Here is a 111,986-nt window from a genome sequence, read left to right as displayed (position 1 = left end):
AATACAATTTTTGATATGACATTTGGAGAATCGATGGATGTATTAGAATCTGTTACAGGATTACAACTAAAGGAAAAGATGAACATATAATGAAAAAAGAACGTGATTGGATCACGTTCTTTTTTTACATAATAATAATTTTATCATCTAGTTTTGTCTGCCCGGTAAGAAGTGCGTTTAAATATTCCACTTTTCTTATACAAGCTTGTATATGTCTTTCAACCTCTTGTAACTCTGCTTGGTGATGTGTTTCAATTGGATGAATTTGTACGTTGAATTTTTCAAATTGACTACTATATGTTATTTCTGCATAGCCGCTCATAATATCGGTTTCGTTATGAAATAAAAATTGCCTCGTTTTGTCACAGAATGATACATCCTGAAAGCCATATACTTTTAATGCTTCAATTACTTTTTTTATCATTTTTGTATTCATTTTTTTAACCCTCTTTACGAAGTTCTACTTTTATATTATAACATAAAAAAATTACATAGAAAGCGCTTCCAAGTGTATTTTATTATAAACTTTACGTTTCAATCACAAAAATGAAACAAAGAAAAAATAATTGTAAAGAAGGAAGGACTCTTTTATTGTTTCGTCATATATATAGAGAAATAGTGCAATGAAAGGAAATTTTCCGAGGTGGAGATCGTATTTCCAATTTGAGCGCAGTAAAAGAGGTGAAAATCTTGAACTTTGATATTGTAGGACAAAAAGCATATATAAAAGATGGACCGCATCGGAACCGAATTGGAATTGTAAAGAAAAACGAGACAAAATTAGCATCGCAGTTTGCTATTGTAATTGGAGAACAAATCATTGATGTAGAGCTAAAGGATATCGTGTTAGTTGGGGTGGACGTAGGACAATTTCATAAATGGTGCGAACAAAATGGTTATTTGTGAAAAGGACGGGCTGTGAGATAATGAAATATATTTGAGAGAAGAGAATATGTTATTATATTCTCTTTTTCTATGTGTAAGGAGACGGAGATGAAGTATACAGAACGAGATTTTACACTGGAATTGAAAGAGAAAATTCAATGCATGGAGAAGGAAATAGAACGGATATCACTTAAACTTTATAAAGAGTATTCGCATTTATACATAGAAAAAAACATGGAATTAGATATGGGACTTGTTAAAGATAAAGAGCATCCTTTTGAGGTGGGATATGGTTCATCAGTTGCTATAGCTATATTAGATGAAGAAAAAGAGATGATTGGATTTTACAATATACCAATTTGGAAATGCGAAAGAATCTTTTTAGGAATGCCAATTCAATCAAACATTTTGGGTAGTAAGAAAGTAGGGGAACTCGCTGATGAATCTTGTTATGAGATTGAGGAAGAGTTAAAAGAGCAATTAAAAGAATACTTGGAGTGATAATTCTCAAGATAAGATCTATAAAGAGGGAACGGAATAAAAAAGACGCTAACAATTGTATGTTAGCGTCTTTCTTTCATTATGAAGCAATTTCACCAGTTTTTGTATCGTCTTGATTGTACGTATCTTGATCTAATTCACCAAGCCATTTACTTGAAATAAGACCTGCTGTCATAGAACCACTTACGTTAAGAGCTGTACGACCCATATCGATTAATGGCTCAACTGAGATAACTAGAGCAACAATACCGATTGGTAAGTTCATTGTAGATAGTACGATTAAAGCTGCGAATGTTGCACCGCCACCAACTCCGGCAACACCGAATGAGCTAATAGCAACAACAGCGATTAAAGTTAAAATAAATTGTGGTTGTAATGGATCAATTCCTACAGTTGGAGCGACCATCATTGCAAGCATTGCTGGATAAATACCTGCGCAACCGTTTTGTCCGATAGATACCCCAAATGAAGCTGCGAAGTTTGCAATTCCTTCGGAGATACCAAGCTTTTCTTTTTGAGCTTCAATATTTAATGGCATCGCACCAGCACTAGAGCGAGATGTGAATGCAAAAGTTAGTACAGGGAACACTTTTTTCAAATATTGAATTGGATTTAAACCAGACAATGCAATTAATAATAAGTGAATGATAAACATTACGATAAGTGCTACATAAGAGGCTAACACGAAGTTACCAAGCTTTAAAATAGCATTTATATCGCTACCAGCAACTGTTTTTGCCATAAGAGCTAATACGCCGTATGGAGTAAGGCGTAAAATTAATGTTACCATACGCATTACGATTGCATATACAGCATCAAGCATTTTCTTAAATAGCTCTGCTTGTTCTGGATATTTTCGTTTTACACCTATAAAGGCAATGCCGATAAAGGCTGCAAATATTACGACAGAAATTGTTGATGTTGGACGAGCGCCTGTTAAATCAAGAAACGGATTTGTAGGCAATAGCTCTAATAATTTATCTGGAATTGTTGTCTTTTCAATAGAAGTAAATCTTTCTTCAACTAGTTTCAGACGAGCAGATTCTGCATCACCTTGTTGCAAGCCTGTTGCAGATACATCAAATCCTGCACTTGCAGCGATACCGACAGCTGCAGCGATTCCTGTAGTAAGAATTAAAATTCCGATAATAAGACCACTAATTTTACCAAGGTTTTTCGTTAACTGTAATTTTGTAAATGCTGAAATAATAGATACTAAAATAAGTGGCATAACGATCATTTGAAGTAATTTCACATAACCGTTACCAATTAAGCCAAACCAAGTATTTGATTCAATAATTACTTTAGAAGTTGGCTCATAAATGAATTGTAATATAAGACCGAATAAAATTCCGACTCCTAAAGCGGTAAATACACGTTTATTAAAAGATACATGCTTACGTTGCATATAATATAATACGCCAACTAAGATGAGCATGACTGCAACGTTAATTCCGACAAGCAGTGTATTCATGTTGATTCCCCCTAATTCCAATCTGTTATATAGAATATAAGGTAATAAAACCTATAAGTCAACTAGGAAATTCCGGGATTAAAAAAAAGATGGCAAAATGCCATCTTTTAATGTCCAGCCCCAGGGACAAGTAAAAATGTCGTGTAGTATGTAAATCCTATGAAGAAAACAGTTAAATATGCCCCGAATACGTATATATACATACGCTCTGTTAATTTTAAATAGCTTAAAAGTACGAAGAAACCTGTTTGTCCTAAAAATAGTAGTGCAGCCTGTTGCATATCTCCTACGTAAAACATAACCGAGAAAATTCCAGTCCAAAAGCCGAGAACGCGAAACATGCGATCCATGCTATTTCCCTCCTTTTCTAGAAAAAGTAAAACCTCTTTTCATTATAGTTTATTTTTCTTACTATTGTAAATATTCATTCATATAAAAAGAAGCCAATTATTATTGGCTTCTTTTTATATGAGAAATTAAATTGTTAGTTTATAATTACAAGATTTACATCCATCTAATAGACTATCATTTCGAGTTAATTCCATGTTAGGGAATAGGATTTCAAAAATTCCTTTCATCATATCTCCGTGCATGTTACAAATTTCAGTTGGATGATGAACAGCCACTTCTTTAAATGGACAATTGTGTACATCATAGAAAATTTTTGTTCCATCTGCACTTAATTCAAATGCAGGTGATAAGCCGGCTGTTGAGAAAGCTTCTTTTGCAATTTGAACTTTTTGTTCTACTGTTAAAGCACCTTCACTCACATTTAAACGTTGCATATGTTGTTGCATTAATTCGGCCCCGAATTGTTTTCCTGTTTCGTATAGCGCTTTCTCACCAGCAGCGCCAAGGCTAAGTAAAGAATTAAATGCTATTCTTGCTAACAATTGATAATCACGGAATGGAAATTGCAATTGAATAACATCTTCAGATAAGACATATAATCTGCTTGGTCTTCCGCCTTTTCCAGTTTTCTTTGTTTCCGATTTAAGCATATGAACATCTTCTAATTTAGATAAATGTAAACGTGCTACGTTTGGATGAATATCGAATTCATCTGCAATTTCTTGTACAGTTACGTAACTATGTTTTTGCGAAATATATTTATAAATGTAATAACGAGTTGGGTCAGCTAAAACACCTGTAATTTTTAAAGCTTGTTCCATGAGGATCTCCACCTTTATCACTTTATCCAAGATAATAACATTATAATACAGATAAACATGAGTATAGGTAATTTCAGACAATAATTCGGAAATTGTTCATAATTTCACAAACATATTTTTCCTTTTTCCTCTATTGAAAATACAAAAATCCAAATTTTTATTGTGCATGTTTTCATGCTATATACATAGTGAGGAGGGAAAAGTGATGAATGGGATTGAAATTTTTGCGAATACAATTTTAAAAGAAGCGTGTAGGGTACAAGCGTCAGATTTACATATTGTGCCCCGGCAGAAGGATGTAGCGGTGCAACTACGTATAGGAAAAGATTTAATGACGAGACAATGTATTGAAAAGGAGTTTGGAGAAAAACTTGTCTCACATTTTAAATTTTTAGCATCTATGGATATAGGAGAGAAACGGAAGCCACAGAATGGTTCGTTGTATTTGCAAATTGATGGACAAGAAGTGTATTTACGCCTTTCAACACTTCCAACAGTATATCAAGAAAGTCTCGTTATTCGCCTTCATTTACAAGCATCTGTTCAGCCCTTATCACATCTTTCGTTATTTCCAAGTACGGCAGCAAAACTACTCTCGTTTTTACGCTATTCACAGGGGCTACTCGTGTTTACTGGACCGACTGGTTCTGGGAAGACAACGACAATGTATGCATTATTAGAGGTAATTAGAAAAAAGAAAACACGTCGTATCATTACACTTGAAGATCCGGTTGAAAAAAGAAGTGACGATGTATTACAAATTCAAATAAATGAAAAAGCGGGTCTTACATATGAAACAGGATTAAAGGCTATTTTACGTCATGATCCAGATATTATTTTAGTCGGTGAAATCCGTGATGAAGAAACAGCAAAAATAGCTATAAGAGCAAGTTTGACAGGACATTTAGTAATGACAACGCTGCATACGAATGATGCGAAAGGAGCAATCATTCGTTTCATGGATTATGGTATAACGAGGCAAGAGATTGAACAGTCTTTATTGGCTGTAGCTGCACAGCGACTTGTCGAATTGAAATGTCCGTTTTGCAGAGGGAAGTGCTCAACTTTATGTAAATCAATGAGGCAAGTAAGGCAAGCAAGCATTTATGAGCTGCTATATGGGTATGAGTTAAAACAAGCGCTTAAAGAAGCGAATGGAGAATGTGTTACTTACAAACATGAGACTTTAGAATCGTCAATACGAAAAGGATATGCTTTAGGGTTTTTAGAAGATGATGTTTATGTTTAAGAAAACTTGGAGTTTAAGTAATCAAGTAGTATTGTTGAAACGTTTAGGAGAATTATTAGAAAAAGGCTACTCTCTTTTACAAGCATTAGAATTTTTACAGTTTCAATTACCTGTAGAAAAGAAAGTACAATTGCAACGCATGGTTGAGGGATTAAAAGATGGGAAAAGTCTACACGATTCTTTTCATCAGTTAAGGTTTCATCAGGACATGTTAAGTTATTTATTTTATGCCGAGCAACATGGTGATATTTCTTTCGCTTTGCAACAAGGAAGTGCACTTCTTTATAAGAAAGATAAGTATAGGAGAGACATGATGAAAATAATGCAGTATCCTATGTTTTTGGTGTTTTTTCTACTAATCATGCTTTTTATTTTCAACCTCATCTTATTACCTCAGGTTGAAATGGTTTATAGTTCGTTCGGTTCTAATACACCACTACTTACAGAACAAATTTTAAGTGCAATAAAAATGCTACCTTACATTATTTTAACCGCTATTGTAACTGTTATTATTGGATGTAGTTTATATATGTTGTATTTTAGGAAACTTCCACATATTAGACAGGTAAAAATCATGCATCGTATTCCCTTCATCAAAACATTTCTTATTTTAAAGCATTCACATTATTTTGCTACTCAGTTGAGTGGTTTATTAAATGGTGGACTATCAGTATGCGAAGCTTTAACAATAATGATGGAGCAAAGATATCATCCGTTCTTTCAATATGAAGCGAGCCGAATTGAAAGACAATTAATTGGAGGAGAACAGTTACAATCTATCATTGCTAAAAGTGGGTATTACGAGAAAGAACTTTCTTATGTTATTACGCATGGACAAGCAAACGGTAATTTAGCGATTGAATTAGGTGACTATAGCGATCTTATTATGGAAAAGATGGAACGGAAAATTAAACATATGGTAGTTATCATTCAGCCTATTTTATTTACATGTATTGGAGGAATCGTTGTCCTTATGTATTTAGCGATGATTATGCCGATGTTTCAAATGATGAATTCTATTTAGGAGGCATTTGTATGCAGAATGAGGAAGGATTTACTCTGTTAGAGATGCTATTAGTAATGGTTGTCATAACTATATTATTACTATTAATTATTCCGAATGTAGTTACACAGCGCTCATCGATCCAAGGAAAAGGGTGTGCAGCTTACGTGAAATCTATAGAAGCGCAAATACAAGTATATCAATTACAACATAATAAAATTCCATCGTTAAAAGAACTGATAGATGAAAAGTATATTACAATTGATAAGTGTCCGAATGGCGAATCTATTCATATTTCAGATGATGGCACAGTATCAATTAGGACATTGTGAAACAACAGGGGTTTACTTTTTTAGAGATGTTACTCGTTTTATTTGCTATTTCTGTATTGAGTATAGTTACGTATTTTAGTGTTCATTCCTTATACGAGCGACAAAAAGTTGAACAATTTTTGAGACAGTTTTCAAATGATGTTTTGTATATGCAGCAATTAGCGATAAACCGTCAAAAGCACTATACATTACGTTGGTATAAAGATAGAAATTTGTATGCTATAAAAGAGTTAGGTACAAAGTATTATATCGTCAAGCGGGAGTATGAAGAAGATATACAAATTGATTTGCATACGTTTCCAAACCCGATGACATATAATCCAAGTGGAAATATTAATAGAGGTGGTACGATTATAATTTCGTATCGAAATTATAAATATGAAATTGTATTTCAGCTTGGAAGAGGGAGATTTACGTATCGTGAAATGTCAAAAAGGGTCCATAATGGCTGAAATGATTGTGTCGTTAAGTGTTTTAATGATGGCTGTATCGTTACTACTACCGCAAACAGTATTAGTTATGCAAGAAAGAAAAAATATACAAATTCGTTATAAGGCATCTGGGCTATTAAAAAAAGAAGCAGCTATATATATGTATGGAAATGAAGAAAAGCGAATAATAGAAAAGAATATGAATGGAATTGTGTATTACACATATTGGGGAGGCAATGAAGTTTGTACCATGTGGAGAGATGTGAAAGAAAGAATGGTGGAACAATGCTTTTATGTAGGAGAAAAAGTAAATTAGAATTTGGTTTTTCATTAATAGAAATGATTGTATGTCTGTTTCTATTATCAATATTTTTTTTGCTCTTTCCCCGCCTACATTTCATTGAAATGGAAAATAAACAGTCGAAAGGGTTAAATGATTGGGAGTGGGATGTGTATTTAGGGCAAATGCAATTGGAGTTTCGTGAAGTATCATCTGGAGAACAGCTAGCATTTGAAAATGGAGAAAGTATTTTACGATTTCGATCGCGTAATGGGAGTGAAGTATCGTATGAAAAAGAGAATAGTCGTCTTATAAGAAAGGTAAATAGGCGCGGGAGGGAAGTTGTTTTACAAAATATTGGAACGGTTTCTTACAAACTAACACCTCATGTACTCATTATAAATGTGAAAGATACTAGCGGAAAAATATATGAAGGTGTAGTTATGCGATATAGTGAAATGGAAATGAATGTATGAGAGGGCAAAATGGGTTTACAATGCCTGGAACACTCATCTTTCTTATTTTATTAACTTCTTTTTTTATATACGAAACAAATATGTTGTTTACAGATAAAAATTTTTATATAGAAATAGAACAAAAGTTTTTACTGGATGAACTACTTAACCGATCTATTACAGATATAAAAAAAGACTTACAGCAAAAAGAAAAAGAAGGTGCATTTTTCTTTCAGTATGAAAAGGGAGAAGTGAGTGGAAATTATATCTTTGAAAATGATTTAATTCTCGTTGCGTTGCAGTGTACACTCAAACAGGAAGCTTTCTATACGGTGAGCTTTCGGTATAGAAAAAAGGATGGAAAAATAGTCGATTGGATAGAAGAATAGTATGTAAAAAATACGAAGAAAAACCAGGGATTTCTATTGTAAATTGAATTGATTTTTTAGAAGAAATGGATAAATATAATGATTAAAAGTTTAAATTTTCTCAAAAAAGAGAAAGGTAGAAAGAATGTGATATATTCATGCTATCCAATCATTATTTTTAGGGAGAATAGGGAAATGACAAACAACAATCAAATAGGTGAAAATAAGGAACAAACTATTTTTGATCATAAAGGAAATACGATTATGACAGAAGATAGAGAAATACACATTATTTCAAAATTCGAAGAACCTCTTATTGTCGTATTAGCAAATGTACTAAGTGATGAAGAGTGTGATGAATTGATTGAAATGTCTAAAAATAAAATGAAGCGTTCTAAAGTTGGTTCATCACGTGATGTAAATGATATTCGAACAAGTAGCGGTGCATTTTTGGAAGACAATGAACTTACTTCAAAGATTGAAAAACGAATTTCATCTATCATGAATGTTCCTGCGTCGCATGGTGAAGGATTGCACATTTTAAATTATGAAGTGGATCAACAATATAAAGCACACTATGATTATTTTGCGGAACATAGTAGATCAGCTGCTAACAATCGTATTAGTACGCTTGTAATGTACTTAAATGATGTAGAAGAAGGCGGGGAAACGTACTTCCCGAAATTAAATCTTTCTGTACACCCTAGAAAGGGAATGGCAGTATACTTTGAGTATTTTTATCAAGATCAATCACTAAATGAGCTTACGTTACACGGAGGGGCACCTGTAACGAAAGGCGAGAAATGGATTGCAACGCAGTGGGTGAGAAGAGGTACTTATAAGTAAAAGCGAGTGTTACGTTTTGTTCTTCATAGTATAAGAACAAAACGTTTTTTTATTAAACAAAGTAGCATCTTTCGTTATAATAACAATTAATAAATGACGATTGAGAGGACAGAAAATGAAATCTATATACATAACCGGCTATATGGGAGCAGGGAAAACAACAATTGGAAAAGCATTAAGTCAAGAACTTCAAATGGATGTTGTAGATACTGATCAAAAAATCGAAGAGAAGCAAGAGAAGGCAATTCGTGATATTTTTGCCGAAGAAGGCGAAACGGCTTTTCGGGAATATGAAAGCGAAATGTTACGTTCGCTACCAGTCCATAATGTCATTATTACAACTGGTGGGGGAATTATTGAACGAGCGGAAAATCGCAAGTGGATGAAAGAGAACGGAACTGTCGTGTATTTATATTGTGATCCGCATGTAATTGCAGAGAGGCTTCGTGAAGATACGACACGTCCACTATTTCAAAAGAAAGATATAGATGCATTTGTAACGAAATTTGAATTACGCCGAGCTTATTATGAAGAGGCTCATATTCATATCGATACGACAAATAAGTCTGTAAAGCAAATTATGAATGAATTAAAGGAAAAGATTAATGTATAAAAAAGTGGACATACTAATCAAGTAGAGGTGATGATAATATGTCTACTAATGATTATGTTCGCTTTGTGACGCAGCAGTTTGTGTCGTATATGGATGCTCCAAAAGAAGATCGAAAACAAAAGAAAGAACAACGCCGTGCTGAAAAAGAGCCATTTATGAATAAGTGGTTTGGTGTTATGCCGCTGAGTGCTGCTTTGTTTTATCGAAATGTAAAAAGTAAAAGAAAAAAATCAAGTTAAATTTTAGTCATATGTCTAGCAAAATAAAGATCCCCTAGTGTCGTAATACACTAGGGGATTTTTATTTACTGCACGGATTCTTGTTCTTCCGTAACGGCATGTATTTTATTGTTCACCCATACGAACCCTATTCCGATACAAATAGAAATGCCCCAGCCGACAGCGGTCATAATCGCTCTCATTTCACCGTAGCCATCTACACCAAAAACAGAGATGAAATAAATTTTTAAGAAGCTTTTTAATATGAATTGTAGGCCGAAAAATAACGTTAAGTATTGTAGTGCTGGATAGATACGACTATCACGATACAGTTCACGACTTTTATCGCGGTCATGTCCTTGCAGCGCTGCAATATCCGCAGCGAAATATAACATGAGTGGTTTTTTTATGAAAATTGTACAGATGACGATAATACCGAGTACGATGTGATAATATGCATCATTCCACAACATTCGTTCAGCTGACCCAGATAATAGATCTACCGTTGTATTAGAAATGAGTGTAATTAAAATAAAGAACCCTGTCACGTTAAACTGTTTTTCTTTTTTAAAGGTATACAGTGTATAAATAATCCCCGGAACAGAGGAAAGTAACATCGCGTAATAAGGATCGATATAAGGTTTTGCAAATTTCCAAATGAGGAATGGGATTACGAGATAAAAGACAAGATCTAATATAGCTTTTTTATTTTGATTCATACAAAGCCTCCTTAAGTCATACATATATTTTATAATATAATTTCTGAAAATTGTATAAGGTTTAATGGGAAAAGAAAAAATATATCAATTTTTGAGGGATTAGTAGATTGAAAAAAATTGCCCCTAGCGTAGTAAGTTTTTTTAGTATATAATAAAGGAAACGCTTTCATTTTTAGTTTGTTCACAAAATGGACGGAAAATCACATATTTACTATCGATATGTTGCTTTATAATGAAACTAATTAAATATACATGCATACAATATTGTGAAATAAATAACATAAATAATCTATATAAATGTAAACGTTATCAAAAGAGAGAGGTGGAGACAATGAGTAAATTTTTCTTCAATCATAATCCAGCAACAGTAGAGGATGGAAGGCTTGTTAAATATGCTGAAATTATTTATGGAGAAGGTGGCCGTTCTGTATTAGAAAATTTAATGGTGAAGGCATCTATCAGATTGCGTGATCGTTATCCGAATAAATCTGACGAGCAGATCTCGAACCTAGTAAATAAAGGCATCCATGATATGTTTCAAAAATATGTGAGCGAGTAAGAGTAGCCAATGGCTGCTCTTATTTTTTGTATAAGGATTGTAACTCTAGCTGAAAATAAACATGTATTTTGAAAAACGTAAAAAGGAGTGGGAAAGATGAGCAATGGAATTGGACGTTCGAAAGAAAATCTTCCAACTGATGCAAATCATGTGAGTGCAAAGGCTCGTGCACACCAGAAACGTATGGCACAGAAAAAGCAGCAAGAGCGTAGTGGCGATAGCGAGTAGGGTAGAAAATAGCTCAAAAGAGGCTCCTTCTAAAGCAGAAGGAGCTTCTTCAAGATAGAAAATGATTCGCGGTAACATAAAAAAGGCCACCGTTAATAATTTGCACTGTAATACGTGGTTCATACTGTTCTTGCAGAGCTTGTTTTTCAATTTCATAGCTCTCAGGAAGTTCGTCACTTTCTTCATAAAAACGGTTTAAAAGGTCTAAATCATGATTCCAACGCACTCTTGCTTCTTTTGCCCACGTATGGTCATCTTCTGCAATTATATTTTTTAAAGCGTCTTCTATGCGTTGTAAACCACTTTGAGGTTTAATGATGGGCGAGAGCGTAAAACAAAAATCAGGTATTTTTGGTGTAAGTTTAATGTTTGTTAATGTTTCATGAAAGTTTGCCATCATTGTTCCAGAAATGAGATGAATGCCAATCGAGTGAAGGATGTCTTTTTTTCGATCACATTGATAGGAAACTTTTATATTAATACCGAGCCAAGGGTGGAGCGGTGTATGTGTTGCCCCATTATGTCTTACATCCTCATATAAACGTATATAAGAGCCTAATTCTTTTGTTGTTTGGAAAATTTGATGTAGACGTGGTGAACCGTAGTGAATAAGCTCACCATCATTTTCTTCATTTTCTGGATTTGTAATAAGAGTAAGGCGCATCGGATTCGGTACGCCTCCTGTTTTCTCAAGATAGTGCCAATAAAAAGGGCGATTCATTAATAATTTATCCATCTCAATTGTTAACTGTACATCTAATAAATGAGGAGAACGTTCTAAAATTTCACAGTTATTCGCCTCAAAGAAATTGTATAAGTAATTATGAATTTCATGTTGCTGCATAGCCTTGCACCTCAGCTTCATTTCGTTTCGCAAAGTCGATTATAGATGTTAAGTTTTCCATCTTAATTCTAATTTCACCTTCGCTTTTTGATTGCGCGAAAATTTCTTGAATGTGCGCGTCGATGTTTTTCATATTAATTCTCGTTAAAATTTCATCGAGTTCACCGATAACACGCTCGAATAAGTTGATTTTTTCATATAACAGTTTCAGAATATGTTCTTCAACAGTATGCTTTGTAGCTAAGTTATAAATATGAACATCATTCTTTTGACCGAGACGGTGAATACGTCCGATTCTTTGCTCAAGACGCATTGGATTCCATGGCAAATCATAATTGATCATATGGCTACAAAACTGTAAGTTAATGCCTTCTCCGCCAGCTTCCGTTGCAATTAACACTTGGGCACGATTTTGGAAAAGTTCCTTCATCCAATCTTTCTTCCCGCGTTTAAATCCGCCGCGGAATGGGACAGAAGAAATACCGTGTTGTTGTAAAAACCATTGTAAGTACATCTGTGATGCTCGGTATTCCGTGAAAATGACGACTTTATCGTCAATTTCTTTTATAAGCTCTAGAGCTTTAGTTGCTTTCGAGTTGAAAGGAATATGATTAATTTTGTCCATTAGCACATCGATATGTGGATCTTTTATATAATGTTCATTTTCTTTCTGTCTTTTTTCTACATGCTTTTTCAATGAATAGTAAACAGCCTCACGACTACTACACGCTTCCCGTTTTAAAGTTAACGATGAGAAAGCAGATGTGAAGGCGTCTTGTTCTCGCCAATTTTCGATATCATTATATAGAGCTTGTTCTTGTTCATTAAACTCAACAAAAATTGTACGTACATGTCTCTTCGGCCAATCGATACCGGTATTATGTCGTCTATTTCGCACCATTACTTTGTTAATGAGAGCTTTTAAGTCTTCATCTGATTCGGCTGAACGATTTTTGGAAGCGTAATATTCTTCAAAGTTGGATTGATTGCCTAGATGTCCTGGCTTTAATAAAGAAACAAGGTTAAAAATTTCATCAATCTTATTTTGAACAGGAGTAGCGGTTAGTAATAAACAAAACTTCTTTTTTAATCGTTGTGCAAATTCATAGTTTTTTGTTTTATTATTTTTCAGTTTATGTGCTTCATCGATAATAATAAGGTCATATTCTAAGTTCAACACGATATCGCGATGTGGTGAACGTTTCGCAGTATCAATTGATGATACGATTACGTCAGCTTGTTCCCACGAGTAGCTTTTCTTTTGTGCTACAGCGGGAATGAAAAACTTTGTATTCAGCTCGTATGCCCATTGTGATACGAGAGAAGCTGGGACAAGTATAAGTACCTTTTTCACAAGCCCGCGGACCATGTATTCTTTCAAAATAAGTCCAGCTTCGATTGTTTTTCCAAGACCTACTTCATCTGCTAGAATCGCTTTACCATTCATTTGTTCAATTACATTTTGAGCGACTTCTAATTGATGCGGAAGCGGTGTGAAATGGGATAAATGTTTCGGTGCTTGTAGTCCATCAAAAGTAGGAACAAGTAACGATTTTTCTGTTTCATAAGCTAAGTGATATAAATCCCAGTTTGTCCAAGGACCATCTTCATCAATTCTATTTAAAAAATTGTTTTGCCACGTCCGATCTACGGAAATATCGACATTCATTACGACTCTCCCACCTTTTATAAACTAAAGTAATTATTTTTTAATGTATGATGATTTGCCTCAAAAGAAGGCATAATTATCGTTATTAAAGGCTATATGATAGACAATAATAAAGTATTAAATCTCAAAAGCTGTATTTATTGTGTTTTAACATAAAAAATTCTAAATTATTTTTTATGCTAGAATATTGATGAAATATAGCGAATGATGTTAGGATAATGGTGTGAAATGTGTGGAATCTTTCGTATTTTATCCAAGAAAGTGATTTTTTATTTACGCTTTCATAAAAAAATATAATGAGATTCCGTATATCCTATCTTTTCAGAATGAAAATGTTTAGAAAAGGGAAGCAACTTTTATTGATTTGTCAAAGCATAAGGGGGAGAGAGCATGATTACATTACAACGTACACCGTTATTTGATGTATACGCGAAGTATGGTGGGAAAACAATCGACTTCGGTGGTTGGGAATTACCAGTTCAATTTTCAAGCATTAAAGAAGAACACGAAGCTGTACGTACAGCTGCAGGTTTGTTCGATGTGTCTCATATGGGAGAAGTTGAAGTAAAAGGTGTAGATAGTTTAGCATTTTTACAACGTGTTGTTACAAATGACGTATCTACCTTAAAGGTAGGGGGCGCACAATATACAGCTATGTGCTACGAAAATGGTGGTACAGTAGATGATTTATTAATCTACAAACGTGGTGAAGAAGACTATTTATTAGTAATCAATGCATCAAATATCGAGAAAGATTACGAATGGTTAGCAAGTCATGTAATTGGCGATGCGACAGTAGTCAATGTTTCTAGTGAAGTTGCACAGCTTGCAATTCAAGGACCAAAAGCAGAAGGCATTTTACAAAAAGTTGTGTCAGAAGATTTGAAAGAAATTAAGTTCTTTAAATTTAAAAACGATATTCTTGTAGATGGAATTCCAGCACTTGTATCTCGTACAGGTTATACAGGTGAAGATGGATTCGAAATTTACTGTAAGAGTGAAGATGCTGCAAAACTTTGGGAGAAACTTCTTGAAGTTGGAGCAGAAGAGGGCTTAAAAGCATGTGGTTTAGGTGCTCGTGATACACTTCGATTCGAAGCAACATTACCACTTTATGGACAAGAATTATCAAAAGATATTACACCGATTGAGGCTGGAATTGGCTTTGCGGTAAAAACAAATAAAGAAGCAGACTTCTTTGGAAAAGCAACGTTAAAAGAGCAAAAAGAAAACGGTGCGCCTCGTAAATTAGTCGGCATCGAAGTAATCGAACGTGGAATTCCTCGTACGCATTACCCTGTATTTATTGGTGAAGAAAAAATTGGGGAAGTAACGAGTGGTACACAATCTCCAACGTTAAAGAAAAGCATTGGTTTAGCACTAATTGATGTAAAATACGCAGCAGTTGATACAGAAGTAGAAATTGAAATTCGTAATAAACGCGTCAAAGCAGTAGTTGTTCCAACACCATTTTACAAACGTTCAAAGTAACGGGGAGAGGGGTAGATTTCATGTTGCATCGTTATCTTCCAATGACAGAAGAAGACAAAAAAGAAATGTTACAAACGATCGGCGTTCAAACGATCGATGAATTATTCTCTGATATTCCAGAGAGTGTTCGTTTTAAAGGGGATTTAAAAATTAAAGAAGCAAAATCAGAGCCAGAGCTTTTAAAAGAGCTATCTCAAATGGCTAGTAAAAATGCTAACTTAAAAGAATACGCTTCTTTCTTAGGAGCAGGCGTATACGATCATTATGCTCCAGTAATTGTAGATCATGTTATTTCTCGCTCAGAATTTTATACAGCTTACACACCATACCAACCGGAAATTTCACAAGGGGAATTACAAGCAATCTTTGAATTCCAAACAATGATTTGTGAATTAACAGGAATGGATGTAGCAAACTCTTCTATGTATGACGGGGGGACAGCTTTAGCTGAAGCGGCAATGTTAGCAGCTGGCCATACTCGCAAAAAGAAAATTCTTGTATCTAGCGCGGTTCATCCAGAATCAAGAGCAGTACTTGAAACGTATGCAAAAGGTCAAAATCTTGAAGTTGTTGAAATTAATCATAAAGATGGTGTAACAGATTTAGACGTATTACAAAGTGAAGTAGATGATACAGTTGCTTGTGTAATCGTTCAATATCCAAACTTCTTCGGACAAGTTGAAAAATTAGCTGATATTGAAAAAATCGTTCATCAACAAAAATCATTATTTATTGTTTCTTCAAATCCATTATCATTAGGCGCATTAACACCACCAGGGAAATTTGGTGCTGATATTGTAATCGGTGATGCACAACCATTCGGTATTCCAACGCAGTTTGGTGGACCGCACTGTGGTTACTTTGCAACAACGAAAGCATTTATGCGTAAAATTCCAGGACGTCTTGTTGGACAAACTGTAGATTCAGATGGTAAACGTGGATTTGTATTAACGTTACAAGCACGTGAACAGCATATTCGCCGTGATAAAGCGACGTCTAATATTTGTTCAAACCAAGCGTTAAATGCATTAGCAGCTTCTGTTGCAATGACGGCACTTGGCAAACAAGGTGTGAAAGAAATGGCACGTCAAAACATTTCTAAAGCACAGTATGCAAAACGTCAATTTGAGGCGAAAGGCTTCACAGTAACATTTGCTGGACCATTCTTCAATGAGTTTGTTGTAGATTGCAAACGTCCAGTGAAAGAAGTAAACGATGCATTATTACAAAAGAATATTATCGGTGGTTACGATCTAGGCCGTGATTATAAAGAGCATGAAAACCATATGCTTGTAGCAGTAACTGAGCTTCGTACAAAAGAGGAAATTGACACACTTGTAAACGAAATGGGGGCTATCCAATGAAGAACCAAGACCAAGCACTTATCTTTGAAGTGAGTAAAGAAGGACGCATAGGATATAGCTTACCCAAATTAGATGTAGAAGAAGTGAAACTAGAAGATGTGTTTGAGAGCGATTATATTCGAGTAGAAGATGCAGAGCTACCAGAAGTATCTGAACTTGATATTATGCGCCACTATACAGCACTTTCAAACCGTAACCACGGTGTTGATTCTGGATTCTATCCACTTGGATCTTGTACGATGAAATATAATCCGAAAATTAATGAGAGTGTAGCTCGTTTCGCAGGATTTGCAAATATTCATCCACTGCAAGATGAAAAGACAGTACAAGGTGCAATGGAATTAATGTATGACTTACAAGAGCATTTAATTGAAATTACAGGTATGGATACTGTTACTTTACAACCAGCAGCTGGTGCACACGGAGAATGGACAGGTTTAATGTTAATTCGTGCATACCATGAAGCGAATGGTGACTTTAACCGTACGAAAGTAATTGTACCTGACTCTGCTCACGGAACGAACCCGGCATCTGCAACTGTAGCTGGTTTTGAAACAATTACAGTAAAATCAAATGAAAATGGCCTTGTTGACTTAGAAGACTTAAAACGTGTTGTAAACGAAGAAACAGCAGCACTTATGTTAACAAATCCTAATACATTAGGTCTATTCGAAGAAAATATTTTAGAAATGGCAGAAATCGTCCATAATGCAGGCGGTAAGTTATACTATGATGGTGCAAACTTAAATGCGGTATTAAGCCAAGCACGCCCAGGAGATATGGGATTTGACGTTGTGCATTTAAACCTTCATAAAACATTTACAGGTCCTCACGGCGGTGGTGGCCCAGGTTCTGGTCCAGTAGGTGTGAAAGCTGATTTAATTCCGTACTTACCAAAACCGATTTTAGAAAAAACGGAAAATGGTTATCACTTCAACTACGACCGTCCAGAAGCAATTGGTCGTGTGAAGCCATTCTATGGTAACTTCGGAATTAACGTTCGTGCATACACGTATATTCGCTCTATGGGTCCAGATGGCTTGCGTGCAGTAACTGAGTATGCTGTATTAAATGCGAACTATATGATGAGAAGATTAGCGCCATTCTACGATCTTCCATTCGATAGACATTGTAAGCATGAATTTGTATTATCAGGTCGTCGTCAAAAGAAACTTGGCGTACGTACATTAGATATTGCAAAACGTCTGCTTGATTTCGGTTACCATCCACCAACAATTTACTTCCCATTAAATGTGGAAGAATGTATTATGATTGAGCCGACAGAAACAGAATCAAAAGAAACATTAGATGGTTTCATTGATAAGATGATTCAAATCGCTAAAGAAGTAGAAGAAAATCCAGAAGTTGTACAAGAAGCACCGCATACGACAGTCATTAAACGTTTAGACGAAACGATGGCTGCACGTAAACCAGTTTTACGTTATGCAAAGCCAGCTCCTGTACAAGTTTGATTAGAATAACAAAAGGAGAACTCGCTGCGGCGGGTTCTTTTTTTGTATGGAGAATTTGTGCAGAAATAGTGAAGAAAATGTTAAAAAATTATATTTTTTGTTTCCTAATGGTGTAAAGGTGTAGTTTTATAGGTAGTTTTGTTGAAAAAGTCGGTTTGATAAAAGTATTTATTTTTGTTAGAATTTTATTGAAATTAAGAAGATGTGATGAGGCAAAAATTACTCATTTTTATGTATATGTGAAAAAACGAGCAAGACGGGGGTGAAAGTGTGGGATATCGATGTTATAGAATGGTATACCATTTAGAAAATGGAGAAACAATTAAAGATGTAAAAGAATTTTGCTATCGAGACCAAGGGAAAGTGTTAGAAAGAGTAGCAAATCGTGTAATGGATAATAGAGAAGTGACGGCGATTGATAAACAAGGAACAATCATTTCAATAGCATGTGAGGACATTGTAAAGGTGGAACTTGATTACATAACAGAAAGTTAACCTTGAGTCATATCGAATTATTCGATAAAATAAACTGTTGAATGGTGAAGTGAGAAGAGAGGAGTTTATCATGGGTAGTACAAGACACTTTTATATGTTTATCTTAGCGTTTGTTCTTGTTGTGGCATTAACGATTTACTTAATCGTTGACAGCAGCTGGTACAACACGGTTCATCCGGCATTCCTTCTGTTTATGTATATAGGAATTGCAGTAGTAAGTTTCGGAATGAGAGACGAGATGTTAGATCGCTTTGAAAAGTGATACATATACGAAAGACCAACAGGAAAATGTTGGTCTTTTTTTCTTGCCAAAAATAGGATGCTGTGTATATACTGTATATATAAGGTATATACAGTATATACACACACTGGAGGAAAACATGAATATTATTATTTCGAATTCTTCCCAAGACCCTATTTATGTGCAAATAAGAAAACAATTAAGCCAGCTTATTTTAAATGGTGGTTTAAAGGGTGGAGACCAATTACCGTCTATTCGTAGCTTAGCGAAGGAATTGCAAATTAGTGTAATTACAACGAAGCGTGCGTACGAGGAGCTTGAAAAAGAAGGATATATAGAAACTGTTGCTGGGAAGGGGACTTATGTTTCACGTAAAAATAATGAACTATTAAAAGAACAGCGGCTACGTCTATTGGAAAGTAAGGCTGAAGAAATCGTAAAAGAAAGTAAAGTGTTGCAGCTTTCACTTGAAGAATTGCAGCAGATGATTGCGTTTTTATATAAGGGGGAATGAGAGAGATGTTAGAGTTAAAAAACGTTTGTAAAAGTTATGAAGATTTTGCAGTGAAAAATATAAGTTTTGCATTACCACGAGGATATATTATGGGGTTTGTCGGACCAAATGGTGCTGGGAAAAGTACAACGATCAAAATGATTATGAATTTAATTAGAAAAGATAGCGGCGATATAAAAATTTTTGGCAAAGACAATAAGAAAGCTGAAAAGGACATAAAACAAAATATTGGTTTTGTATATGATGAAAATCATTATTACGAAGATTTAACGTGTGAACAAATGAAACGTATTATTGCACCGTTATATAAAAAGTGGGACGAAAATCAATACCAATCGTATATGCACAGATTGCAAGTTCCAAAGTATAAAAAAATTAAAGAGCTATCTAAAGGGATGAAAATGAAGTTTGCGATTGCCATCGCACTTTCACATCATGCAGAGTTTATCATTATGGATGAGCCGACAGCAGGATTAGATCCAGTTGTCCGAAGTGAATTACTTGATATGTTGCAAGAAATTGTAATGGAAGATGAAGTATCTGTATTATTCTCAACCCACATTACAACGGATTTAGAACGTATTGCAGATTATATTACGTTTATCAACGATGGAGAAATTATATTTACTGGTGAAAAAGATGAATTAATGGAGAACTACATAATCGTTAAGGGAAGCAATGATTTATTAGATCGAGAAGGAAAAGAACTATTTGTTGGATTACGAAAAAATAAATTCGGTTTCGAAGGTTTAGCGAAGGATAAACAAGGAATTATCGATTGGTTTGGAAATGAGGTTGTACTAGAAAAGCCTACATTAGATGACATTATCGTTTACACTGCGAAAGGGAGAGGTGCCTATGCGTCAGCTAATCTATAAAGATTTGTTCTTTTTTCGGGTTATGTGGTTAGTGTATTTTATTATGCCTCTTGTTTTCTTTGGATTAGATCCAGATGGTGAATTGTTATTTCCAATGAGTTGCTTACTCATAACGATATCATCTTCTATGATACTAATAGCGATGGATGAAAAAAATAAAAGTGATGTTATTATAAATAGTTTACCTGTTGGACGAAAGGATATCATTATTGCTAGATATATTTCGGGTGTAATATTTATTGTAGGTGGCATGATTTCTACTACGCTAGTTGTTTTTCTTATAAGAGGTATCGCTGTCATTGGTGATATTGGAGCTTATCATCCCAATTTGTATATTGAAATTCCTTGGTATGTAGTAGTCAGAGGTGCTGTATATTCTTTAGTTTATATTACAGCATTATTCCCGAGTTATTATGGGACAAAATCAAAAATAGTACGTGGAATATTTACAGGTGGAGCCGCTGGAATAGGTGTTATTGTTGGAATGTTTATTGGTGACGGAGAAAGTGCTACGGCATCATTCATTGATTGGATTATGAATCCATTACATTTTGGCATATTTATAGTTGGATTAATCACACTAGCTAGTGCCTATATCGCTTCTATGTTTCTTACAATTAAAATTTATGAAACGCGTGATTTATAGAGAGGAGAATTCATATGCAACAGTTGATTTTGAAGGAGTTTTTTTTACAGAAGAAGATGTTTCCTTTCTATTTTTTAATACCCATTTTATCTATTTTTAAGGATTCCGTCGAACCAATGGGGATTGCAATAGGAGTATTTATAACATGTAGTACGATTATATATATTTCTTTTTATTATGACGAGAAAAGTAAAGCAGAAAAAGTGTTAGTGAGTTTGCCTATAACGAGAAAAGAGATAATTATAGCTAAATATATTTCAAGCACATTATTTATTATGGCTGGTTTGAGTGTAACTTTTATAGTCGTAATATTAGGAAATATTTTATTGAACAGAGATATAGTTATGCCTGGGTATGCAATATTTTCAGCAATAGTAGCAACTTTGATTTATTGTGCAGTAACGATACCGACTAATTACATTGGGGGATATAAAGTTATTACTGTCTTGAATTTGATTATGCTTTTTCCTTTAATGGGTATGATTGGTCTTATGTGCAATATTTTTGGTGATAAAACAATTATGTTAAAAGTACTTCACTCTCAAGAGGCTACACTAGCAATGGGTGTTCTTAGTATTGGAGTGTTAGTAAGTATAGTCATATCAATGTTTCTCTCAATGAAAATGTTTCAGGAGGCAGAGTTATAGAAGGAGCATTTTCATATTAGGAGGGGTAATACATGATCAAGCAACTAATTTTAAAAGATTTCATTATTCAATGGAAATTTTTAATTTGGTACATACTGTATCCTGTTTTCTTTTATATGGCCTTAACAGATACGGAAAATCTGTTCATAATTATGTCAGTAATTATTACAATTGGGGCAACGGTAAAAACATTTGAAGCAGATAGTAAAAATGAGAGTGAAGTTATAGTAAATAGTTTACCAATATTGAGAAAACAAATTGTGTATGCGAAATATATAGTAGCAATTATTATTCTTTTTATAAGTGTAACGGTCGGTTGTTTCACGATGGGAATGAAGAGCGGGGTTAACTTATTTGAATTTATTGAAACGACAATAGTTGCTAGTATTAGCTTTATTTTAGTGTATTTAAGTTTGGTTTTACCGCTATCCTTTTGGCTAGGGTATAAGAAAACTATTTTTATTGCGATAGTAATATTCATGGCACCGATAATTGTTTTAGAAGCTTTGTTTCAAATCAACTTAGAACAAATTCAGCTATATAACAGCTTGTTATTCATTGGTTCAATATGCATGTTCATAGCATCTATCTTCGTTTCAGTAAAAATATATGAAAAAAGAGAATTTTAAAAGGTGCCTTAAAAAAGGCACCTTCTTCAATAACGACAATACGAGAGCAGTAGTTTATAAAAAGAAACGCTATTTGGTACATCTGTCGGAGTATGTAATATAAAGCTGAAAACGATGATGAGAATAAGAAATAGGAAAAATAAAAATAGGATTTGCTTATGTATAGAATTTTGCATATTATTCACTCCTTTTTTAGGTAGTATGTCCAAAAGAAAGGAGTGTATGAAAAATTTTAGGAGGGGAGAATGATGAACAAAAGAAAATGGTTATATAGAATAGGGGTACTTTTCGTTTCAATCGGTCTCATATTAGCAAATTTTTATTCAGACATACCATCACCGTTTCCTAATTTGCATAAAAGAATTGGTATAAGTATTGTCATAGTTGGTCTTCTTTGTCTTATTGCATCTAACTTTTATAGAAAATCTGAATGAATACAAAAAAGGACAGTTACTCTTTTTCAGAAGTACTGTCCTTTTTAAATAACTTATTCCATAGCTTGGCGATACTCCATATAATGACGATTGCAATGGAGGCAATAATTGACCAAGCAATAGATGCAATTTCAAGTGCCATGCTAGGAAGGAAGGTAAGAATGGATACTACTTTATGAAACAACCATTCTATTATATGAAAACTTATTTGTAATAGAATGACGATACCAAGTGTGATCCATGCTAATATTTTCTTTCCTTTTTCTTTCCACATGACATTCACCTCACGTTAGCTTAATAGTTTTAAGCCAACAGCGCCGCATAGAATACAGCTTAAGAAAGCAAGACGACGCCAATCCGCTGATTCTCGGAAAATGAGAATGCCTAGAAGTGCACTTCCAGCAGTTCCGATTCCAGTCCAAATTGCGTAAGCAGTTCCCATCGGTAATGTGTTCATCGCAAGAGATAAGAAGAAGAAGCTTACGCCGAAGTTAGCGATTAAAATAACTTTTGGTGCCCAGCCTTTCTTTTCAGTGGCTACTTTCATAAAGAGTACACCAATAATTTCACAAATACCAGCTAGAATTAAAAATACCCAAGCCATTTTATGCGGCCTCCTTCGCTTCTTTTTCTTCTGTTACTCGTTTTAAACCAATTACTCCGAAGAAGATTAAACCGATTAATAAGACTTTTACGATAGAGAAAGGTTCTCCGAAGATGAAAATCTCTGTAAGAACGATTCCACCAGCTCCGATTCCTGTAAAGACTGCGTATACAGTGCCGACAGGTAAATCTTTATAAGCTCTAAATAATAAGACGAAACTAATTGTAATTAATAGAGCGACACCAGCCCATTCAAGTGGTGCCTCTGCTTTTTTTAGTCCAATCACCCAAAAGATTTCAATAATACCAGCGATGATTACATAAATCCATGCCATATGTCATTTCTCCTTCCTACCAGTCGTTAGGTAAAGGGCTTAAAAACGACGCATTGCAAAGGAGCAATCCGTCAGTTTGAAAGTCCGCGCCAAAATACTTTCCAAGAAGCGTCTAAACGTGTCTCAAAACGATTTAAACCTGCGTATAGTAGTTCAACCATAAGACCGTCGAGTAAGCATAGAAAAGCCTCTAAGGCGTCTTTTACTTCAATGTTATGCAGCTCATCTTGTTCGCTTGCTCTTTTAAATACAGGGAATAAAAGTTTTCCGACGTTTTCAATGTGTACATTTGCTTTATTAATAATTTGTTCGCGAAATGCATCAGGCGGAAAATAAGAAGTTCGTAACCAAAACATTGATTCTTCACTTTCACCAAAGCGTTTTGCATAGCCTTTTAATAATTTTAAAAGCAATTCTTCAGTAGACGAATTGGAAAAGCTTTCGATATCGCCTGTGAAGCTCTGCAAATCTTTTTGAAGAGCAGATTCTAAGCATATGAAATATAGCTCTTCTTTTCCTTTAAAGTGTGCGTAAATCGATGGTTTTTTAATCCCAACTTCTTGAGCAATATTTGCCAATGAAGTTCCTTCATAGCCGTAGCGTGCGAAATGAGAAAGTGCTACAGCTTTAATGCGGTTTGCTGTCATTTTCATCCCCTACCTACCGTTCGTTAGGTTCATTATATGAGATAAAAAATATAATGTCAATAGGTGAAGAGCTGAAAAAGAGCGTTATAGGTAACGCTCTTTTTAGACAGTCTCTCGCTCAATTAAATGGAATGAAAGTTCTTTTGCACTGCCGACAATTTGCTCGCTTTGGATCTGCTTATGGAATAAAGAAAAAGCATGTGAGCCCATTGCGAGACCGGGATGTTCAATTGTGGAAATTTCTAATGCCTTTGAAATTTCATGATTATCAAATCCAAGGATAGCAAGGTCTTCAGGTACTCGAATGCTATGTTTTCGAGCCTCTGTTAATAAACCAGCTGCAACTTGATCGTTCGCTGTAAAAATAGCAGTTGGACGATTTTTCATATTTAAAATACGATGGAGTATTTGTGCTCCGTCCTGCATTGTATAGCATTGGTGGAAAATCCATTCAGGATGCAACGTTTTCCCTTCGTTACGAAGTGTATCGGCGAACGCTTTTTCGCGCTCCATGGAATTTACACTTGTTTTTCTTGCTAAACAAATTCCGATTTTTTCATGGCCTTTACTTAGTAAATAGGCAGTACCGAGACGGAAACCTTCATAATGATCTACGTAGATGGATGAAATGAGGGGGTGCTTCATTTTTTCACATGAAATAATAGGGGCAAATTTTGCGAAAGGTTCGATTTGTTCCCAAGAGCTCGTTCGGGAGCAAATAATCATCCCATCAAATTGTTTCATTTTCATCATTTCAAGAACACGAATTTCTTCAAGGCTATCGTAATTTGTTTGGCATAAATTAATGTGATATCCAGCTAATAATGCTTCGTTACCGATTCCTTCAATAATGGTACTGAAGTAGGGGAGGTTAATGAAAGGAAGCATAACGCCAATTGTATATGTTTTCCCTCTTATTAAATGGACAGCATTTATATTTTTTGCGTAGTTTAATTCTTCAACAGCGTCTAGAACACGCTTACGCTTTTCTTCTTTTACGTAAGGGTGATTATTCAGAACACGAGAAACAGTTGATATCGATACACCAGCAGTTTTAGCAATTTGTTTTATATTGGCCATATGTATCACCTCTTTCCCTTATTATAAAGGGAAAATAATAAGAAAGAAAAAATCTTGACCTGAAAAGCTTTTCACAAACTATGGTATTAATAAGACTTCTTTTTATTCGCGTAACCTTTTCACTTGGGCGTAAGAATGATAGGGGTCTTTTTTGTTTGCAAAAAGTGTTGTCAAAATGTGTGAGAATAACGTGGAAAGTTTTCAAAGGTGGAGTTTGATGACAAAGCGAATATGAAGAGCATATCAACGCTTCGTTCGTTAAGAGAGCGGTATGAAAGGGCGGAAACAAATTGAAAAAAAGAATCATTTGTTTCGTGTTTTCTAGTTTTGTACTTAGTTCGTGTTCGTTTCAGCAAACGATGCAAGAAGAAAAACACTTTGTGGGAACAACAGGAGGAGCTATGGATCGTGTTACGGATCCTATTCCGCTAAAGGAACTTCCAAAATATTTTCCGGTGAAGTTTAAAGTTCCAACGTTTTTACCGTACGACATTACAAGTGATGTGAAGGGTGAAGTAAGAACGCTTGGGAAAAAGAACGCTGTCTTAACGATTAAATATAAACAGAAGGAGCCAGGTAGAAATGAGTATATTGAGTTAAATGTCGCGAACTTTCCTTATAGTTTTCCGGATCTTATGGAAGAGAAGCGATTTCAAGAACAAATGAAACTGAATAATGGAACGTCTGCTTATTTTAAAAATAAAGATGATTATGAACGTGGTGACGAATTTGCTACGCTTATATGGAAAGAGAAAGGAATTGAATATCAACTGCTGTATCGGAATGTAGAAGAGAACGATGAAACGGTAATCAAGCAGAATTTATTATACATTGCGAATAAGATGAAATGAAAAAACTAGCTGATTTATTCAGCTAGTTTTTTGTATGTTATTATTTCTTTTTAATTTTGCCTGTCCAAGATTTAAATCCACCTTGTAATTGGTAGAAATCTTTGTAGCCTTGTTTTTTTAAGTATTGCGCTGCACGACCTGTACGGAATCCGCTTTGGCAATATAAGTAAACAGGTTGATCTTGACGAAGTTCTTTATGGCGAAGGCGAATTTGTGATAACGGAATGTTACGTGCACCTAAAATATGCCCTGCGTTATATTCGTCTGCTTCACGAATATCGATAAGCTGTGCTTTACGGTAGCCAGCGCGAAATTCTTCTTCTGTAAGAGTTTTAATTAATTTTTTCTGATAGAAGTACATCCATACAGTGTAGCCGATAAATGCTACGATTACGGCTAATAAAATAATCCAAGTTGTTGACACGATTCTATCGCTCCCTTTTTTCTTATCCTACTTTCAATATTATAATGCCCATATGTATTTATGCAACAGATTCATTTGCATATAAGAAGAAATTTCGTATTCTTTCACAAATTTTGTCGAATTTGGTAGACTAGAGAATGTGAAAAATAATTGGTTATATGAGGTGCAGGATGGGAAAAGAAAAATGGTGTTATATTAACTCTGGTCAATGTTCACCGGCATTTAATATGGCGTTAGATGAATGTTTGTTAAATTGGCAAAGTGAAAAGAAAATGCCACCAACAATTCGCTTTTATGAATGGGAAGTACCAACATTAACAGTTGGATATTTTCAACGTGTTGAGAAAGATATTAATATGGATGTAGTTAACGAAAAAAAATATGGATTCGTTCGTCGTCAAACAGGCGGCAGGGGTGTACTACATGACAAAGAGTTAACGTATAGTGTTATTGTGTCTGAAGATCATCCGAATATGCCGAAAACAGTTACAGAAGCATATCGTGTTATTTCGCAAGGCTTATTAGATGGTTTTAAGGCATTAGGGTTAGAAGCATATTATGCAGTTCCAAAAACAGAAGCAGATCGTGAAAATTTGAAAAATCCACGTTCAGGTGTATGTTTTGATGCACCATCTTGGTATGAAATTGTAGTGGAAGGAAGAAAAATTGCTGGTAGTGCTCAAACACGTCAAAAAGGTGTTATTTTACAGCATGGATCGATTCCATTAGAAATTGATTTAGATGAACTATATGATCTATTTTTATTCCCAAATGAACGTGTGAAGGAACGTATGAAGAGTATGTTCTCTTCTAAAGCAGTAGCAATTAATGAATTAACAGACCGTACATTTACGATAGAACAGTTAATTAAAGCGTTTGAAGTTGGCTTTGAAAAAGGATTGGATGTAGAACTTGTTCCATATGAATTAACAGAAGAACAGTTACATGAAGTTCAAACGTTAGCGAAAGAAAAGTATGAAAGTAATGAGTGGAATTATAAAAAATAAGAGATGGCAATTGCCACCTCTTATTTTTTTATAGTAAATTAAGTACTTTTTCTACTTTGATTCCTTTATCTTGTAAAGAACGAAGGCGACTTACAACGTCCATAATTTCTTTGTCAAATGTAACGCTAATACCTTGGCTTTGTAGTTCTTCTTTTAAGCTTTCAATAGAATCATCTATGTCGATGCCAAGCTCGTAATCTTGACAAACTTCAATTGTCTTTTTCACGAGTTTCACATAATTTTCTTGTAGTTTTGTATTTGTTTCAGTCAAAGCAGGCTGCTTCAGTTTTGCAGGAGCAACCGGTGCTGTCTCTTGCTTTGTAACTGGAGTAGGGACTGCTTTTTTCACAGGCGCTGGAGTAGCTAGTTCTACAGCTGCTTCTACGCTTACTGGCTTAGGTGTCGGTACCGGAGTAGGCTTAGGTGCCATAGCAGGTGTTTCCACACGCGTAACAGGCTTAGGAGCAGGTGTAATTGCTTTTGGAGCTTCTACAACTACTTCTTTTTTCGGTGCTGCTTCTACCTGTGTTTCTTCTTGCTCGGCAGCTTCTTTATTTTCTTTACTCCACATAACGCGTTCAATTTCTAGAGAAACATTGTTTTTGTTCATCGCTGTTAATGTAACTTTACCAACTTCAGCGTTTCCAGTGAAATCAACAATTTTATAAATAACACTCTTGTTCCAATCCACGTTTCCGCTCAAAAATAATTCTTCGTTACATTTCGGCGTTAAGCCCTCGATTTTAATTTCTGCGTTTACACCGTTTTCACTATATACCATGATTAGCGAAGCATTTACATCTTCGTCTGCTAACATTAGTTCACGTACCATTTTGCCGGTGCGTACTTGCGTTTTCTTCTTAACTGACATCTAATTTCTCCTCTCAAAAATTCAGTAATAATAAAAAAATCGTATAACGAAAAATAATTGCTCACGAAGATTTATGATACCGATAATAAAAGCATCACGTCAACAATTAACTTTAATTATTTTGCATTTTTCTTATTTTCTTTATGAAATTTTTCAATTTGTAAAATTAGACAGAAGAAAAACAGCCTTTTGAAGGGCTGTTAAAAATTTGATTTTTTGTATAGTAATTTATATAAAATAAAAAATAAGATAGCAATTAAGGCACTTTGCCAAAAGTTTAGATGGTAAATGAGATAAGGTTGCTTTTGGAAATAAATATTTAAGAATACAGCGGAACAAAATGGAGTAGCAAATGCGAATCCAAATAGAATTCTTCTTTTCCAATTCATTTTCTGATCAAAGGAGTAACGCTTTAATAAATATAAAATAAATAGTATACCTAGTATAATTATTGAAACAGACAAAGTAGTTCCAAGGATGCTAAAAGGCGGACTTGATAATGTATTGTTTTTTTCAAAGAGAAACATAAAAAATGAAATAATTGCATTTATGCCAAACTGTATAGCAAGAAGTAAGCTAATAGAAAATCCAATTAAAGAAGTTTTTTCTAACTTTGTTTGAGTTGGTAAAGCTGATATAAGTTCATCGCAATAAGATTGTAAATTATCTCCAAAGATGTCATAAGCGTTTTTATTTTCTGCTTGTGCTTCGATGAGGTGATCTAATATTTCTAGTAACAGTTCCTCCATTTGTTGCTCGGGTACGTTTGATATTCGAAGATATACTAACATATCACCATAAGCAGCCTCGTTTTCGGAAGTTAGAAGCTCACGTTTTTTATTATTCAATTCAATCATGTCTTGTGCATTCATCCCTATCACTCCCCCTGTAATAAGTTATTTACCGTAGTAGAAACCATTCCCCAGCTTTGTTTAAATTCTTCAAGTTGTTCTAACCCTTTATCGGTTACGTGATAATATTTTCGCTTTGGACCGAGTGAGGAAGCTTTTAATGTTCCTTCAATCAATTTTTCTTTTTGCATACGTAACAATAACGGATATATGCTTCCTTCGCTTACGAATGTAAAGCCGTGCTTATTTAATTTTGTACTCAGTTCATATCCGTACACTTCTTCTTGTGAAATAATGTATAGGATGCAACCTTCGAGCACACCTTTTAACATTTGGCTGTGCATGATTTCACCACCTTTTATTTAGGTAACTTGCGTTGCAAGGTAGCTGTTATCCAAATTATAACATTCAGTAACTTGCAAAGCAAGTTACTGAAGTGGAAAACTTTAATGCGTGTTAATTTTTCAATGCTTCCCATACTAACGAGAGGAGGGAAGCATATGAAACCATTTATGCCAAAACTCGTTTACTTTGAACCAAAGGCACTTGAATATCCACTTGGAAAAGAGCTTTATGAGAAGTTTACGAAGATGGGATTAGAAATTCGTGAAACGACATCACATAATCAAATTAGAAATTTGCCAGGAGAAAATGATTTGCAAAAGTATCGTAATGCAAAGGCTACACTTGTCGTTGGAGTGAGGAAGACGCTAAAGTTTGATACGTCAAAACCGTCAGCTGAATATGCAATTCCGCTCGCAACAGGGTGTATGGGACATTGTCATTATTGCTATTTGCAAACGACACTTGGGAGTAAGCCTTACGTTCGTGTGTATGTCAATCTTGATGAAATATTTGAGAAGGCAAAGCAATATATGGATGAAAGGGCACCTGAAATAACAAGATTTGAAGCAGCGTGTACATCAGACATTGTTGGAATTGATCATTTAACACATGCATTAAAGCGGGCGATTGAATTCATTGGAGAAAGTGAATATGGGCGCTTACGTTTCGTCACGAAATATTCGCACGTTGATCATTTATTAGATGCAAAGCATAATGGGAAAACTCGTTTTCGATTTAGTATAAATTCACGATATGTAATTAAAAATTTTGAACCAGGGACATCGCCGTTTGAGGAGCGAATAGAGGCTGCACGTAAAGTAGCAGGTGCGGGTTATCCACTTGGATTTATAGTTGCGCCGCTTTATATGCATGAAGGGTGGGAAGAAGGATACCGTGAACTATTTGAGCGACTGTACAATGCACTAAAAGATTTATCGATACCAAATTTAACATTTGAATTAATTCAACATCGCTTTACAAAACCGGCAAAAAAGGTCATTCAAGAGCGTTATCCGAAGACGAAACTTGAAATGGATGAAGAGAAGCGTAAATATAAATGGGGACGATACGGCATCGGAAAATACGTATATAAAAAAGATGAAGCAGCAGTATTGGAAGAAACGATAAGAGGTTATATAAATGAGTTTTTTCCTAATGCAGAAATACAATACTTTACTTAAGGGGAGTCTGTATGCAAATACAGATTCTTTTTTGTTTTATATATTTAGGCTCGTTTTCACCTTGTCACGTTATTCTTTCTGGTGTATCATTTTATTGATTGCTTCGTACGGAATAAGCAAAATGAACTTGGATGGAGGAAACCGATGCCTACCCCTAGTATGGAAGATTATATTGAACAAATTTATTTGTTGATTGATGAAAAGGGTTATGCCCGCGTATCTGATATTGCTGAAGCGCTTAGTGTACATCCATCCTCTGTAACAAAAATGGTGCAAAAATTAGACAAAGATGAATATCTAATTTATGAAAAATATAGAGGGCTTGTATTAACAACAAAAGGTAAAAAAATCGGAGAACGTCTCGTATATCGTCATGACTTGCTAGAGCAATTTATGCGTATTATCGGTGTGGATGAAGGTAAAATTTACAATGATGTAGAAGGAATTGAGCATCATTTAAGTTGGGAAGCGATTGATCGCATTGGTGATTTAGTGGAATACTTTGAACAAGATGCAGTCCGAGTGGAAACACTTCGCGGTGTTCAAAGAGCAAATGAAGAGAAAAGTAATTAAGGGGAACGTATGGCGTTTCCTTTTTTATTTCAATTCGAAAAGGATGGGAGAATTATGAAAGCAATTATTTTTGATTTTGATGGATTAATTGTGGACACAGAAACGATATGGTTTCACTCTTTCAGAGATGCTGTTCGTGAATACGGCGAAGAACTACCTTTAGAGGAATTTGCGAAATGCATTGGAACAACAGATGAGGTACTTTATGCATATTTAAATGATCAATTAAAAGAGAAGTTTAACAAAAGTGCATTAAAAGAAAAAGTGGCAACTTTACATAAAGAGAAAATGAAAATACCAAAAGCTCGTGACGGGGTAAAAGAATATTTAGAAGAAGCGAAAGAAATGGGATTAAAAATCGCACTAGCTTCTAGTTCGTCTAGAGAATGGGTTATTCATTTTTTAGAAGAGCTACAGATTCGAGATTATTTTGAAGTTATTAAAACGAGAGAAGATGTTGAGAAGGTAAAACCAGATCCAGCTCTTTATCGAATTGCAATAGAAGAATTAGGAATTAAGCCGTCTGAAGCTGTTGTGTTTGAAGATTCATTAAATGGATTGAGAGCAGCAATTGCAGCGGGATTAACGTGCGTTGTGGTACCTAATGATGTGACACGGAATTTACCATTTGAAAATCATCATCTTCGAATTGAAAGTATGAGAGAGAAAAGTTTAAAAGAAGTGCTTCAAAGTATAAAAAAAGACCGTATTTCCTAAAAGGAAGCACGGTCTTTCTTTTTGCTTTTTTTGCCTTCAATGACAGTTAAATGAGACTGTTTTCTTTTTCGTTTCAAAGTGGAAGAATTCCCTTTTTTACTTTTGTCATTAGAAGTATTTGACTTAAAGAAAGAATTGCCTAGGGGTGCTACATTTTGTTTCCCATGTTTGCGGTTCGATTGTTTTGCCGCACGCTTATATGAGCTTTGCGAATTTGCAGAACCACTGGAATTTGTAAACATCTTGTATAGCAAGTAAAAGATACCGACAACAAGTAACATGTACCCGATATTTCTTAATACACCCATGGGATTTGTAATAACAGATGAAACAAGGCCGAATATTGCCAATCCGATAATAAGCACAAATATAGCGAAAGTAAACGAACGACCGTTCATAAGGGACACCTCCTAAAAACGTATATTAAAATTAGTATATTAACGATGAGGAAAGGAGTTGAACACCATTTTTAAATAATTATTGTTTGTTCTCTAAACGTAATAATTCTTCAAACGATGCAATTGCTACTTCCACTTGATCATCTGTTGGTTCTTTCGTTGTTAATAGTTGTAGCCATAATCCAGGATATCCAAGTACGCGTAATACGGCAATATCTCGTAATCGATTTGTAAATTGCAATACTTCAAAAGAAATACCAAGTACAACTGGAATTAATAAAATTCTGTTTATAACTCGTGCCCAAAGAGGATCTGTAGGGACTAGGAAATAAACGAACATTCCAATAATGACTGTAAATATAATAAAGCTACTGCCGCATCTATAATGGAGACGAGTTTGCTTTTGAACGTTTTCTACAGTCAGAGGAAGGTCATTCTCATAAGCATTGATTACCTTATGCTCTGCACCGTGATACTGAAATACCCGCTTAATAAGTGGGGTTAAAGAAATAAAGTATATATAGCTCAATAATAGCATGAGCTTAATGACACTTTCGACAATGATTTGCCCAGTATGAGATGGGAAAATCGGTCTTGTTAATTCAGCTAATAGTGCAGGAACTGCTGTGAAAATGACTTTACCGAATATGAAAGATAAAACGCCAACAGCTGCAACTCCTAATACCATCGTTAATTTTGATTGTTCTTCTTTTTTATTAGCAATTTGTTCATCATCTTCTGGGTGGACGTCAAATCGTTCAGAAGCGAAGTTTAAATGCTTTGCTCCATTCGCACTTGCATCCACAATAGCGGCAATCCCTCGTAAAAATGGAATTTTTTTTAGGATAGATAATACTTTATTACGAACGCGTGGTAATCGATAAAATTCAATCGATTTATCTTTACGACGAACCGCTGTAACAGTATATTCTCTACCGCCAAACATAACTCCTTCTATGACCGCTTGCCCGCCATATATTTGTTTTGACTCTTCTGCCATGTTAACACCAACCTGTATTTGTTTCTCTCTTATGTAGAAAAAGAGGCAATTGTCATACTGGGTTCTGTCGTTTTGAAATAAGACAATCACCGAGTTTCCTTTATTTTATCGGCAAATACAAGTAGATGACAAGGGAAAATATTATGAGAGTCGGACATTTCTTATTCTTTTTATAGACAAATTTCGCAGGATTTAAACATGCTTCAAAATAGTTTCGGGCATACTATTGAGCGGAGGTGTCGATGTGAGTCAAGAACAATTAGGAACAAGGAATTTTGTGCAGATCGGTTTGTTTGGTGGAATCTTTTGGGGCGGGATATGGTATTTCCTTCATATATTTTCATTCACGGAGGCGGGACCGAATTATTTCCTTTTACCATTTGCGTTTGGAAGTTGGAAAGAGGGGGTATGGGGCAATGTGTCCGGAATAGTGTGTATGGGACTTCTTTCAATTTTGATTGCCTTTTTATATAAAGCATTTTTTGCAAAGTTTGAAGGGATTATTGCGGGAATTATTTATGGGCTATTTTGGTGGGCATTACTGTTTTTGGGGATGGGTTTAATGGCTCCTGTTATTAAAAGTGCGCTCCATTTGCCAAAAGAGACAATTGTAACGACAATATGTATTTTTATATTATATGGTGTGTTTATAGCATATTCTGTTTCTTATGCAGTAAATAGCAATAAAGTAGAACAAGAAGGGCAAGAGAAGACGAACTATTCAAATAAGTGACTCCTATGTTAAAATATTGTATAGATATTAATATTAAGGAGTTTTAAGAATATGAAAAAGTTACTCCTCGTAAACGGTCCTAACCTAAATCGCCTCGGTGTTCGTGAGGTAAATGTATATGGAAAGGGCACGCTAGCGACACTTGAAGCAGATATGAAGCAAGAAGCAGAAACAATGGGAGTGGAGTTAGAATGTTTCCAATCGAATCATGAAGGTGCCATTATCGACATTATTCATGAAGCGGAAGATATATATGAAGGGATCATTTTAAACCCGGGAGCATTTACGCATTATAGCTATGCGATTCGTGATGCCATTGCGAGCATTTCGATTCCTGTTATTGAAGTACATATTTCTAACATTCATCAGCGTGAATCGTTCCGTCATGAATCTGTGACGGCAGCTGTTTGTGCAGGTCAAATTGTAGGATTTGGTTTTTATGGCTATAAGTTAGCGTTATTTGCATTAATGGAGAAATTGAGGGAGGCATAGAGTAATGGAGAAAATTGAAAGATTACGAAGTGCATTTGATGAGGCTGGCATTGACGGTATTTTGTTAACAAATGAACATAGTCGTAGATATATGGCTAACTTCACAGGAACAGCAGGCGTTGTTCTTATTTCAAAAGATCGTGCTCAATTTATTACAGATTTCCGTTACGTCGAGCAGGCAAGTAAACAAGCGGTTGGATATGAGGTTGTACAGCACGCAGGATTGATCATTGATGAAGTGGCAAAGCAAGTGAAAGGGCTTGGAATTCAAAAACTTGGTTTTGAGCAAGATACTCTTACATATAGTTCTTATTCAGTGCATAAGGAAGCGATTGATGCTGAATTTATCCCGACTTCTGGACTTGTAGAAAAGTTACGCTTGATAAAGACTGATTCAGAGATTAAGATATTAAAGGAAGCTGCACAGATTGCAGATGCTGCCTTTGAGCATATTCTATCATTCATTCGCCCGGGAGTATCTGAAATTGAAGTGTCAAATGAACTTGAATTTTTCATGAGAAAACAAGGAGCAACATCTTCTTCGTTTGATATTATCGTTGCTTCAGGTCTTCGTTCGGCATTACCGCACGGCGTGGCATCTGAAAAAGTGATAGAAACAGGAGATTTCGTTACATTAGACTTCGGCGCTTATTACAAAGGATATTGCTCTGATATTACTCGTACGATTGCAGTCGGTGAACCATCTGATAAATTAAAAGAAATTTATAATATCGTTTTAGAAGCACAACTACGTGGTGTGAACGGTATTAAAGCTGGTTTAACAGGTCGCGAGGCTGATGCGCTAACGCGTGACTACATAACGGAAAAAGGATATGGTGAATACTTTGGACACACTACTGGTCATGGAATAGGTCTTGAACTCCATGAAGCACCAGGTTTAGCGTTCCGTTCTGATACAGTACTTGAACCAGGTATGGCTGTAACAGTAGAGCCAGGTATTTATATTCCAGGTATTGGCGGCGTACGTATTGAAGATGATATCATTGTGACAAGTGAAGGTAATGAAGTAATTACGAAATCACCAAAAGAACTTATTATTTTGTAATACACAGGAGGATTTTTTTACATGATTTCAGTAAACGATTTTCGTACAGGTTTAACAATTTCAGTGGACAATGCCCTTTGGCAAGTACTTGATTTCCAACACGTAAAGCCAGGTAAAGGTGCTGCATTCGTTCGTTCTAAACTACGTAACATTCGCACAGGTTCTGTTCAAGAGAAAACATTCCGTGCAGGTGAGAAAGTAGAAAAAGCACACATCGAAAACCGTCGTATGCAATACTTATACGCAAGCGGTGAGGCTCACGTATTTATGGATAACGGAACTTATGAGCAAATCGAACTTGGTGAAAAACAAATCGAGCGCGAGCTTAAATTCCTAAAAGAAAACATGGAAGTAGCAATTATGACTTACCAAGGCGAAGTACTTGGTGTTGAACTTCCAAACACAGTTGAATTACAAGTTACAGAAACAGAGCCTGGTATTAAAGGTGATACTGCTTCTAACGTAACAAAACCAGCTACATTAGAAACTGGTCTTGTTGTACAAGTACCAATCTTCATTAACGAAGGCGAAATGCTTATCATCAACACTGGTGAAGGTAAATACGTTTCTCGTGCATAGTAAAAAAGCACTCGTGATAATTCACGAGTGCTTTTTTTATAGGAAATAGGGTAGATAGTAAATAACTGTTATTATAAAACTGACTAAAACAAGTGAAAGAGTACCCATAATAGATGGAGTCAAAACAATTTGAAATGGCTTTATTTCGCCAGTCTCAACGCCAGTTAATGTTTTACTTATTGCGTGATCTGTAATGTTATTTCTATGGTTACTCATAATAATTAACCACATAATTGCAAATATTGCTAAACTACCAAGGAAAAAGGTCTCTATAAATGACCAACCGACCAATAATGAAAAAAGATAAATAAGAGCTAATTCTACTACAACGGTTAAACTAACTTTCAATACCTTCATATTTTGCCTCCTCATTCTGTAATTTCAACCAGTTTAAAAAATTTTCACGTGACACGACATGCAGAGAGCAAGGTGACTTTACTTCTTTCTCTAGTGCAGCGTGTTCGTCTGGAAACTTGTTTTCCACATGCAATGAAATATAAGGTAGTTTTTCTTGTGCTTTTAAAGAGCGGATATTATTCGTTTTAGCACCAGCAAATACGTAGGAAAGTTGTAAGTCTAAAAAGGCGATTTTAAAGATTTCTTTTTTAGCAGCCTCGTTATAGCCTTTTCCCCAGTACGGATAGCCGAGCCAACTACCAATGTGAGATTGCTTTTTCTCATTATTAATATGTTTAAGTGTGGTGAGGCCAATTATTTCATTTTCTTCATTCACAATCATTCTCGATAAGGATTTCTTTTGACGCTCTTCTTCTATTGCGAAAAGAAGAAATGTTTTCGTGTCTTCGATGTTTTCTACCGTTATCCCCAATGCATTTTTTATATGTGGATCACTTGATAGCTCGAAAATCACATTTGTATAGCATAAATCTAGTGGTAATAAAGTGACGTGCTGCATGGTTTAAACCCCTTTTAAACTAAATATACCATAATATACCATAAAATAATATGAATATTCAGATTGTAATTCAGACTTTAGAGAAAAATTATGTTTTTACTTCTGAAATAGACAACCTCTGCATATGGTTGTACAAATATATTCTTTTTTAGAATACGAAGTTAGTAACTGTTACGGGAGAAGGTGGAAGAATGAAACAGTGGCTAGCGGCAATGGAAACATCCGTGCTTGTTATGGGGGCACTTCGATTATTTTCAGGTAGTGCGGAGATATTTGCTGCTTTGCTTATGCTTTATGTGAATGATGCGAAGAAAGCGTTGTTTATAAATGGTATGTTGGCGTTTGTTGGACCTACCGTATTAATTTTAACAATGACAATTGGGATAGCGAGTGTAGCAAGTGAAATTTCTTTCTTGAAGCTCTTTTTTCTAGCGCTTGGAATTTGCTGTATTTTTATCGCATTACTGAAATAGTAAGTCGAGTATAGTGGGGAGAAGCCGATGAAAGAGGTATTAGAAGTTTTACCAAAAACGATGAAGTACTTAATTGAAGAATGTGAGCAATACGATGCTTTAGAGGAAATTCGTGTTCGAATTGGAAGACCGCTAGAGTGTATTGCACACGGAAAGGTGTTTTTTTATGACTATATCACTACTGCAGAGGATGCTATTTACTTATTGAATAAGTTAAGTCAATTCTCAATTTATACGATGGAAGAGGAATTAAAACGTGGGTATGTGACGCTTCGCGGGGGGCATAGAATCGGGTTAGCGGGAAAAGTCATTACAGAAAAAAGCGCAGTGAAAATGATTCGTGATGTCTCTTCCTTTAATATTCGTATTGCTCGTCAAAAAATAGGGATTGCTGAACCGCTTTTGCCATATTTGTATGAAAAAAGATGGTTAAACACGATGGTAATTGGCCCTCCGCAAACGGGAAAAACGACGCTTTTAAGAGATGTAGCACGTTGCATGAGTCAAGGGGTAAGTGCTTCGGAAATTCCTTCCTGTAAAGTGGGGATCGTTGATGAACGGTCAGAAATTGCCGGCTGTGTGAAAGGGATCCCGCAATATGATTTTGGTACCCGAGTCGATGTGTTAGACGCATGTCCAAAGGCAGAAGGAATGATGATGATGATTCGTTCTATGAGTCCTGATATTTTGATCGTAGATGAAATTGGTCGTAAAGAAGATAGTGAAGCAATTATGGAGGCAGTGCATGCAGGTGTTCAGCTTTTTATAAGCGCACACGGATTTTCCTATGAGGATGTTGTGAGACGTCCATCGCTCAAGGCAGTGCTAGAGCTTCGTATATTTGATAGGTTTGTGGAGTTGTCAAAAGCGAGGGGTCCAGGAACGGTTATGCAGGTGAAAGATAAATATGGAAAACCAGTGTTATCAAATAGAAAGGCTGAGGGCGTATGGTGAAAATATTTGGTGCAGTGTTAATCGTTGCGGTCAGCACCTTTTTCGGGTTTTCATACGCTAAAAGATACAGTGAAAGGCCGAGGCAACTTAGATTATTAAAATCAGCACTTCAATCATTAGAGGCAGAAATTATGTATGGACACACACCTTTATCTGAGGCTGCCGAGCGATTAGTTAAACAAATGCCGAAGCCATTAAATTGGATCTTTCAAAGTTTCGCTAAAAAACTAGAAAGTGGAGAACAAACAGTAAGGGAAGCTTGGATAGATAGTTTGAAAGAGAATTGGAAGTTGACGGCGTTTCAACAAACCGAGTATGAAATACTGCAGCAATTTGGTGAAACGCTCGGGCAACATGATCGTGAATCACAACAAAAACATATTCGCTTATGTATTACACATTTGGAGAGAGAAGAAGAGGAAGCAAAAGCTTTACAACTGCAATACGAGAAAATGATCAAGAGCTTAGGGGTACTAGCAGGGCTACTTATTGTAATTTTACTGCTATAGGGGGGAGAAAGGCGATGTCCATTGATGTTGGATTAATATTTCAAATCGCCGGAATCGGCATTGTTTTAGCTTTCATTCATACTGTACTAAAAGAATTGAAGCGTGAGGATATTGCAAATTGGGTTATCCTTGTCGGTTTTGTCGTCATTTTATTTCATGTCGCATTTTTAATTAATACGCTATTCGACAAGATTAAAAGTGTCTTTCTCTTCCAGTAAAGGAGGCGGTTCGAATCGAAATTATACAAATTGTCGGATTAGGCCTCGTTGCTACGTTTTTAGCTGCTGTTTTGAACCAGCATAAATCTAGCATTACATCTTTATTTATTGTGTTCGTAGGTAGCGTGATGTTTCTTATTTTAATTGATCAAATTCATGCTATTTTACAAATGATTGAGAGAGTAGCGAGTGAAGCGAAAGTTAGTAACGTCTATGTGGAAACGTTACTAAAGATTATTGGAATTGCTTATATTGCTGAGTTTGGAGCCCAAATTACAAAAGATGCTGGTCAAGGTGCCATCGCTTCGAAAATTGAACTTGCTGGGAAAATCCTCATTCTCGTTATGGCAATTCCTATTTTGACGGTTGTAATTGAAACTATTCTCGGATTTTTACCGACGGGATAAGGGGGAGTGAATGTTGAGGAGGTTTGGAGCTAAGCTGCTATTTGCTTGCTTCCTTTTCTTTTCTTTACCGGTTGTTGTACAAGCTTCTCCTGTAGAAACAAACGTCGTTGATCAACAATTGGATAAGCTCGGAATTGAAGATGTGAAGCAATTTTGGGACGGGCTTGTTACAAAATATGGAGGCTATTTGCCAGAGAGTCAAAAAGGGAGCTTTATGGAGTTTGTAAAGGGAGAAAAAGAATTCTCTCTAAAAGAGTGGATGATAGGGTTATTAAAATATTTATTTCATGAGCTTGCAGCTAATGGAAAACTGCTTGGCACACTTATTATGCTCACAATCTTTAGTGCATTGTTGCAATCACTGCAATCCGCTTTTTCAAAAAGTAGCGTAAGTAAAATTGCTGATGCTGTTGTATATATGGTACTTATTATTTTTGCTTTAAATAGTTTTTATGTCGTTATGACATATGCAAGAGAAACGATACAAACAATGGTAGATTTTATATTAGCATTATTGCCAATTTTGCTGGCGCTTATAGCAACTGGCGGGGGGGTTGTATCTGTATCGTTTTTTCATCCGGTTATCATTTTCTTAATGAATACGAGTGGGCTTCTTATGAATTATATCGTTCTACCACTTTTATTACTGGCAACGATATTAAGTATTGTAAGTACAATGAGTGATCAATATAAAGTGACGAAATTGTCCAAGCTTCTGCAAAATGTTAGCGTTGGGATTATCGGTATTTTTTTAACGATTTTTTTAGGAGTATTATCTGTACAAGGAACAGCAACAGCTGTTGCTGATGGAATAGCTGTGAAAACTGCTAAATTTGTAACAGGAAACTTCATTCCAGTAGTTGGAAGGATGTTTACAGAAGCGGCAGATACTGTTATTAGCGCATCAGGATTATTGAAAAACACAGTCGGAATTATTGGGCTCGTCATTTTATGCTTAATTGTTGCCTTTCCAGCGATTCAAATTTTCTGTATCGCATTTATTTATAAATTCGCAGCAGCAGTATTGCAACCGGTTGGCAGCGGAGCAATTATTCAATGCTTAGACATTATTGGACGAAGCATCATTTACGTATTTGCTTGCTTAGCTATCGTATCATTTATGTTCTTTTTAAGTATTACAATTATTATTGCTGCGGGGAATATTACACTTATGATGCGGTAGGAGGTGAAGAGTATGCAATTTGTTACAGAGTGGATTAGAAATATTATCGTTTTTTTGCTCTTAGCGACAATGCTTCATCTTATTCTTCCAAATTCGAATTTGCAAAAATACGTTAAATTTGTTGTAAGTCTTTTGTTAGTTGTATTAATTTTAACGCCTCTTTTTAAATTATTGCAGACAGATGTAAATGAAGTAATTGCAAATTTTAATGAAGAAAAGTACGTAGCAGAAGGATCTGTAAAAAATTCAATAGATTCGAAGAAAAAAGAAATACAAGCTCTAACACGTGCATATAGTTTAGAAGAGATGGCTACCAAAATGAAAAAAGAAGTAGGAAAAGAGTTTGAGAAAAAGTATGGTATGACTGTCTCTGAAATACAAATAGTCGCAGCAGAAAATACAGAAGAAGTAAAGTCGGCGAAAGATATTCAATCTGTTGTTGTGACGTTGAAAGAAAAAGAACGCAGTAAAAATGATGCAATCGAAACAGTAAAGCCAATTGAAATTAATACGAAAGAGCCTCCAAAAAAAGTGGAAGAAACGAATGTGGAAATGAAAGATTTCTTTTCAAGCAGGTGGCAACTAGAGGGTAAACAAATCCAAGTTCAAATGGAAGGGAGGACAGGTAGAGTAAATGGACAATAAAGATAAAAATTCGAAGTTCTCATTTTTTCGAAACTTATTGAATGGGGATCAAAAAGAAAGCAACGAGAAGGGTAAAAAGGTAACACCTAAGTTTTTACTTGTCCTACTCATACTTGGAATTTTGCTTATGTTTTCTAGTAGTCTATTTTCAAGTAAAAAAGAAGAAGTACCTGTATTTAAAGAACAAAAAACTCAAAACCAAGAAAAAGACTTACCAACTTTCGGACAAAAAAATAATGATAGTATGTCAAATGTAGAAAAATATGAAAAAGCGTATGAACAAGAATTAAAAGCTGCTTTAGAAGAAATAGCAGGAGTAAAAGACGTAACGATTAAAGTGAATTTAGATTCATCTGAAGAAAAAATTTTAGAAAAAAATACAGTGAAACGCTCACAAACAACAGGTGAAACAGATAAAACAGGCGGTAAGAGAGAAGTAGAGGACGAGTCTCTTGATGAAAAGACTGTCATTATACGTGAAGGGGATAAAGAAACTCCTGTTGTTTTACGAACAGAGAAGCCGAAAGTACGTGGTGTTCTTGTCGTAGCAAAGGGAGTGGATAATATACAAGTTAAAGCAATGGTAAAAGAAGCTGTGATAAGGCTGCTAGATGTACCAGCCCATCGCGTTTCAGTTTCACCGAAAAATTGATAGGGAGGAAATAAAGTGTTAAAAAAACAAACAGTTTGGCTATTAACGATGTTAAGTTTAGTTGTTGTACTATCTGTGTATTACGTGACAACTCCTGACAAAATGAATACAGCATCGCCGGCAACAGGTGAAAAGATTGGACAAGAAAAACAAGGTACTGATAAAGCAGTAACAAACGAAGCACCTAAAGAAACCCCGAAAAAAGAAAATACAAGCAAGGAAACAACAAATAAAGAAACAGACAAAAAAGAAAATACTAAAAAAGAAACAAGTAAAAAAGAGGGTAATGTATCAGTTCAATCAAGTGATGAGAATTTCACAGCCTTACGTATGCAAATGGAAGATCAACGTAGTGAAGCGAAAGCAAAATTACAAGAAGTGATGAATTCTTCGAAATCTTCAGCAACAGAAAAGAGTAAAGCGAAAGATAACTTTGATGCAATCACTACAATGGAAACGAAGCAAGAATTACTTGAGACAGTAATTAAATCTCAAGGAGGATATCCAGATGCTCTTGTAAGAGCTGATGGTACAGATATTAGAGTAACGGTTAAAGCGGCAAAACATTCACAGAAAGAAGCAAATAAAATTATTCAACTTGTAAGAAGTGAAGGCGGATCAAAAGATGTAGGTGTGAAATTTGATCCACCAGCGAAATAAGTGAAACTTTAATCCGTAGGGGGTTTCCCTGCGGATTATTACCTTTTACTAAGCAAAGGGTATGCAAATAGTGGAATAGAGTATGTAAGTACGTGTGAATAGAAAAAAGCTATCATTTTCGATAGCTTTTTTCTATTTTGTCTTTGTAGTTATTTTTACTATGTTCAACTCGGAATGGAGAAACACGTTGTGAGTAAAAGATTAATGGTTCATGGTACTGATGATTACTTTTTCCGGATTTGACGTGGATGCAAAGAACACATGCCCAAACGATTACGGCAGGTAAAAAGAGGATGAGCCATATCATATTTCCACACCTCAGCACAATATATTTTCTACACTTTGAACATACTATTCTTATATGAAGGAATGATGAACGGCGTGTAAACAAAAATTAATATTTGGTAAAAATATGTTATTGACTATAGATGTGGTGAAGAGTGGAGAGGGAATGGCGTGTTTGCTATGTAACGTTTTGCAAAAGTAGTGAATGTTTTTTTTTGAAGTGGTCTTGCCAATTTCGTGTGAAACTTGGTATTATTACTAGGTAATAATTTTTTATTGGAATAATATTTTTTACAGGAGTTTCGATTTATTATAAAGAAATATAAATTGGAATGTTTAAAAAATTTATCGTAAGATGGAAATAGTAAATATTTCTATTAGTTAATGAAATATATTTTCTAATAGAATACATCGTATTTTTACAGTCAATCTAGTTTTGTGACGAGAATCTGTAAAAACGGGACAAACAAGAGTATGGGAGTGGATTTTACATGTTTAAAATTCAAGAAGTTCGTGAATTAATTAAATTAATTGATAGCTCTAATATTGATGAATTTGAATACAAAAAAGACGGTACAACAATCAAAATGAAAAAGCGTGGTAATGAAGTTGTTGCTGTGCAAGCACCTGCAGCAAAACAAGCTATGCAACCAGTAGCGCCTGTTGAAGTTGAAACGACAGTAGCAGCAGCGCAAGCAGAAGCACCGAAGCAAGAAGAGAAGAAAACTGTTCAAGATGAAAACCTACATAAGATTACCTCACCAATGGTAGGTACATTCTATTCTTCATCTTCACCTGATACACCTCCATATGTAAGTATTGGGGATAGAGTATCGAAAGATTCTATCGTATGTATTGTCGAGGCTATGAAGTTATTTAACGAAATTGATGCTGATGTAGAGGGCGAAATTGTTGAAATTCTTGTTAATAACGGACAGCTTGTTGAGTATGGACAACCGCTATTTCTTGTAAAAGCGTAATAAGGGAGTCTTTGTGATGATAAAAAAAGTATTAATAGCCAATCGTGGGGAAATTGCTGTACGAATTATTCGTGCTTGTAAAGAAATGGACATTGAAACAGTTGCAATTTATTCAGAAGCAGATAAAGAGTCACTTCACGTACAGATTGCAGATGAGGCGTATTGTGTAGGACCAACGATTTCGAAAGAAAGCTATTTAAATTTGACGAATATTATTAGCGTTGCGAAGTTAACAGGCTGCGATGCTATTCATCCGGGATACGGATTTTTAGCAGAGAATGCAGATTTCGCAGAGTTATGCCGTGAATGTAACTTGATTTTTATTGGTCCAAGTCCAGAAGCTATTTCAAAGATGGGCACAAAAGACGTTGCTCGTGATACAATGAAAGAAGCAGGGGTTCCGATTGTACCAGGTTCACAAGGGATTATTAAAAATACCGAAGAAGCGATCGAGCTTGCTAATCAAATTGGATATCCAGTCATTATTAAAGCGACTGCAGGTGGCGGCGGAAAAGGTATTCGTGTTGCACGCCATGAAGAAGAGCTTATAAAAGGAATTCAAATTACACAGCAAGAAGCTAGTACCGCTTTTGGGAACCCTGGTGTATACTTAGAAAAGTACGTTGAAGATTTCCGCCATGTTGAGATTCAAATAATGGCAGATACACACGGAAATGCCATTCATTTAGGAGAGCGTGATTGTACAATTCAGCGCCGTTTGCAAAAACTATTAGAAGAAAGTCCATCACCTGCACTTGATGAAGATATTCGCAAGCAGATGGGTGAAGCGGCAGTTAAAGCGGCGGTAGCGGTTGATTATACAGGTGCTGGTACGGTTGAGTTTATTTATGAATATAAAACGAAAACCTTTTATTTCATGGAGATGAATACGAGAATTCAGGTTGAGCATCCAGTTACTGAAATGGTAACGGGAATGGACTTAATTAAAGAACAAATTCTTGTTGCTTCAGGAGAAAAGTTATCGTTACAGCAAGAAGAAGTACAATTTAATGGTTGGGCAATTGAATGTCGAATTAATGCGGAAAACCCTGCCAAAAAATTCATGCCATCTCCAGGTAAAGTAGAAATGTACTTACCACCAGGAGGATTTGGTATTCGCGTCGATTCAGCTGTATATCCGGGATATTCAATCCCACCTTTCTATGATTCGATGGTTGCTAAATTAATTGTTCACGGAAAAACACGTGAAGAGGCAATTGCAAAAATGAAGCGCGCACTTAGTGAATTTGTCATTGAAGGCGTACATACAACAATCCCGTTCCATTTGCAATTGCTAGATCATCCTGATTTTGTAAAAGGTGAGTTTAATACGAAATTTTTGGAAGAGCATGAACTTGTGACGCAGTGATACATTAAAGGAGGTTTTTTTCATGGCTGAACATATGTTAGATATGGGTCAAGATACAACTCTTGGTAAAGTAGAAATTGCACCAGAAGTAATTGAAGTAATTGCAGGTATTGCAGCTGCTGAAGTAGAAGGTGTAGCGGCAATGCGCGGTAATTTTGCTACAGATGTTGTTGAGAAGTTAGGTAAGAAAAATCATGGTAAAGGTGTAAAGGTTGAATTAGCAAACGAAGATATTATCGTTGACCTTTATGTTGTAATGTATTTTGGTGTAGCAATTCCAGTTGTTGCTCAAAAGATTCAAGACAATATTCGCCAAGCGCTCTTTACAATGACAGGACTTGAGCCAAAAGAAGTGAATGTTCACATCGTTGGCGTAACATTCGAAACACAAAAAACAGAAATCGAACCAGTGTAAGAATGAAAAGGTGCCTAGTAACATAGGCATCTTTTTTATCGTTTCATTTCTTCACAAATTACAATCCTCTAATTATTATACTATTTCAAAAAATAAGAAATAAAAAAGAAAATGTGTCGTTTTTCCAAAAAACGTACATTGTGATAAGATATGGAACTTGAAGTTAATCTTTTTATTATTTTTCAGCCTTGTAACCCGTGTGTGAAACGATAAATTGTGTTATTATCATTGTATTATAAGGTTGGAAAATCAATGAAAACTGTAAGAGTAAGTGAATTGACGGCTTATAAATTATAATAATATAACAAAGTATAAGGAAAGACTTGAAGCATAAAGGAGAGTTACAATGAAACGTAGGACGGCTAGAGAAAGAGCAATGCAAGCATTATACCAAATGGATATTACAGGTGAATTAGAACCGAAAGTAGCAGTGGAAAACACGCTAGATGAAGGCGAAGAAACAAATGAGTTTCTAGAGTCACTTGTAGTGGGTTTTGTAGAAAATAAAGAAGCAATCGATGAAGCGATTCGTCAAAACTTAAAAAAGTGGAAGCTTGAGCGTATTAGTATTGTTGATCGCAGTATTTTACGTGTAGCTGTGTATGAAATGAAATACATGGAAGAAATTCCACACAACGTAACAATTAACGAAGCAATTGAAATTGCTAAAACATTTGGGGATGAGGAATCTCGTCGTTTTATTAACGGCGTTTTATCTAATATAAAAGATACACTGTAAATTCTTTAAGGGGGAATCTTAAAATGGTAGCAGTAATCATCAAAGGAAATGAAGTTGCGGAGAAAAAACGAGCACAATTAACAGAAGAAGTTGTGAAGTTGAAAGAGCAAGGGATTGTACCAGGATTAGCAGTTATTTTAGTTGGAGAAGATCCAGCATCTCGTTCTTATGTAAAAGGAAAAGAAAAAGGCTGTGAACAAGTAGGGATTTACTCAGAGCTAATTGAACTTCCTGAAACAATTACTGAGGAACGCTTGCTTGCTGAAATCGATCGCTTAAATGGCGATGACCGTATTAATGGCATATTAGTGCAATTACCTTTACCGAAACATATTGAAGAAAAAGCTATCATTGAAAGAATTTCACCAGAAAAGGATGTAGATGGATTTCACCCAATTAGCGTGGGACGTATGATGACGGGACAAGATACATTCCTTCCATGTACACCGCACGGTATTGTAGAATTAGTAAAAGAAACGAATCTTGATATTTCTGGAAAACATGTAGTAGTAATTGGAAGAAGTAATATTGTCGGTAAACCAGTGGGACAATTGTTCTTAAATGAAAATGCAACTGTCACATATTGTCATTCTAAGACGCAAAATATGAAAGAGTTATCGAAGTTAGCGGATATTTTAATCGTAGCTGTTGGACGACCTAAAATGATAACAGCGGATTATATTAAAGAAGGAGCGGTTGTAATTGACGTTGGTGTAAACCGTTTAGAAACAGGGAAACTTTGTGGTGATGTTGATTTTGACAACGTGTTAAATGTTGCGGGTTACATTACACCTGTGCCAAAGGGTGTTGGTCCAATGACAATCACAATGCTTCTTCATAATACTGTTGAATCTGCCAAACGTGCAGGTGTCGTTTGTAAATAATTTGAGTCGGCTATGAGGAGAGAGAAATGGAGAAGCAATATTTAACCGTTACAGCGTTAACACGCTATATAAAAACAAAAATAGAATATGATCCGCATTTGCAGTCTGTTTGGTTAAAAGGTGAAATTTCCAACTTTAAAAATCATAGCCGTGGCCACATGTATTTTACATTGAAAGATGAAAATGCAAGAATCGCAGCGGTTATGTTTGCGGGTCATAATCGTAATATTAAATTCAAACCTGAAAATGGGATGAAGGTACTCGTGAAAGGGAAAATCTCTGTTTACGAGGCGAGTGGTTCTTATCAAATTTATATTCAAGACATGCAGCCTGACGGAGTCGGAAATTTACATTTAGCGTACGAACAGTTAAAAGTTCGTTTAGAAGAAGAAGGACTTTTTTCTCAAGTTTATAAAAAAGCAATTCCTCCTTACGCTAAAACAATAGGTGTGATTACGTCGCCAACAGGAGCAGCGATTCGTGATATTATAACAACGATTAAACGTCGTTATCCAATTGGGAATGTTATTGTATTTCCGGTACTTGTACAAGGGGAGTCAGCGGCTCCCTCGATTGTACAAGCGATTCGTACAGCGAATGAAATGGGAGAGATAGATGTACTAATCGTTGGCCGTGGTGGAGGTTCTATTGAGGAATTATGGGCTTTCAATGAGGAAATGGTTGCAAGAGCAATCTTTAAGAGTGAAATTCCTATTATTTCGGCAGTAGGCCATGAAACGGATTTTACAATCGCAGATTTTGTTGCAGATTTACGCGCGCCAACACCGACTGCAGCAGCTGAGCTGGCAGCACCTAACATTATAGAGTTACAAGAAAAGGTATTGCAAAGAACTCTGAGATTGCAAAGAGCGATGAGAGAGTTAGTACATAAAAAAGAAGAAAAACTACAAGTGTTGCAAAAATCGTATGCGTTCCGTTATCCAAGACAAGTATATGAGCAAAAGGAAGAGCAATTAGATAGAGCGCTAGAACAGCTTGTTTTAGCGAAAGAGCGCTATATTGATAAAAAGGTGAATCAGTTAAAGCAACTTTCATTTTATTTAGAGAAGCACCACCCATCTCAAAAAATTATGCAAACAAAGGTAGCTGTTGAAACGTTGCAAAAGCAATTACAACGTGAAATGCAAACGTTACTTCAAACGAAAGAATTTGCCTTTGTAAGAGCTGCTCAAAAACTTGAAGCGTTAAGTCCGCTTAAAGTAATGATGAGAGGGTACGGGCTTGTATATGATGAAGAGAAGCAAGTGTTAAAAAGTGTGAAAGATGTAAGCCTTGGAGATGCTGTTTCAGTTCAATTACAAGATGGAATACTAGATTGTAGCGTATCAGGCATAGAGGAGCGTGAATTGAATAATGGAAAATAAATTAAGCTTTGAAGAGGCAATTTCGCAACTTGAGCATCTTGTTTCTAAGCTAGAACAAGGTGACGTACCGTTAGAAGAAGCGATTTCTTATTTTAAAGAGGGCATGGAATTATCTAAGCTTTGTGATGAGAAGTTGAAGAATGTACAAGAACAAATGGCAGTTATTCTTGGGGAAGATGGAGAGCTTGAACCGTTTACTGCTGTAGGAGATGAAGCATAGTGACGATTGCTTTTGATACTTTTTTGAAAGAAAGTAAAACTTTCGTAGAAGAGAAACTTGTAAGCTATGCAAATGAATTACAATGTCCAAATGTACTTCGTGAAGCGATGGCATATTCTTTGGAAGCGGGTGGAAAACGTCTCCGCCCGTTACTTTTGTTTGCAACATTACAAGCGTTTGGGAAAGAAAGAAATCTTGGAGTAGGTGCAGCTTGTGCTCTTGAAATGATTCATACATATTCTTTAGTTCATGATGATTTACCTTGTATGGATGATGATGATTTAAGAAGAGGAAAACCCACAAATCACAAAGTATTTGGTGAAGCGATGGCAGTTTTAGCAGGAGATGGCTTATTGACGTATGCTTTTCAAGTAATTATGGCATATGAGCAAAAAGAAATTTCTGCCGAAAAAAAAGTAAGACTTGTACTTGAACTTGCAAAAGCAGCAGGACCAGAAGGAATGGTTGGCGGACAAGTGGCAGATATGGAAGCTGAAGGGAAACGCCTTACGATTGATGAATTGGAGTACATCCATAAACATAAGACGGGAAAACTGCTTGAATTTGCTGTGCTTGCGGGTGCGATACTTTCTGATGCGACAGAAGAGCAAGAAGAAAAGTTGCTTACGTTTGCCAAATATATCGGTCTAGCTTTCCAAATTCGAGATGATATTTTAGATGTCGAAGGAACCGAAGAAGAGATTGGGAAACCGATTGGTAGTGATCTTTCTAACGAAAAGAGTACATATACGACGTTGTTTACTGTAGATAGAGCAAAGGATATTTTAGAAGAAACAATTGCAGAAGCAAAAGGTGCGATTAGCTCCTTGCAATTACAAGATGAATATTTACTATCTATTTGCGATTTAATTGCAAAACGTAATAACTAATATAACAGCGTTTTCATTTGTTGAGTCATTTATCATTTTATGATATAACTGTAGGAAAAGGTTTTTCTTTTCTTGTTATTGGCAAAAATATATGTAGATTACATTGCCGTTATCACTTCGTGTTAGCGGCTATTTTTTTCATCGCCTAAAGAAATATGGTTTATAATAGGATTAGGGCGCAATAGACTGGTTAATAGCGGGACAAGACGAAAAATAGAAAAGAGAATTTCTTGTTTTGTGTAAATGTTTTTTATAATATTTGACATGTTGACAGATTATGAAATGAAAGTGAGTGATCCATGTGGATCTAACGCAAATTCAAAACCCTAGTTTTTTGAAAGATATGTCTATCAGTGAACTAGAGGGATTGAGTGAGGATATTCGTAAGTTTTTAATTGAAGAGCTCTCTCAAACAGGTGGACATATTGCGCCTAATTTAGGTGTAGTAGAACTCACAATTGCTCTGCATAAATTATTTGATAGCCCGCAAGATAAATTTTTATGGGATGTAGGACATCAATCCTATGTACATAAAATTTTAACTGGACGCGCGAAAGAGTTTGGTACATTAAGGCAATATCAAGGCCTATGTGGTTTTCCGAAACGTTGTGAGAGTGAGCACGACGTATGGGAAACTGGTCATAGCTCGACATCGTTATCGGCTGCAATGGGAATGGCTCTGGCACGTGATTTAAAGAAAACGAAAGAATATGTTATACCAATTATTGGAGATGGTGCTTTAACAGGCGGAATGGCTTTAGAGGCATTGAACCATATTGGACATGAAAAGACAGATATGATTGTTATTTTGAATGATAATGAAATGTCAATTGCACCAAACGTTGGTGCGCTCCATAATGTACTTGGTCGTTTACGTACCGCAGGAAAATATCACTGGGTAAAAGATGAATTAGAGTATATATTAAAGAAAATCCCAGCAGTTGGCGGGAAAGTGGCTGCGACAGCAGAGAAAATAAAAGATAGTCTTAAATATTTACTAGTATCTGGTGTCTTTTTCGAAGAGTTAGGCTTTACATATTTAGGTCCAGTCGATGGGCATGATTATGAAAAGCTATTCGAAACGTTGCAATATGCAAAGAAAACAAAAGGCCCAGTGCTTGTTCACGTTATTACGAAAAAAGGAAAAGGTTATAAACCGGCCGAGAGTGACGTTATTGGAACTTGGCATGGAACAGGACCTTATAAAATTGAATCAGGTGACTTTGTTAAGCCGAAAGAAGTTGCACCAGCATGGAGTGCTGTTGTTAGTGAAACAGTACTTAAGCTAGCGAGAGCGGATGAGCGTATCGTAGCAATTACACCTGCAATGCCTGTTGGATCAAAACTTGAGAAATTCCAAAAAGAATTCCCAAATCGTATGATTGATGTAGGTATTGCAGAACAGCATGCTACAACGATGGCAGCAGGTATGGCAACGCAAGGAATGAAGCCATTCTTAGCAATTTATTCGACATTTCTACAAAGAGCATATGACCAAGTTGTTCATGATATATGCCGCCAAAATTTAAATGTTTTCATTGGAATAGATCGCTCAGGATTAGTAGGAGCAGATGGTGAAACGCATCAAGGCGTATTTGATATCTCATTCTTACGTCACTTGCCAAATATGGTGCTTATGATGCCGAAAGATGAAAATGAAGGGCAACATTTAGTTTATACGGCGATGCAATATGAAGATGGACCAATCGCATTGCGTTATGCGCGCGGTAATGGACTTGGCGTTCATATGGATGAAGAATTAAAGGCGATTCCGATCGGTACGTGGGAGACGTTAAAAGAGGGTACACAAGCAGCTATTTTAACGTTTGGTACGACAATACCAATGGCGATGGAAGCCGCTGAGCGTCTTGAAAAAGCTGGAGTTTCAGTGAAAGTAGTGAATGCTCGCTTTATTAAACCAATGGATGAAGCATATTTACATGATCTTCTAGGAAAGAATATACCGATTTTAACGATTGAAGAAGCTTGTTTAATTGGTGGTTTTGGAACAGGAGTAGTTGAATTTGCATCTGAAAATGGTTACCATAGTGCATTAGTTGAACGAATGGGTATTCCAGACCGCTTCATAGAGCACGGAAGTGTAACAAAATTATTAGAAGAAATTGGTTTAACGACAGATGCTGTCGTAGACCGTATTCATACAATGATTCCATCAAAACAAAAAAGGGCGTAACAAATGAGCGTAAAAAAAGAAAGAGTAGATGTACTATTAGTAGAGCGAGGACTTATAGAAACGCGTGAGAAAGCAAAGCGCGCCATTATGGCGGGACTCGTATATGCAAATGAAATGAGACTTGATAAGCCAGGAGAGAAAATCTCGCAAGATACTGAGATTACGGTGAAGGGACAAGTTATGCCGTATGTAAGTCGTGGTGGTTATAAACTTGAAAAGGCATTAGAGACATTTCATCTTGATTTACAAGATAAAGTTATGATAGATATTGGTTCATCAACTGGTGGCTTTACAGATTGTGCGCTTCAAAATGGAGCGAAATTATCTTATGCATTAGATGTAGGATACAATCAACTAGCGTGGAAATTACGTCAAGATGAGCGTGTTGTTGTAATGGAACGAACAAATTTCCGTTACGTGACACCAGCAGACTTAGAACGTGGTTTACCTCAATTTGCAAGTATTGATGTTTCATTTATATCATTAAAGCTTATACTGCCAGTTTTAAAAACAATGCTTATGCCTAACGGAGATGTAGCGGCGTTAATTAAACCACAGTTTGAAGCTGGAAGAGAGCAAGTTGGGAAAAAAGGTATCGTTCGTGATAGAAAAGTACATGAAGCTGTTGTAGAAATGATTGTCGAGTTTGCTTTAAAAGAAGGCTATGATGTGGAAGGTTTAACATTTTCACCAATTACGGGTGGAGACGGTAATATTGAATTTTTAATTCATCTGAAATGGCATGGTGAACGTGAGAATGGCGAAAATCATTCTCCGATTTCTATAGAGCAAGTTGTTACAGAAGCGCATGACGTTCTAAAACAAAAAGGGAAAGGGGAATAACATATGTTGTTCCTCTTTTTGCTGTAATTGTATAATGATTGTAAAAACAATTGTGTACAAGAAACGAATTATAAGTTAACATAAATAAGTGAAGTATACCAATGTTTAAACTATGGTAAGAGATAGTGTGAGGTGCAAATGTATGAATAAAGGTCAGCGCCATATTAAAATCAGGGAAATTATTGCAAACAAAGAAATTGAAACACAAGATGAATTAGTTGATATTTTACGTAATGAGGGATTTAATGTAACGCAAGCAACAGTATCGCGCGATATTAAAGAACTGCACTTAGTGAAGGTGCCATTACATGATGGGCGCTATAAATATAGCTTGCCAGCAGATCAACGATTTAACCCGTTACAAAAATTAAAACGAAATCTAGTGGATTCATTTGTAAAATTAGACACGGCAGGACATATGCTTGTGCTAAAAACATTGCCTGGTAACGCTCATTCACTTGGAGCACTTATTGATCATTTAGAGTGGGATGAGATCATCGGAACCATCTGTGGTGATGATACTTGCTTAATTATTTGCCGTACACCTGACGATACAGGTGTTGTCTCTGATCGTTTCTTAAATATGTTGTAACAAAAAATCTTGTTTGCTTTCCATCGTAAAGTGGAAAGTGAACAAGATATTTTTATTGGTTAAAAATATGAATTTTCAATTGTAATATAATATTTTGTTTGCATAAAGTTAGAAAATAGATGGATTGACCCGTAAAACAAATGTTTGGTACAATGAAGCGGGTTAGAAGAGTATATACATACAAATATATAACATGATTATTTGAATGAAGAACTGAGAAAATCCTTTAGTAAGGGATTATTTTATAACGAGGTGAATGGGGCATTGTTATCGGAATTATCGATTAGAAACTTTGCTATTATTGAAGCATTAAATATTTCTTTTCAAAAAGGTTTAACGGTTTTAAGCGGTGAAACAGGGGCCGGAAAATCGATTATTATTGATGCGATTAGTTTACTTGTAGGTGGCCGTGGATCAGCAGAATTTGTTCGATATGGAACAGAAAAGGCTGAGATTGAAGGGCTATTTTATGTTGAAGATGAGAAGCATCCATGTATTGAAAAGGCAGAAGAGTTAGATATAGAAATAGAAGATGGCATGATTATTTTAAAGCGTGATATTGCTGCGAACGGAAAGAGTGTATGTCGTGTAAATGGGAAGCTTGTTACACTTAGCATATTAAAAGAAATTGGGAAATCACTTGTTGATATTCATGGACAGCACGAAACACAAGATTTAATGAATGAAGAACGACATCTGTTTATGCTTGATCACTTTGATGGGGATCGAATCGTTAAACAATTAGACATATATCAAAATGTATACGCTGACTATGAAAAATTAAAAAAACAATTGAAATCGTTAAGTGAAAATGAACAACAAATGGCACATCGCTTAGATTTAATTCAATTTCAGCATGAAGAAATTCGCAAGGCAGATTTAAAGATGGATGAAGAAAATGAATTAACTGAGGAACGATTGCAAATTTCTAATTTTGAAAAGATTTATAAAGCGTTAGGTGATGCATATCGTTCGTTAAGTGCCGACGGACAAGGGTTAGATAATGTAAGAAGTGCAATGGGACAAATGGAAAGTATTACACATTTAGATGAAATGTATCAAGAGAATTATGATTCAATTGCAAATAGCTATTACTTATTAGAAGAGGTTGCCTATCAACTGAGAGAAAAGCTCGATATGATGGAATATGATCCAAATCGTTTAGATGAAATCGAAACACGTTTGAATGAAATTCGTATGCTAAAGAGAAAATATGGAAATACTGTAGAAGAGATTTTAGCGTATGCAGATAAAATTGAACAGGAAATTTTTACAATTGAAAATAAAGACGTTCATATTGAAACGACGAAGAAACAGTTGAAGGAATTAGAGAGTGTTATTCTGAAAGAAGCAACGTTGTTAAGTAATATGCGTCATGAGCTTGCAGAACATCTTACAAATGCAATTCATCAGGAATTAAAAGAATTATATATGGAAAAAACGAAATTTGAAGTGCGAATTATGAAGAGAGCAGGAAATGCAGAAGAACCCCTTGTGGAAGGTGCACCGGTAAGACTTACGGTGGATGGTTACGATCATGTGGAATTTTATATTTCAACGAACCCAGGAGAGCCGCTAAAACCACTTTCAAAGGTTGCTTCTGGCGGAGAGTTATCTCGTATTATTTTAGCTTTAAAAAGCATTTTTTCTAAGCATCAAGGGGTTGCATCTGTTATTTTTGATGAAGTGGATACGGGTGTAAGTGGCCGAGTCGCACAGGCTATTGCGGAAAAAATTTATCGAGTATCAGTAAACTCGCAAGTACTTTGTATTACGCACTTACCTCAAGTAGCTTCAATGGCGGATTCACATTTATTTATTCGAAAACAAGTAGCGAATGATCGGACAATTACATCAGTTACTGTTTTAACTATGGAGGATAAAGTAACAGAAATAGCTCGAATGATTTCTGGTGTAGAAATCACAGATTTAACGACAGAGCATGCGAAAGAATTACTTACGCAAGCGCATCATTTTAAACAGACAGCAGAGGCTATCCAGTAATGGATAGCTTTTTTTCTCAAATGACGATTTCTTAATTCTTCCGGTTATAAATAATGCACTGCAAGGAGAGATTAAAAAGTGAAGCCAAGAGGCTGAATGTGGGGTAGGAGCGAGGAGAGTGAACAAGTTGAAATTAGAAAAATTTCGAAAAATAATAGGTCTTTGTCTCCTTGTTTCTTTAGTTTTTATTGGATGTTTTAAACCGCTTCGAACGTTTATTTCATCACCGAAACAACTTGTTGTTTTTGAAGGACAACAATCAGAAATATCATCATTACCAGTTTTCAAAGCTTCATCCACAAATCGTCATGTATTTACAGTGAGTTCGAGTGAACAAAAACAAGGACTTATGGTAAATTCTCATCAAAATGGTGAAGCTGATATGGTATTTCAGCTTGCTGGTTTTCCAGTGAAAAAAGTAAATGTGAAAGTGTTAAAAGATTTTAAAGTAATTCCAGGTGGACAATCAATTGGTGTGAAATTAAATACAAAAGGTGTACTTGTTGTAGGCCATCATTTAATTCAAACTGAAAAGGGTAAAATATCTCCTGGTGAAACAGCAGGTGTACAAATTGGAGATATGATTACTGAAATTAATGGTAAAACAATTGAAAGAATGAGTGATGTAGCACCGTTTATTCATAATAGTGGAGAAACAGGTGAACCGCTTAATCTTGTATTGTTAAGAGATGGAAAATATATTCGTACGAAGCTAACTCCACAAAAAGACAACGGTGAATCGTCTTATCGAATTGGCTTGTATATCCGTGATTCGGCAGCTGGAATTGGAACGATGACATTTGTTCATCCAGATTCTATGAAATACGGGGCACTTGGTCATGTTATTTCTGATAATGATACGAAAAAGCCGATTCAAGTCGAAGATGGACAAATTATGCGCTCGACAGTCACATCAATTGAAAGAGGTAGTCATGGGAATCCAGGGGAGAAATTAGCAAGATTCTCACCAGATCGTGAAGTGATTGGCAATATTACAATTAATAGTCCATATGGTATTTTTGGCAAATTAAATACGAATATGAAAAACGGTATAATGGATAAAGCGATGCCTATCGCATTATCTCATCAAGTAAAAGAAGGACCGGCAAAAATATTAACAGTTATTGATCAAGATAAAGTAGAAGCGTTTGATATTGAAGTTGTTAGTACAGTGCAACAAAAATTCCCAGCCACAAAGGGTATGGTAATAAAAGTAACAGATAAACGTCTATTAGCGAAAACGGGCGGTATCGTACAAGGGATGAGCGGAAGTCCAATTGTACAAAATGGAAAAGTAATTGGTGCTGTTACGCATGTATTTGTAAATGATCCAACATCAGGATATGGTGTTCATATTGAATGGATGTTACATCAAGCTGGAATTAATATTTATGATCAAGAGAAAAAAGCGAGCTAATATATATATTAGCTCGCTTTTTCTGTTGAAAAATTCGTTGAAATTTTGTAAAAGCTCCGCAAGAGGTGTTTTTTGTTGTAAAATAAAAGAAAAGGGTTGAACGTTTCGTTGTATTTCTATGATGGAATGTGTTGCGAAAGGGAATAAATGAACGATAAACATATTTTTTTGTGATTTTATCGGAAAGTAAGAAACTTTAAAAGGGAATTTTCACACAATTGTCGAACAATTCATGTAGCCTAGAAGGATACACATGTCGGAGAATCGATTCGGTAAGGGAGGAAAAGCTGTGGAGAAAATTAAAGTATGTCTTGTGGATGATAATAAAGAACTAGTATCAATGTTAGAGAGCTATGTAGCTGCTCAAGATGATATGGAAGTAATCGGTACTGCTTATAATGGTCAAGAGTGTTTAAACTTATTAGCAGATAAGCAACCTGATGTACTCGTTTTAGACATTATTATGCCACACTTAGATGGTTTAGCTGTATTGGAAAAAATGCGACATATTGAAAGGTTAAAACAGCCTAGCGTAATTATGTTGACAGCATTCGGGCAAGAAGATGTGACGAAAAAAGCAGTTGACTTAGGTGCCTCATATTTCATATTAAAACCATTTGATATGGAGAATTTAACGAGTCATATTCGTCAAGTGAGTGGTAAAGCAAACGCTATGATTAAACGTCCACTACCATCATTCCGATCAGCAACAACAGTAGATGGAAAACCGAAAAACTTAGATGCGAGTATTACGAGTATCATTCATGAAATTGGTGTACCCGCTCATATTAAAGGATATATGTATTTACGAGAAGCAATCTCCATGGTATACAACGATATCGAATTATTAGGATCGATTACGAAAGTATTGTATCCAGATATCGCAAAGAAATATAATACAACAGCAAGCCGTGTGGAGCGCGCAATTCGTCACGCGATTGAAGTAGCGTGGAGCCGTGGGAATATTGATTCTATTTCGTCCTTATTCGGTTATACAGTATCCATGTCAAAAGCAAAACCTACGAATTCTGAGTTTATCGCAATGGTTGCGGATAAGCTGAGACTTGAACATAAAGCTAGCTGAGAGTAGAAGTAGAAAAGGGTTTTTGTTTTAGTAAAACCGATGCATGCTGGAACTCTATACTCGACAGTAATTTTAAAACTAATAAACTTTTTAATGAAAGACCAATGAATGTTATAATTCGTTGGTTTTTTTATTTTGTTTAGAAAAAGAGATTATTTGATATTATGGAAAATAAAACCTATTTTTAGTAATATTACATGTAAGTGAGTTTTTTATAAGACAATTAAATAGATATAGATAGGGGGAAGGGGAATGAAAAATAAAATTTCAACTTGGCTAGGAATAGTAGCAGCTATGGGAGTTCTTGCTATTGCAGTTACATTTGGGATGTTAGAACTTGCCGATAATCCAGTAGATAAAGAAGTGAGCGCTCAAATAGATAAAAAAGAAGACCAAACAATAGTAGGTAGAGAGGTAGATGGGGTCTTTGTTGATGTGTATGTTACTGAAAATTCTACTGAAAGAGAAGTCATTACAGCGATGCATCGCATGACTCATCAAAAAGTGGTGGCAGAACGAAAATCGGGCTCTATCCCAATGATTCAAAATAATGCTAAAAAATTAAAAGAAATCATAAATAAGAGTAGCTTTTCGAAGAAAAATGAGCTATTAGCAATTGCTAATAGATGGGCACAAAAAGATTTTAGTAAAATTGTAGAAGATCACAATTATTTCTCGGATGTTCAAGAAGATAACGTTTGTAAAGCAACTAGAGCGATGGATGCGGTAGAAGAGCAACATTATATTTTAACTACATTCGGGGAGGAAAAAGCGAAAGAACTATACGAATCAGGGGATGCTCCGCACGTTCAATAAAAAATAATATAAAGGGCTTCTAGTTTTTTATGATCGTGTTTAAGGACGCAATGGGGGCTTATAAATAAATAGTCTGCTTTCTTTATGATTTGTAACAAAAATAATAAAGGAACGGCTAAATCGCATCGTAGCACATCTGTTAAAGGATTTTAGCAGGGAAGTCATCCGTGATATAATAGAAAATAATAAAAAGCCCTGCAAAACAGGACTGTATTATTCTTCGTCTTTATTTTGTTTTTCTAATTCAACTAGCTTTTGAATTAAAATGTGTTGCGGCATATGCATGAGTTGTTCAAGTGGAACACCTAGTGCTTTTGATAAGCGGACTGCAGTATCTGGAGAAATTTGCAATGGTCTCATAGAAGTACCTCCTTTTTCGTATAGTATAGCATAAGATTGGGGGAGTGAGGATGACTCTTATATTTGCGCATCGTGGTGCGGCTGGAACGTACCCAGAAAATACAATGCTTTCATTTGAAGCGGCTGAGTCTTTTAGAGCGGATGGAATTGAACTTGATGTTCAATTAACGAAAGATGGAAAAGTTGTCGTCATTCATGATGAAACGGTGGACCGGACTACAAATGGAAAAGGTGCGGTTCGGAATTATGTATATGAGGACTTATGTAAGTTAGATGCAAGTTATAAATTTGGTGATAAAGTAGGTTTTTGTAAAATACCACTTTTAGAAGAGGTATTAGAGTGGCTTGAACAAACGAGTTTGCTACTTAATATTGAACTTAAAAATAATAAAATTCCATATAGAGGTTTAGAGGAAGAAGTTATAACGCTTGTACGGAAATTTAGTTTAGAGGATCGCGTTGTATTTTCTTCGTTTAATCACTACAGTATGAAACGGTGCCATATGATGGCTCCTGATATTCAAACTGCAATTTTATATCGCGAAGGTTTGCATAGTCCGTGGGCATACGCGAAAAAAATGGGGGCTACAGCAGTACATCCGAATTATCGTTACCTTCAAGATGCTATTGCTGAACTAACGATGGAAAGTGGTGTAGAGGTTCGCCCTTATACAATTAATGAAGAAACGCTTATGCGTAAATATTTTGATATGAATATATCGGCGATTATTACTGATTACCCTGAAACGGCAAGAACGTTATTGCCGATAAAAAAATGAGACCGCGTGTAACGGTCTCATTTTTTTATTTATAAATAGTGGGGCATTCCTATCTTCTGAAGCGAGCTTGTACTTTATTTCGTTTACGATCTCGGTGTACGACGAAGCCACCAAAAATATAAAACCCGAGCCCGAAGCAGAGAGCGCCGATTAAAAATTGTAACCACAGTATAGAGATTGGTGGAAATAGAATCCCGAATACAGTATCTCTCATTAACTTTATACCAAACACAGCTAATGAAATAGGGATGAGTGCTAATGATAGAGCAAGGTAACGCTGCATATAAACGCTCCTTTTCAGATTATTTTGTTTATTTTAATGATGTTATATGAAAAGGGGGTTTGTCAAGAGGGGGTTGAACGAGTAAGATAAGGGTGTGAAAAAATTTGCAGAGTTACTTCGAGAGGAAGTGTAATATATGAAACAAAAAGTATTAATTGTTGGTGCAGGTGAAGGCGGGAGCGCACTGCTGAATCTGTTATATAGTTCGAATATATTTCAAATTATAGGGATTATTGATATAAATCCGTTGGCAAAAGGATTGCAAATTGCTAAGGAATATGGAATTGCAATTGGAGAAAGTGTAACTCCATTTCTTTCTATGCATATCGATGTAATATTTGATATGACAGGTGAAGATGATGTACATAAAGTTTTATTGGAAAAAAAGAAAAAAGACACTCTTCTTATACCAGGTGATATTGCAAAAATTGTTACAGGATTAGCGCATGAGAAGGAAGGGTTAATTGGGCGGTTAGAGGAACAAACGCAACAAGGAGAATTAATTTTAAATTCTACGCATGACGGCATGATCGTAATTGATCAAGAGGGACAAGTTCGTCTTTTTAATAAAAGTGCAGAGCGTATTATCGGATATAAAAAAGAAGAGGCGATAGGAAAATATATTTTAGAAGTTATTCCGACTAGTAAATTACTTCGCATTATACGTACGAAACAAATAGAAGTAAATTATGAACTAACATTAGAGAATGGAAAGAAAATTATTACAACGCGTATACCGATATTAAAAGAGGGCGGAGAGGTACAAGGGGCATTTGCAATTTTTAAAGATATAACAGAAGTTGTAGATTTAGCGGAAGAAGTTACAGACTTAAAAGAAATTCAAACACTATTAGAGGCGATTATTAACTCATCTGAAGAAGCGATTTCGGTTGTGGATGAAAAAGGAAGAGGTTTAGTCATTAACCCGGCATATACGAAATTAACGGGTTTAACAGAAGAAGATATTATTGGGAAGCCTGCTACAACTGATATTGTAGAAGGCGAAAGTATGCATATGAAAGTACTTCGAACGCGTCGTGCGGTGCGCGGAATACATATGAAGATTGGGCAAAAAAAGCGCGATGTAATTGTAAACGTAGCGCCAGTTATTGTGGATGGAATATTGAAAGGAAGCGTCGGCGTTATCCGTGACGTGTCGGAAATTCAAAAGTTAACAAATGAATTGAATAGAGCGAGGCAAATCATTCGCACATTAGAAGCGAAATATTCTTTTGATGATATTGTCGGAAATTCAGATGAAACAACTGCAGCTATCGAACAGGCGAAGCTAGGAGCGAATACACCGGCAACGGTACTGTTACGCGGTGAATCTGGGACTGGTAAAGAATTGTTTGCCCATGCAATCCATAATGGAAGTAATCGAAAATACAATAAGTTCGTCCGTGTAAACTGTGCGGCCATTTCGGAGACGTTGTTAGAAAGTGAATTATTTGGTTATGAGGAAGGGGCGTTTTCTGGAGCGAAAAGAGGCGGGAAACGTGGGTTCTTTGAGGAAGCGAATAACGGTAGTATTTTTTTAGATGAAATAGGGGAGTTATCTGCAAATACACAAGCGAAACTCCTTCGTGTATTGCAGGAAAAAGAAATTGTAAAAGTTGGTGGAACGAAAGCGATACCTATTAATGTTCGAGTAATTGCAGCGACACATGTGAATTTAGAAAAGGCTATTCTAGAAGGGAAGTTTAGGGAGGATTTATATTATCGATTAAATAAAATTCCAATTCAAATTCCATCTCTTCGTCAACGTAAAGGAGATATACCGAAAATTGCGGACAGGTTGATTCAAAAAATTAATCAAGATTATGGTCGTAATGTAGAAGGGCTCACTGATTCAGCTATTTTATATTTACAATCATACGAATGGCCAGGGAATGTGAGAGAACTTGAAAATATTTTAGGACGAGCGATTATTTTTATGAATTATAACGAGATATATATTGATGTACAACATTTACCACCATTACATAACGAAGAGCAGGTGGAGTCAAAGCAATCTCATTTATTACCTGAATTAGAAGAAAAGCCACTTGAACATTTAGTGACAGAGTTTGAAGGGAATATTATTCATGAATATTTGGAGAGATTTGATGGGAATAAAACACAAACTGCAAAAGCGTTAGGAATTTCCGTACGAAATTTATATTATAAGCTAGAAAAGTATGACCATGCAAAAAATAGCATGCAATAAATTGCGTACTGTGCAATTTATTGCATGGTATACAAAAAGCGACAAAATAAGACAGAATCTTTTGTTATTTTCCAAAGTATTGATTTTACTGCATTTTGAATGCGTTTTCATTATTGGTAAGACCACTTTTAAAAGTTGGCACGGTATTTGCTTTATAAATAGACGAGGGACGACGGAAAGGGTTGATTACAAAATATGAAGTTAGAATACTTAATTGATCAAGCAGCGGGACAGCCTAAAAAAACTGTAGCTGTAGCAGTAGCTGAAGATCATGAAGTAATTGAAGCTGTAGCGAAAGCAATTAAATTACAGCTAGCTCAATTTCGTCTATATGGAAATCAAGAAAAAATAATGGGGATGCTACAAGAACATGGTTTACAAACTTCAGAACATGTTGAAGTGATTGCAGCAATGTCTAATGCAGAGGCTGCAGAACTTTCTGTTAAAGCTGTGAGAAATGGTGAGGCAGACGTGCTTATGAAGGGGAACATCCCAACAGCGAATATTTTGAAGGCTGTGTTAAACAAAGAGTGGGGCCTACGTAAAGGTAGCGTACTTTCACATGTAGCAGCATTTGAAGTTCCAAATTATGATCGTCTTATTTTCGTTACAGATGCAGCGATGAACATCGCACCTGATGTAACACAAAAAGCTGCTATTATACAAAATACTGTAGAAGTTGCCCAGGCAATAGGAATCGACTTGCCAAAAGTGGCACCAATTGCAGCAGTAGAAGTTGTGAATCCAGCGATGCAGGCGACAATTGATGCAGCGATGTTAACACAAATGAATCGCCGCGGACAAATTAAAGATTGTATCGTTGATGGACCACTTGCTTTAGATAATGCAGTATCACAAATTGCAGCAGAGCATAAAGGCATAGTAAGTGATGTAGCAGGTAAGGCAGATATTTTACTCGTCCCAACGATTGAAGCTGGAAATGTGCTATATAAATCACTCGTATACTTTGCGGATGCAAAAGTAGGAGCAATGATTGCTGGCGCAAAAGCACCGATTGTTTTAACATCTCGTGCTGATTCAGCAGAAACAAAAGTATATTCATTAGCATTGGCAGTTGCGACTGCTTCAAAATAAACCAAAAAGGGTAAAACATTAGGGGGAAACGACAATGACATTAGAAATCTTCGAATACTTAGAAAAATATGATTATGAGCAAGTGGTATTTTGTCAAGATAAAGAATCTGGTTTAAAAGCAATTATTGCAATTCATGATACAACACTTGGACCGGCTCTTGGTGGAACAAGAATGTGGACATATGATTCTGAAGAAGCGGCGATTGAAGATGCATTGCGTCTTGCAAAAGGGATGACATACAAAAACGCAGCAGCTGGTTTAAACTTAGGTGGTGCGAAAACAGTAATTATCGGTGATCCTCGTAAAGATAAGAGTGAAGCAATGTTCCGTGCACTAGGACGTTATATCCAAGGACTAAACGGACGATACATTACAGCTGAAGATGTTGGTACAACAGTAGATGATATGGATATTATCCACGAAGAAACTGACTTTGTAACAGGTATCTCACCATCATTCGGTTCTTCTGGTAACCCATCTCCAGTAACTGCATACGGTGTTTATCGTGGTATGAAAGCAGCTGCAAAAGAAGCTTTCGGTACTGACAATTTAGAAGGAAAAGTAATTGCTGTTCAAGGCGTTGGTAACGTAGCATATCATCTATGCAAACATTTACACGCTGAAGGAGCAAAATTAATCGTTACAGATATTAATAAAGAAGCTGTACAACGTGCTGTAGAAGAATTCGGTGCATCAGCAGTTGAACCAAATGAAATTTACGGTGTTGAATGCGATATTTACGCACCATGTGCATTAGGCGCAACAGTTAATGATGAAACTATTCCACAACTTAAAGCAAAAGTAATCGCAGGTTCTGCAAATAACCAATTAAAAGAAGATCGTCACGGTGACATCATTCATGAAATGGGTATTGTATACGCACCAGATTATGTAATTAATGCAGGTGGCGTAATTAACGTAGCAGACGAATTATATGGATACAATAGAGAACGTGCACTAAAACGTGTTGAGTCTATTTATGACACGATTGCAAAAGTAATCGAAATTTCAAAACGCGATGGCATAGCAACTTATGTAGCGGCAGATCGTCTAGCTGAAGAGCGCATTGCAAGCTTGAAAAATTCTCGTAGCACTTACTTACGCAACGGTCACGATATTATTAGCCGTCGCTAATCATTCATATATAACTTTTACAAAAGGTGTGGTTACCTCTTATGAGGTTTCCGCTTCCTTTTGAATTTATTAGTGGAGGTAGCAACATTGTCTGTAAATCGAATTCTTGTTATTAACCCAGGTAGTACATCCACAAAAATTGGTGTTTTTGATAATGAAAGACCCGTTCTAGAAGAAACGATTCGTCATGACGTAGAACAGATTGGAAAATATAAGCGAATTATCGACCAATATGAGTTTCGAAAAGAAACGATTTTAGAAGTTCTACATTCTCATGGTATTAACATTTCAAAATTAAACGCTGTTTGTGGACGTGGTGGATTACTTCGTCCAATCGAAGGCGGTACTTATACAGTAAACGATGCGATGTTAGAAGATTTGAAAAATGGCTTTAGCGGTCATCACGCTTCAAACCTTGGAGGCATTTTGGCATATGAAATTGCTTCTGGATTAAATATCCCTGCATTCATTGTGGATCCTGTCGTTGTAGATGAGATGGAGCCGGTTGCTCGTATAAGTGGCATTGCTGGTATGGAACGCAAAAGTATCTTCCATGCATTAAATCAAAAAGCAGTTGCTCGTAAAGTAGCTGAACAGTTAAATCACAAATACGAGGATTTAAATTTATTAGTTACACATATGGGCGGTGGCATTACAGTTGGTGCTCATAAAAAAGGAAGAGTAGTCGATGTGAATAACGGTTTAAACGGAGAAGGACCATTTAGTCCAGAGCGCGCTGGTACAGTACCAGTAGGGCAACTAGTAGAAATGTGTTTCTCTGGTGAGTATTACCGTGATGAAATGATTAAAAAACTTGTCGGACAAGGTGGACTTGTAAGTTTAATCGGTACAAATGATGCGATTAAAGTAGAGAAAATGGTTGAAAAAGGTGATCCTGAAGCAACTCTTATTTATAAGGCAATGGCATATCAAGTTGCAAAAGAGATTGGCGGAGCTAGCGCTGTACTTCACGGGAAAATCGATGCAATCGTATTAACTGGTGGACTGGCATACAGTAAAATTCTTGTCGATGAAATAAAAGAGCGAGTGGACTGGATTGCAGATGTTATCGTACATCCAGGCGAAGATGAGTTAGAAGCGTTAGCAGAAGGAGCACTTCGTGTGTTACGTGAAGAAGAAGCTCCAAAAGAATACGTTGTACGTGAAAAAGAAACGGTAGCTAGGGGTTGAGATAATGGCAAAAGAATATGATTTAGTCATCGTTGGCGGCGGTACTGGTGGATATGTTGCTGCAATTCGTGCATCACAATTAGGATTAAAAACAGCACTAGTCGAAAAAGAAAATCTTGGTGGTACTTGTTTACACAAAGGATGTATTCCTAGTAAAGCTCTTTTACGTAGTGCGGAAGTATATGCAACTGCTAAAAAAAGCGAAGAGTTCGGAGTTATTGCAAGCAATGTAGAACTAAACTTTGCGAAAGTACAAGAGCGTAAAGAGAAGATTGTAACGCAGCTTCATAAAGGCGTTCAACATTTAATGAAACAAGGTAAAATTGATGTGTTTGAAGGTATTGGTCGTATTCTTGGCCCGTCTATTTTCTCTCCTATGCCAGGGACAATTTCAGTTGAACTTGCAAGTGGAGAAGAGAATGAAATGTTAATTCCAAAAAATGTACTTGTTGCAACAGGTTCTCGTCCAAATTCATTACCAGGTTTAGAATTAGATGGAGAATACGTAATGTCTTCGGATCATGCCCTAAAAATGGAAACGCTTCCTAGTTCGATTATTATCGTTGGTGGCGGTGTAATCGGTATTGAGTGGGCATCTATGCTTGCTGACTTCGGTGTAGAAGTTACAGTATTAGAGTATGCAAAAACGATATTACCACTAGAAGATCAAGACGTTTCAAAAGAAATGCAACGTCTATTCAAGAAAAAAGGTATTAAAGTGGTAACTGGTGCAAAAGTATTACCAGAAACATTGGTAAAAGATAATGGAGTAACAATCCAAGCTGAACATAACGGTGAGAATAAAGAATTTAAAGCTGAAAAAATGCTTGTATCTGTTGGAAGACAAGCGAATACGCAAAATATTGGCTTAGAGAACACAGATATCGTTGTGGAAAAAGGATACATTCAAACAAATGAGTTTTATCAAACGAAAGAATCGCATATTTACGCAATTGGAGATGTAATCGGTGGTTTGCAACTTGCTCACGTTGCTTCTCATGAAGGAATTGCTGCAGTAGAACATATTGCAGGGAAAGAAGTTACACCAATTGATTACTCTATGGTATCAAAATGCGTATATAGCAGTCCAGAAGTTGCTTCTGTTGGCTTAACAGAACAAGAAGCGAAAGAAAAAGGCTATAAGTTAAAAGTAGGTAAGTTCTCATTCCGCGCAATCGGAAAAGCACTTGTATACGGAGAATCAGATGGTTTCGTAAAACTTGTAGTTGATGAAGAGACAAATGACATTCTTGGTGTTCATATGATTGGACCACATGTAACAGATATGATTTCTGAAGCTGGTCTTGCAAGAGTACTTGATGCAACACCTTGGGAAGTAGCACATACAATTCATCCGCATCCATCATTATCTGAGGCGATTGGTGAAGCAGCACTTGCTGTAGATGGAAGAGCGTTACACGCATAAAAATGTGGATTTAGGAGGTTATGAAAAATGGCAGAAGTAAAAGAAAAGCGCCATGAAGAGCTTGGCTTAAGTGATGAGCAAGTATTAGAAATGTTCCGTACGATGTTACTTGCACGTAAAATCGACGAACGTATGTGGTTATTAAACCGCGCTGGTAAAATTCCATTCGTAATTTCTTGTCAAGGACAAGAGGCTGCACAAGTTGGAGCGGCGTTCGCTCTTGATAGAGAGAAAGATTATGCATTACCATACTATCGTGATATGGGTGTTGTACTAGCATTTGGTATGACAGCTAAAGAGCTTATGTTGTCTGCTTTCGCGAAAGCTGGAGATCCAAACTCTGGTGGTCGTCAAATGCCTGGTCACTTCGGTCAAAAGAAAAATCGTATTGTTACAGGTTCATCTCCAGTAACAACGCAAGTACCACATGCAGTTGGTATTGCACTAGCTGGAAAAATGGAGAAGAAAGATTTAGTAACGTTCGTTACATTTGGAGAAGGTTCTTCAAACCAAGGTGACTTCCATGAAGGGGCAAACTTTGCTGGTGTACACAAACTACCTGTTATTTTTATGTGTGAAAATAACAAATATGCAATCTCTATTCCGGTTGAAAAACAATTAGCATGTAAAAACGTATCAGATCGTGCAATTGGTTATGGTATGCCTGGATATACAATAGACGGAAACGATCCGCTTGCAGTATATAAAGCTGTAAAAGAAGCAGCAGATCGCGGTCGTCGTGGTGAAGGCCCAACTTTAATTGAAACAGTATCATATCGTTTAACAGCACATTCTAGTGACGATGATGATCGTGTTTATCGTGATAAAGAAGAAGTAGAAGAAGCAAAGAAAAAAGATTCAATTATAACATTCGCGGCTTATTTAAAAGAAGCTGGTGTGTTAACTGAGGAATCGGAAAAACAAATGTTAGACGAAATTATGCATATCGTAAATGAAGCAACAGAATATGCAGAAAATGCTCCGTATGCAGCACCTGAAGATGCATTGAAGCACGTATACGCAGAATAGGGGGGAACGTTTCATGGCTGTAATGTCTTATATTGATGCTATTACATTAGCAATGCGCGAAGAAATGGAACGCGATGAGAAAGTATTCGTTTTAGGAGAAGATGTTGGTAAAAAAGGTGGCGTGTTTAAAGCGACACACGGTTTGTATGATCAATTTGGTGAAGATCGTGCGCTTGATGCACCGCTTGCAGAATCTGCAATTGCTGGGGTAGCAATTGGTGCAGCAATGTATGGTATGCGTCCAATCGCTGAAATGCAGTTTGCTGATTTCATCATGCCAGCAGTAAACCAAATTGTTTCTGAGGCAGCAAAAATTCGTTATCGTTCTAATAATGATTGGACTTGTCCAGTTACAATCCGTGCACCATTTGGCGGGGGGGTTCACGGTGCATTGTATCATTCACAATCTGTAGAAGCGATGTTTGCAAACCAACCAGGTTTAAAAATCGTTATCCCTTCTACACCATATGATGCAAAAGGCTTATTAAAAGCAGCCATTCGTGATGAAGATCCAGTATTATTCTTCGAACATAAACGTGCATATCGTTTAATTAAAGGTGAAGTGCCGGAGGATGACTACGTATTACCAATCGGAAAAGCAGATGTAAAACGTGAAGGTGATGATATTACAGTTATCACGTACGGATTATGTGTTCATTTTGCTCTTCAAGCAGCTGAAAAGTTAGCACAAGATGGCATCTCTGCACACATTCTTGATTTACGTACTGTATATCCATTAGATAAAGAAGCAATCATTGAAGCAGCTTCTAAAACAGGTAAAGTTCTTCTTGTAACAGAAGACAATAAAGAAGGAAGCATTATGAGTGAAGTGGCAGCAATTATTGCTGAAAACTGTCTATTTGATTTAGATGCGCCAATCGCACGTCTTGCAGGTCCAGACGTTCCAGCAATGCCATATGCACCAACAATGGAAAAATTCTTTATGGTAAATCCAGATAAAGTTGAAAAAGCAATGCGTGAACTTGCGGAATTTTAATCGGGGGGACTATACATGGCTGTAGAAAATATTACAATGCCTCAGCTCGGGGAGAGCGTTACAGAGGGCACAATTAGTAAATGGCTCGTTAATGTTGGCGATCACGTAAACAAGTATGATCCGCTTGCAGAAGTAATGACTGATAAAGTAAATGCTGAAGTACCATCTTCTTTCACTGGTATTGTGAAAGAGTTAATCGCTGGTGAAGGTGATACGTTAGCTGTAGGTGAAGTAGTTTGTGTGATTCAAGTAGAAGGCGCAGACGAAGTAGCAGCAACAGCTGTTGAGGAAAAAACGAAAGAAGAACCAAAGGCAGCAGCAATTACGCCTGAAAAAGCACCGAAAGTAAAACAACCAACTGATGGAAAACCACGTTTTTCACCAGCTGTGTTAAAACTTGCGGGTGAGCATAACGTTGATTTAGATTTAGTAGAGGGTACGGGAGCAAACGGCCGTATCACTCGTAAAGATATTTTAAAGCTAGTGGAATCTGGAAATATTCCACAAGCAGGTGCGAAGAAAGAGGAAGCTGTAGCGGTAGTAGTAGAAGCTCGCCCAGAAGCACCAAAAGCAGCACCAGTAGCGCAAAAAGTAGAAGCTGCGAAACCAGTTTCTGTACCTACAATGCCTGGAGATATTGAAATTCCAGTAACAGGTGTGCGTAAAGCAATCGCAGCAAACATGTTACGCAGTAAACACGAAGCACCACACGCTTGGATGATGATTGAAGTAGATGTGACAAACCTTGTGTCATACCGTAACTCAATTAAAGGTGACTTTAAGAAGCGTGAAGGCTTTAACTTAACGTTCTTTGCTTTCTTCGTAAAAGCAGTGGCACAAGCGTTAAAAGAGTATCCTCAAATTAATTCAATGTGGGCTGGCGATAAAATTGTTCAGAAGAAAGATATTAACCTTTCTATCGCTGTTGCAACAGAGGAAGAATTATTTGTACCAGTAATTAAGCAAGCGGACGAGAAAACAATTAAAGGTATCGCTCGTGAAATTACAGAACTTGCAGGAAAAGTACGCACGAAATCGCTAAAAGCAGACGAAATGCAAGGTGGAACATTTACAATTAATAACACAGGATCATTCGGTTCTGTTCAATCTATGGGTATTATTAATTACCCACAAGCGGCTATTTTACAAGTTGAATCAATTGTAAAACGCCCAGTAATTATGGATAATGGTATGTTCGGTGCTCGTGACATGGTTAACTTATGTTTATCACTTGATCACCGCGTACTTGATGGTTTAATCTGTGGTAAGTTCTTAGGACGTGTTAAAGAAATTTTAGAAAACATGTCAGAAAACAATACATCTGTATATTAATAAAAAGCTCGCTTATGCGAGCTTTTTATCGTCTTATTTCTTCATCTACATCCTACTATATGTATAAATACCTTTCCCAGTAATCTTACAATAAACGATTATGTATTAGGAATTTACGAAAATACATTGCTGATATATGGTATATGGATATAAAATAAGAAAAGAATAATTTTTTTGGCAAATCTTACTGATGAAACTGTAGTATAATATATTGTATTGTATGAAAAAGAGAGTTATTCTATATAAGTGTTTTATAGATAATGTGTAATCAGTCGTCAAAACATGAAGAATGTTGACTCCTGGTTTTTTATTTTGCTGTAACAATGTTTCAGGAGGATGTCATGAAAAGAAGTACCGAGTTTCTAAAAAGTTTAGATGTAAAATTAATTTTAATTTTGTGTGCACTATGTGTGACGAGTATAGCTGCTATATATAGCAGTCAGCAAACGGGACAGTATGGAGCTGCAAACTTTGCTATGAAGCAGGGGATTAACTACATAATTGGGGTTGTATTGTTACTTCTTATTGCTAGCATTGACTTAGATCAGTTGCAAAAATTGTCTTGGCCGCTTTATATTGCTGGGTTTGCTTCACTTATTCTTTTGAAAGTATTACCACCATCAGGTTTTACACCTGAAAAATTAGGTGCAAAAAGATGGTTTGTTTTCCCAGTATTTGGACAAATTCAGCCGTCTGAGTTTTTCAAAATTGCATTGCTTCTTGTAGTAGCGAGTATAGCAGTGAAACATAATGCACAGTATATGGCAAGGACATTCCAAACAGATTTAAAGCTAGTAGGTAAAATTATGCTAGTGTCACTTCCGCCTATGGCGGTTGTATATAGTCAACCGGATACAGGTATGGTGTTCTTATATGCTGCTGCAATTGCATGTATTTTATTTATGTCAGGTATACAAAAGAAATTGATAGCATTATGTACAGTTATTCCGTTGACCATATTATCTGCTTTAATATTTATTTTCTTTAAGTATCAAGATTTTTTCTATAATAATTTAGTTACTTTACTAAAACCTCACCAACAGTCGCGTATTGTAGGTTGGTTAAATCCATTTGAAAATGCAGATCAAGGTTACCAAACGCAACAATCGATTTTAGCTGTAGGTAGTGGAGGAATGGAAGGTAAAGGGTTTGGGGGAGGAAGCGTCTATATCCCAGAGAAGCATACTGACTTTATTTTCGCTACAATTGCCGAAGAAGGTGGGTTTATCGTAGCAGCGTTAGTTGTCTTCTTGTTCCTATTACTACTATATCGAACAATTATTATTGGTTATTCCGCTGATAATTTATTTGGTACATTATTATGCGCTGGATCGATTGGTATATTAACAGTTCAAATATTCCAAAACATCGGTATGATCGTTGGATTAATGCCTGTAAAAGGTATTGCATTACCTTTCTTATCGTATGGGGGAAGTTCCTTATTCTCGAATATGATTATGATGGGGCTCATACTATCGGTACGGAAAACTTATAAAAAATATATGTTTTCAGTTAAGTAAAAAAAGCTGGTTCGTTTTTAAACGAATCAGCTTTTTTACATATATGCTCATAAACGTTGCAAACTAAAACAGGATAGCAGTTTGAGACGGGTAAGGAGTGCAAATTGATGCATATGCATATTTTTGAAGGAGCACGGCATCTTTCTAATAGTGAATGGGTTATTCGGGCTATTATAGCATACATATTTTTAATATTAGTTGCGAAAGCGATGGGGCAAAGGTCTATCGCACAACTTCGTTTTTTAGATGTTGTATTAGTGTTATTGCTTGGTGGGAATATTTCTAACGCATTGTCTGATGAAAAAGTAGGGTTACTGGGCTCGATGATTACAACGTTCATACTCGTTGTACTTCATATTATAAGCTCAGTTTTAATGCTGAAATGGGATAGATGGAGACGCTTTTTAGAGCCAGCACCTATCATTCTTATACACAATGGTTCCATTGATTTTAGCAATTTGAAAAAGGCGAGAATTACGGCGGAATATTTATTTTCGGAACTTCGCATGCGAAATGTGAGCGATATTCAAACGGTTAAATTAGCATTATGGGAAGCGAGTGGCGTTGTTTCTATATTTCAGTATCCAGAATATGAAGCAGCTTCACGGCGGGATCTAAAAGTGGCGGGGAGAAGGTCTCCAGTTTCTTTCATTTTAGTGAAAAATGGAAGGATTCAACAGGACGTTCTCGCTTTAATAGGAAAAACAGAAGAGTGGGCAAAAGAGTTTTTAGAGAAGAGTGCGGAAATTGAATCCATTATGTTAGCTACAGTAGATGAATCACATAAAATAAATATTTTGTTAAAAAAATGAAAAATATACGCATTTTGTCGTTTTGTACATATGATACAATAGTGTGGACAACGAAAAAGGAGGCGATACGGTGGGATATGTAGAAGAATTACGAAAAATAGTTGGTCATCGCCCTTTAATTTTAGTTGGTGCTGTTGTACTCGTTATAAATGAAAATGGTTATGTTTTATTGCAGCAGCGGACAGAGCCGTACGGAAAATGGGGGCTACCTGGCGGACTAATGGAGCTTAGTGAATCACCAGAAGAAACAGCTTATCGTGAAGTATATGAAGAGACAGGAATAAAAGTGAAGAACTTGCGACTAATCAATGTATTTTCTGGAGCGAACTACTTTACAAAATTAGCAAACGGTGATGAATTTCAATCTGTAACAACCGCCTATTATACGGATGAATACGAAGGGGATTTTGTTATGAATAAAGAAGAAGCAGTTCAGCTTAAATTCTTTTCAGTAACAGAACTACCTGACTATATTGTGGGATCGCATAAAAAAATGATTGCTGAATATATGAATATTATGGAAAAAAAGATATAATAAAAGTGAAAGAAATACAAAAACACAGCTCTGGTTGGTAGTCCAGACGCATGATTTCATGTCAGTAACCTTCCCCTCCGGGATGTCCCGTATTTCTAATTTTTTAAAGGAGGGGCTGTCAATGGAGTTGACAGTATATCATGATGGCCAATTTTTTGTTGGAATTATTACATGCAAAGAACAAGGGAAATTGTATGGAGCGAGGTATATTTTTGGAGCGGAACCGTCAGATGAAGAAGTGCTTATGTTTGTGAATGGTTCACTTTTAGAGCATTTTCAGCATTTTGCAAAATGTGGTGTAGAAGTTAAAGAAAAACAGCGTCCTAAAAATATAAAGCGTATCATACGACAAACAGCAAAAGAAACAAATGTTAAACGTTTTACTAAGGCGCAAGAGGCGATTAGTTTATCTTATGAATTGCATAAACAAGAAAAGAAAGTGCAGTCTAAGGAGAAGCGAGAAGCTGAAAAAGAAAGAAGACGTTTAATTAAAGTACAAAAAGCAAAGCAAAAACATCGTGGTCATTAAAGAAAAGGTGTTAGAGCAAGTGCTCTAACACCTTTTCTATACTTAAATACAAGTAAACTTACTTGTATTTCATAAACATTAACTGGTAAGATACAAATAGGTAGTTTTAGAGGAGGGAAAAGAGTGATTAATTTTAACTTTTTTATGAATGATGTTGTCCGCCAAGCGCGTGAAGAGATTGTCTCTGCTGGATATACAGAATTGACGACGCCGGAAGCGGTAGAAGAAGCGTTTAAAAGAAATGGAACAACACTTGTAATGGTAAACTCTGTATGTGGTTGTGCAGGTGGTATCGCTCGTCCTGCTGCTGCGCATTCCGTACATTATGATAAACGTCCTAACCACCTTGTAACGGTGTTTGCAGGTCAAGATAAAGAAGCGACAGCAAGAGCGCGTGAATATTTCGAAGGGTACCCACCTTCTTCTCCATCATTTGCTTTATTAAAAGATGGAAAAATTGTAACGATGGTAGAGCGTCATGAAATTGAAGGTCATGAACCGATGCAAGTTATTGCAAAACTACAATCGTATTTCGAAGAGAATTGTGAAGAACTATAAAAAATAATAAAAAAGGCGGCACGTCCACAATCAAGTGGATGTGCCGCCTTTTTTATTTATTATTTTAATTTCTGAGATATGCATAGTTATGTTATTTTATGCATTATTTTATACACGACAAAAAGCGTTTATATTGTTATTTTATTTATTTTTATTTTATATATTGCATAAAAATAAAAGTGCTGATACAATACAAACATCGAATAAATATTCTATTAAACTTTTAAATATACATTATTAGGGGGAAGAAAGATGAAGAAGTTATTATCAATATCGTTTGCACTTATTTTAATTGTAAGTATATTCAGCGCTTGTAGTAATGGGGAATCGAAAGAAACAAAAGGAAATAAGAAAGTACTCGTAATGGGGACTTCAGCAGATTATAAACCATATGAATACGTGGAAGCTTCAAAAAGTGATGAAATTATTGGTTTTGATGTTGATGTTGCTAAATATATCGGAAAAGAACTTGGGTATGAAGTGAAAGTGAAAGATATGGACTTTGGTGGTTTATTAGCATCTCTTAGTTCAGGAAAAGTTGATTTCGTAATGGCAGGTATGACGCCAACTGCAGAGCGTAAAAATAATGTTGATTTTACAGATATTTATTTTGTTGCGAAAAATATGGTCGTTTCTAAAAAGGATTCTAATATTAAATCTGTAGAGGATTTAAAAGGGAAAAAAGTAGGAGTACAAACAGGATCTATTCAAGAAGAGAAAGCAGCAGAATTTAAAAAACAAGTAGATTTCCAAGTTGAGGGACGTGACCGTATACCAGAAATCGTACAAGAAATTAAAGCTGGTCGTTTTGACGCTGCAATTATAGAAGACACAGTTGCTAAAAATTATTTAGAGAAAATGAAAGATTTAAAAGGAATTGAAATTAAAGAAGCGCCAGAAGAAGTTGGCGCAGCAATTGCCCTTCCGAAAAATAGTGATAAAACAGCTGAATTTAATAAAGTAATTAAAAAAATGCAAGAAAATGGAGAAATGGATAAATTAGTGAAGAAATGGTTTGGCAGCGAAAAATAAGCTGCCTTTCACTTTTCTTTGAGGGGAATGAAAAGGATGAACTTAGATTTTTCGGCGATTACGCCTTCGATACCATATATACTAAAAGGTTTAGAAGTTACTTTGAAAATTGTAGCAGTATCAGCTTTAGCAGGATTTATTTTAGGAACATTATTAGCACTTTGTAAAATTGCTAGAATACGAGCGTTAAATATAGCAGCAGATTTTTATACATCAATTTTTCGTGGTACACCACTTGTATTGCAATTAATGATTATTTATTTCGGCGTCCCGCAAATAATTGGTTATGAAATACCAGCATTCTTAGCAGCTGTACTTGCATTTAGCTTGAATTCAGGTGCATATATGTCAGAAGTGATTCGTGCTGGTATTCAAGCAGTTGATAAAGGACAAACAGAAGCAGCGATGGCTTTAGGGATACCGTACGGAAAAATGATGAGAAATATTATTTTCCCTCAAGCATTAAAAAATATATTACCAGCTCTTGTGAACGAATTTGCGACACTTACGAAAGAATCGGCTGTAGTAACAGTAATAGGCGCGACTGATTTAATGCGTCGTGCTTACATCGTAGGCGGTGAGACATTTAAATATCTTGAACCATTACTTTTTGTTGGACTCATTTATTATATGTTAGTCATTATTCTTACATTAGTCGGGAAGGCAATTGAAGGGAGAATGAAGAAAAGTGATTAAAATTGAAAACCTTCATAAATCATTTGGTAAAAACGAAGTATTAAAAGGAATTACAACAACGATTGAAAAAGGGGAAGTAGTTGCAATTATAGGACCTTCTGGATCAGGAAAATCAACATTTTTACGTTGTATGAATATGTTAGAAGCACCAACGGATGGTCACATTTGGATTGGAACGGAAGAAGTAACGAATTCGAAAACGAATGTTATGCATGTTCGTGAAAATGTCGGTATGGTATTTCAGCATTTTCACTTATTTCCTCATATGACTGTATTAGAAAATATTACGTATGCTCCTATCAATGTAAAAGGGGTAACGAAGCAAGAAGCTGAAAAGAAAGCGGAGAAACTTTTAGAAAAGGTTGGATTAGTAGATAAAAAAGATACGTATCCGAATCGTCTTTCGGGAGGACAAAAGCAACGTGTAGCAATTGCAAGAGCGTTAGCGATGGAACCGGAAGTTATGTTATTTGATGAACCGACATCGGCGCTAGATCCAGAGATGGTGAAAGAAGTGTTAGAAGTTATGAAATCGTTAGTTACGACAGGAATGACGATGGCTATCGTTACACATGAAATGGGCTTTGCAAAAGAAGTGGCAGATCGTGTTCTTTTCTTGGACGGAGGAAAGCTTGTAGAAGATAGTGTGCCAGAAGAATTTTTTGCAGCGCCGAAAAGTGAACGTGCGCAACAATTTTTACAAAAAATATTGTAATATGAAAAGGTTATGTGAATAATAAGTAGAAAAGGATGACATTGTGTCATCCTTTTTTTATACTAACTGTAAATACGTTTATACATATAGGAGTAATGATATGTTTAAAATTGGATATCGTACAGTAAAAACAGCAATTGGGACAGGCGCGGCAGTTTTTATTGCTCAGTTATTAGGATTAGAATTTTATAGTTCAGCAGGTATTTTAGTTATTTTATGTGTACAAAATACGAAGCGCAAATCGCTTCAAGTGTCGTTACATCGTTTTCTAGCGTGTGTATTATCAATGGTATTCGCGTTTTGTATTTTTGAAACGATCGGCTATACACCACTTGCAATTAGCATATTGTTACTTACATTTATTCCGACTGCAGTAATGCTTAAAATTCAAGAAGGTATTGTCACGAGTTCAGTTATTGTTATGCATCTATATTCATTGAAGCAAATTACATGGCTTATAGTTGGAAATGAAATTGCTATATTAACGATAGGGATTAGCGTGGCTCTATTAGTGAATATGTATATGCCGAGTAGTGAAAATAAGCTAAAAGAGTATCAAGATAAAATAGAGAGTAATTTTAAAACGATTTTGTTTGAAATGGTTGTGTATTTACGAAATCGAGAAAGTAGTTGGAGTGGAGCAGAACTCATTGAAACCGAGAATATGTTAAATGAGGCAAGAGATTTATCGTTTAAAAAACTTGAGAATGCATTTATGCGAGAAGATGATTATTACTATCGTTATTTTAATATGCGTATGCAACAATTCGAAATTTTAGAGCGAATGATACCACTAGCAGCTTCTTTATCGTGGACATATGAACAAGCTGACATGATTGCAGATGTTGTTGAAAACATTGGTAATGCTATTAGCCCTGAGAGTACTGGCGTTATTTCCTTAAGGCAGCTTCAAGAAATGAGGGAATTATTTAGAGACATGCCATTGCCAGCTACACGCGAAGAATTTGAGATACGTGCGAAACTTGTTCAACTTGTGTATGAAATGGAACAATATTTACTCATTAAAAGTCGCTTTAAGGGAAAGGATAATATAAAAGAACTTATATAGAAGGTAGGAATTATCTATGCCGTATCTTCTCTCTATCATATTATGTCTTTCTTTATCGCCGCTTTGGCCTCTTGGGGAGAATCCACGTGCCGGAGATCCTTTTATTATTGTAAATAAAGCAACGAATAAATTAGCTTACATTGACGATGGAAAGATTCAAAAGGTTTCTCCAGTAGCGACAGGGAAAACGAATGAATTAACTCCAGAAGGAACTTTTGATGTTGTAATGAAAGCGAAGGATCCATATTACATTGCAAAGGATATTCCAGGTGGATCGCCAAAAAATCCACTTGGATCAAGGTGGATTGGATTTAATGCAAGAGGAACTGATGGAAGTAAATATGGAATACATGGAACAAACCAACCGAGTTCAATTGGAAAGTATATTTCACAAGGATGTATAAGAATGAAGAAAAACGATGTGGAATATTTGTTTGATCGTATTCCAATTGGAACGAAAGTATGGATTGTGAAATCGAAAAAATCATTTCAGCAATTGGCAAAAGAAAAAGGAGCCGTTGCATATGAAAAAGCCAACGAAAAGGTTGGCTTTTTCTATTGTAATAAGTTGTCTTGACATGTGTACATAACCATGCGTTAATGAAAGTATAGAAAGATAAAATTAGATAAAGGGGTTGCTCATATGTACTTGAATCCAAAACTTTCGTATATGCAGTTTTTTATGGGATTTCTATTTGTTATTACATTCATATTGGCAACTTTTAATATATGTTCTTATCTTGTAGCGATTGTATGTATGGCATTACTTAATCTCACTTTTGTTATTGGAGCATTTCAGCAGAAACAATATACAAGTTTTGTAATAGCACTTGTAATGTCATTTTCCTTTAGTATTGTAGCGATTGTGTTTTATATAAAATAAACCATCTCGATGTCGAGATGGTTTATTTTTTCATGTGTAAAAAGTAAAAAAAGGACGAACACATCGCCCTTTTTACCAAAACATACTCGCGCCAGCAAGTAATGTTGTTACAAGCATAGAAATTAGCATCACATAAACCATAATTTTTTGAGCTTTTTTATGCATCGTTATACCTCCTTGCAAATCAGTACAATTTCATTGTAACGAGAAATGAAATTATGGACAAGGGGAGAGTGAGGACAAAATTCGGGAGGGGATTGCAAAATATAACAGGAAATTTGAGTGTGTATAGAGAATATAGTTAAAGGATATATTGTTAATTTTTAGTTGGGCAAGCTGAAGAATGGAGATACGATGATGAAAATATACGAAACAGATCGTTTATACTTAAGGGAAATAGATGAGTCGTATGCTGAAACAGTTCTTCAATATTACGACAGAAATCGTGAATTTTTAAAAGCTTGGGAAGAGTATAGACCGGATGATTTTTTTACGCTAGATTATCAAAAGAAAAAGTTGCAAAAGGATAGAAAAGAGTTCGAAGACGGGAAAATCATCAGACTATGGATTTTTAAAAAGGGTGATGATACAAAAATAATTGGGTGTATTTCATTTAATTTAATCGTTCGTGGCATTTATCAATCTTGTGTACTCGGTTATAAATTAGATAAAGCAGAGTTAAACAAAGGGTATACGACAGAAGCACTTAGAAAAGCAATTCAAGTTGCTTTTGAGGAATTTCAGTTACATCGTATAGAAGCTCCGATTATGCCTCGTAATTTAGCATCTATACAAGTGGTGACGAAGATAGGTTTTCAATATGAAGGCGTGTCTAGGAAGATGTTAATGGTAAATGGCGTGTGGGAGGATCATATGCGCTGGGTATTGTTAAATGAGTAATAGAAAGCAGATGGTTATCTAGACATGTAAACCATCTGTTTTTTGTCTTGTATTTCGAAACTTTTGCGAAATTCTGTTATAATTAGTAGTGTTACATACATAATGGTAGTGCAGGAGGCGCAGTCTTATGATTAATCAAGAACGTTTAGTAAATGAATTTATGGAATTAGTACAAGTAGATTCTGAAACGAAATTTGAAGCAGAAATCTGCAAAGTATTAACGAAGAAATTTACAGATTTAGGTGTAGAAGTATTTGAAGATGACACAATGGCTGTAACTGGTCATGGTGCAGGCAACTTAATTTGTACTTTACCAGCAACAAAAGATGGTGTTGATACAATTTACTTTACTTCTCATATGGATACAGTAGTTCCTGGTAATGGAATTAAGCCTTCTATTAAAGATGGATATATCGTATCAGATGGTACAACAATTTTAGGTGCGGATGATAAAGCTGGATTAGCATCAATGTTCGAAGCAATCCGTGTTTTAAAAGAGAAAAATATCCCTCACGGTAAAATTGAATTTATTATTACAGTCGGAGAAGAATCAGGTCTTGTTGGTGCAAAAGCTTTAGATCGTGAGCGTATTACAGCGAAATATGGCTACGCATTAGATAGCGATGGAAAAGTTGGTGAAATCGTTGTTGCAGCTCCAACACAAGCGAAAGTGAACGCAATTATTCGCGGGAAAACAGCTCACGCTGGTGTAGCGCCGGAGAAAGGTGTATCTGCAATTACTATCGCAGCGAAAGCAATTGCGAAGATGCCACTTGGTCGCATTGACTCTGAAACGACTGCAAATATTGGACGTTTTGAAGGTGGTACACAAACGAATATCGTTTGCGATCATGTACAAATCTTTGCAGAAGCTCGTTCGTTAATCAATGAGAAAATGGAAGCACAAGTTGCGAAAATGAAAGAAGCATTTGAAACAACTGCAAAAGAAATGGGCGGTCATGCAGACGTTGAAGTAAACGTTATGTACCCAGGATTTAAATTTGCTGATGGCGATCACGTTGTAGAAGTTGCAAAACGTGCAGCTGAAAAAATTGGTCGTACACCTTCTCTTCACCAAAGTGGTGGCGGAAGTGATGCAAACGTAATTGCAGGACACGGTATTCCAACAGTTAACTTGGCAGTTGGTTATGAAGAAATTCATACAACAAACGAGAAAATTCCTGTTGAAGAGTTAGCAAAAACAGCAGAATTAGTTGTTGCAATTATTGAAGAAGTAGCGAAGTAATGGAATAGAAAAAGCGTGTAAATCAATTGTGATTTACACGCTTTTTATTTTGACTCGATTGCTTTGACAAGACGTATAAGCCAATATAAGAAAAACTATGGAAGTATATACGTTGTTGCTATATGTACTAGACGAGGGAATAATCCTAACGTATTCATATTGAAAATCGGAAGTAGTAAATAATTAATTGCAATGATTAATATAACTACAAGGAACATATAGTTAATTTCATCATAATCAGCCTCTTTCACATGTGTATCCTCTTTATATCGATTATAAAAAAGAACAAGTAATTATTATAACTATTGTGCAAAATTTGATATAATAAAAGAACGAACGTTCTGATCAGGGGGTGAGTACTATGCGAGAAATGTATCCGAAAAATGGTCGTGTTATTTTACATGTAGATATGAATTGCTTTTTCGCATCTGTTGAAATTGCTCATGATCCATCATTACAAGGAAAGCCATTAGCGGTTGCTGGAAATGAAAAAGAGAGAAAAGGAATTATAATAACATGTAGTTATGAGGCGAGAGAATACGGAATACGTACGACGATGCCCCTTTGGGAAGCGAAAAGATTATGCCCGCAATTAGTTGTAAGGCGTCCTAATTTCACATTATATCGCGAAGCTTCATTTCAAATGTTTCAAGTCCTTTCCCGTTTTACAGAAAAGATACAACCAGTCTCAATAGATGAAGGATATTTAGATATTACAGATTGCTATGCACTTGGTTCGCCTCTTGAAATAGCAAAGATGATGCAACAAGCACTATTAACAGAGTTACAGCTTCCGTGTAGTATCGGAATCGCTCCAAATCTTTTCCTAGCAAAAACAGCTTCTGATATGAAAAAACCTCTCGGTATTACCGTGCTTCGAAAACGTGATATTCCAGAAATGATTTGGCCACTTCCAGTTGAAGCAATGCATGGGATTGGAGAAAAAACAGCTGAAAAATTAAATGAAATTCATATACATACAATTGAACAGTTAGCGAAGGGAGACGAGCATATCATTCGCGCTAAAATTGGCAAGCACGGTATTGATTTACAAAAGCGTGCAAAAGGTACGGATGATAGGGAAGTGGATCCGAGTCAAATGGGCCAACATAAAAGTGTCGGTAACTCGATGACTTTTTCAAAGGATATGGATGAAGAGAAAGAATTACTTGATATGTTAGAACGGTTATCAAAATCAGTGAGTAAAAGATTACAAAAGCGAACCCTTGTCAGCTATAATATTCAAATTATGATTAAATACCATGATAGGCGAACAGTAACACGGAGTAAGCAATTGAAAAATGCGATTTGGGAAGAACGTGATATTTTTCAAGCAGCATCCCGTTTATGGAAGCAACATTGGGATGGTGATTCCGTTCGTTTACTAGGTGTTACAGCTACTGAAATAGAGTGGAAGACAGAATCGGTGAAACAATTAGATTTGTTTTCATTTGAAGAGGATGCGAAAAAAGAACCACTACTTGCTGTCATTGATCAAATTAATGATAAGTATGGAACACCGATTTTACAACGAGGTAGTCAACTACTACGTAAGCAAGAGAAGTCGTTTCAACAAAAGTTAGAAAATAAGTTTATGTAGAAGGTGTCATGAAGTAGTAAAATCATGACACCTTTCATTTTTAACTTGCTTCTAAATCTAATGAAGTTTTCCAACCAGCTGCAGTAACGCCAGATTCTAATAGCATTCTACTTACTATTTTTTCAATTAAGATAGCCGCATTTGTCTTGCAATGTAATGTAGCCTGTATACACACCTTTCGATTAGAATCTACATCTTCGCTATACAACTCTTTTAAACCGAGCCCTTCTGTACTTACCATATGCATAAGTAAAAAACGAATATGTGCTTCATTTTCTTCTGAACAAGTAAGGGAAAGTAAGTAGTTTGTTTGTTCTGGTGATTCTTTTTTTGATTTTTTATTCATAAAAAGAGCAATTGGGCGAAGGAGTATATTTGCTAGTAACACGCCGGCTGTACCTAATATAGCTGCAACGAGGAAACCGGCGCCTGTAAGAGTACCGACAGCAGCTGCACACCATAAAGTAGCTGCCGTATTTAGCCCTCTAATACTAAAACCATCGCGGATAATAACGCCACCCCCTAAAAAGCCAATGCCACTAACGACTTGAGCAGCAATGCGGGATGGGCTAGCATCATGATCAAGCATGACGGATAATAAAACAAATATACAGGCACCAAGTGATACGAGAGCATTTGTCCGTAACCCAGCCATTCTGTGTCTCCATTGTCTTTCCATTCCAATGCAAGCTCCTACAATAATTGCTATAACTAATCTGAATACAATGTCGTACCATACCATCATGGTCACCTCCATATATAAATATGTGTTATGTCTTTTAGAATGAGCGGGGAATATCCACTCATTCTTATTTTTACAACCAGCTACGAAACTTTTTAATATAAAGCTTTTTTAGGAATTGTGTTAAAAAAGCGTAGCCTAATAGTATTCCTACTAACCAAGGAAAGTAGTTAAGTGGCAATGCTTGTAAACCAACGGCTGCACCAAGTGGTGAGAATGGAATATAAATCCCGATTGCCATAATAAGAGCGGTTAATAAAACGACTGGTGTTGATGCAGTGCTTTGAATAAATGGAATCTTTTGTGTTCTTATCATGTGAACAATTAAAGTTTGTGTTAACAATCCAACGACAAACCAACCGGACTGGAATAATGATTGCTCGCTCGGTGTATTTGCACCAAATACATTCCACATGACTACGTATGTGATAATATCAAATACGGAACTAATTGGGCCGATACAAATAATGAAGTTTCGTAAGTTTGCAGTATCCCATTTTCGTGGTTTTTCTAGAAACTCTTTATCCATTTTGTCCCATGGAATAGAAAGTTGTGAAATATCATAAAGTAAGTTTTGAATTAAAAGATGAATGGCAAGCATCGGTAAAAAAGGAATGAAAGCACTTGCTACTAACACGCTAAACACATTACCGAAGTTAGAGCTAGCTGTCATCTTAATATATTTTAAAATATTTCCGAATGTAGTACGTCCTTCTAAAATACCTGCTTCTAATATAGTTAAACTTTTTTCGAGTAGAATAATATCGGAAGCTTCTTTCGCAATATCAGTAGCAGTATTAACAGATATTCCGACATCAGCTTCACGTAATGCTACAGCATCGTTAATGCCGTCTCCCATGTAACCTACAGTGTGTCCATTTCCTTGTAATGCGTGTATAATACGAGATTTTTGCATTGGATTAAGCTTCGCAAATACAGTCGTTTCTTCAGCAAGTTTTGCTAATGCTTTATCTGGTAAAGAATCAATCTCGTAACCGAGGATTGGTTCGCCGATATCTAATCCAACTTCTTTACAAACCTTTCTTGTAACAATTTCGTTATCGCCAGTTAAAATTTTCACTTGTACACCATGTTTTTGTAATGCTTGAATTGCAGCTGCTGCAGATGGTTTCGGTGGATCTAAAAAGCCGATATATCCACTGAGAATCATATCTGTTTCGTCTTTTACTGCGTACTCTTTATTATTTATTCTTCTATCTTTTTTATAAGCCACAGCAATAACCCGCATACCTTCACTATTTAATGTCTCACTTAGTTTTTTGACATTTGAACGTATTTCCTCGGTGAGTGGAACGACTTTTTCATCCACTTCGGTGTAATTACAAATTGATAAAATTTCTTCTACGGCACCTTTACAAACCATTGTATGTTCACCTGAAATATCTTTTACGATGACTGACATACGCCGGCGGGCGAAATCGAATGGAATTTCATCTAGCTTTTGAAAAGCTGATGGATTAAATTTATTGTTTTCCTCTGTATGCTTAATAACAGCTTTATCTATTAAATTTTTCAATCCAGTTTGATAGAAACTATTTAAATAGGCAAATTGTAAGACGCGATTGCATTCATTTCCCTTGGGATCTAAGTGACGAACAAGGACAACTTTATCTTCTGTTAAAGTTCCGGTTTTATCTGTACAAAGAATGTTCATAGCACCTAAGTTTTGAATAGAATTTAGCTGTTTTACAATTACTTTTTGTTTAGACATGTTAACGGCACCTTTAGCTAAATTAGCAGTTACAATCATTGGTAACATTTCAGGTGTAAGACCAACAGCGACGGCAATAGCGAAGAAGAAAGCTTCTTGCCAATCTCCTTTTGTGAATCCATTAATGAGAAGGACAATAGGCGCCATAATAAGCATGAATGTAATTAAGAGCCAGCTTACTTTGTTTACACCTTTATCAAAGCTTGTTTCTACACGCTTTCCAATTACCTTATTTGCTAAAGAGCCGAAATACGTATCGGTACTTGTTGAGATGACAACAGCTTTTGCGCTACCACTTACAATATTTGTTCCCATGAAGCAAAGGTTTTCCATATCGAGTGGATTGTAATTTTTTTTCATGTTTTTCGGTAAGATATGCTTATTTTCTGTATGGTAGCAGTGTTCGTATTTTTCTACAGGAAGTGCTTCCCCTGTCAAAGAAGATTGATTAACAAATAAATCTTTAGCGGATACAACACGCACATCAGCTGGAACGATATCACCAGCTGAAAGGGAAATAATATCGCCAGGTACAAGTTCCTCAATTGGAATTTCTGTTGTGTAATTTCGGTTTAAATTCTTTACATTTTTTGTTTCATGTACAAATCCATTTATTCTAAATACGCTCGCAGTTGTTCGAACCATAGCTTTTAACTTATCGGCAGCTTTTTGAGAACGAAATTCTTGGGAAAACCGAATCGTTGCACTAAGTAGGACCATTACAGATACGACAATCGTTCCTTGCATATCATCTGTGAAAAAGGAGAGTGCTCCAAGAGCTAATAAAACGAAAATAAATGGATTTTTAAATGCCAATAGAAATTGAATGTACCACGGCGCCATTTTATTATGAGCTATTTCGTTCGGACCATATAAAGAAAGTCTACGAGACGCTTCTTGTTTAGATAATCCATCTTGTGTTGTTTCTAAAAGTTTTAACGCAGAGCTTACATCTTGTGTTGCAACCTCCACTAATAATTCGTTATTTGTTTTCATGCTATCTTGCTCATAAGCATGCTTTGTTTCTTGTCTTTGTAAATTAAACATCGGTAGTTCCTCCTCTGTCATGAAGGAGGAAACAATCTGTTACCTAACTATTTGAAATGGTGAGGAACAGTTTCTTTCCTACCTACATGATGAAATACGAATGTAAAACGTATGGGTATCTGGGCCGAATCATCAATTGCCAACTGTTCCTCACCTCCGTACAATTTAGTAGTTTCTGAATATGCTATGTTTGTTTCATAGTAAGGTGCATATAGACGTAAAAAGACCTTTACTCAAAACGAGTAAAGGTCTGAATTCGCAGTTAAAAGAGTCCACAACAAAGACTGTTAGTAGACATAAATAAAAACAGTTTTTGTGTATGACAAAATACATGCACCTCTCCCTCGTTGAGTTTTAGCACTGTATAGCATAGGTACTGAAACCAGCTACGTTAAAAAAGGCCTTCATTCCGACCTTTCCTGTTGACCCATTGGCGTCTCTCGACATTTTTGGGCAGCAGCGTTTCTCTATACAGGAGCCTCACCTAACAGAGACCATATTCAATTACATGTTGAATGTTAGCACTGTAAAATCGTAGTGTCAATATCTTTTTTATCTGTGTTTTTAAAATATTAAACGGATTTATAATAGATATGTGGGATGAAATGCATGATATTGATTATGAATAATATGGAAAATAAATATTTTTATAAAAGGGGAATTTGTAATGGTACCACAAAATTTTATTATAAATATTGAGAATCAAAAATGGTTGTTTAATGAGCAGGAAGATTTATGTTCACACGGAGAAATATATTTAAATGTGGATGGAACGATTATTACGCGGACAGGTATGGATGAGGAATGGGGAATAAGTGAATCAGCTTTAGCTTTGTTACGAACTTTAGATAAAGAATATATTTGTGATATTGAAAATGAAGAGGGGGTTATTTTGCACGGATGTGGCACTATCCTAATGTTAGGATGCCCAATTTCAATTCATTGGACTATAAACCATATAGGTAAAAATGTGATTTTAAAGGACTTTGTCAAAGTTATTTCTACTGATCAAAAGGCTATATACTATGAAGGGCTTCATATAGAATTGAATGAAAATGAATATAGAAAACAAATTGTTTCTTTTGCACTACAAGCAAAAGAATTATTTAATAAATCAAGTGAAAAGATAATTTTAAATGAGCTTGAGCGAAGTATGTATACCGACTTTTGGACGGAATATGATCATTTGTTAAATAAGTATAAATAAAAAAGCACTGTAACCAGTGCTTTTTTATTATAGATTACGAGATTGTAGGGTTTTCAAAAATAACAATCTCTGAACTGTTTGTAGTTGAAACGCGTTGGGCGTAATATGTTAAAGCTGAAGAAATATATGCTGGTAACGTATCATTTGTATGTGATGTTGTATATTCATGGATTAATTCCTTTAAAGTTGTCCATTCTAATTGTGCTGGGTGATCAGACACGAAAGAACTTACCCAGCGATCAAATGAAGATGAAAAATCAGTTTGTAAACGAAATACTTCTTTCATAATAAAACGCTCCCTTAAAATGTAGTATAATTATTTTACCACAAAACACGAACGATTGGTAAATTTTTTAAGTATAACGTTCGTGTTATATAGTTGTCTAGATGATTGGTTATGTAAATTCGATTTGCCATTTGAAATAACATTCCGTAAGATGAGAGATAGAGTATATTTAGAGCTGGAGGAAAGAAAGTGGAATTTGTATTTTTAGGAACTGGTGCAGGTGTTCCTTCAAAAGGAAGGAACGTTTCAGCAATTGCTTTACAATTGTTAGAAGAACGAGGACAGACTTGGTTATTTGATTGTGGCGAGGCCACGCAACATCAAATATTACATACATCGGTACGTCCGCGCCGCATTGAAAAAATATTTATTACGCATTTACATGGCGATCATATTTTTGGATTGCCTGGTTTATTAGGTAGCCGTTCATTTCAAGGAGGAACTACGCCTTTAACGGTGTATGGACCGAAAGGAATTAAACAATTTATTGAAGTGGCATTATCGGTAAGTACGACACATGTGAAATATCCACTTGAAGTTGTGGAGATAACAGAAGAAGGTACCGTATTTGAAGATAATGAATTTTATGTAGAAACGAAAAGATTGTCACACGGTATAGAATGTTTTGGATATCGTATTGTAGAGAAAGATATACAAGGTGCTCTTTTAGTTGATAAATTGCTTGAGATGGGTGTGAAACCAGGTCCAATCTTTAAACGTTTAAAAGATGGAGAAGTAGTTGAATTAGAGGATGGCACGATATTAAATGGAAATGAGTTTATCGGCCCACCTCAAAAAGGAAGAATTATTACTATCTTAGGTGATACGCGATATTGCGAAGCGAGTAGGGAGCTTGCGCAAGATGCAGATGTACTTGTCCATGAAGCGACTTTCGCAGCAGAAGATGAGCAACAAGCGCATGATTATTTTCATTCCACATCTAAGCAAGCTGCGAGCATTGCACTTCAGGCAAATGCGAAGCGATTAATCTTAACTCACATTAGTTCTCGCTATCAAGGAGATACATATAAGGAATTATTGAAAGAGGCAAGAGAGTTGTTTTCTAATACAGAAATAGCGACAGATTTGAAATCATTCCCAGTAGAAAAATGATAATTTTGTAAAAAATGGTAACGATGGGTTGCCATTTTTTTATGTCTAAAAAAATTTAAAAATAAAACTGTTATTATTTTATGCTTATACTTGGATGATACAGAAAATTAGAATGGTTTGAATATATACGATAAAAATACGAAATAATGATTATTTAGAAAAACTGTTATATAAGTCAGATGACATACAAGTGATACAAATAGCAGGAATGGACTTTTATTCAGAACTTTTAAAATTCAACAAAAGTAAGCGTTTTATAAAAAACAAGCTATAATGAGGGCAGATTATAATTTATGATAAGTCACATGCTTTTTAGTTATTATCGTAACAAGTGAAGTTGACTAAACCATGAGAGAGTAACATGAGAATTATAATAGGAAAGATATCACTTGTTTATGCTATGCTTGCAATGGCTTCTGTGTTAAACTTTGGATTGCTACCAGACTTTATTGTGGATTATCTTATATCATTTTTTTAATGAAAATAATACTAAGATTCTTATGTATTATGATAACTGGTATTATTTCAGGTTATATTGGATTACTTTTATTCAAAAATTATCCAATTCATACAGCAGAACAAATTCGTGGTACAACTGGAAAAGCGACAGATGTAGCAGCTTAATAGAATAGTAGAATAAATTTTTTTCATAGAGGTTTAGGGGGAGTTATGATGAAGTATCGCTCAGTATTTGATATTATCGGTCCAGTTATGATTGGACCATCAAGTTCACATACAGCAGGCGCGGCAAGAATGGGGCAAGTTGCTCGCCAGCTGTTTCGTCATGAACCAGAAAGAGTAAGCATTTCGTTATATGGATCATTTGCAAAGACGTATCGAGGGCATGGTACCGATGTAGCACTAATCGGTGGAATATTGGGATTTGAAACAGATGACTTACGTATTCCAGAGGCGCTAGAAATAGCAAAAGAGCGCGGAATTGAAGTGGAATTCATTGAAGAAGATGCCAATGCACCTCACCCAAATACAGCAAGAATTCGTTTGTATAAAGGTGAAGAAGAAATTGAAGTTGTTGCTTGCTCAATTGGTGGCGGTAAAATTGAAGTTGTAGAATTAAACGGATTCGATCTTCAATTATCAGGCACAAGTCCAGCACTACTTATTGTAAATAACGATCGCTTTGGTGCTATTGCAGCGGTGGCTTCAATCCTTGCTACACACGAGATTAACATTAGTACAATGAGTGTTTCTCGTAAAGAAAAAGGAAGAAGAGCGCTTATGGTTATTGAAACAGATGAATTATTAGCAGATGAAGTGATTGAAGAAATAAAAGCGCAACAAAATATTTGTCAAGTAACTATTATGGATTAATTGCAGGGGGGACACACCATGTTTCGGAACGCAGCGGAACTAGTGGCGCAAGCTAAAGAACAAAATGTAAAAATCGCAGAAATTATGATTCAATGTGAAATGGAAACAAGACGTATTTCACGTGAAGAAGTAATTGCTGGTATGGAAAAGAACTTAGTCGTGATGGAACAAGCAGTAGAACGTGGTATTCGCGGCGTGAAATCACCAACTGGTTTAACTGGTGGAGATGCTGTAAAAGTTCAAGCGTATATGAAGAGTGGAAAAGGCTTATCTGGAGATACGATTTTGGATGCAGTAAGCAAAGCTGTTGCAACAAATGAAGTAAACGCAGCGATGGGAATTATTTGTGCAACACCAACAGCAGGGTCTGCTGGAACAGTGCCAGGTGTACTATTTGCACTAAGAGAAAAATTGCAGCCTACACGTGAAGAAATGATTGAGTTCTTATTTACAGCAGGAGCTTTCGGTATGGTTGTTGCGAATAATGCTTGTATTTCTGGTGCGGCAGGAGGATGCCAAGCTGAAGTTGGTTCAGCAAGTGGAATGGCGGCTGCAGCTGCAGTTGAGATGGCTGGTGGAACACAAGATCAAGCAGCTACAGCGATGGCAATTTCATTAAAGAACATGCTTGGTTTAGTGTGCGATCCTGTTGCAGGACTTGTAGAAGTGCCTTGTGTAAAACGTAATGCAGCAGGAGCTGCGAATGCGATGATTTCAGCAGATTTAGCATTAGCTGGTGTAACGAGTACAATTCCATGTGATGAAGTAATTGAGGCAATGTTTAGAATTGGACAAACGATGCCAGTAGCACTTCGTGAAACAGCAGAAGGTGGACTTGCAGCAACGCCGACTGGTCGTCGCCTGCAAGAAGAGATTTTTGGGAAGAACAATAACTAAGTGTAAAAATAGAAAAAGGAGCTCAAGTTTATTTGAGCTCCTTTTTCTATTTTTCTTTTGTTAGTTGTTCTAATGTTTTTCCAAGATTATGTGATCGTTCCGTTGCCTGTGTAATACAAGAAATAAGTGCTTGTTGAAATTCATGTTCTTGTAATACTTCAATACCTGCTTCGGTAGTTCCACCAGGAGAAGTAATTTCCTTTCGCAAAATAGAAGGGTGCTTGTCACTTGCTTTTAGCATTTCAGCAGCACCAATCATCGTTTGAAGAATAAGTGATTTTGCAACATCTTCTTTTAAACCAATTTTTTTTGCAGCTTCTTCCATAGCTTCCACTACGTAATAAATATAAGCAGGTCCACTTCCGGATAATGCAGTGACAGCATGCATATCATCTTCCTCTACAACAGAGACGAGACCGATCGTTTCAAATAAAGATGTTGCAGTGCGAATATGTTCCGCTGTTGCATGTTTTGAAGGGGAGATAGCGGTAGCTGATTTTAGAATGGCTGCGGATGTATTTGGCATTGCACGAATAATTGGAACGTCTTTTTGAAGTAGTTTTCTAATTGAGTGAGTAGAAACACCTGCTAGTAATGAAATAATAAGCACGTTATTATTTATGTATTCTTTAAAAGGGGTAAGCGCCTCTGCAACATCCTTTGGTTTCATTGCTAGAAAAAGAATATTTGCATCAGTAAGTAATTCTTTTTTATTATGAGTACCTTTGACACCGTATTTTTTATGTAGCTCTTGTAATCTCGTCTCGTTAGAACGATTACTTACAGTAATTTGTTCACCTTTAACAACATTTGCATGTAACAAGCCACCAATAATAGCTTCAGCAATAGAGCCTGCACCGAGAAAGGAAATGTTTTGAATAGACATGATGTTCCTCCTTTAATTTTGGTTAGAAATTCTTATAAATGTACATACATTCGTTTTCTTATAGGAAACACCTCTTTTTATCTGAAAATAATGACAAATATATATAGAAGTTGTAAACTGAAGAAGTATTCATTTTTGAACCGGAAAGAGACAGGGGGGGCTAAGCATGACGGCGATTCACCGAATGGAGATTCCTGTACCATTTGCAGTGGAAACTGTGAATGTGTTTTTAGTTGAGGGGGAGACATTAACATTAATTGATACAGGGACGAATACAGAAGAGGCAAGGAATGCGTTAGAAAGTCAATTAGGTGCATTAGGATATACGATAGAAGATATTGAAACAGTAGTCATTACGCATCATCATGCAGATCATTGTGGACTTTTAAATATATTTTCTGAGAAGACGAATATTATTGGACATCCTTGGAATGAGCCTTGGATCACACAAAATCCAGAATTTTTAAAGCGGTATCATGAATTTTTTAGAGAGACGGCCTTACAGTTTGGTGTGCCAGCAGCATTTTTGAAAGACGAGTCGTTATTGACGACGAGGACACTTAAATATTCTTGTAATAGATCGTTAACGCATACTGTGAGAGAAGGAGATCGTATTAATTCTTTGCCTGGATTTACAGTGCTTGAAACACCAGGCCATGCTTCTACTCATATTTCTTTATATAGAGAATCTGATGGAATATTAATTGGTGGAGATGCTCTCATTAGTCATATTTCTTCGAATCCAATACTAGAACCACCATATGAAGGGCAAACAGAACGGGCACGCCCATTACTACAATATAATCAAACATTACAGCGTTTAAGCGAAATGAATATTTCACGCATTTTATCAGGGCATGGGGAAGATGTTCTAAATGTGAAACAACTTATTGAAACGAGATTACAAAAGCAAGAAACACGTGCTTTTAAAGTACTTGAGTTATTAAAGGAAAAACCAATGACAGCATTTGAAGTATGTGTAAAACTATTTCCGGTATTATATAAAGAACAATTACCACTTACTATTTCAGAAACGGTTGGACAATTGGACTATTTAGCATATAATCAACAAGTGATGATTGATGAGTCATCGCAACAATTGATTTATTATGCAAAGTAGGTGACAGCAATGACAGGACGTTTACAAAATAAAGTAATCGTCATTACAGGTGCTTCTAGTGGGATTGGTGAGCAAGTTGCAATGCAAGTTGCAGCACAGGGAGCGACTCCAGTATTAATGGCTCGAACAGAAGAGAAACTACAAGCGTTAGTAGACAAAATTAAAGAAACTTATAATACGCCTTGCTATTATTATGTATTAGATGTAAGTGATGAGATGGAAGTACAGTCTGTTTTTTCAAAGGTATTACAAGAAGTGGGACGTATTGATATATTAGTAAACAATGCGGGATTTGGTATTTTTAAAACGTTTGAAGATGCGTCAATGGGTGAAGTAAAAGATATGTTCCAAGTAAATGTATTTGGATTAGTAGCATGTACGAAAGCGGTACTACCTTATATGGTAAACAAGAATGAAGGACATATTATTAATATTGCTTCACTTGCTGGAAAAATTGCAACTCCGAAATCGAGTGCTTATGCAGCAACGAAACATGCCGTATTAGGATTTACGAATAGTTTACGCATGGAATTAGCGAATACAGATATTTATGTTACAGCAATTAATCCAGGTCCGATAGATACAAACTTTTTTGAAATAGCGGATCAATCTGGTACATATGTAAAGAATATGGGACGTTACATGTTAAAACCAACATACGTAGCAGAACAAATCGTAAAGTCGATGCACACGAAAAAACGTGAAGTAAACTTACCGAAGTGGATGGGCATTGGTCCGAAACTTTATGCTTTATTCCCAGGTTTATTTGAGCGTGTTGCAGGTAAATCATTAAGTAAAAAATAGGAGATTTCCATATGGAAATCTCCTATTTTTTATTGTTTTCCAGTTACATAATCATAAACAATATCCTCAATTTCCTCGTATAAATCAATTTCAATATTTGAATGAGTCACCGTTTGAATATGTTTCACTAGCATTTCCTGATCTTCTTTTGATATTGGACTGCATTGATATTGTTGAAAACTTTTTATAATCATTTTCTCAATTAATTTTTCGTTCATATTTTTCCCCGCCTGTATGTACGTATGTATTGTTTTATTGTACTTGAAGTGAAATAAAAAAACTACTATGCACTATTTTTGTATAAAAATTCGGTTGAGTATATTATTTTTCTAATAAAATTAAGTTTTTTTAGATTTAAAAATTTATAAATATTTAATTGACTCTATAAATATACAATATTATAATCATACTTAATTTAAAGAATCGATATGAGGAGGAACTTATGAAAGTCGCAATTATTGGAGCCACTGGATATGGGGGCATTGAGTTAATTCGTTTATTAGAACAACATCCATATTTTTCGATAGCATCTCTCCATTCTTTTTCACAAGTTGGTGAGTGTATAACAAATGTATATCCTCATCTTCGAAATGTCCTTTTTCATACGTTACAAGAAATTGATGTGGAGACGATAGGAAAAGAAGCAGAAATCGTATTTCTAGCAACCCCAGCAGGAGTATCGGCGGAGTTAACTCCTAAGTTATTAGCAGAAGGTTTAAAAGTAATTGACCTATCTGGAGACTTTCGTATGATAGATCCTTCGTCATATGAACTGTGGTATAAAAGGCCAGCAGCGAAAGAAGAAATTCTTAGAAAAGCAGTGTATGGGTTAAGTGAATGGAAAAGGACTGGGATTCAAAAGGCAAGTTTAATTGCAAACCCAGGATGTTTTGCTACAGCCACATTGCTAGCGATAGCGCCGTTAGTACGTAGCGGCATGATTGAAGAAGATTCGATTATTATTGATGCGAAATCAGGGGTATCAGGAGCAGGTAAAACACCAACAACAATGACTCACTTTCCTGAGCTATATGATAACTTGCACATTTATAAAGTGAATGAGCATCAGCACGTTCCAGAGATTGAGCAAATGCTTACAGAATGGAATAGTGAATCACAGCCAATTACATTTAGCACACATTTAATACCGATATCACGAGGAATCATGATTACACTTTATGCAAAAGTAAAACAAAAGATGGAAATAAAGCAACTTCAAAAATTGTATGAAGAAACGTATGAACAATCGCCTTTCATCCGAATTTGTACGCAAGGGAAATTTCCAAGTCCAAAAGAAGTGAGAGGCTCAAATTATTGTGATATTGGCATAGCTTACGATGAAAGAGCTGAAAGAGTTACGGTCGTTTCTGTTATAGACAATATGATGAAAGGCGCGGCTGGGCAAGCGATTCAAAATGCAAACATAATAGCGGGACTAGAAGAGACAACAGGTTTACAACATATGCCGCTTTATGTATAAGGGGGACATGGTGATTAAAGTAGCGTCTATTACAAAATTAGAAAATGGTTCAATTGTAACGCCGAAAGGCTTTTCGGCAATTGGTACTGCAAATGGTTTAAAAAAGGAGAAAAAGGATTTAGGTGCCATCGTTTGTGATGTACCAGCATCATGTGCCGCTGTGTATACAACGAATCAAATACAAGCAGCTCCTTTACAAGTAACGAAGGATAGTATAACGGCAGAAGGGAAGTTACAAGCAATTATCGTTAATAGTGGAAATGCAAATGCTTGTACTGGAATGAAAGGATTACAAGACGCATACGAGATGCGCGCATTAGGGGCGGAACATTTTGGGATGAAAGAAAATTACGTTGCAGTAGCTTCAACAGGTGTAATTGGTGTTCCACTGCCGATGGATATAATCCGAAAGGGAGTTGCAACTCTTATACCGACGAAGGAAGAAAGTGAAGCATATTGTTTTTCTGAAGCAATTTTAACGACGGATCTTATAACGAAAGAAACTTGCTATGAAATGATTATTGATGGGAAGAAAGTGGCGATTGCGGGTGTTGCAAAAGGTTCAGGGATGATTCATCCGAATATGGCAACGATGCTTAGTTTTATTACGACAGATGCTCATATAGAGCATGACGTATTGCAAACAGCGTTATCCGAAATTACGAATCATACATTTAATCAAATTACGGTAGATGGAGATACTTCTACGAATGATATGGTCATCGTTATGGCAAGTGGATTATCAGAAACAAGGCCGATAAATATGGAACATACAGATTGGGAAACTTTCGTATGTGCTTTACAGCAAGTATGTGAAGATTTAGCGAAAAAAATTGCGCAAGATGGTGAAGGAGCTACGAAGTTAATAGAAGTAAATGTGCTAGGAGCTCAAACGAATGAAGAGGCAAAAAAAATTGCAAAGCAAATAGTCGGTTCGAGTCTTGTGAAAACAGCAATACATGGTGAAGACCCAAACTGGGGGCGAATTATTAGCAGTATTGGACAAAGTGAAGTAGCTATTCATCCGAACACAATTGACATTACTCTTCAATCTATATCGGTATTAAAAAATAGTGAGCCTCAAATATTTTCTGAAGAAGAAATGAAAGAGAGATTACAAGAAGATGAAATAGTCATTAATGTGTACTTACACTTAGGTGAAGAGACAGGATCAGCTTGGGGCTGTGACTTAAGCTATGAATATGTGAAAATAAATGCTTGTTATCGTACATAAGGAGAGAGAAGATGAGCGATTATATTGTAGTGAAATGCGGCGGTAGTATGTTGAATCAATTAAATGCTGTGTTTTTTGATTGTATAAAGAAATTGCAACAGAAGTATAAAGTGGTGATTGTTCATGGTGGTGGGCCAGAAATTGATGCCAAATTAAAAGATTGTAACATCAACGTAGAAAAAAGAGATGGATTACGCGTAACACCAAAAGAAGTTATGGATGTTGTTCAAATGGTGCTATGCGGAAGTACGAATAAAAAACTCGTAATGAATTTACAAAAGCATAATTTACTTGCTGTAGGTTGTTCAGGGTGTGACGGTAATTTACTTCAAGTTCAACCTGTCAGCGAGGAGATAGGATATGTGGGAGAAGTAAGTTATGTAGAAACAGCCTTATTAAAAGGATTAATAAATATGGGGTATATTCCTGTTATTGCTCCAATCGGGGTAAATGGTAATGAAATTTATAACATAAATGCGGACAATGCTGCAGCTGGGATTGCGGCCGCGTTAGGGGCAAAAGAGCTGATTTTTATTACGGATGTAGATGGAATATTACATGAAGGGAATTTGGTAAAGGAAACGGATGAATCTGAAATTGCAACTTTTATAGAAACAGGTGTTATTACAGGTGGGATGATTCCGAAAGTACAGGCGGCACTAGCATCATTAAAAATGGGAGTGCAAAAGATAAGTATTGTGAATGGTACAAAAGATTTTACTGAGGTTACGGGAGAGTGTATTGGAACGACGGTAACGAAAGGTGTGAGTATTGCATGACGAGTCATCTTTTTCAAACGTATGGCAGAAGAACTATTGAGTTTGTAAAGGGAACTGGAACGAAAGTTATTGATAATAAAGGTAAGCAATATTTAGATTTTACATCAGGAATTGGCGTATGTAATTTAGGACATTGTCACCCTACTGTTCTCAAAGGTGTACAAGAGCAACTTGATGATATATGGCATATATCTAACCTGTTTACAAACAGCTTACAAGAAGAAGTTGCGTCATTATTAACAGAAAATAGAGCATTAGATTATGTGTTTTTCTGTAATAGTGGGGCAGAGGCAAATGAAGCGGCTTTAAAGTTAGCACGTAAGCATACTGGAAAATCTCTCGTCGTAACATGCCAGCAGTCTTTTCACGGTAGAACATTTGGAACGATGAGTGCAACAGGCCAAGATAAGGTAAAAGAAGGATTTGGTCCATTACTTCCATCTTTTTTACATATCCCTTTTAACGATATTAAAGCATTAGAGGAAGTAATGAATGAAGAAGTTGCGGCGGTAATGGTAGAAGTAGTTCAAGGAGAGGGAGGAGTAATACCTGCTGATTTATCTTTTTTGAAAGAGATTGAAACATTATGTAATAAGTTCGGTTCCTTATTTATTATAGACGAAGTACAAACGGGGATAGGAAGAACTGGAACACTATTCGCTTATGAACAAGTGCGAATAGAGCCTGATATCGTTACCGTTGCAAAAGCACTTGGGAATGGGATTCCTGTCGGAGCAATGATTGGCCGGAAAGAGCTCGGAACGTCGTTTACTGCAGGATCACACGGTTCAACTTTTGGCGGGAATTACATCGCGATGGCTGCAGCGAAAGAAGTATTGCAAGTAAGTAAAAGACCATTGTTTTTAAAAGAAGTACAAGAAAAAGGCGAGTATGTATTAGAGAAGTTGCAAGAGGAATTACAGCATGTCGAATGTATTCAAAATATACGTGGTAAGGGGCTTATGATTGGGATTGAGTGTAAGCATGAAGTTGCAAGTTTTATAGAACAACTAGAAAACGAAGGACTTCTCGTATTACAAGCAGGCCCTAATGTTATAAGACTATTACCGCCACTCATTGTCACGAATGAAGAGTTAGAACAGGCAGTATATATAATAAAAAAAGTAGTTTGTACAAAAAACGTATCAATCATATAAGGGGGAAGTTTCATGTCAACTGTACAAGTACCGAAATTAAATACGAAAGATCTTTTAACACTAGAAGAATTAACGAAAGAAGAAATTATTTCTTTAATTGAGTTCGCTATATATTTAAAAAAGAATAAGCAAGAGCCTTTATTACAAGGCAAAATATTAGGGCTTATTTTTGATAAGCATTCAACTCGTACTCGTGTATCTTTTGAAGCGGGAATGGTACAACTCGGGGGACATGGTATGTTTTTAAGTGGGAAAGAGATGCAAATGGGAAGAGGAGAAACCGTTTCAGATACTGCGAAAGTATTATCGCAGTATATTGACGGGATCATGATACGTACATTCTCACACGCGGATGTAGAAGAGCTTGCAAAAGAATCTAGTATTCCTGTTATTAACGGTTTAACGGATGATCATCATCCTTGTCAAGCATTGGCAGACCTAATGACAATATATGAAGAAACAAATACATTTAAAGGAATAAAATTGGCTTACGTAGGTGACGGAAATAATGTATGTCATTCATTGTTGCTAGCGAGTGCAAAAGTCGGAATGCATATGACTGTTGCAACGCCTGTAGGATATGAACCGAATGAAGAGATTGTAAAAAAAGCGTTAGCGATTGCCAAGGAAACAGGAGCTGAAATTGAAGTTTTGCATGATCCTGAATTAGCGGTGAATGAAGCAGATTTCATTTATACTGACGTTTGGATGAGCATGGGGCAAGAGGGCGAAGAAGAGAAATATTCTTTATTTCAACCTTACCAAATCAATAACGAACTTGTTAAGCATGCGAAACAAACATATCGTTTCTTACACTGTTTACCTGCCCATCGTGAAGAAGAAGTAACAGGAGAAATTATAGATGGACCACAGTCTATCGTCTTCGAGCAAGCTGGTAATCGATTGCATGCTCAAAAAGCGTTATTAGTGAGTTTATTTAAAAATGTAGAAGAGCCTTCCTAAAAGGGAGGTTTTTTTATATTAAAATGTCGGATGTATATTTGGTTAACCATTTCGATATCATTTATAATAAAAGAGAAAACTAAATTTGTTTTTCAGAGTGTGTAAGGACATACTACATATAAAAATATAGTTAAAGAGATGATGAGGGTGAAAACAACTAAGAAAACATATTCGTTTTTTCAGCGGATGTGGAGAATATTAAAGTTTCAATATTATAAGTTGCTTCGATCGCCAGAAGGCGCAAAGAAAGTATCGTTAGGGTTTGCTATAGGATTCGGCTTAGAAATGTTAGTCATTTATACGGCATCGCTCGTATATGTAATATTTTATCCAATCGTCAGGTTAGCAAAGGGATCTTTTCCTGCGGCAGTTATTGGCAATATTATTGGGAAAATATCGTTTCTCCCAGTATTTTTATTTCCGCTTGCGTATACGCTAGGAAAAATGATTTATCCATTCCATGTACAGAAAATTCATCATGAACCATTTACGATATCGGACTTGTTTTCAAGTCACATTTTTACGATATTAAAGAGCTTATTACAAAGTGAAGTGTATGTATTAATTGGAATGACGATTTTAGGAGTTGTGTTTGGTCTCATTTCGTATTTCGTTGTGCATTATTTATACGAAAAGAACCGTAAGTTACGCTTGAAGAAAAGGAAGAAACGAGTGAGAGAACCACTTGTACAATTATAAACAATGTCACATTCATTTTCTCCTTTGAATATGTTTAAGAAAAAGGAGGAGAGGATAATGTATTATTATTACGTACCTCAAGTATATCCATATGTAAATTATTATCCGGTTTATGATACGAGTAGACAATACGAATTATATCGGCAACAACAATTACAGCAATTATCACAAATACCACAAATACCACAACAACAGCCTACACAGGAAAAAAAACCATATTTAACAACATGGCCATATTCCAATGTATACTATGGTAACTATTACGAATCATAAAGCTGCTTCTATTTAGAAGCAGCTTTATACGTTTGTTTTCAAAATTAAATTTTGAATGGTTTGAAGAGAATGAATGAGCTTTTCGCGCTCTTCCTCAGATAATGTTTGGAAATTTTCTTTTAGTTTGTCTAAAATGAATTGCTGATACTGATTTACTAATAATTTCCCTTCAGCTGTTAGGGAAATTAAAATGACCCGTCGATCTTTTTCGCTATAATGACGCTCTATTAGTTCTTCTTGAATAAGTTTGTTTAATAGAGGTGTCATGTTAGGCCGTGAAATCGCTAGCCGCTTGCCGATTTCGGAAACTGCTAATGTGCCGTTTTCATGCAAAAGCAGTAATACTTGTGTATGTGATGGCGGCATATGTCTTTGAGAAGAAAATTCTCCAGGAAGCATAAATTTGCGATAAAAAAGAGGCACTAGCGAAAGAAGATGATCAACAATACGTTCCCACTCGCGTGATTCCATATAAAGGCCCCCTTCCACTATCATTGTAACAAAAAAGACATGTTATAAAAATAGAATTGTTTCATGGTCGCTTTAATATTTGTAGGATAACACTTGCTTTGTAAATGTATTGGCAATAATCGCATAGCCGTTATCATTTGGGTGTACTTGGTCAAATAATAACTCTTTTTTATCATTCGATATTAATTTGCGAATTGGCAAAACGATAGATGGTTGATTCACTTTTGCAATGGAATAAACGGATTCATTCCAGCCGTCTAAAAACATATCTGCATAACTTGCGATGGAGTCATCGAGTTGTAACGGGTTATAGAGTTCTGAGAGAATGAGTAAAGCGTCCGGATTTTGATCTCGAACTGTCTTTACAATACTTTTTATATCCGCTTCAAAATGGGCTTTTTCTTTATTTAACATTTTTATACCATCTATAACACCAACATCACGATTTAAACGAAATAAATTATTTCCTCCAATATTAATTGTAATTATATTTGCTGCTCTAATTTTTTCCTTTACATCTTCTGATTGAACTTTTTTAGCGAGACGATCTGTTGTAAGACCGTTTACCCCAAGGTTTTCTACTGTAATTGGTTTATGAATTTGTGCTTCTATTTGCTTAGAAGCTAATTCGGCAAATCCACCTTGTGTCGATCCATATCCTTTAGCGAGTGAATCACCTAATACAAGATGATAAAAAGATTCGTTTGTTTGCTTATCAATCCAATTTGGGGCAGATGTTTTTTCTGTTTTTTCTTCAGATTCATTTTGTTTTGTCTCGTCGTTCTTTTCAAAATAAGAATAAGAAATGATCAGAAGGAGGAGACAAACAATTGTTAAGATGACTTTTTTCATAAATTCATCCTCCTTGTAATTGGTAATTGTATCATATTCAGCAGTATTAGCAATGTAAGGGCATATTATATGTTTATGAAAAGTTTATAATAACTTTACAGAAAATTTGTTGAAGTTTGTCAAAAAATATTGACGATAGGAAAGAACTTTATATATGATAATGTCAGATAAGGTGAAACTTTAATGAGTGGGAGCTTTATTTCCTATTAATTGTTAGTCTTCATCAATCGGGCGTTTAAGGGGACTACTCGTTAGCGCAGGGTGAAATGAAAATTGTGTCTCTAATAGAAGAAAAAAGGTATGTGGTTAGAGACAGATAGGGATTCATTTCATTATTTCTGGTAATTGTATAAGGGGGATTTTTTGTGAAAAAGTCAAAAAAAATGCTAGCTGGAGCAACTCTTGCGATTGGTGTTATAGCGCCGCAAGTAATGCCAGCAACAGCTCATGCAGATGAGAACACTGGGGAGAGTACAGTTAACTTACGAATTCTAGAAACATCAGATATTCACGTTAACTTAATGAATTACGATTATTATCAAACGAAAACAGATAATAAAGTAGGACTTGTACAAACGGCAACACTCGTTAATAAAGCACGTGAAGAAGTGAAAAACTCTGTCCTATTTGATGATGGGGATGCATTACAAGGGACACCGCTTGGGGATTACGTAGCGAATAAAATAAAAGATCCGAAGAATCGTGTGGATCCTAGTTATACACACCCATTATATCGTGTAATGAATTTAATGAAGTATGACGTCATCTCTCTTGGGAATCATGAATTTAACTACGGTTTAGATTATTTAAAGAAAGTGACTAGTAAAACAAAAATTCCGGTTATTAACTCGAATGTCTACAGAGATGACCATGATGGTAATGATGAGAATGACGAGCATTACTTTGATAGACCATATCATATTTTAGAGAAAGAAGTAGTGGATGAAGCAGGCCAAAAACAAATAGTGAAAATTGGTGTAATGGGATTTGTTCCACCACAAATTATGAATTGGGATAAAGCGAATTTAGAAGGACAAGTTAAAGCGAAAGATATAGTTGAAACAGCGAAGAAAATGGTACCAAAAATGAAAGCAGAAGGTGCAGATGTTATCGTTGCACTAGCTCATTCCGGTGTTGATAAAAGTGGATACAACGTTGGTATGGAAAACGCGTCGTATTATTTAACAGAGGTTCCTGGCGTAAATGCAGTATTAATGGGACATTCACATACTGAAGTGAAGGATGTATTTAATGGTGTTCCAGTTGTAATGCCGGGTGTTTTTGGTAGTAACTTAGGTATTATTGATATGCAATTGAAAAAGGTAAACGGAAAATGGGAAGTGCAAAAAGATCAGTCTAAGCCGCAACTTCGTCCGATTGCTGATAGTAAAGGTAATCCATTAGTAGAATCTGATCAAAAATTAGTTAATGAAATTAAAGATGAACATGAAAAGACAATCGAATATGTAAATACACATGTAGGTGAAACGAAAGCACCAATTAATAGTTATTTTTCATTAGTACAAGATGATCCTTCCGTACAAATTGTGACAAATGCGCAAAAATGGTATGTAGAACAAGAACTTAAAAAACCAGAATACGAAAAGATTAAAGATATTCCAGTTTTATCTGCAGGAGCACCATTTAAAGCAGGTGGCCGAAACGGTGCGACATATTATACGGATATTCCAGCTGGAACGTTAGCGATTAAAAACGTTGCAGATTTATACGTGTATCCAAATACGTTATATGCTGTAAAAGTAAATGGGGCACAAGTGAAAGAATGGCTTGAAATGTCTGCAGGTCAGTTTAATCAAATTGATCCAAAGAAAACAGAAGAACAGCCGTTAGTAAATATAGGCTATCCTACATATAACTTCGATATTTTAGATGGCTTAAAATACGAAATTGATGTAACACAACCGGCGAAATACGATAAAGATGGAAAAGTTGTAAATGCAAATGCTAATCGTATTGTAAATATGACATATGAAGGTAAGCTAGTAGCTGACAAGCAAGAGTTCATCGTCGCTACAAATAACTATCGTGGAAGTAGCCAAACGTTCCCAGGTGTAAGTAAAGGGGAAGTTGTATACCAATCACAAGATGAAACACGTCAAATCATTGTGAAGTATATGCAAAAAATAAAAGATATTGATCCAGCAGCTGATCAAAATTGGACATTTAAACCGATTGTTGCAGATAAATTAAATACAACATTTGATTCTTCACCAAATGCACAAAAGTATATAAAGAAAGATGGAAAGATTTCATATGTTGGACCATCTGAAAATGAATTTGCGAAATATGCAATTGATATAACGAAGAAAAATGATGATAAAGAAACTGGTGAAGGAAATCCAACGACACCGCCAACAGGTGGTGGAGAAAATCCAACAACACCACCAACAGAAGAAGGTAATAATGGTAATGAACCAAAACAAGATGGAAATAATACCGGATCTGGACAAACTACAACAGATGATCAAAATACAAAAGAAACAACAACAACTGTAAGTGAAAATAAAGAAGCTGAAAAAGATGAACGTGATTTACCGAAAACAGGTGCAAGTATTGCTTCTACAATTGGAGCTGGTCTTGCGTTTGTTGGAGCGGGATTACTTATGTTATTTAGAAAAAAGAAAGCGAATAGATAGTAGAGAAATATAAAAAGGATTACCAATTTGGTAATCCTTTTTGTTATATTATGAAACTGGTACTGCTTTTTCTTTTTTCCATGAAAGACCGAATCCAGTAAAGCCGACGATAATGGTTACGACTGGACACGCTAAACAGAAGATTGCGTATGGCAGGTAATCGAATGTTGGAACGCTAAGAACGTTTGTTAAGAATACGCCACTTACACCCCATGGTACGAGTGGATTAATTACTGTACCAGCATCTTCTAATACTCGTGATAAATTACGACGTTCTAAACCGACTTCATCGTATTTATTAGCAAATGCTTGTCCTGTTAAAACGATGGATAAGTACTGCTCACCGAGTAAGAAGTTTACACCAATTGCAGTTGAAGCAGTAGAAATAATTAAGCGTGTACTAGTTTTTACGAAGCTAGAGATAATATTCATCAGCTGCGCTATAATACCCATTCCTTGTAATAATCCTCCCATACAAAGAGCTAGGAAAATAAGAGCAATTGACATCATCATACTTTGCAGGCCACCGCGAGATAATAAGCTATCAATATCTTTGATACCAGTTTTAGAAACGTAACCGTCTTGCATAATTTTTATTAAATCAGCTAAAGAAGTGCTAGGTTTAAAAATAAAGAGAATAATAATCCCTACCACAATTCCTGCAAGTAATGTTGGAACTGCGGGTACCTTTTTAAATGCGAATAGGAACAGTAATAAAATAGGAATCAGTGTAACGATAGAAATCGTTGCATTTTTTTCTAATGTGTTAATAAATGCTGAGAAATCAACGTTTCCACCAGATCCGCTTCCTAAAATGAAAAATGCGATAAAAGCAATAATGAAAGCTGGCACTGTTGTCCAAAGCATGTTACGAATATGTTCAAATAAATCTACACCCGTTACAGCAGGCGCTAAGTTTGTTGTATCAGATAAAGGAGACATTTTATCTCCGAAGAATGCCCCAGAAATAATTGCCCCAGCAATAAGAGCTGGATCGTATCCAAGGGCAGTACCCATTCCCATAAAGGCAAGTCCTACAGTTGCAGCAGTTGTAAATGCACTACCGATACTCGTTCCAACAATTGCACAAACAACAAAAACAGTTGGAACGAAAATTTTTGGAGATACAAGTTGGAAGCCGTATACCATTAAAGTCGGAATAGTTCCAGCTGCGATCCAAACGCTAATTAATACGCCTACAAGTAAGAAAATAAATATAGATGGAATACCAGCTGAAATACTACTAATCATCCCTTTCTCCATAGTAGACCAAGAGATTTTCTTCAGGAATCCAAATGCTAATAAAAGAACGATACCAAATAAAATTGGGATGTGTGGTGAAACTTCTAATTGAATAACACTAAAACCAATACAGAAAAAGATAAAAATTGTTAAAAGAACAGACTCAATTTTTGAAACCATTGTTTTCCCCTCCTAAGTAATGTGAAATAGCTCTTTTTTATATAAAATTCGCCAATATTGTATATTTCCTTCTAAATTTTAGAATTTTGTGACAAATTACCGGTAATTGTTGGTTCTTCTATATGATGCGGAAATGATTGGATAAAAAAACGTCCCTGCATATAATTATGCAGGGACGAAGAAATCGCGGTACCACCCTAGCTTGTGAAATGAATGTATCACAAAATAAAGGGTCATATGATATGCGCTTATAAAATAAAAAACGCCCCTGCAATATATGCAGGGACGAAAAATTCGCGGTACCACCCTAAATTGTGAAACAGTGTCGTTTCACCACTCTTTAGACATAACGGTCTATAACCGTCTTTCACTACTCCTCACGTTTCGTAAAAGAAGCTCCAGGGGGTAATTCATAATTCGCTCTGTACTGGTTCGCACCGACCACCAGCTCTCTGAAATCAGAAATCGAAATACTACTAAATCCTATCATCGCCGATTCATATGATGTTAGTTAAATTTTTATCACATTTTCATCTTAAATGTCAATAAAAATATTAAATGTTTTTTTAGGGAAATAAAGGAGAATTGTTTTAAAGCTCTAATTTTGTACGTTATAATGAATTTGAAAGGGGAGGAAAGAGTGAAGAAAAAAATAATTCTTTTTACCACCTTACTAGTCGTTGGCGGAAGTGCTGGAATTTACACAGCTTTTGCGGCTGAATCAGAGCAGTTGAAACAAAAACAAATACAACAGTCAGAAGTGAAGAAAGTAAAAGAAATAGAAGAGAAGAAATCAATGGAAAAAGCAGCAGAGAAACTAGGAGTTTCTACTGAGGGGAAAACAAAAGAAGAGGTTACGAAAGAAGTAAATACCGCTAGGTTTGAGAAGCGTCATGATTTATTAATTGAGCACGCTAAACAACTTGGAATTGATACAGAGGGAAAAAAAGATGAAGAAATTATTTTAGAAATTGGAAAGATACAGCATGGAAAGTAGAACAACTTATCGTATGATAAGTTGTTCTTTTTTAAGAACTATTTGATTTTAAAATAATTGACAGTCATTCGGATTTAATGTTAACTATATTTATAAACAAGTTAACATTAGGAGTGACAGTTGTGACAATAAATAGTAGAACGATTGAAAAATCATCTTATACATATGAAGAATTAGCAGAGAAAAATAAAGCTTACGTATGGCACCCATTTACACAAATGAAAGATTATTTAGAAGAAGATCCTGTCATTATTGAACGTGGAGAGGGAAGAAAGCTATACGATGTAAATGGTAATGAATATTGGGATGGTGTTTCATCTATATGGTTAAATGTTCACGGACATCAAGTACCGGAATTAGATGAAGCAATTCGTGAGCAATTAAATAAAATTGCTCATTCTACTATGTTAGGACTTGCTAACGTTCCATCTATTTTATTAGCAGAAAAAATTATTGAGGTTGTACCAGATGGATTGAAGAAGGTATTCTATTCTGATTCAGGTTCTACCGCTGTTGAAATTGCAATTAAGATGGCTTTCCAATATTGGCAGCATAAAGGGAAACCAAAGAAACAAAGATTCGTTACATTAAAAGAAGCATATCACGGTGATACAATTGGAGCTGTTTCAGTAGGGGCAATAGACTTGTTTCACCAAGTGTATAGTTCGCTCTTATTTGATGCGATTAAAATGCCGTATCCATATACATATCGTTCTCCTTACGGAAATAATAAGGAGGAAATTGTAAAAAGCCATTTAGCAGAAATGGAAGAATTGTTGAAAGAAAAGCATGAAGAAGTAGCTGCCATCATTGTAGAGCCATTAATGCAAGGTGCTGGTGGAATGATTACAATGCCAAAAGGATATTTAAAAGGACTGCGCGATTTATGTACAAAGTACAATGTATTATTTATTACAGATGAGGTAGCGACTGGATTTGGGCGTACAGGGAAAATGTTTGCGTGTGAACATGAAAATGTGACGCCAGACATTTTAACTGCTGGTAAAGGTTTAACAGGTGGATATTTACCAATTGCAGTTACCGTAACGACAGATGAAATATATAATGCCTTCTTAGGAGAATATGAAGAACAAAAAACATTTTTCCATGGACATAGCTATACAGGCAATCCGTTAGGGTGTGCCGTAGCAATCGCGAATCTAGAACTATATGAAAAAACAAATTTAATAGAAGAAGTGGCACGTAAAACGGATTATGTGGCAGCGCAATTAGAAAAGCTCTTTGCGTATAAACATGTAGGTGATATTCGTCAGTGCGGATTAATGGCTGGTATCGAGCTTGTGAAGAATAAGGAAACGAAAGAAGCTTTTGACTGGACAGAAAGAGTCGGTGTTCAAGTATGTAAACGCTCAAGAGAGCTAGGTATGATTTTACGACCGCTAGGTAACACGATTGTATTTATGCCGCCACTTGCTTCTACTTTTGAAGAGATTGATGATATGTTACGCATCTTATATAAGGCAATCTCGGATGTTACGGAGGGAGAATAATGAGTGGTTTTTTCATAACAGCAACTGATACTGAAGTTGGAAAAACAGTAGTTGCAGGTGCTATAGCAGGTGTATTTAGAGAATTAGGATATAACGTAGGGGTATATAAACCGTTGCAAAGTGGGCATGTTGCATCAAACCCTGAGGGAGATGCGGCAAGGTTAAAAGTATTATCAGGTGTACCGACACAAGAAAATGAAATTTGCCCTTATTCTATTGAAGAACCACTTGCTCCGAGACTTGCCATGAAAAGAGCTGGAAGAGTAGTAAAGTTAAAAGAAATTACTGATTACTATAATGAACTATTAAAAGAGTTTAATAGCTTATTTGTAGAAGGAGCAGGTGGGCTTGCTGTCCCATATACAGAAGATGCTTTAGTAATTGATTTTGCAAAAGAATTACAGTTGCCTCTTATTGTAGTAGCTCGTCCTACATTAGGAACAGTAAATCATACAGTGTTAACGATTGCTTACGCAAAGGCGCATGGCTTAACCGTAGCGGGTGTCATTTTATCAGGTTGCAAAGAATGTGAAATGGAAAGAGTGCAAGAAAATAAAGAGATGATTGAAGAGTTGAGCGGGGTACCAGTTTTAGGATTATTACCATTCTTTGAAGGTGAGTTTACGAAAGAAGAAGTATTGGAATCTGCAAAAGAATATATTATGATTTCAAAATTAGAGGAGTTTATCCAAAATGAATCAAACGTGGCGGGCGCACCTTCAATCTAAATTACAACAATTACATAAGCAAGGGCAGTATCGAAATTTATATGTAACAGAGCAGGCAGAAGAGACTTGGCTTATTCGAGATAAAAAAAGGATGTTAAATTTAGCGTCAAATAATTATTTAGGGTTAGCTGGAGATGAAAGGTTAAAAGAAGCTGCTATTGCCTGTACAAAAAGATATGGAACTGGAGCGACTGCCTCTCGTCTCGTTGTAGGAAATCATCCATTATATGAAGAGGTTGAGAGAAGCATATGTGACTGGAAAGGTACTGAAAGAGCTTTAATTGTAAATAGTGGGTATACGGCAAATATAGGTGCCATATCTTCTTTAGCCTCTCGGCACGATATTGTTTTTAGTGATAAGTTAAATCACGCAAGTATTGTTGATGGAATCATATTAAGCGGGGCAGAGCATAAAAGGTATCGTCATAATGATTTGGATCATTTAGAGAAGCTTTTGAAAATGGCTTCGCCTGAAAAGAGGAAATTAATCGTAACAGATACCGTTTTTAGTATGGATGGTGATACTGCGTATTTGAGAGATTTAGTACAACTGAAAGAGAAATACGGAGCAATCATTATAGTCGATGAAGCACATGCGAGTGGAATATATGGAATCGGCGGAGCTGGATTATCTCACATAGAAAAAAATCTTTCTCAAAAAATTGATATACATATGGGGACGTTTAGCAAGGCTTTAGGGTGTTATGGTGCGTATTTGACAGGTGATGAAATTTATATAGAGTATTTACAAAATATGATGAGAAGCTTTATTTTTACTACAGCTTTACCACCAAGTACGTTAGGAGCGGTGCAAAAAGCAATTGAAATTGTAAAAGAAGATAACGAAAGAAGAGAGAACCTTATAGCAAATGGAGAATACTTCAGAACTAAATTAAGGGATGCTGGTTTTGATATTGGGAATAGTTCAACTCATATTGTACCGATTGTAGTCGGTTCAAATGAACATGCTTTACAGTTTAGTAAAAGGTTGCAAGAGGCAGGGATTGCGGCTATTGCAATTCGTCCGCCAACTGTGCCGGTTCATAGTTCTCGAATTCGCTTTGCAGTTACATCGCAACATACAATAGCTGATTTAAAATGGGCTATTGATCGAATTATTCACATTGCGAAAGAAGAGGAGATTTTCGTATGAACGAGCTAAAGATTATTTTTATTCCCGGATGGGGAATGGAAGAGAATATTTGGGATTTAGTAATTCCGTATTTTAAAGGATATCCTGTTCAATGCATAGATTGGCGTAATGTGAAAGAACGAAGTGAATTTGCGGAACGAATTATAGATGTAGCGCATAATGACAACGTAATTTTAGTTGGATGGTCACTAGGGGCGTTAGCAGCAGTTGAAGCTTATAAAAAGATTAAGGCAAAAGGCATCGTATTAATTGGTGGTACTGCTAAATTTACAAGTACGAGCGATTACAGTAACGGATGGAATGCTTTGCATGTAGAACGGCTGAAAAGAAATTTGGCGAGAAGGAAAGAAGATACGCTCAAGCGGTTTTATGAAAATATGTTTACGAAAGATGAGCTAAAAGAGAATAAAAACTTTGAAGACATTGTAGACCGTTTTAAAGGTGATTCTATTCAGTCTTTACAACTAGGTTTAGATTATTTAATAGAAACAGATATGAGAGAAGAACTAAAAGAAATTAAAGTACCTATACTACTTATTCACGGAGAACAGGATGTAATATGCCCATTGTCTGCGGCACGTAGTATGACGGAGAATAGCAGCAGCGAGCTGAAAGTAGTAAGTGAAGCAGGGCATGCATTATGTGTAACGAATTTTGAATATTGTGCAAATGAGATAATTCAATTTGTAGAGGGGATACGACATGATCAACAAAACGTTACTACAAAAACGGTTTAATGGGGCAGCCGTATCTTACGATCGATATGCAAATGTACAAAAAAAGATGGCACATTCATTACTTTCAATCTTAAAGGAACGATATAGTGAAACGGCATCAATACGTATTTTAGAACTGGGATGCGGGACGGGGTATGTAACAGAACAATTATCAAAGTTATTTCCGAAAGCACATATTACAGCAGTTGATTTTGCTGAAAGTATGATTGCGATTGCGCAAACTAGACAAAATGTAAAAAATGTAACGTTTCACTGTGAAGATATTGAGCGATTACGATTAGAAGAATCATATGATGTCATTATTTCAAATGCTACATTTCAATGGTTAAATAATTTACAACAAGTGTTAAGAAATTTATTTCAACATTTGTCTATAGATGGCATATTACTCTTTTCAACGTTTGGACATGAAACATTTCAAGAATTGCATGCTTCGTTCCAACGTGCGAAAGAAGAAAGAAATATAAAAAATGAAACATCGATTGGTCAACGTTTTTATTCAAAAGATCAGTTGCTTCATATATGTAAGATAGAAACAGGGGATGTGCATGTTTCTGAAACATGTTACATAGAGAGTTTTACAGAAGTTAAGGAGTTTTTGCATTCTATTCGAAAAGTAGGAGCAACTAATA

Annotated in this window: 136 protein-coding genes, 1 riboswitch and 1 other annotated feature (2 of these 138 only partly in view); of the genes, 102 read left to right on the top strand and 34 right to left on the bottom strand. The window is 35.8% G+C overall.

Annotated features, from left to right (window positions below; all coding sequences use genetic code 11):
• A protein-coding gene (locus DOS87_RS23495; protein ID WP_000764263.1) for a hypothetical protein crosses the window boundary here: on the top strand, nucleotides 1–90 show its final stretch. The gene continues 399 nt to the left of window position 1, outside the view; only the last 90 of its 489 coding nucleotides appear in the window; the start codon falls outside the window, past its left edge; its stop codon occupies nucleotides 88–90.
• A 34-nt stretch (nucleotides 91–124) separates the two neighbouring features.
• Here the strand turns inward: DOS87_RS23495 and DOS87_RS23490 are convergent, their stop codons facing one another.
• Nucleotides 125–436 carry a hypothetical protein gene (locus DOS87_RS23490; RefSeq protein ID WP_001093240.1) on the bottom strand — a complete coding sequence of 104 codons (312 nt, stop codon included), beginning with the start codon at nucleotides 434–436 and terminating at the stop codon, nucleotides 125–127.
• 254 nt (nucleotides 437–690) lie between these two features.
• Here DOS87_RS23490 and DOS87_RS23485 point away from each other — a divergent pair, with 254 nt between their 5' ends.
• Both DOS87_RS23485 and DOS87_RS23480 read left to right on the top strand, forming a co-directional pair.
• On the top strand, nucleotides 691–906 hold the full coding sequence (locus DOS87_RS23485; protein ID WP_001008326.1) for a DUF3912 family protein: 216 nt from the start codon (nucleotides 691–693) through the stop codon (nucleotides 904–906).
• A gap of 87 nt (nucleotides 907–993) precedes the next feature.
• A complete protein-coding gene (locus DOS87_RS23480) occupies nucleotides 994–1,386 on the top strand; it encodes a hypothetical protein (RefSeq protein ID WP_000877908.1) in 393 nt (130 codons plus the stop codon).
• A 79-nt stretch (nucleotides 1,387–1,465) separates the two neighbouring features.
• Here DOS87_RS23480 and DOS87_RS23475 read toward each other — a convergent pair whose 3' ends face one another.
• The 3 genes from DOS87_RS23475 to DOS87_RS23465 form a co-directional block, all read right to left on the bottom strand.
• Nucleotides 1,466–2,860, bottom strand: coding sequence for an L-cystine transporter (locus DOS87_RS23475; protein ID WP_001094344.1), 1,395 nt, complete (start codon nucleotides 2,858–2,860; stop codon nucleotides 1,466–1,468).
• A 107-nt stretch (nucleotides 2,861–2,967) separates the two neighbouring features.
• Nucleotides 2,968–3,210 carry a DUF2626 domain-containing protein gene (locus tag DOS87_RS23470; RefSeq protein WP_000375619.1) on the bottom strand — a complete coding sequence of 81 codons (243 nt, stop codon included), beginning with the start codon at nucleotides 3,208–3,210 and terminating at the stop codon, nucleotides 2,968–2,970.
• A 126-nt stretch (nucleotides 3,211–3,336) separates the two neighbouring features.
• Nucleotides 3,337–4,032, bottom strand: coding sequence for a helix-turn-helix transcriptional regulator (locus tag DOS87_RS23465; protein WP_000434110.1), 696 nt, complete (start codon nucleotides 4,030–4,032; stop codon nucleotides 3,337–3,339).
• A 205-nt stretch (nucleotides 4,033–4,237) separates the two neighbouring features.
• On the opposite strand from DOS87_RS23465, the gene comGA reads away from it, so the two are divergent.
• From comGA to DOS87_RS23415, 10 genes are all read left to right on the top strand, one after another.
• Nucleotides 4,238–5,281 carry a competence type IV pilus ATPase ComGA gene (gene comGA, locus DOS87_RS23460; protein WP_001013181.1) on the top strand — a complete coding sequence of 348 codons (1,044 nt, stop codon included), beginning with the start codon at nucleotides 4,238–4,240 and terminating at the stop codon, nucleotides 5,279–5,281.
• Nucleotides 5,268–6,305 (top strand): competence type IV pilus assembly protein ComGB, encoded by a 1,038-nt coding sequence (gene comGB, locus DOS87_RS23455; protein ID WP_003257965.1) that lies wholly within the window; start codon nucleotides 5,268–5,270, stop codon nucleotides 6,303–6,305. Before comGA ends, comGB begins: the two co-directional genes overlap by 14 nt.
• Nucleotides 6,306–6,316: 11 nt before the next feature.
• Nucleotides 6,317–6,616: a competence type IV pilus major pilin ComGC gene (comGC, locus tag DOS87_RS23450; RefSeq protein WP_001178680.1), complete on the top strand. Its 300-nt coding sequence runs from the start codon at nucleotides 6,317–6,319 to the stop codon at nucleotides 6,614–6,616.
• Complete coding sequence (gene comGD, locus DOS87_RS23445) at nucleotides 6,613–7,068, top strand: competence type IV pilus minor pilin ComGD (protein WP_002082168.1); 456 nt, start codon at nucleotides 6,613–6,615, stop codon at nucleotides 7,066–7,068. Before comGC ends, comGD begins: the two co-directional genes overlap by 4 nt.
• Nucleotides 7,061–7,363 carry a hypothetical protein gene (locus DOS87_RS23440; RefSeq protein ID WP_000829465.1) on the top strand — a complete coding sequence of 101 codons (303 nt, stop codon included), beginning with the start codon at nucleotides 7,061–7,063 and terminating at the stop codon, nucleotides 7,361–7,363. The genes comGD and DOS87_RS23440 overlap by 8 nt, the downstream gene beginning before the upstream one ends.
• The gene (gene comGF / locus DOS87_RS23435) at nucleotides 7,333–7,803 is read left to right on the top strand and encodes a competence type IV pilus minor pilin ComGF (protein WP_142330543.1); all 471 of its coding nucleotides are present in this window, start codon (nucleotides 7,333–7,335) and stop codon (nucleotides 7,801–7,803) included. Before DOS87_RS23440 ends, comGF begins: the two co-directional genes overlap by 31 nt.
• The gene (gene comGG, locus DOS87_RS23430; protein ID WP_069356197.1) at nucleotides 7,800–8,171 is read left to right on the top strand and encodes a competence type IV pilus minor pilin ComGG; all 372 of its coding nucleotides are present in this window, start codon (nucleotides 7,800–7,802) and stop codon (nucleotides 8,169–8,171) included. The genes comGF and comGG overlap by 4 nt, the downstream gene beginning before the upstream one ends.
• Nucleotides 8,172–8,345: 174 nt before the next feature.
• The gene (locus tag DOS87_RS23425; RefSeq protein ID WP_000183863.1) at nucleotides 8,346–8,996 is read left to right on the top strand and encodes a 2OG-Fe(II) oxygenase; all 651 of its coding nucleotides are present in this window, start codon (nucleotides 8,346–8,348) and stop codon (nucleotides 8,994–8,996) included.
• Between the two features lie 115 nt (nucleotides 8,997–9,111).
• On the top strand, nucleotides 9,112–9,609 hold the full coding sequence (locus DOS87_RS23420; protein WP_000836660.1) for a shikimate kinase: 498 nt from the start codon (nucleotides 9,112–9,114) through the stop codon (nucleotides 9,607–9,609).
• A 38-nt stretch (nucleotides 9,610–9,647) separates the two neighbouring features.
• Nucleotides 9,648–9,848 (top strand): YqzE family protein, encoded by a 201-nt coding sequence (locus DOS87_RS23415; RefSeq protein ID WP_000106083.1) that lies wholly within the window; start codon nucleotides 9,648–9,650, stop codon nucleotides 9,846–9,848.
• 65 nt (nucleotides 9,849–9,913) lie between these two features.
• On the opposite strand, the gene DOS87_RS23410 is transcribed toward DOS87_RS23415, so the two are convergent.
• Nucleotides 9,914–10,546: a VC0807 family protein gene (locus DOS87_RS23410; protein ID WP_001073111.1), complete on the bottom strand. Its 633-nt coding sequence runs from the start codon at nucleotides 10,544–10,546 to the stop codon at nucleotides 9,914–9,916.
• Between the two features lie 141 nt (nucleotides 10,547–10,687).
• The gene (locus tag DOS87_RS23405; RefSeq protein ID WP_003279814.1) at nucleotides 10,688–10,804 is read right to left on the bottom strand and encodes a hypothetical protein; all 117 of its coding nucleotides are present in this window, start codon (nucleotides 10,802–10,804) and stop codon (nucleotides 10,688–10,690) included.
• Nucleotides 10,805–10,877: 73 nt separating this feature from the next.
• Between DOS87_RS23405 and DOS87_RS23400 the strand changes: the two genes are divergently transcribed.
• Both DOS87_RS23400 and DOS87_RS30365 read left to right on the top strand, forming a co-directional pair.
• Nucleotides 10,878–11,105: a hypothetical protein gene (locus tag DOS87_RS23400; RefSeq protein ID WP_000032702.1), complete on the top strand. Its 228-nt coding sequence runs from the start codon at nucleotides 10,878–10,880 to the stop codon at nucleotides 11,103–11,105.
• 96 nt (nucleotides 11,106–11,201) lie between these two features.
• Nucleotides 11,202–11,333, top strand: a complete 132-nt coding sequence (locus DOS87_RS30365; protein ID WP_098566546.1) for a hypothetical protein — start codon at nucleotides 11,202–11,204, stop codon at nucleotides 11,331–11,333.
• Nucleotides 11,334–11,382: 49 nt separating this feature from the next.
• On the opposite strand, the gene DOS87_RS23395 is transcribed toward DOS87_RS30365, so the two are convergent.
• Complete coding sequence (locus DOS87_RS23395) at nucleotides 11,383–12,177, bottom strand: YqhG family protein (RefSeq protein WP_001183963.1); 795 nt, start codon at nucleotides 12,175–12,177, stop codon at nucleotides 11,383–11,385.
• The gene (locus DOS87_RS23390; RefSeq protein WP_098578369.1) at nucleotides 12,164–13,846 is read right to left on the bottom strand and encodes a DEAD/DEAH box helicase; all 1,683 of its coding nucleotides are present in this window, start codon (nucleotides 13,844–13,846) and stop codon (nucleotides 12,164–12,166) included. The genes DOS87_RS23395 and DOS87_RS23390 overlap by 14 nt, the downstream gene beginning before the upstream one ends.
• Nucleotides 13,847–14,236: 390 nt before the next feature.
• Here DOS87_RS23390 and gcvT point away from each other — a divergent pair, with 390 nt between their 5' ends.
• The 11 genes from gcvT to DOS87_RS23335 all read left to right on the top strand — a co-directional run bounded on the left by gcvT (nucleotide 14,237) and on the right by DOS87_RS23335 (nucleotide 22,657).
• Nucleotides 14,237–15,337, top strand: coding sequence for a glycine cleavage system aminomethyltransferase GcvT (gene gcvT / locus DOS87_RS23385; RefSeq protein WP_000631769.1), 1,101 nt, complete (start codon nucleotides 14,237–14,239; stop codon nucleotides 15,335–15,337).
• Nucleotides 15,338–15,357: 20 nt separating this feature from the next.
• Entirely contained in the window at nucleotides 15,358–16,701 is a 1,344-nt protein-coding gene (gene gcvPA / locus DOS87_RS23380) for an aminomethyl-transferring glycine dehydrogenase subunit 1 (RefSeq protein WP_000903240.1), read from the top strand.
• Complete coding sequence (gene gcvPB, locus DOS87_RS23375) at nucleotides 16,698–18,173, top strand: aminomethyl-transferring glycine dehydrogenase subunit 2 (protein ID WP_000795702.1); 1,476 nt, start codon at nucleotides 16,698–16,700, stop codon at nucleotides 18,171–18,173. Before gcvPA ends, gcvPB begins: the two co-directional genes overlap by 4 nt.
• A 291-nt stretch (nucleotides 18,174–18,464) precedes the next feature.
• Nucleotides 18,465–18,668 carry a DUF3929 family protein gene (locus DOS87_RS23370; RefSeq protein ID WP_000262496.1) on the top strand — a complete coding sequence of 68 codons (204 nt, stop codon included), beginning with the start codon at nucleotides 18,465–18,467 and terminating at the stop codon, nucleotides 18,666–18,668.
• Nucleotides 18,669–18,738: 70 nt separating this feature from the next.
• A complete protein-coding gene (locus tag DOS87_RS23365) occupies nucleotides 18,739–18,930 on the top strand; it encodes a hypothetical protein (protein WP_000535933.1) in 192 nt (63 codons plus the stop codon).
• A gap of 118 nt (nucleotides 18,931–19,048) precedes the next feature.
• On the top strand, nucleotides 19,049–19,423 hold the full coding sequence (locus tag DOS87_RS23360) for a GntR family transcriptional regulator (protein WP_001021350.1): 375 nt from the start codon (nucleotides 19,049–19,051) through the stop codon (nucleotides 19,421–19,423).
• 5 nt (nucleotides 19,424–19,428) lie between these two features.
• Nucleotides 19,429–20,301 carry an ABC transporter ATP-binding protein gene (locus DOS87_RS23355; RefSeq protein ID WP_098578370.1) on the top strand — a complete coding sequence of 291 codons (873 nt, stop codon included), beginning with the start codon at nucleotides 19,429–19,431 and terminating at the stop codon, nucleotides 20,299–20,301.
• Nucleotides 20,282–20,947 (top strand): ABC-2 transporter permease, encoded by a 666-nt coding sequence (locus DOS87_RS23350; protein ID WP_065222869.1) that lies wholly within the window; start codon nucleotides 20,282–20,284, stop codon nucleotides 20,945–20,947. The genes DOS87_RS23355 and DOS87_RS23350 overlap by 20 nt, the downstream gene beginning before the upstream one ends.
• A gap of 14 nt (nucleotides 20,948–20,961) precedes the next feature.
• Nucleotides 20,962–21,594 carry an ABC-2 transporter permease gene (locus DOS87_RS23345; RefSeq protein WP_090977076.1) on the top strand — a complete coding sequence of 211 codons (633 nt, stop codon included), beginning with the start codon at nucleotides 20,962–20,964 and terminating at the stop codon, nucleotides 21,592–21,594.
• A gap of 35 nt (nucleotides 21,595–21,629) precedes the next feature.
• Nucleotides 21,630–22,223 carry an ABC-2 transporter permease gene (locus DOS87_RS23340; RefSeq protein WP_080476022.1) on the top strand — a complete coding sequence of 198 codons (594 nt, stop codon included), beginning with the start codon at nucleotides 21,630–21,632 and terminating at the stop codon, nucleotides 22,221–22,223.
• A gap of 245 nt (nucleotides 22,224–22,468) precedes the next feature.
• Nucleotides 22,469–22,657: a hypothetical protein gene (locus DOS87_RS23335; protein WP_098578371.1), complete on the top strand. Its 189-nt coding sequence runs from the start codon at nucleotides 22,469–22,471 to the stop codon at nucleotides 22,655–22,657.
• Between the two features lie 16 nt (nucleotides 22,658–22,673).
• Here DOS87_RS23335 and DOS87_RS23330 read toward each other — a convergent pair whose 3' ends face one another.
• The 5 genes from DOS87_RS23330 to DOS87_RS23310 form a co-directional block, all read right to left on the bottom strand.
• Nucleotides 22,674–22,931, bottom strand: coding sequence for a DUF3975 family protein (locus tag DOS87_RS23330; protein WP_000265371.1), 258 nt, complete (start codon nucleotides 22,929–22,931; stop codon nucleotides 22,674–22,676).
• Nucleotides 22,932–22,946: 15 nt separating this feature from the next.
• Nucleotides 22,947–23,261 carry a DMT family transporter gene (locus DOS87_RS23325; protein WP_000312623.1) on the bottom strand — a complete coding sequence of 105 codons (315 nt, stop codon included), beginning with the start codon at nucleotides 23,259–23,261 and terminating at the stop codon, nucleotides 22,947–22,949.
• A 1-nt stretch (nucleotide 23,262) separates the two neighbouring features.
• Nucleotides 23,263–23,595, bottom strand: coding sequence for a DMT family transporter (locus DOS87_RS23320; protein ID WP_000312339.1), 333 nt, complete (start codon nucleotides 23,593–23,595; stop codon nucleotides 23,263–23,265).
• Between the two features lie 71 nt (nucleotides 23,596–23,666).
• Nucleotides 23,667–24,248, bottom strand: a complete 582-nt coding sequence (locus tag DOS87_RS23315) for a TetR/AcrR family transcriptional regulator (protein WP_002005730.1) — start codon at nucleotides 24,246–24,248, stop codon at nucleotides 23,667–23,669.
• 96 nt (nucleotides 24,249–24,344) lie between these two features.
• Nucleotides 24,345–25,322 carry a LacI family DNA-binding transcriptional regulator gene (locus DOS87_RS23310; protein WP_098398756.1) on the bottom strand — a complete coding sequence of 326 codons (978 nt, stop codon included), beginning with the start codon at nucleotides 25,320–25,322 and terminating at the stop codon, nucleotides 24,345–24,347.
• Between the two features lie 314 nt (nucleotides 25,323–25,636).
• On the opposite strand from DOS87_RS23310, the gene DOS87_RS23305 reads away from it, so the two are divergent.
• Complete coding sequence (locus tag DOS87_RS23305; RefSeq protein ID WP_142330544.1) at nucleotides 25,637–26,173, top strand: DNA polymerase III subunit delta; 537 nt, start codon at nucleotides 25,637–25,639, stop codon at nucleotides 26,171–26,173.
• A 40-nt stretch (nucleotides 26,174–26,213) separates the two neighbouring features.
• Here the strand turns inward: DOS87_RS23305 and DOS87_RS23300 are convergent, their stop codons facing one another.
• A complete protein-coding gene (locus DOS87_RS23300; RefSeq protein WP_000108653.1) occupies nucleotides 26,214–26,597 on the bottom strand; it encodes a rhodanese-like domain-containing protein in 384 nt (127 codons plus the stop codon).
• 170 nt (nucleotides 26,598–26,767) lie between these two features.
• Here DOS87_RS23300 and DOS87_RS23295 point away from each other — a divergent pair, with 170 nt between their 5' ends.
• The gene (locus DOS87_RS23295; RefSeq protein ID WP_000514081.1) at nucleotides 26,768–27,604 is read left to right on the top strand and encodes a lipoate--protein ligase family protein; all 837 of its coding nucleotides are present in this window, start codon (nucleotides 26,768–26,770) and stop codon (nucleotides 27,602–27,604) included.
• Nucleotides 27,605–27,632: 28 nt separating this feature from the next.
• Here the strand turns inward: DOS87_RS23295 and DOS87_RS23290 are convergent, their stop codons facing one another.
• From DOS87_RS23290 to DOS87_RS23280, 3 genes are all read right to left on the bottom strand, one after another.
• Complete coding sequence (locus DOS87_RS23290) at nucleotides 27,633–28,475, bottom strand: hypothetical protein (RefSeq protein WP_098578373.1); 843 nt, start codon at nucleotides 28,473–28,475, stop codon at nucleotides 27,633–27,635.
• A gap of 200 nt (nucleotides 28,476–28,675) precedes the next feature.
• Complete coding sequence (locus DOS87_RS23285) at nucleotides 28,676–29,347, bottom strand: DUF1129 family protein (RefSeq protein ID WP_000993585.1); 672 nt, start codon at nucleotides 29,345–29,347, stop codon at nucleotides 28,676–28,678.
• Between the two features lie 5 nt (nucleotides 29,348–29,352).
• Nucleotides 29,353–29,670: a PadR family transcriptional regulator gene (locus DOS87_RS23280; protein WP_000556083.1), complete on the bottom strand. Its 318-nt coding sequence runs from the start codon at nucleotides 29,668–29,670 to the stop codon at nucleotides 29,353–29,355.
• A 156-nt stretch (nucleotides 29,671–29,826) separates the two neighbouring features.
• Between DOS87_RS23280 and splB the strand changes: the two genes are divergently transcribed.
• The 3 genes from splB to DOS87_RS23265 all read left to right on the top strand — a co-directional run bounded on the left by splB (nucleotide 29,827) and on the right by DOS87_RS23265 (nucleotide 32,142).
• Complete coding sequence (splB, locus tag DOS87_RS23275) at nucleotides 29,827–30,852, top strand: spore photoproduct lyase (protein ID WP_000802106.1); 1,026 nt, start codon at nucleotides 29,827–29,829, stop codon at nucleotides 30,850–30,852.
• Nucleotides 30,853–30,996: 144 nt separating this feature from the next.
• Complete coding sequence (gene mntR, locus DOS87_RS23270) at nucleotides 30,997–31,425, top strand: transcriptional regulator MntR (RefSeq protein WP_001143081.1); 429 nt, start codon at nucleotides 30,997–30,999, stop codon at nucleotides 31,423–31,425.
• A 54-nt stretch (nucleotides 31,426–31,479) separates the two neighbouring features.
• A complete protein-coding gene (locus tag DOS87_RS23265; protein ID WP_014894887.1) occupies nucleotides 31,480–32,142 on the top strand; it encodes an HAD family hydrolase in 663 nt (220 codons plus the stop codon).
• On the opposite strand, the gene DOS87_RS23260 is transcribed toward DOS87_RS23265, so the two are convergent.
• Both DOS87_RS23260 and DOS87_RS23255 read right to left on the bottom strand, forming a co-directional pair.
• The gene (locus DOS87_RS23260) at nucleotides 32,139–32,540 is read right to left on the bottom strand and encodes an SA1362 family protein (RefSeq protein ID WP_001014463.1); all 402 of its coding nucleotides are present in this window, start codon (nucleotides 32,538–32,540) and stop codon (nucleotides 32,139–32,141) included. The genes DOS87_RS23265 and DOS87_RS23260 overlap by 4 nt on opposite strands.
• A 79-nt stretch (nucleotides 32,541–32,619) precedes the next feature.
• Nucleotides 32,620–33,540 (bottom strand): DUF1385 domain-containing protein, encoded by a 921-nt coding sequence (locus tag DOS87_RS23255; protein WP_098578374.1) that lies wholly within the window; start codon nucleotides 33,538–33,540, stop codon nucleotides 32,620–32,622.
• 244 nt (nucleotides 33,541–33,784) lie between these two features.
• On the opposite strand from DOS87_RS23255, the gene DOS87_RS23250 reads away from it, so the two are divergent.
• From DOS87_RS23250 to efp, 4 genes are read left to right on the top strand one after another with little or no spacing between them, the layout of a single operon-like run.
• Nucleotides 33,785–34,273: a YqhR family membrane protein gene (locus tag DOS87_RS23250; protein WP_000076885.1), complete on the top strand. Its 489-nt coding sequence runs from the start codon at nucleotides 33,785–33,787 to the stop codon at nucleotides 34,271–34,273.
• Between the two features lie 51 nt (nucleotides 34,274–34,324).
• A complete protein-coding gene (gene aroQ / locus DOS87_RS23245; protein WP_000735140.1) occupies nucleotides 34,325–34,765 on the top strand; it encodes a type II 3-dehydroquinate dehydratase in 441 nt (146 codons plus the stop codon).
• Between the two features lie 4 nt (nucleotides 34,766–34,769).
• Nucleotides 34,770–35,831: a Xaa-Pro dipeptidase gene (pepQ, locus tag DOS87_RS23240; protein ID WP_000411042.1), complete on the top strand. Its 1,062-nt coding sequence runs from the start codon at nucleotides 34,770–34,772 to the stop codon at nucleotides 35,829–35,831.
• A gap of 21 nt (nucleotides 35,832–35,852) precedes the next feature.
• The gene (gene efp, locus DOS87_RS23235; RefSeq protein ID WP_000626513.1) at nucleotides 35,853–36,410 is read left to right on the top strand and encodes an elongation factor P; all 558 of its coding nucleotides are present in this window, start codon (nucleotides 35,853–35,855) and stop codon (nucleotides 36,408–36,410) included.
• Nucleotides 36,411–36,446: 36 nt separating this feature from the next.
• On the opposite strand, the gene DOS87_RS23230 is transcribed toward efp, so the two are convergent.
• Together DOS87_RS23230 and DOS87_RS23225 are read right to left on the bottom strand one after the other, a co-directional pair.
• The gene (locus DOS87_RS23230) at nucleotides 36,447–36,767 is read right to left on the bottom strand and encodes a hypothetical protein (protein WP_000866225.1); all 321 of its coding nucleotides are present in this window, start codon (nucleotides 36,765–36,767) and stop codon (nucleotides 36,447–36,449) included.
• Nucleotides 36,748–37,326 carry a GNAT family N-acetyltransferase gene (locus DOS87_RS23225; protein WP_001164990.1) on the bottom strand — a complete coding sequence of 193 codons (579 nt, stop codon included), beginning with the start codon at nucleotides 37,324–37,326 and terminating at the stop codon, nucleotides 36,748–36,750. The genes DOS87_RS23230 and DOS87_RS23225 overlap by 20 nt, the downstream gene beginning before the upstream one ends.
• Before the next feature lie 191 nt (nucleotides 37,327–37,517).
• Between DOS87_RS23225 and DOS87_RS23220 the strand changes: the two genes are divergently transcribed.
• The 9 genes from DOS87_RS23220 to DOS87_RS23180 are packed head-to-tail and all read left to right on the top strand — an operon-like array spanning nucleotide 37,518 to nucleotide 43,027.
• Entirely contained in the window at nucleotides 37,518–37,799 is a 282-nt protein-coding gene (locus DOS87_RS23220; RefSeq protein ID WP_000816050.1) for a YqhV family protein, read from the top strand.
• A 27-nt stretch (nucleotides 37,800–37,826) separates the two neighbouring features.
• Nucleotides 37,827–38,753 carry a stage III sporulation protein AA gene (spoIIIAA, locus tag DOS87_RS23215; protein ID WP_000665903.1) on the top strand — a complete coding sequence of 309 codons (927 nt, stop codon included), beginning with the start codon at nucleotides 37,827–37,829 and terminating at the stop codon, nucleotides 38,751–38,753.
• Nucleotides 38,747–39,262, top strand: a complete 516-nt coding sequence (spoIIIAB, locus tag DOS87_RS23210; RefSeq protein WP_000238702.1) for a stage III sporulation protein SpoIIIAB — start codon at nucleotides 38,747–38,749, stop codon at nucleotides 39,260–39,262. Before spoIIIAA ends, spoIIIAB begins: the two co-directional genes overlap by 7 nt.
• A 14-nt stretch (nucleotides 39,263–39,276) precedes the next feature.
• Nucleotides 39,277–39,480: a stage III sporulation protein AC gene (gene spoIIIAC, locus DOS87_RS23205; RefSeq protein WP_000020914.1), complete on the top strand. Its 204-nt coding sequence runs from the start codon at nucleotides 39,277–39,279 to the stop codon at nucleotides 39,478–39,480.
• 23 nt (nucleotides 39,481–39,503) lie between these two features.
• Nucleotides 39,504–39,887, top strand: coding sequence for a stage III sporulation protein AD (gene spoIIIAD / locus DOS87_RS23200; protein WP_079245909.1), 384 nt, complete (start codon nucleotides 39,504–39,506; stop codon nucleotides 39,885–39,887).
• Nucleotides 39,888–39,897: 10 nt separating this feature from the next.
• The gene (gene spoIIIAE, locus DOS87_RS23195) at nucleotides 39,898–41,070 is read left to right on the top strand and encodes a stage III sporulation protein AE (protein ID WP_000946111.1); all 1,173 of its coding nucleotides are present in this window, start codon (nucleotides 39,898–39,900) and stop codon (nucleotides 41,068–41,070) included.
• Nucleotides 41,071–41,082: 12 nt separating this feature from the next.
• Nucleotides 41,083–41,715: a stage III sporulation protein AF gene (gene spoIIIAF, locus DOS87_RS23190; protein ID WP_001161037.1), complete on the top strand. Its 633-nt coding sequence runs from the start codon at nucleotides 41,083–41,085 to the stop codon at nucleotides 41,713–41,715.
• Nucleotides 41,705–42,367 carry a stage III sporulation protein AG gene (gene spoIIIAG / locus DOS87_RS23185; protein WP_000368886.1) on the top strand — a complete coding sequence of 221 codons (663 nt, stop codon included), beginning with the start codon at nucleotides 41,705–41,707 and terminating at the stop codon, nucleotides 42,365–42,367. Before spoIIIAF ends, spoIIIAG begins: the two co-directional genes overlap by 11 nt.
• 15 nt (nucleotides 42,368–42,382) lie before the next feature.
• A complete protein-coding gene (locus DOS87_RS23180) occupies nucleotides 42,383–43,027 on the top strand; it encodes a SpoIIIAH-like family protein (protein ID WP_000914711.1) in 645 nt (214 codons plus the stop codon).
• A gap of 112 nt (nucleotides 43,028–43,139) precedes the next feature.
• Here the strand turns inward: DOS87_RS23180 and DOS87_RS23175 are convergent, their stop codons facing one another.
• A complete protein-coding gene (locus tag DOS87_RS23175; protein ID WP_003309905.1) occupies nucleotides 43,140–43,334 on the bottom strand; it encodes a hypothetical protein in 195 nt (64 codons plus the stop codon).
• Between the two features lie 469 nt (nucleotides 43,335–43,803).
• Between DOS87_RS23175 and accB the strand changes: the two genes are divergently transcribed.
• From accB to DOS87_RS23100, 15 genes are all read left to right on the top strand, one after another.
• Nucleotides 43,804–44,292: an acetyl-CoA carboxylase biotin carboxyl carrier protein gene (gene accB, locus DOS87_RS23170; protein ID WP_000472862.1), complete on the top strand. Its 489-nt coding sequence runs from the start codon at nucleotides 43,804–43,806 to the stop codon at nucleotides 44,290–44,292.
• Between the two features lie 16 nt (nucleotides 44,293–44,308).
• Complete coding sequence (gene accC / locus DOS87_RS23165) at nucleotides 44,309–45,661, top strand: acetyl-CoA carboxylase biotin carboxylase subunit (protein WP_000592870.1); 1,353 nt, start codon at nucleotides 44,309–44,311, stop codon at nucleotides 45,659–45,661.
• Between the two features lie 22 nt (nucleotides 45,662–45,683).
• Nucleotides 45,684–46,076 carry an Asp23/Gls24 family envelope stress response protein gene (locus tag DOS87_RS23160; RefSeq protein ID WP_000807630.1) on the top strand — a complete coding sequence of 131 codons (393 nt, stop codon included), beginning with the start codon at nucleotides 45,684–45,686 and terminating at the stop codon, nucleotides 46,074–46,076.
• A gap of 346 nt (nucleotides 46,077–46,422) precedes the next feature.
• Nucleotides 46,423–46,815 (top strand): N utilization substance protein NusB, encoded by a 393-nt coding sequence (gene nusB, locus DOS87_RS23155; protein WP_000830247.1) that lies wholly within the window; start codon nucleotides 46,423–46,425, stop codon nucleotides 46,813–46,815.
• 23 nt (nucleotides 46,816–46,838) lie between these two features.
• The gene (gene folD, locus DOS87_RS23150) at nucleotides 46,839–47,699 is read left to right on the top strand and encodes a bifunctional methylenetetrahydrofolate dehydrogenase/methenyltetrahydrofolate cyclohydrolase FolD (protein WP_000226733.1); all 861 of its coding nucleotides are present in this window, start codon (nucleotides 46,839–46,841) and stop codon (nucleotides 47,697–47,699) included.
• A 26-nt stretch (nucleotides 47,700–47,725) separates the two neighbouring features.
• Entirely contained in the window at nucleotides 47,726–49,084 is a 1,359-nt protein-coding gene (gene xseA / locus DOS87_RS23145) for an exodeoxyribonuclease VII large subunit (RefSeq protein WP_000415249.1), read from the top strand.
• Nucleotides 49,074–49,304, top strand: coding sequence for an exodeoxyribonuclease VII small subunit (xseB, locus tag DOS87_RS23140; RefSeq protein WP_000428424.1), 231 nt, complete (start codon nucleotides 49,074–49,076; stop codon nucleotides 49,302–49,304). Before xseA ends, xseB begins: the two co-directional genes overlap by 11 nt.
• Entirely contained in the window at nucleotides 49,304–50,194 is an 891-nt protein-coding gene (gene ispA / locus DOS87_RS23135) for a (2E,6E)-farnesyl diphosphate synthase (protein ID WP_000150374.1), read from the top strand. The genes xseB and ispA overlap by 1 nt, the downstream gene beginning before the upstream one ends.
• Nucleotides 50,195–50,495: 301 nt before the next feature.
• Nucleotides 50,496–52,388, top strand: a complete 1,893-nt coding sequence (gene dxs, locus DOS87_RS23130) for a 1-deoxy-D-xylulose-5-phosphate synthase (protein ID WP_000366457.1) — start codon at nucleotides 50,496–50,498, stop codon at nucleotides 52,386–52,388.
• Nucleotides 52,389–52,391: 3 nt separating this feature from the next.
• The gene (locus tag DOS87_RS23125; protein WP_000111874.1) at nucleotides 52,392–53,231 is read left to right on the top strand and encodes a TlyA family RNA methyltransferase; all 840 of its coding nucleotides are present in this window, start codon (nucleotides 52,392–52,394) and stop codon (nucleotides 53,229–53,231) included.
• Between the two features lie 142 nt (nucleotides 53,232–53,373).
• Nucleotides 53,374–53,823 (top strand): arginine repressor ArgR, encoded by a 450-nt coding sequence (gene argR, locus DOS87_RS23120; protein WP_001032580.1) that lies wholly within the window; start codon nucleotides 53,374–53,376, stop codon nucleotides 53,821–53,823.
• 264 nt (nucleotides 53,824–54,087) lie between these two features.
• Nucleotides 54,088–55,827 carry a DNA repair protein RecN gene (recN, locus tag DOS87_RS23115; protein ID WP_000947759.1) on the top strand — a complete coding sequence of 580 codons (1,740 nt, stop codon included), beginning with the start codon at nucleotides 54,088–54,090 and terminating at the stop codon, nucleotides 55,825–55,827.
• 118 nt (nucleotides 55,828–55,945) lie between these two features.
• Nucleotides 55,946–57,244: a SpoIVB peptidase gene (gene spoIVB, locus DOS87_RS23110; RefSeq protein ID WP_074789158.1), complete on the top strand. Its 1,299-nt coding sequence runs from the start codon at nucleotides 55,946–55,948 to the stop codon at nucleotides 57,242–57,244.
• Between the two features lie 289 nt (nucleotides 57,245–57,533).
• Entirely contained in the window at nucleotides 57,534–58,328 is a 795-nt protein-coding gene (gene spo0A / locus DOS87_RS23105; protein ID WP_014894889.1) for a sporulation transcription factor Spo0A, read from the top strand.
• A gap of 252 nt (nucleotides 58,329–58,580) precedes the next feature.
• On the top strand, nucleotides 58,581–59,144 hold the full coding sequence (locus tag DOS87_RS23100; protein ID WP_000791083.1) for a PRK06770 family protein: 564 nt from the start codon (nucleotides 58,581–58,583) through the stop codon (nucleotides 59,142–59,144).
• Nucleotides 59,145–59,357: 213 nt separating this feature from the next.
• Here the strand turns inward: DOS87_RS23100 and DOS87_RS23095 are convergent, their stop codons facing one another.
• The gene (locus tag DOS87_RS23095) at nucleotides 59,358–59,504 is read right to left on the bottom strand and encodes a YycC family protein (RefSeq protein ID WP_001247671.1); all 147 of its coding nucleotides are present in this window, start codon (nucleotides 59,502–59,504) and stop codon (nucleotides 59,358–59,360) included.
• Between the two features lie 50 nt (nucleotides 59,505–59,554).
• Between DOS87_RS23095 and DOS87_RS23090 the strand changes: the two genes are divergently transcribed.
• On the top strand, nucleotides 59,555–60,283 hold the full coding sequence (locus tag DOS87_RS23090) for a glycerophosphodiester phosphodiesterase (protein ID WP_000172594.1): 729 nt from the start codon (nucleotides 59,555–59,557) through the stop codon (nucleotides 60,281–60,283).
• Nucleotides 60,284–60,332: 49 nt separating this feature from the next.
• On the opposite strand, the gene DOS87_RS23085 is transcribed toward DOS87_RS23090, so the two are convergent.
• Nucleotides 60,333–60,566: a DUF2627 domain-containing protein gene (locus tag DOS87_RS23085; RefSeq protein WP_001190195.1), complete on the bottom strand. Its 234-nt coding sequence runs from the start codon at nucleotides 60,564–60,566 to the stop codon at nucleotides 60,333–60,335.
• 136 nt (nucleotides 60,567–60,702) lie between these two features.
• Here DOS87_RS23085 and DOS87_RS23080 point away from each other — a divergent pair, with 136 nt between their 5' ends.
• The 19 genes from DOS87_RS23080 (at nucleotide 60,703) to DOS87_RS22990 (ending at nucleotide 79,329) form a co-directional block, all read left to right on the top strand.
• Nucleotides 60,703–62,775, top strand: coding sequence for a sigma-54 interaction domain-containing protein (locus tag DOS87_RS23080; RefSeq protein WP_000810981.1), 2,073 nt, complete (start codon nucleotides 60,703–60,705; stop codon nucleotides 62,773–62,775).
• 195 nt (nucleotides 62,776–62,970) lie between these two features.
• Complete coding sequence (gene yqiS / locus DOS87_RS23075) at nucleotides 62,971–63,870, top strand: phosphate butyryltransferase (RefSeq protein ID WP_000764673.1); 900 nt, start codon at nucleotides 62,971–62,973, stop codon at nucleotides 63,868–63,870.
• A gap of 34 nt (nucleotides 63,871–63,904) precedes the next feature.
• Nucleotides 63,905–65,005: a leucine dehydrogenase gene (locus tag DOS87_RS23070; protein ID WP_000171355.1), complete on the top strand. Its 1,101-nt coding sequence runs from the start codon at nucleotides 63,905–63,907 to the stop codon at nucleotides 65,003–65,005.
• A gap of 87 nt (nucleotides 65,006–65,092) precedes the next feature.
• Nucleotides 65,093–66,196: a butyrate kinase gene (gene buk / locus DOS87_RS23065; RefSeq protein WP_000115782.1), complete on the top strand. Its 1,104-nt coding sequence runs from the start codon at nucleotides 65,093–65,095 to the stop codon at nucleotides 66,194–66,196.
• A 4-nt stretch (nucleotides 66,197–66,200) separates the two neighbouring features.
• On the top strand, nucleotides 66,201–67,622 hold the full coding sequence (gene lpdA, locus DOS87_RS23060; protein ID WP_001051295.1) for a dihydrolipoyl dehydrogenase: 1,422 nt from the start codon (nucleotides 66,201–66,203) through the stop codon (nucleotides 67,620–67,622).
• A 27-nt stretch (nucleotides 67,623–67,649) separates the two neighbouring features.
• Nucleotides 67,650–68,651: a 3-methyl-2-oxobutanoate dehydrogenase subunit alpha gene (gene bfmBAA, locus DOS87_RS23055; RefSeq protein WP_000852551.1), complete on the top strand. Its 1,002-nt coding sequence runs from the start codon at nucleotides 67,650–67,652 to the stop codon at nucleotides 68,649–68,651.
• A 13-nt stretch (nucleotides 68,652–68,664) separates the two neighbouring features.
• On the top strand, nucleotides 68,665–69,648 hold the full coding sequence (gene bfmBAB, locus DOS87_RS23050) for a 3-methyl-2-oxobutanoate dehydrogenase subunit beta (RefSeq protein WP_000290071.1): 984 nt from the start codon (nucleotides 68,665–68,667) through the stop codon (nucleotides 69,646–69,648).
• A 15-nt stretch (nucleotides 69,649–69,663) separates the two neighbouring features.
• A complete protein-coding gene (locus DOS87_RS23045) occupies nucleotides 69,664–70,980 on the top strand; it encodes a dihydrolipoamide acetyltransferase family protein (RefSeq protein ID WP_000257646.1) in 1,317 nt (438 codons plus the stop codon).
• Between the two features lie 341 nt (nucleotides 70,981–71,321).
• Complete coding sequence (locus DOS87_RS23040) at nucleotides 71,322–72,500, top strand: FtsW/RodA/SpoVE family cell cycle protein (protein ID WP_000831177.1); 1,179 nt, start codon at nucleotides 71,322–71,324, stop codon at nucleotides 72,498–72,500.
• A 107-nt stretch (nucleotides 72,501–72,607) separates the two neighbouring features.
• Nucleotides 72,608–73,312: a DUF421 domain-containing protein gene (locus tag DOS87_RS23035; RefSeq protein WP_000550956.1), complete on the top strand. Its 705-nt coding sequence runs from the start codon at nucleotides 72,608–72,610 to the stop codon at nucleotides 73,310–73,312.
• A gap of 70 nt (nucleotides 73,313–73,382) precedes the next feature.
• The gene (locus DOS87_RS23030) at nucleotides 73,383–73,847 is read left to right on the top strand and encodes an NUDIX hydrolase (RefSeq protein ID WP_000542552.1); all 465 of its coding nucleotides are present in this window, start codon (nucleotides 73,383–73,385) and stop codon (nucleotides 73,845–73,847) included.
• Nucleotides 73,848–73,968: 121 nt separating this feature from the next.
• Nucleotides 73,969–74,376 (top strand): YjdF family protein, encoded by a 408-nt coding sequence (locus DOS87_RS23025; RefSeq protein ID WP_000424202.1) that lies wholly within the window; start codon nucleotides 73,969–73,971, stop codon nucleotides 74,374–74,376.
• 144 nt (nucleotides 74,377–74,520) lie between these two features.
• On the top strand, nucleotides 74,521–74,934 hold the full coding sequence (locus tag DOS87_RS23020) for a BrxA/BrxB family bacilliredoxin (protein WP_001979317.1): 414 nt from the start codon (nucleotides 74,521–74,523) through the stop codon (nucleotides 74,932–74,934).
• A 252-nt stretch (nucleotides 74,935–75,186) separates the two neighbouring features.
• Nucleotides 75,187–75,966 carry a transporter substrate-binding domain-containing protein gene (locus DOS87_RS23015; RefSeq protein WP_000735462.1) on the top strand — a complete coding sequence of 260 codons (780 nt, stop codon included), beginning with the start codon at nucleotides 75,187–75,189 and terminating at the stop codon, nucleotides 75,964–75,966.
• 36 nt (nucleotides 75,967–76,002) lie between these two features.
• Nucleotides 76,003–76,662 (top strand): amino acid ABC transporter permease, encoded by a 660-nt coding sequence (locus tag DOS87_RS23010; protein WP_001046915.1) that lies wholly within the window; start codon nucleotides 76,003–76,005, stop codon nucleotides 76,660–76,662.
• Nucleotides 76,655–77,377, top strand: a complete 723-nt coding sequence (locus tag DOS87_RS23005) for an amino acid ABC transporter ATP-binding protein (protein ID WP_000590207.1) — start codon at nucleotides 76,655–76,657, stop codon at nucleotides 77,375–77,377. The genes DOS87_RS23010 and DOS87_RS23005 overlap by 8 nt, the downstream gene beginning before the upstream one ends.
• Nucleotides 77,378–77,477: 100 nt before the next feature.
• Nucleotides 77,478–78,446: an aromatic acid exporter family protein gene (locus tag DOS87_RS23000; RefSeq protein WP_000472671.1), complete on the top strand. Its 969-nt coding sequence runs from the start codon at nucleotides 77,478–77,480 to the stop codon at nucleotides 78,444–78,446.
• Nucleotides 78,447–78,462: 16 nt separating this feature from the next.
• A complete protein-coding gene (locus DOS87_RS22995; protein ID WP_001146572.1) occupies nucleotides 78,463–79,023 on the top strand; it encodes a L,D-transpeptidase in 561 nt (186 codons plus the stop codon).
• Between the two features lie 66 nt (nucleotides 79,024–79,089).
• Nucleotides 79,090–79,329 (top strand): DUF3894 domain-containing protein, encoded by a 240-nt coding sequence (locus tag DOS87_RS22990; RefSeq protein ID WP_000281167.1) that lies wholly within the window; start codon nucleotides 79,090–79,092, stop codon nucleotides 79,327–79,329.
• Between the two features lie 72 nt (nucleotides 79,330–79,401).
• On the opposite strand, the gene prli42 is transcribed toward DOS87_RS22990, so the two are convergent.
• Nucleotides 79,402–79,494, bottom strand: a complete 93-nt coding sequence (gene prli42, locus DOS87_RS22985) for a stressosome-associated protein Prli42 (RefSeq protein WP_000549037.1) — start codon at nucleotides 79,492–79,494, stop codon at nucleotides 79,402–79,404.
• A gap of 189 nt (nucleotides 79,495–79,683) precedes the next feature.
• Here prli42 and DOS87_RS22980 point away from each other — a divergent pair, with 189 nt between their 5' ends.
• Entirely contained in the window at nucleotides 79,684–80,229 is a 546-nt protein-coding gene (locus DOS87_RS22980) for a GNAT family N-acetyltransferase (RefSeq protein ID WP_014894891.1), read from the top strand.
• Between the two features lie 127 nt (nucleotides 80,230–80,356).
• Nucleotides 80,357–81,475, top strand: a complete 1,119-nt coding sequence (locus DOS87_RS22975; protein WP_000609803.1) for a tripeptidase T — start codon at nucleotides 80,357–80,359, stop codon at nucleotides 81,473–81,475.
• A 95-nt stretch (nucleotides 81,476–81,570) separates the two neighbouring features.
• Here the strand turns inward: DOS87_RS22975 and DOS87_RS22970 are convergent, their stop codons facing one another.
• Nucleotides 81,571–81,726, bottom strand: a complete 156-nt coding sequence (locus tag DOS87_RS22970) for a hypothetical protein (protein WP_000656487.1) — start codon at nucleotides 81,724–81,726, stop codon at nucleotides 81,571–81,573.
• Nucleotides 81,727–81,836: 110 nt separating this feature from the next.
• On the opposite strand from DOS87_RS22970, the gene DOS87_RS22965 reads away from it, so the two are divergent.
• On the top strand, nucleotides 81,837–83,075 hold the full coding sequence (locus DOS87_RS22965) for a DNA polymerase IV (protein WP_001208861.1): 1,239 nt from the start codon (nucleotides 81,837–81,839) through the stop codon (nucleotides 83,073–83,075).
• Between the two features lie 40 nt (nucleotides 83,076–83,115).
• On the opposite strand, the gene DOS87_RS22960 is transcribed toward DOS87_RS22965, so the two are convergent.
• Both DOS87_RS22960 and mgtA read right to left on the bottom strand, forming a co-directional pair.
• Nucleotides 83,116–83,817: an MgtC/SapB family protein gene (locus tag DOS87_RS22960; protein ID WP_000262346.1), complete on the bottom strand. Its 702-nt coding sequence runs from the start codon at nucleotides 83,815–83,817 to the stop codon at nucleotides 83,116–83,118.
• A gap of 73 nt (nucleotides 83,818–83,890) precedes the next feature.
• A complete protein-coding gene (mgtA, locus tag DOS87_RS22955; RefSeq protein WP_000482692.1) occupies nucleotides 83,891–86,596 on the bottom strand; it encodes a magnesium-translocating P-type ATPase in 2,706 nt (901 codons plus the stop codon).
• A 331-nt stretch (nucleotides 86,597–86,927) separates the two neighbouring features.
• Nucleotides 86,928–87,095: riboswitch (M-box (ykoK) riboswitch) on the bottom strand.
• Nucleotides 87,096–87,263: 168 nt separating this feature from the next.
• On the opposite strand from mgtA, the gene DOS87_RS22950 reads away from it, so the two are divergent.
• Nucleotides 87,264–87,803 carry a hypothetical protein gene (locus DOS87_RS22950; RefSeq protein ID WP_098577832.1) on the top strand — a complete coding sequence of 180 codons (540 nt, stop codon included), beginning with the start codon at nucleotides 87,264–87,266 and terminating at the stop codon, nucleotides 87,801–87,803.
• A gap of 34 nt (nucleotides 87,804–87,837) precedes the next feature.
• Here the strand turns inward: DOS87_RS22950 and DOS87_RS22945 are convergent, their stop codons facing one another.
• Entirely contained in the window at nucleotides 87,838–88,089 is a 252-nt protein-coding gene (locus tag DOS87_RS22945; protein WP_000665709.1) for a DUF3932 family protein, read from the bottom strand.
• A gap of 189 nt (nucleotides 88,090–88,278) precedes the next feature.
• On the opposite strand from DOS87_RS22945, the gene rnz reads away from it, so the two are divergent.
• From rnz to sdaAA, 3 genes are all read left to right on the top strand, one after another.
• Nucleotides 88,279–89,202: a ribonuclease Z gene (rnz, locus tag DOS87_RS22940; protein WP_000397454.1), complete on the top strand. Its 924-nt coding sequence runs from the start codon at nucleotides 88,279–88,281 to the stop codon at nucleotides 89,200–89,202.
• A gap of 672 nt (nucleotides 89,203–89,874) precedes the next feature.
• The gene (gene sdaAB, locus DOS87_RS22930) at nucleotides 89,875–90,534 is read left to right on the top strand and encodes an L-serine ammonia-lyase, iron-sulfur-dependent subunit beta (protein ID WP_000877451.1); all 660 of its coding nucleotides are present in this window, start codon (nucleotides 89,875–89,877) and stop codon (nucleotides 90,532–90,534) included.
• Between the two features lie 18 nt (nucleotides 90,535–90,552).
• Nucleotides 90,553–91,431 carry an L-serine ammonia-lyase, iron-sulfur-dependent, subunit alpha gene (gene sdaAA / locus DOS87_RS22925; protein ID WP_000489454.1) on the top strand — a complete coding sequence of 293 codons (879 nt, stop codon included), beginning with the start codon at nucleotides 90,553–90,555 and terminating at the stop codon, nucleotides 91,429–91,431.
• A gap of 46 nt (nucleotides 91,432–91,477) precedes the next feature.
• Here the strand turns inward: sdaAA and proI are convergent, their stop codons facing one another.
• The gene (gene proI / locus DOS87_RS22920; RefSeq protein WP_000027254.1) at nucleotides 91,478–92,317 is read right to left on the bottom strand and encodes a pyrroline-5-carboxylate reductase ProI; all 840 of its coding nucleotides are present in this window, start codon (nucleotides 92,315–92,317) and stop codon (nucleotides 91,478–91,480) included.
• 166 nt (nucleotides 92,318–92,483) lie between these two features.
• Between proI and DOS87_RS22915 the strand changes: the two genes are divergently transcribed.
• Together DOS87_RS22915 and DOS87_RS22910 are read left to right on the top strand one after the other, a co-directional pair.
• On the top strand, nucleotides 92,484–93,437 hold the full coding sequence (locus tag DOS87_RS22915; protein WP_000125124.1) for an MBL fold metallo-hydrolase: 954 nt from the start codon (nucleotides 92,484–92,486) through the stop codon (nucleotides 93,435–93,437).
• 9 nt (nucleotides 93,438–93,446) lie between these two features.
• Nucleotides 93,447–94,241, top strand: a complete 795-nt coding sequence (locus tag DOS87_RS22910) for an SDR family NAD(P)-dependent oxidoreductase (protein ID WP_000147789.1) — start codon at nucleotides 93,447–93,449, stop codon at nucleotides 94,239–94,241.
• Nucleotides 94,242–94,270: 29 nt separating this feature from the next.
• Here DOS87_RS22910 and DOS87_RS22905 read toward each other — a convergent pair whose 3' ends face one another.
• Entirely contained in the window at nucleotides 94,271–94,459 is a 189-nt protein-coding gene (locus DOS87_RS22905) for a YqzH family protein (RefSeq protein WP_001003222.1), read from the bottom strand.
• 224 nt (nucleotides 94,460–94,683) lie between these two features.
• Between DOS87_RS22905 and argC the strand changes: the two genes are divergently transcribed.
• From argC to DOS87_RS22870, 7 genes are all read left to right on the top strand, one after another.
• Nucleotides 94,684–95,721, top strand: coding sequence for an N-acetyl-gamma-glutamyl-phosphate reductase (gene argC / locus DOS87_RS22900; RefSeq protein ID WP_000861240.1), 1,038 nt, complete (start codon nucleotides 94,684–94,686; stop codon nucleotides 95,719–95,721).
• 10 nt (nucleotides 95,722–95,731) lie between these two features.
• Nucleotides 95,732–96,955, top strand: coding sequence for a bifunctional glutamate N-acetyltransferase/amino-acid acetyltransferase ArgJ (gene argJ / locus DOS87_RS22895; RefSeq protein WP_000598384.1), 1,224 nt, complete (start codon nucleotides 95,732–95,734; stop codon nucleotides 96,953–96,955).
• A gap of 11 nt (nucleotides 96,956–96,966) precedes the next feature.
• Nucleotides 96,967–97,734 carry an acetylglutamate kinase gene (argB, locus tag DOS87_RS22890; protein ID WP_001286792.1) on the top strand — a complete coding sequence of 256 codons (768 nt, stop codon included), beginning with the start codon at nucleotides 96,967–96,969 and terminating at the stop codon, nucleotides 97,732–97,734.
• A complete protein-coding gene (locus DOS87_RS22885) occupies nucleotides 97,731–98,891 on the top strand; it encodes an acetylornithine transaminase (protein WP_000200545.1) in 1,161 nt (386 codons plus the stop codon). Before argB ends, DOS87_RS22885 begins: the two co-directional genes overlap by 4 nt.
• 12 nt (nucleotides 98,892–98,903) lie before the next feature.
• The gene (gene argF, locus DOS87_RS22880) at nucleotides 98,904–99,854 is read left to right on the top strand and encodes an ornithine carbamoyltransferase (protein ID WP_000108861.1); all 951 of its coding nucleotides are present in this window, start codon (nucleotides 98,904–98,906) and stop codon (nucleotides 99,852–99,854) included.
• Between the two features lie 138 nt (nucleotides 99,855–99,992).
• Nucleotides 99,993–100,553: a DUF2062 domain-containing protein gene (locus tag DOS87_RS22875; protein ID WP_003309896.1), complete on the top strand. Its 561-nt coding sequence runs from the start codon at nucleotides 99,993–99,995 to the stop codon at nucleotides 100,551–100,553.
• 57 nt (nucleotides 100,554–100,610) lie between these two features.
• Nucleotides 100,611–100,826 carry a hypothetical protein gene (locus DOS87_RS22870; RefSeq protein ID WP_000291955.1) on the top strand — a complete coding sequence of 72 codons (216 nt, stop codon included), beginning with the start codon at nucleotides 100,611–100,613 and terminating at the stop codon, nucleotides 100,824–100,826.
• Between the two features lie 24 nt (nucleotides 100,827–100,850).
• On the opposite strand, the gene DOS87_RS22865 is transcribed toward DOS87_RS22870, so the two are convergent.
• Both DOS87_RS22865 and DOS87_RS22860 read right to left on the bottom strand, forming a co-directional pair.
• On the bottom strand, nucleotides 100,851–101,297 hold the full coding sequence (locus tag DOS87_RS22865; protein ID WP_000445819.1) for a MarR family winged helix-turn-helix transcriptional regulator: 447 nt from the start codon (nucleotides 101,295–101,297) through the stop codon (nucleotides 100,851–100,853).
• Nucleotides 101,298–101,369: 72 nt separating this feature from the next.
• Nucleotides 101,370–102,149, bottom strand: coding sequence for a GDSL-type esterase/lipase family protein (locus DOS87_RS22860; protein WP_098577831.1), 780 nt, complete (start codon nucleotides 102,147–102,149; stop codon nucleotides 101,370–101,372).
• 365 nt (nucleotides 102,150–102,514) lie between these two features.
• Here DOS87_RS22860 and cpdB point away from each other — a divergent pair, with 365 nt between their 5' ends.
• On the top strand, nucleotides 102,515–104,806 hold the full coding sequence (cpdB, locus tag DOS87_RS22855; RefSeq protein ID WP_098577830.1) for a bifunctional 2',3'-cyclic-nucleotide 2'-phosphodiesterase/3'-nucleotidase: 2,292 nt from the start codon (nucleotides 102,515–102,517) through the stop codon (nucleotides 104,804–104,806).
• 48 nt (nucleotides 104,807–104,854) lie between these two features.
• Here cpdB and nhaC read toward each other — a convergent pair whose 3' ends face one another.
• Nucleotides 104,855–106,228 carry a Na+/H+ antiporter NhaC gene (gene nhaC / locus DOS87_RS22850; protein ID WP_000253730.1) on the bottom strand — a complete coding sequence of 458 codons (1,374 nt, stop codon included), beginning with the start codon at nucleotides 106,226–106,228 and terminating at the stop codon, nucleotides 104,855–104,857.
• Nucleotides 106,229–106,506: 278 nt separating this feature from the next.
• Nucleotides 106,507–106,727, bottom strand: a binding site (T-box leader).
• A 141-nt stretch (nucleotides 106,728–106,868) separates the two neighbouring features.
• On the opposite strand from nhaC, the gene DOS87_RS22845 reads away from it, so the two are divergent.
• The 6 genes from DOS87_RS22845 to bioC all read left to right on the top strand — a co-directional run.
• On the top strand, nucleotides 106,869–107,225 hold the full coding sequence (locus DOS87_RS22845) for a hypothetical protein (RefSeq protein WP_000726908.1): 357 nt from the start codon (nucleotides 106,869–106,871) through the stop codon (nucleotides 107,223–107,225).
• Between the two features lie 77 nt (nucleotides 107,226–107,302).
• Nucleotides 107,303–108,736, top strand: a complete 1,434-nt coding sequence (bioA, locus tag DOS87_RS22840) for an adenosylmethionine--8-amino-7-oxononanoate transaminase (protein ID WP_142330559.1) — start codon at nucleotides 107,303–107,305, stop codon at nucleotides 108,734–108,736.
• Complete coding sequence (gene bioD, locus DOS87_RS22835; protein ID WP_000012478.1) at nucleotides 108,736–109,464, top strand: dethiobiotin synthase; 729 nt, start codon at nucleotides 108,736–108,738, stop codon at nucleotides 109,462–109,464. Before bioA ends, bioD begins: the two co-directional genes overlap by 1 nt.
• The gene (gene bioF, locus DOS87_RS22830; RefSeq protein ID WP_208730127.1) at nucleotides 109,430–110,617 is read left to right on the top strand and encodes an 8-amino-7-oxononanoate synthase; all 1,188 of its coding nucleotides are present in this window, start codon (nucleotides 109,430–109,432) and stop codon (nucleotides 110,615–110,617) included. Before bioD ends, bioF begins: the two co-directional genes overlap by 35 nt.
• Entirely contained in the window at nucleotides 110,614–111,354 is a 741-nt protein-coding gene (locus DOS87_RS22825; RefSeq protein ID WP_001004158.1) for an alpha/beta fold hydrolase, read from the top strand. Before bioF ends, DOS87_RS22825 begins: the two co-directional genes overlap by 4 nt.
• Nucleotides 111,320–111,986: the 5' portion of a malonyl-ACP O-methyltransferase BioC gene (gene bioC / locus DOS87_RS22820; RefSeq protein ID WP_000608912.1), read on the top strand. It continues 143 nt past the right edge of the window; only the first 667 of its 810 coding nucleotides appear in the window; the start codon lies at nucleotides 111,320–111,322; its stop codon lies beyond the right edge, outside the window. The genes DOS87_RS22825 and bioC overlap by 35 nt, the downstream gene beginning before the upstream one ends.

The organism is Bacillus sp. CR71, from assembly GCF_003429245.1.
Taxonomy (GTDB): Bacteria; Bacillota; Bacilli; order Bacillales; family Bacillaceae_G; genus Bacillus_A; species Bacillus_A thuringiensis_S.
The sequence above is the reverse complement of the archived record's forward strand: the minus strand, read 5'-3'. Positions and strand labels throughout refer to the sequence as shown.

Coding starts and splice junctions, on each gene's coding strand:
- DOS87_RS23490 (WP_001093240.1), bottom strand. CDS start 436: ATGAATACAAAAATGATAAAAAAAGTAATTGAAGCATTAAAAGTATAT.
- DOS87_RS23480 (WP_000877908.1), top strand. CDS start 994: ATGAAGTATACAGAACGAGATTTTACACTGGAATTGAAAGAGAAAATT.
- DOS87_RS23475 (WP_001094344.1), bottom strand. CDS start 2,860: ATGAATACACTGCTTGTCGGAATTAACGTTGCAGTCATGCTCATCTTA.
- DOS87_RS23470 (WP_000375619.1), bottom strand. CDS start 3,210: ATGGATCGCATGTTTCGCGTTCTCGGCTTTTGGACTGGAATTTTCTCG.
- DOS87_RS23465 (WP_000434110.1), bottom strand. CDS start 4,032: ATGGAACAAGCTTTAAAAATTACAGGTGTTTTAGCTGACCCAACTCGT.
- comGA (WP_001013181.1), top strand. CDS start 4,238: ATGAATGGGATTGAAATTTTTGCGAATACAATTTTAAAAGAAGCGTGT.
- comGB (WP_003257965.1), top strand. CDS start 5,268: ATGTTTATGTTTAAGAAAACTTGGAGTTTAAGTAATCAAGTAGTATTG.
- comGC (WP_001178680.1), top strand. CDS start 6,317: ATGCAGAATGAGGAAGGATTTACTCTGTTAGAGATGCTATTAGTAATG.
- DOS87_RS23440 (WP_000829465.1), top strand. CDS start 7,061: ATGGCTGAAATGATTGTGTCGTTAAGTGTTTTAATGATGGCTGTATCG.
- comGF (WP_142330543.1), top strand. CDS start 7,333: ATGCTTTTATGTAGGAGAAAAAGTAAATTAGAATTTGGTTTTTCATTA.
- comGG (WP_069356197.1), top strand. CDS start 7,800: ATGAGAGGGCAAAATGGGTTTACAATGCCTGGAACACTCATCTTTCTT.
- DOS87_RS23425 (WP_000183863.1), top strand. CDS start 8,346: ATGACAAACAACAATCAAATAGGTGAAAATAAGGAACAAACTATTTTT.
- DOS87_RS23420 (WP_000836660.1), top strand. CDS start 9,112: ATGAAATCTATATACATAACCGGCTATATGGGAGCAGGGAAAACAACA.
- DOS87_RS23415 (WP_000106083.1), top strand. CDS start 9,648: ATGTCTACTAATGATTATGTTCGCTTTGTGACGCAGCAGTTTGTGTCG.
- DOS87_RS23410 (WP_001073111.1), bottom strand. CDS start 10,546: ATGAATCAAAATAAAAAAGCTATATTAGATCTTGTCTTTTATCTCGTA.
- DOS87_RS23405 (WP_003279814.1), bottom strand. CDS start 10,804: ATGCATGTATATTTAATTAGTTTCATTATAAAGCAACATATCGATAGT.
- DOS87_RS23400 (WP_000032702.1), top strand. CDS start 10,878: ATGAGTAAATTTTTCTTCAATCATAATCCAGCAACAGTAGAGGATGGA.
- DOS87_RS30365 (WP_098566546.1), top strand. CDS start 11,202: ATGAGCAATGGAATTGGACGTTCGAAAGAAAATCTTCCAACTGATGCA.
- DOS87_RS23395 (WP_001183963.1), bottom strand. CDS start 12,177: ATGCAGCAACATGAAATTCATAATTACTTATACAATTTCTTTGAGGCG.
- DOS87_RS23390 (WP_098578369.1), bottom strand. CDS start 13,846: ATGAATGTCGATATTTCCGTAGATCGGACGTGGCAAAACAATTTTTTA.
- gcvT (WP_000631769.1), top strand. CDS start 14,237: ATGATTACATTACAACGTACACCGTTATTTGATGTATACGCGAAGTAT.
- gcvPA (WP_000903240.1), top strand. CDS start 15,358: ATGTTGCATCGTTATCTTCCAATGACAGAAGAAGACAAAAAAGAAATG.
- gcvPB (WP_000795702.1), top strand. CDS start 16,698: ATGAAGAACCAAGACCAAGCACTTATCTTTGAAGTGAGTAAAGAAGGA.
- DOS87_RS23370 (WP_000262496.1), top strand. CDS start 18,465: ATGGTATACCATTTAGAAAATGGAGAAACAATTAAAGATGTAAAAGAA.
- DOS87_RS23365 (WP_000535933.1), top strand. CDS start 18,739: ATGGGTAGTACAAGACACTTTTATATGTTTATCTTAGCGTTTGTTCTT.
- DOS87_RS23360 (WP_001021350.1), top strand. CDS start 19,049: ATGAATATTATTATTTCGAATTCTTCCCAAGACCCTATTTATGTGCAA.
- DOS87_RS23355 (WP_098578370.1), top strand. CDS start 19,429: ATGTTAGAGTTAAAAAACGTTTGTAAAAGTTATGAAGATTTTGCAGTG.
- DOS87_RS23350 (WP_065222869.1), top strand. CDS start 20,282: ATGCGTCAGCTAATCTATAAAGATTTGTTCTTTTTTCGGGTTATGTGG.
- DOS87_RS23345 (WP_090977076.1), top strand. CDS start 20,962: ATGCAACAGTTGATTTTGAAGGAGTTTTTTTTACAGAAGAAGATGTTT.
- DOS87_RS23335 (WP_098578371.1), top strand. CDS start 22,469: ATGATGAACAAAAGAAAATGGTTATATAGAATAGGGGTACTTTTCGTT.
- DOS87_RS23330 (WP_000265371.1), bottom strand. CDS start 22,931: ATGTGGAAAGAAAAAGGAAAGAAAATATTAGCATGGATCACACTTGGT.
- DOS87_RS23325 (WP_000312623.1), bottom strand. CDS start 23,261: ATGGCTTGGGTATTTTTAATTCTAGCTGGTATTTGTGAAATTATTGGT.
- DOS87_RS23320 (WP_000312339.1), bottom strand. CDS start 23,595: ATGGCATGGATTTATGTAATCATCGCTGGTATTATTGAAATCTTTTGG.
- DOS87_RS23315 (WP_002005730.1), bottom strand. CDS start 24,248: ATGAAAATGACAGCAAACCGCATTAAAGCTGTAGCACTTTCTCATTTC.
- DOS87_RS23310 (WP_098398756.1), bottom strand. CDS start 25,322: ATGGCCAATATAAAACAAATTGCTAAAACTGCTGGTGTATCGATATCA.
- DOS87_RS23295 (WP_000514081.1), top strand. CDS start 26,768: ATGGGAAAAGAAAAATGGTGTTATATTAACTCTGGTCAATGTTCACCG.
- DOS87_RS23290 (WP_098578373.1), bottom strand. CDS start 28,475: ATGTCAGTTAAGAAGAAAACGCAAGTACGCACCGGCAAAATGGTACGT.
- DOS87_RS23285 (WP_000993585.1), bottom strand. CDS start 29,347: ATGAATGCACAAGACATGATTGAATTGAATAATAAAAAACGTGAGCTT.
- DOS87_RS23280 (WP_000556083.1), bottom strand. CDS start 29,670: ATGCACAGCCAAATGTTAAAAGGTGTGCTCGAAGGTTGCATCCTATAC.
- splB (WP_000802106.1), top strand. CDS start 29,827: ATGAAACCATTTATGCCAAAACTCGTTTACTTTGAACCAAAGGCACTT.
- mntR (WP_001143081.1), top strand. CDS start 30,997: ATGCCTACCCCTAGTATGGAAGATTATATTGAACAAATTTATTTGTTG.
- DOS87_RS23265 (WP_014894887.1), top strand. CDS start 31,480: ATGAAAGCAATTATTTTTGATTTTGATGGATTAATTGTGGACACAGAA.
- DOS87_RS23260 (WP_001014463.1), bottom strand. CDS start 32,540: ATGAACGGTCGTTCGTTTACTTTCGCTATATTTGTGCTTATTATCGGA.
- DOS87_RS23255 (WP_098578374.1), bottom strand. CDS start 33,540: ATGGCAGAAGAGTCAAAACAAATATATGGCGGGCAAGCGGTCATAGAA.
- aroQ (WP_000735140.1), top strand. CDS start 34,325: ATGAAAAAGTTACTCCTCGTAAACGGTCCTAACCTAAATCGCCTCGGT.
- pepQ (WP_000411042.1), top strand. CDS start 34,770: ATGGAGAAAATTGAAAGATTACGAAGTGCATTTGATGAGGCTGGCATT.
- efp (WP_000626513.1), top strand. CDS start 35,853: ATGATTTCAGTAAACGATTTTCGTACAGGTTTAACAATTTCAGTGGAC.
- DOS87_RS23230 (WP_000866225.1), bottom strand. CDS start 36,767: ATGAAGGTATTGAAAGTTAGTTTAACCGTTGTAGTAGAATTAGCTCTT.
- DOS87_RS23225 (WP_001164990.1), bottom strand. CDS start 37,326: ATGCAGCACGTCACTTTATTACCACTAGATTTATGCTATACAAATGTG.
- DOS87_RS23220 (WP_000816050.1), top strand. CDS start 37,518: ATGAAACAGTGGCTAGCGGCAATGGAAACATCCGTGCTTGTTATGGGG.
- spoIIIAA (WP_000665903.1), top strand. CDS start 37,827: ATGAAAGAGGTATTAGAAGTTTTACCAAAAACGATGAAGTACTTAATT.
- spoIIIAB (WP_000238702.1), top strand. CDS start 38,747: ATGGTGAAAATATTTGGTGCAGTGTTAATCGTTGCGGTCAGCACCTTT.
- spoIIIAC (WP_000020914.1), top strand. CDS start 39,277: ATGTCCATTGATGTTGGATTAATATTTCAAATCGCCGGAATCGGCATT.
- spoIIIAE (WP_000946111.1), top strand. CDS start 39,898: ATGTTGAGGAGGTTTGGAGCTAAGCTGCTATTTGCTTGCTTCCTTTTC.
- spoIIIAF (WP_001161037.1), top strand. CDS start 41,083: ATGCAATTTGTTACAGAGTGGATTAGAAATATTATCGTTTTTTTGCTC.
- spoIIIAG (WP_000368886.1), top strand. CDS start 41,705: ATGGACAATAAAGATAAAAATTCGAAGTTCTCATTTTTTCGAAACTTA.
- DOS87_RS23175 (WP_003309905.1), bottom strand. CDS start 43,334: ATGATATGGCTCATCCTCTTTTTACCTGCCGTAATCGTTTGGGCATGT.
- accB (WP_000472862.1), top strand. CDS start 43,804: ATGTTTAAAATTCAAGAAGTTCGTGAATTAATTAAATTAATTGATAGC.
- accC (WP_000592870.1), top strand. CDS start 44,309: ATGATAAAAAAAGTATTAATAGCCAATCGTGGGGAAATTGCTGTACGA.
- DOS87_RS23160 (WP_000807630.1), top strand. CDS start 45,684: ATGGCTGAACATATGTTAGATATGGGTCAAGATACAACTCTTGGTAAA.
- nusB (WP_000830247.1), top strand. CDS start 46,423: ATGAAACGTAGGACGGCTAGAGAAAGAGCAATGCAAGCATTATACCAA.
- folD (WP_000226733.1), top strand. CDS start 46,839: ATGGTAGCAGTAATCATCAAAGGAAATGAAGTTGCGGAGAAAAAACGA.
- xseA (WP_000415249.1), top strand. CDS start 47,726: ATGGAGAAGCAATATTTAACCGTTACAGCGTTAACACGCTATATAAAA.
- xseB (WP_000428424.1), top strand. CDS start 49,074: ATGGAAAATAAATTAAGCTTTGAAGAGGCAATTTCGCAACTTGAGCAT.
- DOS87_RS23125 (WP_000111874.1), top strand. CDS start 52,392: ATGAGCGTAAAAAAAGAAAGAGTAGATGTACTATTAGTAGAGCGAGGA.
- argR (WP_001032580.1), top strand. CDS start 53,374: ATGAATAAAGGTCAGCGCCATATTAAAATCAGGGAAATTATTGCAAAC.
- DOS87_RS23100 (WP_000791083.1), top strand. CDS start 58,581: ATGAAAAATAAAATTTCAACTTGGCTAGGAATAGTAGCAGCTATGGGA.
- DOS87_RS23095 (WP_001247671.1), bottom strand. CDS start 59,504: ATGAGACCATTGCAAATTTCTCCAGATACTGCAGTCCGCTTATCAAAA.
- DOS87_RS23090 (WP_000172594.1), top strand. CDS start 59,555: ATGACTCTTATATTTGCGCATCGTGGTGCGGCTGGAACGTACCCAGAA.
- DOS87_RS23085 (WP_001190195.1), bottom strand. CDS start 60,566: ATGCAGCGTTACCTTGCTCTATCATTAGCACTCATCCCTATTTCATTA.
- DOS87_RS23080 (WP_000810981.1), top strand. CDS start 60,703: ATGAAACAAAAAGTATTAATTGTTGGTGCAGGTGAAGGCGGGAGCGCA.
- yqiS (WP_000764673.1), top strand. CDS start 62,971: ATGAAGTTAGAATACTTAATTGATCAAGCAGCGGGACAGCCTAAAAAA.
- DOS87_RS23070 (WP_000171355.1), top strand. CDS start 63,905: ATGACATTAGAAATCTTCGAATACTTAGAAAAATATGATTATGAGCAA.
- lpdA (WP_001051295.1), top strand. CDS start 66,201: ATGGCAAAAGAATATGATTTAGTCATCGTTGGCGGCGGTACTGGTGGA.
- bfmBAA (WP_000852551.1), top strand. CDS start 67,650: ATGGCAGAAGTAAAAGAAAAGCGCCATGAAGAGCTTGGCTTAAGTGAT.
- bfmBAB (WP_000290071.1), top strand. CDS start 68,665: ATGGCTGTAATGTCTTATATTGATGCTATTACATTAGCAATGCGCGAA.
- DOS87_RS23045 (WP_000257646.1), top strand. CDS start 69,664: ATGGCTGTAGAAAATATTACAATGCCTCAGCTCGGGGAGAGCGTTACA.
- DOS87_RS23040 (WP_000831177.1), top strand. CDS start 71,322: ATGAAAAGAAGTACCGAGTTTCTAAAAAGTTTAGATGTAAAATTAATT.
- DOS87_RS23035 (WP_000550956.1), top strand. CDS start 72,608: ATGCATATGCATATTTTTGAAGGAGCACGGCATCTTTCTAATAGTGAA.
- DOS87_RS23025 (WP_000424202.1), top strand. CDS start 73,969: ATGGAGTTGACAGTATATCATGATGGCCAATTTTTTGTTGGAATTATT.
- DOS87_RS23020 (WP_001979317.1), top strand. CDS start 74,521: ATGAATGATGTTGTCCGCCAAGCGCGTGAAGAGATTGTCTCTGCTGGA.
- DOS87_RS23015 (WP_000735462.1), top strand. CDS start 75,187: ATGAAGAAGTTATTATCAATATCGTTTGCACTTATTTTAATTGTAAGT.
- DOS87_RS23010 (WP_001046915.1), top strand. CDS start 76,003: ATGAACTTAGATTTTTCGGCGATTACGCCTTCGATACCATATATACTA.
- DOS87_RS23000 (WP_000472671.1), top strand. CDS start 77,478: ATGTTTAAAATTGGATATCGTACAGTAAAAACAGCAATTGGGACAGGC.
- DOS87_RS22995 (WP_001146572.1), top strand. CDS start 78,463: ATGCCGTATCTTCTCTCTATCATATTATGTCTTTCTTTATCGCCGCTT.
- DOS87_RS22990 (WP_000281167.1), top strand. CDS start 79,090: ATGTACTTGAATCCAAAACTTTCGTATATGCAGTTTTTTATGGGATTT.
- prli42 (WP_000549037.1), bottom strand. CDS start 79,494: ATGCATAAAAAAGCTCAAAAAATTATGGTTTATGTGATGCTAATTTCT.
- DOS87_RS22980 (WP_014894891.1), top strand. CDS start 79,684: ATGATGAAAATATACGAAACAGATCGTTTATACTTAAGGGAAATAGAT.
- DOS87_RS22975 (WP_000609803.1), top strand. CDS start 80,357: ATGATTAATCAAGAACGTTTAGTAAATGAATTTATGGAATTAGTACAA.
- DOS87_RS22965 (WP_001208861.1), top strand. CDS start 81,837: ATGCGAGAAATGTATCCGAAAAATGGTCGTGTTATTTTACATGTAGAT.
- DOS87_RS22960 (WP_000262346.1), bottom strand. CDS start 83,817: ATGGTATGGTACGACATTGTATTCAGATTAGTTATAGCAATTATTGTA.
- mgtA (WP_000482692.1), bottom strand. CDS start 86,596: ATGTTTAATTTACAAAGACAAGAAACAAAGCATGCTTATGAGCAAGAT.
- DOS87_RS22950 (WP_098577832.1), top strand. CDS start 87,264: ATGGTACCACAAAATTTTATTATAAATATTGAGAATCAAAAATGGTTG.
- DOS87_RS22945 (WP_000665709.1), bottom strand. CDS start 88,089: ATGAAAGAAGTATTTCGTTTACAAACTGATTTTTCATCTTCATTTGAT.
- sdaAB (WP_000877451.1), top strand. CDS start 89,875: ATGAAGTATCGCTCAGTATTTGATATTATCGGTCCAGTTATGATTGGA.
- sdaAA (WP_000489454.1), top strand. CDS start 90,553: ATGTTTCGGAACGCAGCGGAACTAGTGGCGCAAGCTAAAGAACAAAAT.
- proI (WP_000027254.1), bottom strand. CDS start 92,317: ATGTCTATTCAAAACATTTCCTTTCTCGGTGCAGGCTCTATTGCTGAA.
- DOS87_RS22915 (WP_000125124.1), top strand. CDS start 92,484: ATGACGGCGATTCACCGAATGGAGATTCCTGTACCATTTGCAGTGGAA.
- DOS87_RS22910 (WP_000147789.1), top strand. CDS start 93,447: ATGACAGGACGTTTACAAAATAAAGTAATCGTCATTACAGGTGCTTCT.
- DOS87_RS22905 (WP_001003222.1), bottom strand. CDS start 94,459: ATGAACGAAAAATTAATTGAGAAAATGATTATAAAAAGTTTTCAACAA.
- argC (WP_000861240.1), top strand. CDS start 94,684: ATGAAAGTCGCAATTATTGGAGCCACTGGATATGGGGGCATTGAGTTA.
- argB (WP_001286792.1), top strand. CDS start 96,967: ATGAGCGATTATATTGTAGTGAAATGCGGCGGTAGTATGTTGAATCAA.
- DOS87_RS22885 (WP_000200545.1), top strand. CDS start 97,731: ATGACGAGTCATCTTTTTCAAACGTATGGCAGAAGAACTATTGAGTTT.
- argF (WP_000108861.1), top strand. CDS start 98,904: ATGTCAACTGTACAAGTACCGAAATTAAATACGAAAGATCTTTTAACA.
- DOS87_RS22875 (WP_003309896.1), top strand. CDS start 99,993: ATGATGAGGGTGAAAACAACTAAGAAAACATATTCGTTTTTTCAGCGG.
- DOS87_RS22870 (WP_000291955.1), top strand. CDS start 100,611: ATGTATTATTATTACGTACCTCAAGTATATCCATATGTAAATTATTAT.
- DOS87_RS22865 (WP_000445819.1), bottom strand. CDS start 101,297: ATGGAATCACGCGAGTGGGAACGTATTGTTGATCATCTTCTTTCGCTA.
- DOS87_RS22860 (WP_098577831.1), bottom strand. CDS start 102,149: ATGAAAAAAGTCATCTTAACAATTGTTTGTCTCCTCCTTCTGATCATT.
- nhaC (WP_000253730.1), bottom strand. CDS start 106,228: ATGGTTTCAAAAATTGAGTCTGTTCTTTTAACAATTTTTATCTTTTTC.
- bioA (WP_142330559.1), top strand. CDS start 107,303: ATGTTAACTATATTTATAAACAAGTTAACATTAGGAGTGACAGTTGTG.
- bioD (WP_000012478.1), top strand. CDS start 108,736: ATGAGTGGTTTTTTCATAACAGCAACTGATACTGAAGTTGGAAAAACA.
- bioF (WP_208730127.1), top strand. CDS start 109,430: ATGAATCAAACGTGGCGGGCGCACCTTCAATCTAAATTACAACAATTA.
- DOS87_RS22825 (WP_001004158.1), top strand. CDS start 110,614: ATGAACGAGCTAAAGATTATTTTTATTCCCGGATGGGGAATGGAAGAG.